Here is a 114781-nt window from a genome sequence, read left to right as displayed (position 1 = left end):
TCATCTTGTAGCCTGGCAGTCCCGCTCATGATTGTTCTGTCCCGAACGGTCAGCCTCCCTGATAATGACGTTGAGATCACCGCGATCCGCGCTCAGGGAGCGGGGGGCCAGCATGTGAATAAAACCTCAACGGCTATTCATCTGCGCTTTGACATTCGGGCATCCAGCCTGCCAGAGTACTATAAAGAACGTCTGTTGGCCGCCAGCCACCATCTGATCACCAGTGAAGGGGTGATTATTATCAAAGCCCAGGAGTACCGCAGCCAGGAGATGAACCGGGAAGCGGCGCTGGCCCGGCTGGTGGCGGTGATCCAGGAACTCACGGCAGTGCAAAAAAGCCGTCGGGCGACCCGTCCGACCCGCGCCTCGAAAGAGCGCCGCCTGGCGTCTAAGTCACAGAAATCATCCGTCAAGGCGCTGCGTGGCAAAGTTCGCCGTCCTCAGGATTAACGGGCGACAGTTGAGATACGATAAGGAATAAAAAGTGAAATCAGCGATATTTTCCGTGGTGGCAGCAAGCGCGCTGTTCGTCCTGATGGGGTGTCATAACCGTGCTGAGATGGAAGTGCTGGAACCGACCCAGGCAGAGGCGTTAAAACCCATGCAGCAGAGCTGGCGCGGTGTCTTGCCTTGCGCTGATTGCGAGGGTATCGAAACCTCGCTGTTTCTGGAAAAAGATGGCACCTGGGTAATGAACCAGCACTATCAGGGCGCCAAAGCCCCTTCCACCTTTGCCAGCTATGGTACATGGGCCAGAACTGCCGATAAGCTGGTGCTGACCGATACGGCGGGCGAAAAGCGTTATTTCCGTGCCAAAGGCGAAGGGCTGGAGATGCTCGACATGCAGGGCAACCCCATCGTGTCACAGTTTAACTACACGCTGGCACCCATAACCGCCGCGCTGCCGGCGACACCAATGGCGATGCGTGGCATGTATTTCTATATGGCTGATGCAGCGATCTTCACCGACTGTGCCACCGGCAAAAAGGTGAGTGTGGCAAATAACGCTCAGCTGGAGCGGGATTACGCAGCAGCGCGTGGGAATGATACTAAACCGGTGCTGCTCACGGTTGACGGTCACTTTACGCTGCAAGCTAACCCGGACAGCGGGGAAAAAATCAAAACGCTGGTGCCGGACCGCGACGCCAGGTTTGAAGCCGGTAAGAATTGCGACAGCAAATAACTGAAATAAAAAACCCCGCCGAAGCGGGGTTTTTTGTGGCTTATGCCTTGATGGCTTTCACCAGGTAATCAAGCACCTCACCGGTCTTGATCATCTGTTTCTCGCCGTTACGACGGTATTTGTACTCAATTTCGTCATTGTCGAGGTTACGATCACCGATAACCACAGTGTGTGGAATACCGATCAGTTCCATATCGGCAAACATCACGCCCGGACGCTCTTTACGATCGTCCATCAGCACTTCGATACCCTGCGCACGCAGCTCGCTATACAGCTTCTCGGCCAACTCCTGGACGCGATAAGACTTATGCATGTTCATCGGCAGGATTGCTACCTGGAACGGTGCAATGTTGTCCGGCCAGACGATACCGCGTTCGTCGTGGTTCTGCTCAATTGCAGCGGCAACCACGCGCGTTACCCCGATACCATAGCAACCCATGGTCAGGATCTGGTTACGGCCATCTTCGCCCTGTACGGATGCGTTCAGTGCCTGGGAATACTTGTTGCCCAGCTGGAAGATGTGGCCCACTTCGATACCGCGTTTGATCTGCAGCACGCCCTGGCCATCCGGGCTTGGATCGCCTGCGACCACATTACGAATGTCAGCCACTTCCGGGGTCGCTACGTCGCGATCCCAGTTGATGCCGAAGAAGTGTTTACCATCAACGTTGGCACCGGCAGAGAAATCGCTCATTGCCGCAACGGTACGGTCAATCACTACCGGGATCGGCATATTGACCGGGCCGAGAGAGCCTGGACCGGCATTCACCACCGCGCGGATTTCTGCTTCGGTCGCGAAGGTCAGTGGGCTGGCAACCTGTGGCAGTTTTTCTGCCTTAACTTCGTTCAGTTCGTGATCGCCACGCACCAGCAGGGCAACCAGCGGGTAGCTGCTGCCTTCAACCGCTTTCACCAGCAGCGTCTTAACGGTTTTTTCAACCGGCAGATTGAACTGCTCAACCAGCTCAGCAATGGTTTTGGCGTTCGGCGTATCAACCAGCGTCATCGCTTCAGTGGCTGCCGCGCGTGGCGTAGCGGGGGCCAGGGCTTCAGCAAACTCGATGTTGGCCGCGTAATCAGAGGTGTCAGAGAAGATCACATCATCTTCGCCGCTCTGCGCCAGCACCTGGAATTCATGGGATGCGCTACCGCCGATGGAACCGGTATCGGCCTGTACAGCACGGAAATCCAGACCCATACGGGTGAAGATTTTGCTGTACGCGTCGTACATCTTGTCATAGGTCTCTTGCAGTGATTCCTGTGAGGTATGGAAGGAGTACGCATCCTTCATCAGGAATTCACGGGAACGCATCACGCCAAAACGCGGGCGTACTTCGTCACGGAATTTGGTCTGGATCTGATAGAAATTCAGCGGCAGCTGTTTGTAAGAGCTCAGCTCATTACGGATCAGATCGGTGATCACTTCTTCATGCGTTGGACCCAGAACAAATGGGCGCTCGCCGCGGTCAACAAAGCGCAGTAATTCCGGGCCGTACTGCTCCCAACGACCACTCTCCGCCCACAAGTCTGCGGGCTGAACCACGGGCATGGACACCTCAATGGCACCGGCGTTATCCATCTCTTCACGCACGATGTTCTCGACTTTTCTCAGGACGCGCAGGCCGGTCGGCAGCCAGGTATACAACCCGGAGGCCAGCTTGCGGATCATCCCGGCGCGCAGCATCAGCTGATGGCTGATAACTTCGGCGTCGGCAGGTGTCTCCTTCAGTGTGGAGAGCAGATATTGGCTAGTACGCATGTTGTTACGGTTCCATTTCGACGATTGGAACAGGCTGACAGGGCAGCCTGACACAAAAAAAGTGGTTTAGTTTACCAGTGTGGCAATGATGCCAAAAGAGAAGAGAATAAAATTACTGCGGCTCGAGGGCAAACACTTCAAAGCCCGCCGCCGTAACGCGCCAGCGAACATTGAAGTCCAGCAACAAGACGGCGTAACTTTTCCCGGCTTCTTCTTCCTTGCGATAGGCTGGGCGAGGATCTTGCGCCAGCACCTCGACGATAAAATCCCGTAGGCGAGGGTAACGCTTTTCCAGTTGGATTAACGTGTGAACCAGCTCGTCGGTAAAGTACACCGGCATATCCGCCTGAGGGGCCTGCTGGGCATAGCTGGCACGCGCATCCGGCAAGGCTTCGGCAAAGGGCAGATAGGGTTTGATATCCACTACCGGCGTGCCGTCGACCAGATCCAGACTGCCCAGTTCGAGGATCACCTGGTCTTTTTGACAGCGGATGCCTTTCAGTTCAACGAGCGACATACCGACGGGGTTTGGGCGGAAGGTCGAGCGCGTGGCAAATATCCCCATCCTGGCATTACCGCCGAGACGAGGCGGGCGCACGGTTGGCCGCCAGCCGCCAGCCATGGTCTGATGAAAGATAAACAGCACCCACAGGTGGCTAAACGCTTCCAGTCCGCGCACGGCATCGGCCTGATTATACGGCGCGAGCAAGTGAAGTTCGCCGCCACCGCTTTTTACCAGCCCAGGCTGACGGGGTACGGCAAACTTCTCTTTATAAGGAGAGCGGATAACGCCTATCTGCTCGAACTGGAACACACTCATTTTGCCGAGACGTTAAGAGCAGTACCTACGCAAACAGCCTGGCGGTAGCAGCCTGGCGTGCCGCTGGTGACTTCGCAGCTGTGCAGCAGAACCGCATTGGCCTTCATTTTTGAGGCATTGATCTGCATGCGTTTACGTGCCGTTGGGATATTCGGCGGAGAGTCCTGATTGCTGGCCTGGCAAGATTCGCCGGAGACTTCACCCAGATCGCGGAACGGTTTACCGATTAACGCTTCAGCGCTGGTATAGATTTTGACTGGCGCAGGGCGTGGCGCTTTTGGTTTTTCAGGCTCCACTTTTGGCGGGGTTGCTGTGCTTTTAACAGGTTCAACAGGAGATCTGCTTAGCATAGAACAGCCGCTCAGCATCAGTGCTAAAAGACAGATCGGTAAAGCACGCATAATATTTCCTCTATGAATAATCAAATCGTCAGTTATTGAATCAGTTGCCTGCATAAATGACAAGACGGGCTTTCGCCCGTCATGAATGATATTACACAAAGGTCAGATTACCAGCCTTTAACTGCTCCGCCGTTAAAGACTTTGTTGGCTTCCTGGTAAACTTCATCAGACTGGTAAGCCTGTACGAATTTCTTCACGTTCTCCGCGTCTTTATTATCTTCACGGGTTACGATCAGGTTCACGTACGGGGAATCTTTGTCTTCAACGAAGATACCGTCTTTGGCTGGCGTCAGGTTGATCTGGCTGGCGTAAGTCGTGTTAATAACCGCCAGGGCGATCTGCGCATCGTCCAGAGAACGTGGCAGCTGTGGTGCTTCCAGCTCAACAATTTTCAGGTTCTTTGGATTGCCGGTAACGTCCAGAACGGTCGGCAGCAGGCCAACACCGTCTTTCAGCGTAATCAGGCCCACTTTCTGCAGCAGCAGCAGGGAACGACCGAGGTTAGTTGGATCGTTAGGTACCGCAACCTGAGAACCGTCCTGCAGCTCTTCTAACGATTTAATTTTCTTGGAGTAGCCCGCGATTGGATAAACGAAGGTATTTCCTGCCGCAACCAGCTTGTAGCCGCGATCTTTGATCTGCTGATCCAGGTACGGTTTGTGCTGGAAGGCATTAGCGTCGATATCGCCTTTGCTCAGTGCTTCGTTCGGCAGAACGTAATCGTTGAAAGTTACCAGCTCGACGTCGAGGCCATACTTCTCTTTCGCCACTTTGGCTGCCGTCTCTGCAACCTGCTGTTCCGCACCGACGATAACGCCCACTTTGATGTGATTTGGATCTTTTTCATCCTGACCGCAGCCTACCAGTGCCAGAGAGCCAATCAGCGCGCCTACCGCAGCAAAGGTCTTCAATTTAAACGCCATGTTCTTATCCTTAACTCGTCGAGTTTGTATTGTGTAACGTTATTTGTGCGTAACTGCCCGGACGATGCGATCGCCTGAGAATTGAATGAGATAAACCAGTACAACCAGCAGGACCAGCACGGTATTCATAACAGTGGCATTGTAGCCAATGTAGCCGTACTGATAACCGATCTGACCCAGACCGCCTGCACCGACAGCGCCGCCCATCGCAGAGTAACCCACCAGGGTAATCAGCGTGATGGTTGCCGCATTCACCAGACCCGGCAGGGCTTCTGGCAGTAAGATTTTGCGAACGATCTGCATCGGCGTTGCACCCATGGCGCGTGACGCTTCAATCAGACCTGACGGGATCTCTAACAATGCGTTCTCAACCATACGGGCGATAAATGGCGCCGCGCCTACAGTCAGGGGAACGATAGCCGCCTGCAGGCCGATGGAAGTTCCAACAATAACGCGGGTGAAGGGAATCATCCACACCAACAGAATAATGAAGGGAATAGAACGGAAGATGTTCACCAGCGCAGAGAGCGTGCGATACAGTTTTGCGTTCTCGATAATTTGACCCGGGCGGGTGACATACAGCAGTACGCCTACCGGCAGACCAATGACAAAACCGAAAAAGCCGGATACGAAGGTCATTGCCAGCGTTTCCCATACGCCGCGTGCCAGCAACCACATCATTGCCTCAGACATAACCCAGTACCTCTACTTTTACATGATGCTCTTGCAGCCAGGCGATAGCGGCCTGGGTATCCTGTTGTGTGCCGTGCATTTCGGTCAGCATGATGCCGAACTTCACGCCACCGGCGTAATCCATCTGCGCGCTAATAATATTGTTGTTCACGTTGAAACGACGGGCGGTTTCAGACAGCAGTGGGGCATCCACTGACTTGCCCGTAAATTCCATTCGCAGCATTGGCACGCTGTCGGTTGTTGGAGAGCTTTTTAAACGCGCCTGATAATCTTCCGGGATATCCAGATGTAATGTGGCCTGAATAAACTGCTGCGCCAGCGGGGTTTTGGGATGCGAGAACACCTCGCTCACGCTGTCTTGCTCAATCAGTTCACCCTGACTGATCACCGCCACGCAGTCGCAAATACGCTTAACCACGTCCATCTCGTGCGTAATAAGGAGGATCGTCAGTCCCAGGCGACGGTTAATGTCTTTTAATAGTTCCAGAATCGAGCGGGTAGTTGCAGGATCCAGGGCGCTGGTGGCTTCGTCACAGAGCAACACTTTTGGATTGCTTGCCAGCGCACGTGCAATGGCCACGCGCTGTTTTTGCCCGCCGGATAAGTTAGCAGGGTAGATATCATGCTTATCGCTCAGACCGACCAGATCCAGCAGCTCAGTAACGCGACGTTTGATTTCGTCTTTTGGCGTATTGTCCAGCTCCAGCGGCAAGGCGACGTTGCCAAATACGGTGCGGGAGGAGAGCAGGTTAAAGTGCTGGAAGATCATGCCAATCTGGCGGCGAGCTTTGGTTAAATCCGTTTCGGAAAGGGTTGTCAGCTCCTGGCCATCAACCTGAACCTGACCTTTAGTCGGGCGTTCGAGCAGGTTAACGCAACGGATGAGCGTACTTTTACCTGCACCGGAGGCACCAATGACGCCATAAATCTGTCCAGCCGGAACATGCAGGCTAACGTTGTTCAACGCCTGAATGGTTCGGTTCCCTTGCTGGAACACTTTGGTGATATTCGAAAGTTTAATCATTAGATTATTTTTATCGTATGTAAGTTAGCCGTGGCATTTTCTGCTGCCTTATACGGGCGATGACCGTCAACAAAATGGATGTTAAGGCATCCAGACGTCTAAATCAATCCAACTCTGCGTGATGAGCACTTTATTGCGCGGTGATTCATGAGATACTAACCGGACATCCCTTTTCAGGAGCAAACCGGTGGCAAAATCAGTACCCGCAATTTTTCTCGATCGTGACGGCACTATTAATGTTGATCATGGCTACGTGCATGAGATAGACGAATTTGAATTCATCGATGGCGTTATTGATGCCATGCGTGAATTAAAAGAGATGGGTTTTGCGCTGGTGGTCGTCACCAACCAGTCAGGTATCGCGCGCGGTAAATTCACCGAAGCACAGTTTGAGACATTAACTGAATGGATGGACTGGTCATTGGCCGATCGTGGCGTCGACCTGGACGGTATCTATTATTGTCCTCATCACCCGCAAGGAACCGTGGACGAATATCGTCAGACCTGTGATTGCCGTAAACCGCATCCGGGCATGCTCATCTCGGCACAAGAGTTCCTTCATATAGATATGAGCGCTTCATATATGGTGGGCGACAAACTGGAAGATATGCAGGCAGCTGCCGCAGCAGGTGTCGGTCATAAAATTCTGGTGCGTACCGGCAAACCCGTTACGCCAGAAGCAGAAAATGCAGCGGATTGGGTGATTAATAGCCTTGCAGCACTGCCGGAAACCATCAAAAAGCAGCAAAAATAGGCGTTATGGCCAAAAGGTGAGCGGTTGAAATAAAATTGTCTTTTTCCGCTTGTCACCGCCAGAGAACTCCCTATAATGCGCCTCCATCGACACGGCAGATGTGAATCACTTCACACAAGCAGCCGGGCCGGTTGAAGAGAAAAGCGTGAAATAATCGCTTGACTCTGAAAGAGGAAAGCGTAATATACGCCACCTCGCAACGGTGAGCGAAAGCCGCGTTGCACTGCTCTTTAACAATTTATCAGACAATCTGTGTGGGCACTCAAAGTGACATGGATTCTTAATGTCGAAAGACAATAAATGAATACCAAGTCTCTGAGTGAACATACGTAATTCATTACGAAGTTTAATTCACGAGCATCAAACTTAAATTGAAGAGTTTGATCATGGCTCAGATTGAACGCTGGCGGCAGGCCTAACACATGCAAGTCGAACGGTAGCACAGAGAGCTTGCTCTCGGGTGACGAGTGGCGGACGGGTGAGTAATGTCTGGGAAACTGCCTGATGGAGGGGGATAACTACTGGAAACGGTAGCTAATACCGCATAACGTCGCAAGACCAAAGAGGGGGACCTTCGGGCCTCTTGCCATCAGATGTGCCCAGATGGGATTAGCTAGTAGGTGGGGTAATGGCTCACCTAGGCGACGATCCCTAGCTGGTCTGAGAGGATGACCAGCCACACTGGAACTGAGACACGGTCCAGACTCCTACGGGAGGCAGCAGTGGGGAATATTGCACAATGGGCGCAAGCCTGATGCAGCCATGCCGCGTGTATGAAGAAGGCCTTCGGGTTGTAAAGTACTTTCAGCGGGGAGGAAGGTGTTGTGGTTAATAACCGCAGCAATTGACGTTACCCGCAGAAGAAGCACCGGCTAACTCCGTGCCAGCAGCCGCGGTAATACGGAGGGTGCAAGCGTTAATCGGAATTACTGGGCGTAAAGCGCACGCAGGCGGTCTGTCAAGTCGGATGTGAAATCCCCGGGCTCAACCTGGGAACTGCATTCGAAACTGGCAGGCTAGAGTCTTGTAGAGGGGGGTAGAATTCCAGGTGTAGCGGTGAAATGCGTAGAGATCTGGAGGAATACCGGTGGCGAAGGCGGCCCCCTGGACAAAGACTGACGCTCAGGTGCGAAAGCGTGGGGAGCAAACAGGATTAGATACCCTGGTAGTCCACGCCGTAAACGATGTCGACTTGGAGGTTGTTCCCTTGAGGAGTGGCTTCCGGAGCTAACGCGTTAAGTCGACCGCCTGGGGAGTACGGCCGCAAGGTTAAAACTCAAATGAATTGACGGGGGCCCGCACAAGCGGTGGAGCATGTGGTTTAATTCGATGCAACGCGAAGAACCTTACCTACTCTTGACATCCAGAGAACTTAGCAGAGATGCTTTGGTGCCTTCGGGAACTCTGAGACAGGTGCTGCATGGCTGTCGTCAGCTCGTGTTGTGAAATGTTGGGTTAAGTCCCGCAACGAGCGCAACCCTTATCCTTTGTTGCCAGCGGCTAGGCCGGGAACTCAAAGGAGACTGCCAGTGATAAACTGGAGGAAGGTGGGGATGACGTCAAGTCATCATGGCCCTTACGAGTAGGGCTACACACGTGCTACAATGGCGCATACAAAGAGAAGCGACCTCGCGAGAGCAAGCGGACCTCATAAAGTGCGTCGTAGTCCGGATTGGAGTCTGCAACTCGACTCCATGAAGTCGGAATCGCTAGTAATCGTAGATCAGAATGCTACGGTGAATACGTTCCCGGGCCTTGTACACACCGCCCGTCACACCATGGGAGTGGGTTGCAAAAGAAGTAGGTAGCTTAACCTTCGGGAGGGCGCTTACCACTTTGTGATTCATGACTGGGGTGAAGTCGTAACAAGGTAACCGTAGGGGAACCTGCGGTTGGATCACCTCCTTACCTTAAAGAACCTGCCTTTGTAGTGTCCACACAGATTGTCTGATGAAAAAGAAGCAGTAAAAAATCTCTGCAGGCTTGTAGCTCAGGTGGTTAGAGCGCACCCCTGATAAGGGTGAGGTCGGTGGTTCAAGTCCACTCAGGCCTACCAGACTCCTTGTAATAAAGGATGAGCGGTACAGAGATTAGCATTTTGCGATGGGGTTATAGCTCAGCTGGGAGAGCGCCTGCCTTGCACGCAGGAGGTCTGCGGTTCGATCCCGCATAGCTCCACCATCCTTTTACTGCGACCACAAGAAAACTTCAGAGTGTACCTGAAAAGGTGCGCTGCGAAGTTTTGCTCTTTAAAAATCTGGATCAAGCTGAAAATTGAAACGACGCACTGTGTCTGTTCTCCGTAATAAGAGCAGATGAAGGTGTGGTCGGGTCTCGGATTTCGCAATCAGAAGTGAAACAGCTTCGGGTTGTGAGGTTAAGCGACCAAGCGTACACGGTGGATGCCTAGGCAGTCAGAGGCGATGAAGGACGTGCTAATCTGCGATAAGCGCCGGTAAGGTGATATGAACCGTTATAACCGGCGATTTCCGAATGGGGAAACCCAGTGTGACTCGTCACACTATCGTTAAGTGAATACATAGCTTAACGAAGCGAACCAGGGGAACTGAAACATCTAAGTACCCTGAGGAAAAGAAATCAACCGAGATTCCCCCAGTAGCGGCGAGCGAACGGGGAGCAGCCCAGAGTCTGAATCAGCATGTGTGTCAGTGGAAGCGTCTGGAAAGTCGCAGGGTACAGGGTGATACTCCCGTACACGAAGATACACCTGCTGTGAACTCGAAGAGTAGGGCGGGACACGTGGTATCCTGTCTGAATATGGGGGGACCATCCTCCAAGGCTAAATACTCCTGACTGACCGATAGTGAACCAGTACCGTGAGGGAAAGGCGAAAAGAACCCCGGCGAGGGGAGTGAAAAAGAACCTGAAACCGTGTACGTACAAGCAGTGGGAGCACCCTTGTGGTGTGACTGCGTACCTTTTGTATAATGGGTCAGCGACTTATATTCTGTAGCAAGGTTAACCGTATAGGGGAGCCGAAGGGAAACCGAGTCTTAACTGGGCGTTAAGTTGCAGGGTATAGACCCGAAACCCGGTGATCTAGCCATGGGCAGGTTGAAGGTTGGGTAACACTAACTGGAGGACCGAACCGACTAATGTTGAAAAATTAGCGGATGACCTGTGGCTGGGGGTGAAAGGCCAATCAAACCGGGAGATAGCTGGTTCTCCCCGAAAGCTATTTAGGTAGCGCCTCGTGAATTCATCTCCGGGGGTAGAGCACTGTTTCGGCTAGGGGGCCATCCCGGCTTACCAACCCGATGCAAACTGCGAATACCGGAGAATGTTATCACGGGAGACACACGGCGGGTGCTAACGTCCGTCGTGAAGAGGGAAACAACCCAGACCGCCAGCTAAGGTCCCAAAGTCATGGTTAAGTGGGAAACGATGTGGGAAGGCACAGACAGCCAGGATGTTGGCTTAGAAGCAGCCATCATTTAAAGAAAGCGTAATAGCTCACTGGTCGAGTCGGCCTGCGCGGAAGATGTAACGGGGCTAAACCATGCACCGAAGCTGCGGCAGCGACACTTAGGTGTTGTTGGGTAGGGGAGCGTTCTGTAAGCCGTCGAAGGTGACCTGTGAGGGTTGCTGGAGGTATCAGAAGTGCGAATGCTGACATAAGTAACGATAAAGCGGGTGAAAAGCCCGCTCGCCGGAAGACCAAGGGTTCCTGTCCAACGTTAATCGGGGCAGGGTGAGTCGACCCCTAAGGCGAGGCCGAAAGGCGTAGTCGATGGGAAACAGGTTAATATTCCTGTACTCGGTGTTACTGCGAAGGGGGGACGGAGAAGGCTATGTTGGCCGGGCGACGGTTGTCCCGGTTTAAGCATGTAGGCGGAGGTTCCAGGTAAATCCGGTACCTTATTAACGCTGAGGTGTGATGACGAGGCACTACGGTGCTGAAGTAACAAATGCCCTGCTTCCAGGAAAAGCCTCTAAGCATCAGGTAACATCAAATCGTACCCCAAACCGACACAGGTGGTCAGGTAGAGAATACCAAGGCGCTTGAGAGAACTCGGGTGAAGGAACTAGGCAAAATGGTGCCGTAACTTCGGGAGAAGGCACGCTGATATGTAGGTGAAGCCCCTGCGGGTGGAGCTGAAATCAGTCGAAGATACCAGCTGGCTGCAACTGTTTATTAAAAACACAGCACTGTGCAAACACGAAAGTGGACGTATACGGTGTGACGCCTGCCCGGTGCCGGAAGGTTAATTGATGGGGTTAGCGGCAACGCGAAGCTCTTGATCGAAGCCCCGGTAAACGGCGGCCGTAACTATAACGGTCCTAAGGTAGCGAAATTCCTTGTCGGGTAAGTTCCGACCTGCACGAATGGCGTAATGATGGCCAGGCTGTCTCCACCCGAGACTCAGTGAAATTGAAATCGCTGTGAAGATGCAGTGTACCCGCGGCAAGACGGAAAGACCCCGTGAACCTTTACTATAGCTTGACACTGAACACTGGTCCTTGATGTGTAGGATAGGTGGGAGGCTTTGAAGCGTGGACGCCAGTCTGCGTGGAGCCATCCTTGAAATACCACCCTTTAATGGCTGGTGTTCTAACGTGGACCCGTTACCCGGGTTGCGGACAGTGTCTGGTGGGTAGTTTGACTGGGGCGGTCTCCTCCTAAAGAGTAACGGAGGAGCACGAAGGTTAGCTAATCCTGGTCGGACATCAGGAGGTTAGTGCAATGGCATAAGCTAGCTTGACTGCGAGAGTGACGGCTCGAGCAGGTGCGAAAGCAGGTCATAGTGATCCGGTGGTTCTGTATGGAAGGGCCATCGCTCAACGGATAAAAGGTACTCCGGGGATAACAGGCTGATACCGCCCAAGAGTTCATATCGACGGCGGTGTTTGGCACCTCGATGTCGGCTCATCACATCCTGGGGCTGAAGTAGGTCCCAAGGGTACGGCTGTTCGCCGTTTAAAGTGGTACGCGAGCTGGGTTTAGAACGTCGTGAGACAGTTCGGTCCCTATCTGCCGTGGGCGCTGGAGAATTGAGGGGGGCTGCTCCTAGTACGAGAGGACCGGAGTGGACGCATCACTGGTGTTCGGGTTGTCATGCCAATGGCACTGCCCGGTAGCTAAATGCGGAAAAGATAAGTGCTGAAAGCATCTAAGCACGAAACTTGCCCCGAGATGAGTTCTCCCTGAGCCTTTAAGGCTCCTGAAGGAACGTTGAAGACGACGACGTTGATAGGTCGGGTGTGTAAGCGCAGCGATGCGTTGAGCTAACCGATACTAATGAACCGTGAGGCTTAACCTTACAACGCCGAAGCTGTTTTCGGTGACTGAGACAATTTTCAGCTGATACCGGATTAACCGGGTGGCCCGCGAGGCGGCCCGGAAACAGAATTTGCCTGGCGGCTGTAGCGCGGTGGTCCCACCTGACCCCATGCCGAACTCAGAAGTGAAACGCCGTAGCGCCGATGGTAGTGTGGGGTCTCCCCATGCGAGAGTAGGGAACTGCCAGGCATCAAATTACGTAGTGAACCGGGGCAGTAACCCGGTGGTTACAGAAGTATTCGGTGGAGCGGTAGTTCAGTCGGTTAGAATACCTGCCTGTCACGCAGGGGGTCGCGGGTTCGAGTCCCGTCCGTTCCGCCACTTATTGAAAGCCCTGAGCTAACGCTCAGGGCTTTTTTCTTGTCTGTTTTTTAATTATTGCCATAAATGCAAAAATCCTCTGCTTAATACGCTCTTTTTTCAAATAGCCACAGCAGTAATAATCCTCTTTGTTAGCAAACATGATGAAAAAAGAGGAATTCAATGGCTATCCCTGCATTTGGTCTCGGCACTTTCCGCCTGAAAGACGACGTTGTAATCGCATCCGTTAAAACTGCTCTCGAACTGGGTTATCGCGCCCTTGATACCGCACAGATCTACGATAACGAAGCCGCTGTCGGTCAGGCCATCGAAGAGAGCGGTGTACCGCGCGACGCACTTTTTATCACCACCAAGATCTGGATTGAAAATCTCAGCAAAGAGAAGTTAATCCCAAGCCTGAAAGAGAGCCTGAAAAAGCTGCGTACTGATTATGTCGATCTCACCTTGATCCACTGGCCATCACCGAACGATGCGGTAGCGGTTGAAGAGTTTATGCAGGCATTGCTGGAAGCCAAATCCCAGGGGCTGACGCGCGAAATAGGAATTTCTAACTTCACTATCCCATTGATGGAAAAAGCTATTGCGGCTGTCGGCGCAGAAAATATCGCGACCAATCAGATCGAGCTTTCTCCTTACCTGCAAAACCGTCAGGTGGTGGAATGGGCGCAGCAGCATGGCATCCATATTACCTCTTATATGACGCTGGCTTACGGCAAAGCGCTGAAAGACGAAACCATTCTGCGTATCGCTGCTAAACATAGTGCCACTGCTGCTCAGGTTATCCTGGCGTGGGCGATGGGAGAGGGTTATGCGGTGATCCCTTCTTCAACCAAACGTGAAAATCTGGCAAGTAACCTGCTGGCTCAGGATCTGACGCTGGATCAGGAGGATAAAAAAGCGATCGCAGCACTGGATTGCAACGATCGCCTGGTCAGCCCGGAAGGTCTGGCGCCGAAGTGGGATTAATTTAACCCCCCGCTTCTGTACCCTTAACCCTCTTACAGCTCCTTCGGGAGCTGTTTTACATGCTCGCTCAGAAAGTCGATAAAGGCCCGAATTCGGGTGCTTACCGCTCTGTCGCTGTAGTAGACCGCACTAAAGGGCATCTCTACCGGCAGACGTTTATCGGCCATCAGCTCGACCAACTCGCCCCGGGCTATCTCTTTATCAATCATATAATCCGAAAGACAGGCAATCCCGTTCCCTTCAAGGCATAACTGCTTGAGCGTCTCGCCACTGTTCGAAGATAAGCCGCTGACCACTTCATGAAGTTGGCCATCATGGCAGGCGAGGGGCCAGGTATTAAGGGATACCGGTTCCGTGAAGCCCAGGCACAGATGCTGCTTAAGCTCCTCAATCGTCTCAGGCTTGCCAAACCGGGCTATATAGGCCGGGGAGGCGATAACTTTGCGATAACTGGTGAACAACGGGCGTGCCCGCAGGCTGGAATCGGTCAGCGTCCCGGCGCGGATCGCCACATCCACTTTGCGCTCAATCAGATTAATGAAGGTTTCAGACGAGACCAGAGACAAAGTCATTTCAGGATAACGTTCGCGGAAAGGTTTAATCAACGGCATCAGGAAATGCAGCACTACAGGCGTGGCGGCGTCAATGCGTAACAGGCCGCGTGGCGTGCTACGCGTTTCCATAATTTCCGTTTCTGCCGCCGCCATCTCCTGCAGAATAGACTGCACGCGCCGAAAATAACGTTCGCCTTCCTCGGTCAGGCTTAGCTGACGGGTCGTCCGGTTAAGCAGGCTAACACCCAGCTTCATCTCCAGCTTTTTGACCGACCGGCTGACGGCGGAGTTCGCCTGACCCAGCTGTTCGGCGGCACGGCTGAAACTACCGCTCTCCACGACGGCGACGAAGATCGCCAGTTCCTCAGAGGTTGCTTTCATTGTTGCTTAATCCGCAAAATTATATTGATACTTTGAGCATTTTTGTTATTTAAACACTGGCGCATACTCCGTGTCATCTTAATCCTGATGAGACGGAGTTTTTTATGCCTCTGGCGCTACTTGCCCTGACGATCAGTGCCTTCGCAATCGGCACTACCGAATTTGTTATTGTAGGTCTGGTTCCTACGATTGCGGACCAGCTTGCTATCTCACTGCCTTCGGCAGGTTTGCTGGTCTCCATCTATGCCCTTGGTGTCGCGATTGGCGCGCCGGTGCTGACCGCATTAACCGGTCGCCTGCCGCGTAAGCAGTTGCTGATGGCCTTAATGGTGTTATTCACTGCCGGAAACATTCTTGCCTGGCAGGCACCTGATTACACGACACTGGTCATTGCCCGCCTGCTGACGGGTCTTGCCCATGGCGTCTTCTTCTCCATCGGCTCAACCATCGCGACGAGTCTGGTACCTAAAGAGAAAGCGGCCTCGGCCATTGCCATCATGTTTGGTGGTTTAACCGTGGCGCTGGTTACCGGTGTGCCGCTGGGAACCTTTATTGGTCAGCATTTTGGCTGGCGTGAAACCTTCCTGGCGGTCTCGCTGCTCGGGGTCATTGCGTTGATCAGCAGCCTGGTACTGATCCCATCGAACATTCCAGGTCGTGCTGCAGCGACGTTGCGCGATCAGCTAAAGGTCCTGACCCATCCACGTCTGCTCATGATCTATGCCATTACGGCGCTGGGTTATGGCGGTGTGTTTACCGCGTTTACCTTCCTGGCGCCAATGATGCAGGATCTGGCTGGCTTCTCTCCGAGTGCAGTCAGTTGGATCCTGTTGGGTTATGGCGTTTCGGTAGCAATCGGCAACATCTGGGGCGGCAAGCTGGCAGATAAACACGGCGCCGTTCCGGCATTGAAAATTATCTTTGCCGCGCTGGTTATCCTGCTGCTGGTCTTCCAGTTCACTGCCTCAATGCAGTATGCCGCACTGGCGACGGTACTGGTGATGGGGATCTTCGCCTTCGGCAACGTACCGGGCTTGCAGGTTTATGTGGTGCAGAAAGCCGAGCTGTATACCCCCAACGCTGTCGATGTGGCGTCTGGTTTGAACATTGCCGCTTTCAATGTTGGGATTGCGCTCGGGTCTATTATTGGTGGGCAGACCGTTGAACACTTCGGTCTGGCGCAAACTCCGTGGATTGGTGCCGTTATCGTTCTTGTCGCATTTTTGTTGATTGGCCTGAGTGGTCGTCTGGATAATCCCGCTCGTGTTGTGCCGGAATAAGCCTGGTGTAAGCACTTGCTAACAAAACGAAACAGCGGTTTATCCGTAATTGCGTTGAAAGTGTGAGCTGAAAACCCTATAACATTAGAACCCGCTCCTGTTTCTGGACGGGTTCTGTCTATAGAGGTCGTTTCACATCGTGCGAAAAAATACCTATGCCATGCGTTATGTTGCCGGACAACCTGCGGAGAGAATATTACCGCCGGGTTCGTTTGCGAGCATTGGTCAGGCGTTGCCCGCCGGCGCACCTTTAAGCAGCGATGAAAAAATCCGGGTGCTGGTGTGGAATATCTTTAAACAGCAGCGTGCTGAATGGTTATCCGTCCTGCAGAACTTTGGTAAGGATGCGCATCTCGTTCTGCTGCAGGAGGCGCAAACCACCCCTGAGCTGGTAAGGTTTGCAACCACTAACTACCTCGCCGCCGACCAGGTGCCGGCATTTGTCCTGCCGCAGCATCCGTCAGGCGTGATGACGCTCTCAGCCGCTCACCCGGTTTATTGCTGCCCACTGCGCGAACGTGAGCCGCTCCTGCGCCTGGCAAAATCTGCTCTGGTCACCGTCTACCCGCTGCCGGATACTCGCCTGCTGATGGTGGTGAACATTCACGCGGTCAATTTCAGCCTCGGCGTTGACGTCTACAGCAAACAGTTACTGCCTATCGGCGATCAGATCGCGCATCACAGCGGTCCGGTTGTCATGGCCGGTGATTTCAATGCCTGGAGCCGTCCACGTATGAATGCGCTTTATCGCTTTGCGCGTGAGATGTCGCTGCGCGAAGTACGCTTTACCGATGATCAGCGTCGCAAGGCGTTTGGTCGTCCACTCGATTTTGTCTTCTATCGTGGTCTGAACGTGCACGAAGCCTCAGTGCTGGTGACTCGTGCATCCGATCACAATCCGCTACTCGTCGAATTCAGTCCCGGCAAGCCTGAGCGATAGAGGTGCGTCAGGTCTGCCGTGGGGCAGGCCTGCGCAGGTGCTGCCCTTTATTTTTCATCAACCGAAGGACAGCAAAATGACAACACAGTCCCATCATGACAACGTAGAAAAACAGTTTGGCTCCCAGGCGAAAGCCTATCTCACCAGTGCGGTTCACGCATCCGGGCGCGATCTGCAGCGTCTGGCTGAACGTCTGGCCGACTTCCCCGATGCCAGCGTGCTGGATTTAGGCTGCGGTGCGGGTCATGCCAGCTTTGTAGCGGCACAGCAGGTTAGCCATGTAACAGCATACGATTTATCCAGCCAGATGCTGGAGGTCGTCTCTGCGGCCGCCAGTGAGAAGGGGCTGGCGAATATCGCCACCCGTCAGGGTTATGCTGAATCCTTACCCTTTGCCGATCAATCGTTCGATATCGTTATTAGCCGCTACTCGGCGCATCACTGGCATGATGTCGGCCAGGCGTTGCGCGAGGTTAAACGGGTTCTGAAGCCGGGCGGTTTAGTGATCATCATGGATATCATGTCGCCGGGTCATCCTGTACGTGATATCTGGTTGCAGACGGTTGAAGCCCTGCGTGATACCTCGCATGTCCGTAATTATTCCAGCGGTGAGTGGTTATCCATGTTCACTGAAGCAGGGCTGATTACACGGGCACTGGAAACCGACAGGCTGACGCTGGAGTTCTCCTCCTGGATTGCTCGTATGCGCACGCCCGAGGCATTAAGCCAGGCGATCAGACTGTATCAGGACAGCGCTTCCGCTGAGGTAAAAGCCTATTTTGCATTGCAGGAAGAAGGCTCCTTTACCAGCGATACTCTCTTCGCTGAAGCCCAAAAGGCGGGATAAAACAAAAAAGGCACCGAGGGGAATCGGTGCCTTTTTACTTCAGGTTTCTGAAATCAGGAATCCGGAGTGGCGTTGTTTTTCACAAATAACGTTATCCGATCGCCAGGCTGCAGATTGTCGGTATCGCTATTCCAGCGCATCACATCTTTGATGTTCACGCCGTGACGCTTCGCAATACTCGAAAGCGAGTCGCCTTTTTGCACACGATAGGTAATGCTATCGTTGTTATTAGCGAGACGCTGTGCGCTGTTACCCGCGCCAATCGTCAGGTTCTGACCCACTTTCAGGGTAGAACCGCGCAGCTTGTTCCACTGCTGCAGATCTTTCGTGCTCACGCCAAGACGTGATGCAATGCCTGAAAGCGTATCGCCTGTACGTACCTGATAGCTCCGGCTGTTAACCGGTGAATTATCCGCGATCAGCGTAGACTGAACCGCAGCAATTTCACCTGCAGCCAGCGATACCCGTAGCTGTTCAGCGTGCTTCTGCGGCACCAGAACGTATTTCGGCCCGCTGTTACCAAGCGTAGAGCCTTTCACACCTGCGTTGAAGGCTTTCAGTTTGGTGACCGAGATACCTGCCATATCCGCAACCTGTCTCAATTCAACAGGGTTGTTGATACGCACTCTCGCCAGCGCGCGACTTTCGTCCGAAGTCGGCAGCTTCACGCCGTACTGTTGGCTGTTTTTGAAGATTTCACTCAAAGCCAGCATTTTCGGTACGTATAGTTTGGTTTCCCGTGGCAGTGGAAGCGACCAAAAGTCGGTAGGTTTACCCCGTGCTTTATTCGCTTTCATTGCCTTCAGTACACGACCCTCACCGCTGTTATACGCAGCGACAGTCAGCAACCAGTCACCGTCGAACATCTTGTTCAGACGTTGCATCATGTCGAGAGCGGCAGTCGTCGAGGCGACCACATCACGACGTGCATCGTAGTTGCGGGTCTGTTTTAAACCATAATTTCGCCCTGTGCTCGGTATGATCTGCCAAAGACCTGCGGCCTTGGCGCCAGACGTTGCGTGTGGGTCAAAAGCGCTCTCCACTATGGGTAGTAGTACCAGTTCCATGGGCATGTTACGTTTCTTAACTTGCCCTGCTATCCAGTACATATACGGCTCTGCCCGTAAAGTTACATCGTGGAGATAGCTCTTATTGCTTAAATACTTCTGTTTCTGTTCGCGAATCCGGCTGTTTTCCGGAATCCCCATCTTCAGCTCGTCGCCAATAGAGACCCACAAGTCTTGATCCTGTGCGAAAGACGTCCCATCGTCTGCCCATCGCGATTGACTTGTAAACTTCCCTGCTTCCCCTTGACCAGCTGCAGAAAGGCTCTGTGCGTGCTGTTGTACGTTGCCAGTGTTCTGAGACGCCTGGCAACCCACAAGCAGGACAGAGGCGAGTAATATCGCTTTTGCCTTCATGTGTGTGTCAATAGTTGCTTAAAAGACGAGCGATGATAACGACGAATATTTAAAAAGGCAACACGCAATTGTCAGAAGTTATCTTTCTTCGCCCTTAACCATGCGAAACATTGCTCAGGTTGTTGCATATTTGTTTCTTTGGTAAATTTATTAATTAAATCAATATCATTTACTCTAAGAAATAAATTAATTTTACGCTCATTTTTCAGAATTCCGGGCAGTGTTTTTTGATTTTTTGCACGTAACTCATTCACTTTGTGGTAATAATCCTGAATTGCCACATCCTCTGGCAGAACGTGCATTGCAAACTTCATATTCGCTAAAGTGTATTCATGTGCGCAACAAATGAGGGTGTCTTCAGGAAGGGCGTTAATTTTCTGGAAGGACTGGTACATCTGGGCTGGCGTACCTTCGAACAGTCTCCCGCAGCCGCCAGAAAACATCGTATCGCCACAAAAAAGATAAGGAAAACTGAAGAACGAGATATGTCCTAAAGTGTGACCCGGAGTGGCAATTACAGAAAACTCCGACTCAAGAATGAGGATCTTTTCCCCATCTTCGACTACGCGTGTGGTGCCCTTATTTTGTGTTTCAGCGGGGCCGCAGACCACAAGATGAGGAAATTTTGCACAGATCGCCGCGACACCGCCCACATGATCGTGGTGATGATGAGTAAGCAGAATCGCTTCTGGTTGCCACTGGTTTTGCTCAATGGCCTTTAATACCGGCTCAGCCTCACCAGGATCGACAATAATGCAACGACCTTCATCATTTGTTAAAACCCAGATGTAATTGTCCTGAAACGCAGGAATACTGATAAGATTCATACATTACCTCTCATAGCGTGGCGGGTGTTTTGATGAAACCGGCAAGGATACCTCAGATTGTCTCAGCACCAGCACATTGGGCGGAATTGCCCTGGGGTGAATACTATCGCGAAGCGCTTGAGCAGCAGCTAAAGCCCTGGTTTGCGAAAATGTATGGTTTTCACCTGCTTAAGATTGGCAATCTGAGCGCGGAAATCAACTCTGAAAGCTGCGGGATTTCACATCAGGTCAATGTGTCGCTGGGGGGCGAGCCTGTTCAGGTGAAGGCCAATCCGTTACATCTGCCGTTTGCTGAAAAATCCGTGGATGCCTGCCTGCTGGCGCATTCGCTGCCCTGGTGCGACGATCCCCACCGTTTACTCCGCGAAGCCGACCGGGTTCTGATTGACGATGGCTGGCTGGTGATCAGCGGATTCAACCCGATGAGCCTGATGGGCTTGCGCAAGCTGGTGCCGGTGCTGCGCCGCACCCCGCCGTACAACAGCCGGATGTTCACCCTGATGCGTCAGTTGGACTGGCTGTCGCTGCTCAACTTTGAGGTGATGCACCATAGCGGTTTTCAGGTATTACCCTGGACGCGGCAGGGCGGGAAGATGCTCAGCACCCATTTCCCGGCGCTGGGCTGTATGCAACTGATTGTGGCGCGCAAGCGAACCATTCCCCTGACGCTCAATCCCATGAAGCAAAGCAAGGCGAAAACCCGACTGCGTGCCGCCGTGGGCGCCACGCGACAATATCGTAAGCCCTAATCAGGCTTCCGGTTTATACCCGACATCTTCATGTTGCGGATTCATTGCGGCAGCGCGGGCCAGTTCGTCGCAGCGTTCGTTTTCAGGATGCCCGGCGTGGCCTTTCACCCATTCCCACTGGATTTTATGCTGGCTGAGTGCCGCATCAAGACGCTGCCAGAGGTCGACATTCTTCACCGGTTTTTTGTCGGCTGTTTTCCAGCCCCGTTTTTTCCAGTTATGGATCCACTGAGTGATCCCCTGGCGCACATACTGGCTGTCCGTGCTCAGCACAATATCGCAGTGCTCTTTCAGCGCCTCGAGGGCAACAATCGCCGCCATCAACTCCATACGGTTGTTGGTGGTCAGGCGATAGCCTTCGTTGAAGGTTTTTTCGTGTTCGCGATAACGCAAAATCGCACCGTAGCCCCCCGGGCCTGGGTTGCCGAGGCATGATCCGTCGGTGTAAATCTCTACCTGTTTACGCATCCTGGCAGACATCCTGTAATCAAAACGGTAAGTCTGACATAAATGGTCGTCATCAGCACTGCAAAATAAAGTCGATGCGATTTAGCCTTTGAAGGCCTGACCAGGTTGTTTACAATGTCGCCATTGAACAGAGCAGGTTTTCAGAATGAGTATTGCAGACACACATAACGCCGACAGGATCATTGTCCTCGATACCGAAACCACGGGTATGAACCAGATCGGTGCTCACTATGAAGGGCACAAGATCATTGAGATCGGTGCGGTAGAGGTGATCAACCGCCGTCTTACCGGCAATAACTTCCATGTCTACCTGAAGCCAGACCGGCTGGTGGACCCGGAAGCCTTTGGCGTTCACGGTATCGCAGATGAATTCTTACTGGATAAACCTACCTTTGCCGACGTCGCCGATGAATTCATCGACTACATCAAAGGTGGCGAGCTGGTCATTCATAACGCCTCGTTTGATATCGGCTTTATGGATTATGAGTTCAGCAAGCTCAACCGCGGTCTGCCGAAGACCGACACCTTCTGTAAAGTCACCGACAGCCTGGCGATGGCAAGAAGGATGTTCCCCGGCAAACGTAATAGTCTTGATGCGTTGTGCTCGCGCTATGAAATAGATAACAGCAAGCGAACGCTGCACGGGGCATTGCTCGATGCCCAGATCCTGGCCGATGTCTATCTGATTATGACGGGTGGCCAGACCGCTTTGGCCTTTAATGCCGATAACGATTCACAACAGCAGACCGGGGAGAGCGAAATCCAGCGCCTTGTCCGTCAGTCCAGCGCATTACGCGTTATTCTCGCAAGCGATGAAGAGTTACTGGCGCATGAATCGCGTCTGGATCTGGTACAGAAGAAGGGCGGTAGCTGCCTCTGGCGCGGCTAAATGCGGCGGAAGCGCTGTTAAAATAACCGTTTGGAGTGTTTTTGCAGCAAACGATTCAAAAGCAGAGAAAAAGCATTGACGGGATCGGAGGCAAACCGTAATATCTGCCTCGTTCCCAAGGGAACACAGCGGAGCGGTAGTTCAGTCGGTTAGAATACCTGCCTGTCACGCAGGGGGTCGCGGGTTCGAGTCCCGTCCGTTCCGCCACTATTAAGAAGGCCTGAATCAGCAATGATTCAGGCCTTTGTCATTTTATCACGTAGCTAATTTAGCCAGGCAGCAAACGTTGGTGCCGCCCGGCTGATGTTTAATTAATGCTAAACGGATCCGCATCCTGCCAGGCAGGAAACTTCTCCCGATATTCTCTTAATGCCGTCAGCGACAGCTCTGCGTCAATGCGCGTAGCATGATGGGGATCTGCGGTGGCGATGATCTCGCCCTGCGGATTAATCACCCGGCTGTCGCCGCGATAGTGATGCCCGTTACCGTCGGTACCGACCCGGTTGCAGCCCGCAACATAGGCCTGGTTCTCGATGGCCCTTGCTGTCAGCAGTGCCTGCCAGTGCAGCGAGCGCGGGGCAGGCCAGTTAGCGACATACAGCGCCAGGTCATAATCGTTACGGTTACGCGACCACACCGGGAAGCGCAGGTCGTAACAGACTAAGGGCAGAATGCGCCAGCCGCGCCACTCAAACACCAGCCGCTCGTTACCCGCTTCATAATGCTGGTGCTCATCCGCCATGCGGAACAGGTGGCGCTTATCATAGAAATGCACCTTACCCTCAGGCTCCACCAGCAGAAAACGGTTAACCGGCCCGCGTTCGGTCTGCAAGGCGGCGCTTCCGGCGATTAGCGCCTGGGTTTGCTGCGCCCTGGCCTGCATCCAGGCGACCACATCCGCCTGTGGCAGAGACTGTTTTGCCGCTTCCATGGCAAACCCGGTGGTGAACATTTCCGGCAGGATAATAATATCGCGTCCGGTGATCCCCTCCAGTTGACGATCAAAATGGCGCAGGTTGGCGGGGCCATCCATCCACACCAGCGGTTGTTGCAAAAGCGTAATCTTCAAACCAGGCACAGTAAGACTCCTCGAAGAACCACATTTTGACACTGTAGCACGACAATCAGAGAAACGGGTGGCAATAAAAAACCCCGCACCAGGCGGGGTTCTTTAGCACTGAAACGGGTTAGGCGGCTTCAGGTTTACGCACACTCTCTGCAAACTTTACCGGCTGTGTCGCCAGCTCATCGGCGTCGAAATCATCGACGTTGATACTGCGCAGACGGCTCTCTTCAGCTTTGATCAGCACGGCTGCTTCATCCTGGCTGATGATGCCGCCCGCCAGCGCCTGTTTCGCCAGTTCATCCAGACGGGTAAATGGCAGGTTTTTGCCCAACTGCTTGCAGATCTTCTGATGAATCGGATCGGCTGCCATCACATCCAGCAGCGCCTCTTCCAGCAGGCCAACCGGGTTATGCTCGCTTGGCGTCAGATATTGGCCGCGGCCGATACGGGAGCGGGTCGCGCTCGGCACCTGTAGGATCTTCGCTACTTTGTGGTCCAGCTTATCGGACGGCGCCAGATAGTGACGACCGGTCGGGAAGATGACCACGCGCAGCGCGCCAGCCACAAAGCGGTTCGGAAAGTTCACCAGCAGATCGTCGATGGCCTGTTCCGCCTGATACAGCGCATCCTGCACGCCCCAGTGAACCAATGGCAGATCCGCTTCGTGACGACCTTCATCGTCGTAGCGTTTCAGTACCGCCGAGGCGAGGAAGATCTGGCTCAGCACATCACCCAGACGCGCAGAGATACGTTCCCGGCGTTTCAGGCTACCACCCAGTACCGCCATCGATACGTCGGAGAGTAGCGCAAGGTTGGCACTCAGACGGTTCAGATGCTGATAGTAACGACGGGTTGCATCGCCGGTAGGTGTGGCGCTGGTCAGGCCGCGGGTCAGTCCCAGCCAGAAGCTGCGTACTTTGTTGCTGCCGACGTGGCCGATGTGTTTAAACAGCAGTTTATCGAAGGCATCCACGTCGTTGTTTTGTGCGGCTGCCATCTCTTCCAGTACGTATGGATGGCAGCGGATTGCGCCCTGACCGAAGATCATCATGCTGCGGGTCAGAATGTTTGCCCCTTCTACGGTGATGGCAATAGGTGCGCCCTGATAGCCACGCGCCAGGAAGTTGCCTTCGCCCAGCATAATGCCTTTCCCGCCAGCAATATCCATTGCATCGATGATCGACTGCTGCGCACGGTGAGTACAGTGGTACTTCACGATAGCTGACAGCACGGCCGGTTTTTCACCCAGCATAATCCCATAGGTAATTAATGAAGCTGCCGCATCCATCACGTAGGCATTCCCCGCGATACGTGCCAGCGGCTCCTCAATCCCTTCCATCTTACCGATAGAAACTTTGAACTGACGGCGGATGTGAGCGTAAGCGCCAATCCCCATCGCCACGGATTTCAGCCCACCGGTTGAGTTCGACGGCAGCGTAATGCCGCGGCCAACGGACAGACATTCCACCAGCATACGCCAGCCCTGACCGGCCATTTTTGGGCCGCCGATGATGTAATCAATCGGGACAAAGATATCCTGACCGCGGGTCGGACCGTTCTGGAACGGCACGTTCAGCGGGAAGTGACGACGACCAATTTCCACACCCGGGGTAGAGGTTGGGATCAGCGCACAGGTAATGCCCAGATCCTCTTCACCCCCTAACAGCTTGTTCGGGTCGGAGAGTTTAAAGGCCAGGCCCAGCACGGTGGCGATGGGGGCCAGCGTAATGTAGCGTTTGTTCCAGGTCAGGCGCATACCCAGCACCTGCTCACCCTGCCACTCGCCCATACAGACCACGCCGGTGTCCGGGATAGCGCCTGCATCAGAACCCGCTTCCGGGCTGGTCAGTGCGAAGCAAGGGATTTCCAGACCGCGTGCCAGACGCGGCAGATAGTGATCTTTCTGCTCTTCAGTACCGTAATGTTGCAGCAGTTCACCTGGGCCTAATGAGTTAGGCACGCCGACGGTGATCGCCAGAATCCCGGAAACGCCGGACAGTTTTTGCAGAACACGTGCCTGAGCGTAAGCAGAGAACTCCAGCCCGCCGTACTCTTTCTTAATGATCATCGCGAAGAAGCGATGCTCTTTTAAAAATGCCCACAGTTCCGGCGGCAGATCGGCCATTTCATGCGTGATCTGGAAGTCATTCGCCATCCGGCAGGCTTCTTCAACCGGGCCATCAATAAATGCCTGCTCTTCCGCAGTAAGGCGCGGCTGCGGATAGTTATGCAGCTTTTTCCAGTCTGGCTTGCCCTGGAACAGGTCGCCTTCCCACCAGGTGGTGCCAGCGTCGATGGCCTCTTTTTCGGTCCGCGACATCGGCGGCATTACTTTACGGAAGCCGCGGAATACCGGAGCGGAAATCATCGACTTACGCATGGAGGCGACGTTGAATGGCACCAGGATGATCGCCAGCGGAACCAGCACCCAAGGGTTCCAGATGCCAGCCAAGCCGAGTGCAGCGGTCCAGGCCAGTAAGATAACGCTGCTCAAAACTAAGCTAACCCGGTGGTAGAACAACACCCCGAGCAGAACAACGGATAAGAGAATACTTAAAATCATCATAACGAAAAGCTCCCTGTCTTGTAGGAGGTCTGACCACTTGTGATGATATGGTTGTAGTGGATGTTATTTCTTTTAGCAATGCATTCACAAAATAATTACAACCTGGTTCACATTGTTCAGGTTTTACGCGCCACAAAAAAGCAAAACGCCCGATGATTGATGCGGCTTTAGCTTCTCGCTTTTACCGCTATCCGGTAAACTTGCTCTGTTATTTCATCAATACTGAAGGATTATCCTCATGTACCAGGATCTTATTCGTAACGAACTGAACGAAGCGGCGGAAACGCTGGCTAACTTTCTGAAAGATGAAGCCAATATTCACGCTATTCAGCGCGCGGCGGTCCTGCTTGCCGACAGCTTCAAAGAGGGCGGTAAGGTGCTCTCCTGCGGCAATGGCGGTTCACATTGTGATGCCATGCACTTTGCCGAAGAGCTGACCGGTCGTTATCGTGAAAACCGTCCGGGCTATCCGGCGATTGCCATCTCTGACGTCAGCCACATCTCCTGCGTCGGCAACGACTTCGGTTACGATCACATCTTTTCCCGCTATGTCGAAGCGGTAGGGCGTGAAGGGGATGTCCTGCTGGGGATCTCTACTTCCGGCAATTCCGGCAACGTGATCAAAGCCATTGAAGCAGCCCGCGAGAAGGGGATGAAAGTCATTACCCTGACCGGCAAAGACGGCGGCAAAATGGCGGGTACGGCGGATATCGAAATTCGTGTGCCTCACTTCGGTTATGCTGATCGTATTCAGGAAATTCACATCAAAGTGATCCACATTCTGATTCAGTTAATCGAAAAAGAGATGGTCAAGTAAGACTTCGCTGGGGGCGTATCGCCCCCGCTGTTGTGGAGGTGATGTATGTGCGAACTGCTCGGGATGAGCGCCAATGTGCCGACCGATATCTGCTTCAGTTTTACCGGGCTGGTGCAGCGCGGTGGAGGAACCGGGCCGCATAAAGACGGCTGGGGTATCACCTTCTACGAAGGAAAAGGCTGTCGCACGTTCAAGGATCCACAACCCAGCTTCAACTCTCCGATTGCCAAACTGGTGCAGGATTATCCGATTAAATCCTGCTCGGTGGTGGCCCATATTCGCCAGGCCAACCGCGGTGAAGTCGCGCTGGAAAACACCCATCCGTTTACCCGCGAGCTGTGGGGACGCAACTGGACTTACGCCCACAACGGCCAACTGAGCGGCTATAAATCGCTGGAGACCGGCAACTTCCGCCCGGTGGGGGAAACCGACAGTGAAAAGGCCTTCTGCTGGTTGCTGCATAAATTGACTGAGCGCTACCCACGTACCCCCAGCAATATGACCGCCGTGTTTAAATACATTGCGTCACTGGCGTCTGAGTTACGTGAGAAAGGCGTGTTTAATATGCTGTTGTCTGACGGGCGCTACGTGATGGCGTTCTGCTCTACGAATCTTTTCTGGATCACCCGCCGCGCACCTTTTGGCGTGGCAAAGCTTCTGGATCAGGATGTGGAAATTGATTTTCAGACAGAGACCACACCGAACGATGTGGTCACTGTGATTGCAACGCAGCCGCTGACCGGCAACGAAACCTGGCAAAAGATTATGCCAGGCGAGTGGATCTTATTTTGTCTCGGGGAGCGCGTAGTTTGACGCCAGCTGTGGATGGACCACTTCGTGGCTCAGCGGCTTGCTGACCACATAACGTCCATCCACCACCGAAACGGTTGGCGGCTTACGCGTCTGCTGGAAGTAGTCATAACCCGGTTTCAGCTGTTTCCAGAAATCCGCATAGTAAGAGCGTTGATGACGCTGCATGTTAGCGTCGGTCATACGGAACGGATAGATGCTCACCTGGACGGCCGACTGGCCAAACACCAGCGCACCGGTCACAAACTGGAAGATCTCATCGATTCCGCTGTCGGTCATGGCGTAGCAGCCAACAGAGACACAGGCACCGTGGATCATCAGGTATTTACCGTCATAGCCATGCGCACGGTCAAAGGCATTCGGGAAACCGATGTTGATGGCTTTATAGAAGCGGCTGTCTGGTTTTAGCTGGCTACGCTGAACGCTGTAGAACCCCTCCGGGCTTTTAAAATCGCCCTGACGCTGTTTCGGGCCGAGGCCGCCGGAGTAGTTACAGATTTTATAGCTGTCGAGCAGCTGATACGTCTCACCCATCTTCACGTACAGGTCTAACGTGCGCTCTTCTTTAAAGATCTGGATATAGACCGGAGAGCCCATCAACTGCTGCTTGTATTCTTTGCTAACTGGTGTCGTTGAACTGTTGCTGCTGAGCAGCCCGGCAAACGAAACGCAGGGAATAAGAAGCATCGCAATGAACAATGCGATTTTACGCATACTACAGGTTCCTTGATAAAACATAACCAACTTGCCAGGACGGCAAAAGAGACCCGAAATCAGATTTATCTGCATTAGGCGTGCTCACATTAGCACCACTGCATTTTTTCGCAAGCGTCAGCACGTCGGTTTACAAAATAGTTTTCCCTTATAACCTGGATTAACCGCGCTGGCATTGAGAACTTTGCGTAATCGGTCGCATTTTAGCACCTGCCGCTGCGTTATCCCTGCCGCCTGATAGGGGAAAATGGTACACTGCGGCCGTCTTATGACTGAAGGGTAAGAAAGGACGCTTTTTCAGGATCATCCACGGTTCTGCTGCTCATACAGGCGAGTTCTCGCCCCCTTTCTCTATCCTGTGCAACGACTTCTGACTCGTCCGGCATCCTGGCCGGAACGGTTACTCATGGATATCAACTAACACTATGATTAGAATCAGAAAAGGACTTGATTTGCCGATTTCTGGCATCCCTTTACAGCAGATATTGCCTTCTGCAACACCCCGCCATGTGGCGATCATGGGGGACGACTACATTGGTATGCGTCCCACCATGCTGGTGCAGGAGGGCGATAGCGTTACTAAGGGCCAGGCGTTATTCGAGGATAAAAAAAATCCCGGCGTCCTCTTCACCGCACCCGCCAGCGGGACGGTGGTGGCCATTCATCGTGGCGAACGTCGCGTGCTGCAATCGGTGGTGATCCGGCTTGAAGGCGATCGGCAGCGCGAATTTACCCGCTACGATGTCGCCGATCTCCCCTCGCTCACCCGTCAGGCTGTACAAGCGCAACTGCTGGAATCAGGGTTGTGGACGGCGCTGCGTACCCGTCCTTTCAGCAAAACGCCGGTGCCCGGCACTATGCCGGCCGCCATCTTTGTCACCGCGATGGATACCAACCCGCTTAGCGCTGACCCGCAGCCTCTTATTCTGGCGCAGCGTCAGGCATTCGATGCCGGGCTGACCCTTCTCACGCACCTGACGGACGGCAAAGTGCATGTTTGCCAGGAGAACGGCGGCAAGCTGGGCGGGCATCCTCAAGGAAAGGTAACGTTTAATACCTTCGCCGGGCCGCATCCGGCAGGGTTGCCAGGCACGCACATCCATTTCCTGGAGGCCGTCAGCCTGACCAAACAGGTCTGGCATCTTAACTACCAGGACGTTATCGCCATCGGCAAACTGTTCACCACCGGCGAGCTGTATACCGATCGGGTTATCGCTCTGGGCGGCCCACAGATGCGCAACCCTCGGCTGGTGCGCACCTGCCTGGGCGCAGACATCAATGACCTGCTGGTGGACGAAACCCTGGAGGGCGAAAACCGCCATATTTCGGGGTCTGTGCTGAGCGGCAGGCATGCAGTAGGTGCCCATGCTTATCTTGGGCGTTTTCATTTACAGATAAGCGTGGTGAAAGAGGGACGCGAGAAAGAGCTGTTCGGCTGGGTAATGCCCGGCAAAGAGAAGTTCTCCGTTACCCGCACGACGCTGGGCCACTTCCTGCGCAACAAACTGTTTAACTTCTCCACGGATACCCATGGCGGCGAGCGGGCTATGGTGCCCATCGGTAACTACGAGCGCGTAATGCCGCTCGACATCCTGCCGACCCTGCTGCTACGCGATCTGCTGGCGGGCGATACCGACAGTGCCCAGGCGCTGGGCTGCCTCGAACTGGATGAAGAAGATCTGGCGCTGTGCACCTACGTTTGCCCCGGTAAATACGAATACGGACCCGTATTGCGCGAGGTGTTAACCCGCATTGAGCAGGAAGGATAACTGATGGGCCTGAAACATCTCATTGAAAAGCTGGAGCCGCATTTTACCCACGGCGGCAAGCTGGAAAAGTATTACCCGCTATTTGAAGCGACCGCGACGTTGCTCTATACGCCAGGCCAGGTCACAAAAGGGGCTGCGCACGTGCGCGACGCCATCGACCTCAAGCGCATGATGATCCTCGTCTGGTTCGCAGTGTTCCCGGCGATGTTCTGGGGTATGTATAATGTTGGTCTGCAAACGATCCCCGCGCTGACGCATCTTTATGATGCCCAGCAGCTGTCGCAGGTTATCGCAGGCGATTGGCACTACCGGGTGGCGCAGATGCTCGGCGTCAGCTTTACCCCGGATGCTGGTTGGATCAGCATGATGACGCTGGGAGCGGTCTATTTCCTGCCTATCTACCTGACGGTATTTTTGGTCGGCGGCTTCTGGGAAGTGCTGTTCGCGATTATCCGCAAGCATGAGATCAACGAAGGCTTCTTTGTTACCTCCATTCTGTTTGCCCTGATTGTTCCTCCGACCTTGCCTCTGTGGCAGGCGGCGATGGGTATCAGCTTTGGCGTGGTGATGGCGAAGGAGATCTTCGGTGGCACCGGACGCAACTTCCTTAACCCGGCTCTGGCCGGACGGGCGTTCCTGTTCTTTGCCTACCCGGCGCAGATCTCTGGCGATCTGGTCTGGACGGCAGCGGACGGTTTCTCTGGTGCGACGCCACTGTCGCAGTGGGCCGCCCATGGCGGCGAGTCGTTGATCAACAACGCGACCGGCCAGCCAGTGAGTTGGTTCGATGCCTTTATCGGCACCATTCCTGGCTCGATCGGGGAAGTTTCCACGCTGATGATCCTGATTGGCGGGGCCATCATTCTGTTTGGCCGCGTCGCCTCCTGGCGCATTGTGGCGGGTGTAATGCTCGGCATGATCCTCACTGCCACGCTGTTTAACCTGATCGGCTCAGCCACCAACCCGATGTTCGCCATGCCGTGGTACTGGCATCTGGTACTGGGCGGTTTCGCCTTCGGCATGATGTTTATGGCGACCGACCCGGTTTCGGCCTCGTTCACTAACAAAGGGAAATGGTGGTACGGCGCGCTTATCGGGGTTATGTGTGTCCTGATTCGTGTCGTCAACCCGGCCTACCCGGAAGGAATGATGCTGGCGATCCTGTTCGCCAACCTGTTTGCGCCGCTGTTCGATTACCTGGTGGTGCGTGCCAACATCAAACGGAGGAAGGCGCGTGGCTGAGATGAAAAATAATGACAGCATCGGCAAGACGCTGATGGTGATCATCGTACTGTGTCTGGTCTGTTCCATCGTGGTGGCAGGCTCTGCGGTAGGGCTTAAGCCTCGCCAGCAGGAGCAACGCGCCCTCGACAAGCAGCGTAACATTCTGGCAGTAGCGGGCCTGATGCAGGGCGAAATGAGCGCCGAGGATGTGGCGGAACTCTTCGCTGAACGCATCACACCGCGTCTGGTCGATCTCAATACCGGCGAGCTGCTGGAGAGCGATCCGGCCAGCTATAACCAGGCGCAGGCGCTGAAAGATCCGCAGCGCAGCACTGAACTGGAGGCCAGCCAGGATCCCGCTGGCATCAAACGTCGCAGCAACACAGCAGAGATCTACCTGGTGCGCGATGAGCAAAAGCGCGTTCAGGAGCTGGTTCTTCCGGTATATGGCAACGGGCTATGGTCGATGATGTACGCCTTCGTCGCTCTCAACACCAATGGCCGTACGATTAAAGGCATCACTTATTACGATCAGGGGGAAACCCCGGGGCTGGGCGGCGAAGTGGAAAACCCGGCCTGGCGAGCGCAGTTTGTGGGCAAAAAAGTGCTGGATGATAACGGCCAACCGGCTTTGAAAGTGATAAAAGGAGGCGCGCGTTCGGGTGATGAGTACGCCGTTGATGGCCTTTCCGGCGCCACCCTGACCTCAAACGGCGTTCAGCACAGCTTTGATTTCTGGATGGGTGAGCTGGGTTTTGGACCCTTTCTTAAAAAGGTACGTGAAGGAGAGCTGAACAATGGCTGATGCGGGCGAACTGAAAGAAGTTAAACGGGTTCTTATCGGGCCGCTCATCGCCAACAACCCGATCACCCTGCAGGTACTGGGCGTCTGTTCGGCGCTGGCGGTGACTACCAAACTGGAAACCGCCGTGGTGATGACCCTGGCGGTAACCCTGGTGACGGCATTTTCCAGCATGTTCATCTCGATGATCCGCCATCACATCCCCAACAGCGTGCGCATCATCGTGCAGATGGCGATTATCGCCTCGCTGGTGATCGTGGTGGATCAGTTGCTGCGGGCGTTTGCCTACGAAACTTCAAAGCAGCTGTCGGTGTTTGTCGGCCTGATTATCACCAACTGCATCGTAATGGGACGCGCAGAGGCCTATGCCATGAAGATGCCGCCGCTGGCCAGCTTTATGGATGGGATCGGCAACGGTCTCGGCTATGGCGTGATCCTGCTGACGGTCGGTTTCCTGCGTGAGCTGATCGGTAGCGGCAAGCTGTTTGGCATCACCGTACTGGATACCGTGCAAAACGGTGGCTGGTATCTGCCGAACGGTCTGTTCCTGCTGGCCCCCAGCGCGTTCTTCATTATCGGTTTGCTGATCTGGGCGGTGAGAACCTGGCGCCCTGAGCAGCAGGAAAAGGAGTAACCGACAATGGCTCATTACCTGAGTTTGTTTGTGCGGGCGGTGTTTGTTGAAAACATGGCGCTCGCGTTTTTCCTCGGCATGTGTACGTTCCTTGCCGTGTCTAAAAAGGTATCGACCGCCTTCGGGCTGGGCGTTGCCGTCACGGTGGTGTTAGGGCTGTCGGTTCCGATTAACAACCTGGTCTTTAACCTGGTGCTGCGCGACGGTGCGCTGGTTGACGGGGTTGATCTGAGCTTCCTCAACTTCATCACCTTCATTGGCGTCATTGCGGCGCTGGTGCAGATCCTTGAGATGATCCTTGATAAATACTTCCCGTCACTCTACACGGCGCTGGGGATCTTCCTGCCGTTGATCGCCGTGAACTGCGCCATCTTCGGCGGCGTGTCGTTTATGGTACAACGTGATTACAACTTTACCGAGTCGGTGGTGTACGGCTTCGGCTCTGGTATTGGGTGGATGCTTGCCATCGTGACGATGGCGGGTCTGCGCGAAAAAATGAAGTATGCCAACGTGCCGGCCGGGTTGCGCGGCTTAGGGATCACCTTTATCACCACCGGGCTGATGGCGCTGGGCTTTATGTCCTTCTCCGGTGTGCAGCTGTAAGGGCAAAATAGATGGAAATTATACTTGGCGTAGTGATGTTCACGTTGATCGTGCTGGTGCTCTCAGGGCTGATTCTGGTGGCGCGGTCAAAGCTGGTGAACTCCGGCGATGTGATCATCGAGATTAACGATGAGGCGGATAAGCAGATCCGCACCCCTGCAGGTGACAAGCTGCTGAACACGCTTTCCGGCAATGGCATTTTTATCTCTTCTGCCTGCGGCGGCGGCGGTTCCTGCGGGCAATGCCGGGTCACGGTCAAAGAGGGCGGCGGGGATATTCTGCCGACCGAGCTGTCGCACATTAGCAAGCGTGAGGCGAAAGAGGGCTGTCGTCTGGCCTGTCAGGTGGCGGTGCGCCAGGACATGAAGATTGAACTGCCGGAGGAGATCTTCGGCGTGAAAAAGTGGCAGTGTGAAGTTATCTCCAACGATAACAAAGCCACCTTCATTAAAGAGCTGAAGCTGCGCGTTCCCGATGGCGAAGATGTGCCGTTCCGTGCGGGCGGCTACATTCAGATTGAATGCCCGGCGCATACTGTCGCGTACAAAGACTTTGACGTTCCTGACGAGTACCGCGGTGACTGGGATAAATTCAACCTGTTCCGCTTTGTCTCTGAGGTCAAAGAGCCGACGCTGCGCGCCTACTCCATGGCCAACTACCCGGAAGAGAGGGGCATCATCATGCTCAACGTGCGTATCGCCACGCCGCCGCCGGGCGTACCGGATGCGCCGCCGGGGATCATGTCGTCTTATATCTGGTCGCTGAAAGCGGGTGATAAGGTCACCATCTCCGGTCCGTTTGGTGAGTTCTTTGCCAAAGAGACCGACGCCGAAATGGTCTTTATCGGCGGGGGCGCCGGGATGGCGCCGATGCGCTCGCACATTTTTGATCAGCTTAAGCGCCTGGGCAGTCAGCGTAAGATCAGCTTCTGGTACGGCGCCCGTTCGCTGCGTGAAATGTTCTATCAGGAGGAGTTCGAACAGCTGGCGCGCGACAACCCGAACTTCAGCTTCCACATTGCGCTCTCCGATCCGCTGCCGGAAGACAACTGGACCGGTTATACCGGGTTCATTCATAACGTGCTGTATGAAAACTATCTCAAACATCATGCCGCCCCGGAAGACTGCGAGTTCTACATGTGCGGGCCGCCGATGATGAACGCCGCTGTCATCAAAATGTTGCAGGATCTCGGTGTAGAGGATGAGAACATCATGCTGGATGATTTTGGAGGCTGATGATGATGACCTTCTTGCTGACCTTTGCGATGTTTGTGCTGGTGGTGTTTGGCATGTCGCTCGGCTGGTTGATTAAGCGCAAAAGCATTCAGGGCAGCTGCGGCGGCATCTCCTCGCTGGGGATGGAAAAAGTCTGCGATTGCCCGGAGCCGTGCGACGCGCGTAAAAAGCGTATTGCACGAGAAGCGCAACGCCAGCAGAACCGGATCCTCTGAATAATACAGGCCGCGACAGCGGCCTGCTTTTTTACTTAAGCCAGGCGCTGGCCTGCGCGGGCGAATCCACCATCACGCCGTCAGCCCCCAATGCTTGTGCTTTCTGGTAATCCTCTGCGGAGTTAACACCGAGCAGGATCACATGGGCATTTCCCTGAGAACGGAAACAGTCCATCGCCTCCTTATCCCACGTCAGGGTTGCCGGGGAGATACCATCCCCCAGCGTGAATTTCTCCACCACCTCTACCTTGCGATTCAGTTCCAGCCCGTACCAGTACGCATCCATTTTCTTTGCCGGCGTCTGGCAAACGTGGTTCAGTGAGATATTCGCCAGCCGGGTGCGTGTTTCACTGCGGGTGACAAAGCGCGGCACTTCCGCAGGCAGCGCATCCAGATAGCGATCCTCTGTGGAATATACGCGAACACGCGTCAGGCCGTTGGTCTCTTTCAGCACGCTAAGAAGCTGTTTACCCATCTCAGCCGGATCGGCGTCGGGAGATTTAATATCGATGTAAAACGGGGTGTCAGGCCAGCGTTCAAGCACCGCTTTCAGGGTTGGAATTGTGCTCCCGGCGACCTTTTCTTTCCATTTAGCCCCGGCATCAACTGTCGCCAGCTCCGCTTGGGTGTACTGCGAGATCTTTCCCTTTGCTGTGGTTAATGCGCTGAGATCGCTGGGACGATAAAGCACCGGCACACCGTCACGGCTGAGCTGCACGGTGACCCAGATAGCCTGAGCGCGGTTTTCCAGCGCCAGCTGGATCGCCGGAAGGGTATTCTCCGGCGCGTCGGCGGTTCCTCCACGGTGAGCAATCATTTGTGGGCTGGCCCAGGCGGAGGTGGTGAGCACAAGTGAGGCGATAATCATTTTTTTCATGAATAATTTTCCATTTTAAATCATGTAATTCAATGAGTTGTAAATGCTTGATGGCGTATTCTTGTACCACGCTTTAATGACAGGAGTGAGACGGTAAATCTGCTGACGCATTTTTTGCACTTTGTTATACTGTGCATAATTACAGGTGTGGTGACGATGATGCGCAAGATAATCCATGTCGATATGGACTGTTTTTTCGCTGCGGTAGAGATGCGCGACAACCCGGCGCTGCGGGATATCCCCATTGCCATTGGCGGCAGCCGTGTGCAGCGCGGGGTGATCAGCACGGCCAACTACCCGGCACGTAAGTTTGGCGTGCGCAGCGCCATGCCGACCGCAATGGCGTTAAAACTGTGCCCGCACCTGACCTTATTACCCGGACGTTTCGAGGCCTACAAAGAAGCGTCCCACCATATCCGCGAGATTTTTTCCCGCTACACCTCTCTGATTGAGCCTCTGTCGCTGGACGAAGCCTATCTGGATGTCACCGACAGCCTGCACTGTCACGGCTCTGCCACGCTGATGGCCCAGGAGATCCGCCAGAAGATTTTCGATGAATTACAGCTCACCGCCTCGGCGGGCATTGCGCCGGTAAAATTTCTCGCCAAAATCGCCTCGGATCTCAATAAGCCCAACGGCCAGTACGTCATCACCCCGGATGAGGTGCCAGCGTTTATCAAAACGCTGCCGCTCGGCAAGATCCCCGGCGTGGGGAAAGTCTCTGCGGCAAAGCTGGAGAACATGGGGCTGCGAACCTGCGGAGATGTACAGAACAGCGATCTGAGCATGTTGCTTAAGCGCTTCGGTAAGTTTGGCCGGGTGCTGTGGGAGCGGAGCCAGGGCATTGATGAGCGCAACGTTAACAGCGAGCGGCTGCGTAAATCCGTGGGCGTTGAACGGACACTGGCCGAGGATATTCACGACTGGGCAGACTGCGAAGCCATTATCGTCGGGCAGCTTTACCCGGAGCTTGAGCGTCGACTGGCAAAGGTCAAACCGGATCTGCTGATTGCCCGCCAGGGGGTAAAACTCAAGTTTAACGACTTCCAGCAAACCACCCAGGAACACGTCTGGCCGCGGCTGAACAAAGAGGATTTGATTGCGACCGCCAAGAAAACCTGGGAAGAGCGTCGGGCAGGGCGGGGAGTACGGCTGGTGGGGTTACATGTCACTCTGCTGGATCCGCAGCTTGAGCGGCAGCTGGTGCTGGGGCTGTAAAAAAGCCCGGTGGCGCTCACGCTTACCGGGCCTGATACGATGTGTGACCCTCAGGCCCGGCAAACGCAGTGCCGCCGGGCAACTGTCGGCGGATTACTTCGCCGGGATCGCTTTCAGCAGTTCCGTCAGCAGGGTCCAGTAATGGCCCACGCTTTCGATATGCACCTGCTCATCCGGGCTGTGCGGACCGGTAATGGTTGGCCCGATGGAAACCATATCCATATCCGGGTACGGTTTCTTGAACAGACCGCACTCCAGACCCGCGTGGATCACCTGAATGTTCGGCGTGCTGTTGAACAGACGCTGATAAGTTTCACGCACCAGCGCCATCACCGGTGAGCTTGCGTCTGGCTGCCAGCCCGGGTAGCTGCCCTTGGCGTTGGTTTGCGCACCAGAGAGTTTGCCCAGCGATTCCAGCATGCTCACCACATAATCTTTACCGCTGTCGATCAGGGAGCGGATCAGGCAGATGATCTCTGCGCTGTCGTCAGCCATGGTCACCACGCCGACGTTCAGGGAGGTTTCAACCACGCCTTTCGCCACGTCAGAGTTGCGGATCACGCCGTTCGGGGTCGCGTTCAGCAGTTGAACAAAGCGATCACGCGACTCTTCAGTCAGTGCAGCTTTATCCGTTGTGACAGCTTCCAGCACCACGGTCAGGTTCTTCTCTTTCGCTTCCAGTTCGTTTTTCAGGATATCGAGATAAACGGTAGCGAGCTTTTTCAGCGCATCGGCTTTGTCTGCGGCAACGGCCACGGTGGCGAAAGCTTCGCGTGGGATTGCGTTACGCAGCGTACCGCCGTTGAAATCCACCAGACGCAGATCCAGCTCGGCAGCGTGGCCAGCCAGGAAACGGGCCAGCAGCTTGTTGGCATTGCCTAAACCTAAGTGAATATCACCGCCGGAGTGGCCGCCCTTCAGCCCTTTCAGCGTCAGCTTGAAGGTCTGGAAGCCTGCCGGGATCGCTTCGCGGGTCAGCGGCAGCGTGGAGATAAAGTCGATACCGCCCGCGCAACCCATGTAGATTTCGCCTTCCTCTTCGGAGTCGGTATTGATCAGGATATCCGCCTGCAGCCAGTTCGGTTGCAGACCAAAGGCGCCATCCATACCGGCTTCTTCGGTCATGGTCAGCAGTACTTCTAGTGGACCATGCTCAACGCCATCGTCTGCCAGCACCGCCAGCGCAGAGGCCATACCGATACCGTTATCCGCACCCAGAGTGGTGCCGCGGGCTTTAATCCACTCGCCGTCGATGTACGGCTGAATCGGATCTTTGGTGAAATCGTGTACGGTGTCGTTGTTCTTCTGTGGAACCATGTCCAGGTGCGCCTGCAGCACAACCGGTTTACGGTTTTCCATCCCGGCGGTGGCCGGTTTACGGATCAGAATGTTGCCAACCTGGTCGCGTTCGGCGTGCAGCCCTTTTTCCTTCGCCCAGCCCATGATGTGTTCGGCAAGCTGTTCTTCGTGATAAGACGGGTGAGGAATTGAGCAGATTTTGGCAAAAATATCCCACAGCGGTTGTGGCGATAATTGAGACAGTTCAGACACAGTAAGTCTCCTTGTCGAGAGCCTGCAGACAATGTTGCAGGTCACGGGGTTAGCAGGTTTAGAGTTACCACAAGTCAGACTTGCGAGGTGGGTTCGAGAATACCACTTTCTCTGTCGGCTGGTAGGGGTAAGCAAGTAAAAACTCCGGGCGGAACCGCTTAGCACTGGTTTTTAGTGCTTCAGATCTCTATAATCTCGCGCAACCATTTTCCCCCTCGAACACTTTTTAAGCCGTATATAAACAGGCTGGGACAATTCACATGAGCGAAAAATACATCGTCACCTGGGACATGTTGCAGATTCATGCACGTAAACTGGCTGCACGCCTGATGCCATCCGAACAGTGGAAAGGCATTATCGCTGTTAGCCGCGGTGGCCTGGTACCGGGGGCATTGCTGGCACGTGAGCTGGGTATTCGCCATGTCGATACCGTATGCATCTCCAGCTACGACCATGACAACCAGCGTGAGCTGAAAGTGCTGAAACGCGCCGAAGGCGATGGTGAAGGTTTCATCGTGATTGACGATCTGGTTGATACCGGCGGTACGGCAGTGGCCATCCGCGAAATGTATCCTAAAGCGCATTTCGTCACCATCTTCGCTAAGCCAGCAGGTAAACCACTGGTTGACGATTATGTAATTGATATCCCGCAGGATACCTGGATCGAACAGCCATGGGATATGGGCGTCGTTTTCGTCCCACCGATTTCAGGCCGCTAATCCCTACATTTTTAACGCCCGGTGATGCCGGGCGTTATTTTTTTCGCCGTTGTCGCGTTACAATGATGCCCTCTGACGTATCTTAAGAGGCAGCGCGCAATGTCCCAGGCGAATCTCAGCGAAATTCTCTTCAAGCCCAAATTCAAACATCCGGAAACCTCGACGCTGGTTCGTCGCTTTAACAGTGGCGTACAACCGGCCGTGCAATCGGCGCTGGATGGCAAAAACGTCCCGCACTGGTATCGCATGGTCAACCGTCTGATGTGGATCTGGCGCGGCATCGATCCCCGTGAAATTCTGGATGTGCAGGCGCGTATCGTAATGAGCCAGGCCGAACGGACAGACGACGATCTGTACGACACGGTGGTGGGCTATCGCGGCGGCAACTGGATCTACGAGTGGGCAAAACAGGCGATGATCTGGCAGCAAAAGGCGAGCCAGGAAGACGATCCCCTGTTAAGCGGCAAGCACTGGCTGCATGCCTGTAACCTCTACAGCATCGCGGCTTACCCACACCTGAAAGGCGATGAACTGGCGGAGCAGGCGCAGGCGCTGGCGAACCGTGCTTACCAGGAAGCGGCCCAGCATCTGCCGGGTCAGATGCGCGAACTCACCTTTACCATTCCCGGCGGTCCGGCGGTGACCGGCTTCCTGCATACACCTCCAGGCGACGGCCCCTTCCCGACGGTGATGATGTGTGGCGGCCTCGACTCGCTGCAAACCGATTACTACAGCCTGTATGAACGCTACCTGGCGCCGAAGGGGCTGGCGATGCTGACGCTCGACATGCCGTCGATTGGCTTCTCGTCAAAATGGAAACTGACTCAGGATTCCAGCTTGCTCCACCAGCATGCCCTGAAATCGCTGGAGCAAAATCCGTGGGTGGATCACACCCGGGTGGCGGCGTTTGGCTTCCGCTTTGGCGCTAACGTCGCCGTGCGTCTGGCCTATCTGGAATCCTCACGCCTGAAAGCGGTGGCCTGCCTCGGGCCGGTGGTGCATGCGCTGTTAAGCGAACCCGCACGACAGGGCCGCGTGCCGGAAATGTATCTTGATGTACTGGCCAGCAGCCTGGGCATGCACGATGCCTCCGATGAGGCGCTGCGCGTGGAACTCAATCGCTACTCCCTGAAAACGCAGGGATTGCTGGGTCGTCGCTGCCCGACGCCGATGCTTTCGGGCTTCTGGAAAAACGATCCCTTCAGCCCGGAAGAGGAGTCACGCTTAATCACCTCGTCATCTGTCGAGGGTAAGCTGCTGGAGGTGCCGTTTAGTCCGGTGTATGAAAATTTTGACAAGGCATTACAACAGATTGCGCGTTGGATCCATCAGAGACTGTGTTAAGAGATTGCTAATTTCTTGAGGTTTGGTACAACAGTGGCTTCATAAAAGGAGATCGCAATGACGTTACCGAGTGGACATCCGAAAAGTAGAATGATCAAGAAGTTTATGGCTCTTGGCCCCTACATCCGCGAAGAGCAGTGCGAAGAGAATCGCTTTTTTTTCGACTGCCTGGCCGTGTGCGTTAACGTAAAGCCAGCGCCGGAAAAGCGCGAATTCTGGGGATGGTGGATGGAAATGGAAGCCGAAGCGTCACGCTTCACCTATAACTACCAGTTTGGCCTGTTCGATAAAGAGGGCCACTGGCAGGCGATGGCGATTAAGGATCCTGAAGTGGTCCAGCGCCTTGAGCATACCCTGCGTGAATTCCACGAGAAAGCCCGTACATTGCTGGCGACGTTCGATCTGAAACTCGAACCTGCTGACGACTTTACCAACGAACCGGTTAAGCTGACCGCTTAACGCCTGGCGTAAAAACAGACAATAAAAAACCCGGCCATACCGCGCCGGGTTTTTTATTTCGCGAAATCAGAACTGGTAGGTCATGCCCAGGGCAACGATATCATCGCTGCTCACGCCCAGTTTATTATCGTCATCAATCTGGTTGATTTTATAATCAACAAAGGCCGACATATTTTTGTTGAAATAATAGGTCGCGCCGACGTCGATATATTTCACGATATCTTCATCACCGATGCCTTCAATATCCTTGCCTTTAGACTGGACATAACCCAGAGATGGGCGCAGACCAAAGTCAAACTGATATTGTGCAACCGCTTCGAAGTTCTGCGCTTTATTGGCGAAGCCACCGGAGATTGGCGTCATATTACGCGTCTCGGTATACATGGTTGCCAGGTAGAGGTTGTTCGCGTCATATTTCAGACCGGTGCCCCAGGCTTCGGCTTTTTCACCTTCGCCACGTGCCAGCAGGTTCTGGGCATTGGTGCGGTCAGAGTTGGTGTAGGCGCCGCTGATGGCAAAATCGCTGCCGCCGAAATCATAGCTCAGAGCCGTACCGAAGCCGTCGCCGTTCTGTTTCTTCGCTTCGCGGCCTTCGTTTTTACCCTGATATTGCAGGGTCAGGTCCAGGCCATTAATGGCGCCGAAGAAGTCGGTATTACGGTAGGTCGCCAGACCGCTGGCGCGTTTGGTCATGAAGTTGTCGGTCTGTCCAGAGGAGTCACCGCCGAATTCCGGGAACATATCAGTCCAGGCTTCGACGTCATACAGGGCGCCGAGGTTACGACCGTAGTCGAATGAACCGAAGTCTTTCAGCTTGATACCGGCGAAGGCCAGACGGGTTTTCTGTGTCGCGTCGCTTTCAGCTTTATTGCCGGAAAATTCAGCTTCCCAACGGCCATAGCCGGTCAGCTGTTCGTTAATTTGGGTTTCGCCTTTAAAGCCGAAACGCGCATAAGTTTGGTCACCATCTTTGGCATCATCATCGCTGAGATAATGCATTGCTTTCACTTTACCGTACACGTCCAGTTTATTGCCGTTTTTATTAAATACTTCGGCTGCCTGTACAGATGAAGATGCCACAATGCCCATTACCACTAATGCCAGAGTACTCTTTTTCATTTTCAATCCTGGTTTCTTATAAACGCGCTAATATTCGCTGAACAGTAAGCTCAAGCTTTTGTTCCGTGAAAAAACAGGAAGGGTTTTAACGTTATGAAGTGAACGTTTTATGACAAATACAGAATAAGTTTAAATTACTGTGTTTTTTTATTTCAGTAATAAAAGTGTCAACCTTTGCCGCTACGCTTCCTGATCCCGCGCAACAAAGTGGTAGCCTGAGCGTTAAGGCGGTTGGCAACCGGCCCCAGTCCTGATAAAAAGTCTGATTGATTTCATTTCCCTTATTGTTGAACGGCAGAGAATCATGAGTGACAGCCAGACGCTGGTGGTAAAACTCGGCACCAGTGTGTTAACAGGCGGATCGCGCCGCCTTAATCGCGCCCACATTGTCGAACTGGTACGCCAGTGCGCACAGCTTCATGCCGCAGGGCACCGTATTGTGATTGTCACCTCCGGGGCGATTGCCGCCGGACGTGAGCATCTGGGTTATCCCGAACTCCCCGCGACCATTGCCTCCAAGCAGCTGCTGGCAGCCGTCGGACAAAGCCGCCTGATTCAACTCTGGGAACAGCTGTTCTCTATCTACGGCATTCACGTCGGACAGATGCTGCTGACCCGCGCCGATATGGAAGATCGCGAGCGTTTCCTCAACGCCCGCGATACCCTGCGCGCGCTGCTGGATAACAACATCGTTCCGGTCATTAACGAAAACGATGCGGTCGCCACCGCAGAAATTAAGGTTGGCGACAACGATAACCTGTCGGCGCTGGCCGCTATTCTGGCAGGGGCCGATAAGCTGCTGCTGCTCACCGATCAACAGGGGCTGTTTACCGCAGACCCTCGCACTAACCCGCAAGCCGAACTGATCACCGATGTAAAAGGCATCGACGATGCGCTGCGTGCCATTGCAGGCGACAGCGTCTCTGGCCTCGGCACCGGCGGGATGGGCACAAAGCTCCAGGCCGCCGACGTCGCGTGCCGCGCGGGTATCGACACCATCATCGCCGCCGGCAGCCGTCCGGGTGTGATTGGCGATGTCATGGAAGGCATTTCCGTTGGAACACGTTTCCACGCCGAAGCCACCCCGCTGGAAAACCGCAAACGCTGGATTTTCGGCGCACCGCCTGCCGGGGAGATCACCGTTGATGAAGGTGCCACGGCCGCTATTCTGGAAAGAGGCAGCTCATTGCTTCCAAAAGGAATTAAAAACGTGACAGGCAACTTCTCCCGTGGTGAAGTGATCCGTATCTGTAATCTGGAAGGGCGCGACATCGCCCACGGCGTCTGCCGCTACAACAGCGACGCGCTGCGCCGTATTGCAGGCCATCATTCACAGCAGATCGATGCCATTCTCGGCTATGAGTATGGCCCGGTTGCTGTCCATCGCGACGATATGATCACCCGTTAAGGAGCTGGACATGCTGGAACAAATGGGCGCTGCTGCCAAAGCCGCCTCTTACAAACTGGCGCTCCTTTCCAGCCGCGAGAAAAATCGCGTGCTGGAAAAAATTGCAGAGTATCTGGAAGCCCAGTCTCACGAGATTTTGCTCGCCAACGAGCAGGATCTGCTGGAAGCCCGCCGCAACGGCCTGAGCGAGGCGATGCTCGATCGTCTGGCGTTAAACCCCGCGCGCCTGAAAAGCATTGCCGATGACGTGCGTCAGGTATGCAGCCTGGCCGATCCGGTCGGGCAGGTGATCGACGGCGGACTGCTGGACAGCGGCCTGCGCATCGAACGCCGCCGCGTGCCGCTTGGCGTCATTGGGGTGATCTACGAAGCGCGCCCGAACGTGACTGTTGATGTCGCCTCGCTGTGCCTGAAAACCGGCAACGCGGCTATCCTGCGCGGCGGGAAAGAGACCTGGCGCACCAACGCCGCCACGGTAAAAGTGATCCAGCAGGCGCTGGAAGAGTGCGGTCTGCCAGCCGGTGCGGTTCAGGCGATTGAAAGCCCGGATCGTGCGCTGGTCAACGAAATGCTGCGCATGGACAAATACATCGACATGCTGATCCCGCGCGGCGGGGCAGGGCTGCACAAACTGTGCCGCGAGCAATCGACGATCCCGGTTATCACCGGCGGTATCGGCGTGTGCCATATTTTTGTCGATGACACCGCCGAGATCGAACCGGCCCTGAAGATCATCGTCAATGCCAAAACCCAGCGCCCAAGCACCTGTAACACGGTGGAGACGTTGCTGGTGCATCAGCGTATCGCCGATCGTTTCCTCCCTGCCTTGAGCCAGCAGATGGCGCAGAGCGGTGTGACTCTGCACGCGGATTCTAATGCGCTGACGCAGCTGAAAGACGGCCCGGCGAAGGTTGAGGCGGTGAAAGCAGAACAGTACGACGACGAGTTCCTGTCGCTGGATCTGAACGTGAAGGTGGTTGCCGATCTGGATGACGCCATCGCCCATATTCGTGCCCACGGCACCCAGCATTCGGATGCGATCCTCACCCGCACCCTGAGCAATGCCAACCGCTTTGTGAACGAAGTGGACTCGTCAGCCGTGTACGTGAACGCCTCCACTCGCTTTACCGATGGTGGCCAGTTTGGCCTTGGTGCCGAAGTGGCGGTCAGCACCCAGAAGCTGCACGCGCGCGGCCCGATGGGGCTGGAAGCGCTGACCACCTACAAGTGGATCGGCTTCGGTGACGATACCATTCGGGCATAATCCCTACGCGGGCAGCGGCTGCTGCCCGTGCTATCCCTGACTATTCTGTTCATTGCGTCCCTGTGCCGCCGAATCCAGCGCGGATATTTGCTCCTGTAATGCCGTCAGGCTGAGCGGCCTGCTGATAAAATAGCCCTGCGTTTCATCGCACTTCATCATCATCAGCTTCTGGAGCTGCCCTTCGGTCTCCACCCCTTCTGCCGTAATACTCAGCGAAAAGGCTTTGCCCAGGCCGATAATATTTTCAACGATGGTGTTGGCGCTGTCGCTCTCCGGCATGCCGTCGATAAAGGATTTATCCAGCTTAATGCCATCGAACGGGAAATTGCGCAGATAGCTCAGGGAGGAGTAGCCGGTTCCAAAATCGTCCATCAACAGCTTCACGCCAAGTTTCTTCAGCGCCAGCATGATTTCGAGACTGTTTTCCGGGTTCCACAGGGTGGCGTTTTCGGTAATTTCGATCTCCAGTCGGGCCGGATCTAATTGCGAGAGCTGTAGCGCCTCCTTGATGCGATCCACCACCTGCCAGGACTGGAACTCGACCGCAGAGATATTCACCGAAACCGAGAGACCGTGCAGCGTCTCCTGCGCGTCCCGGCAGGCGGTTTTCAGCACCCAGTCGCTGAGCGGAATAATCAGCCCGGTCTCTTCGGCCAGAGAAATAAACTGATCCGGCATGATCAGGCCAAGCTCAGGGTGATCCCAGCGAATTAACGCCTCTACGGCGATGATCCGCGATAAGTCATGGCCGTAACGCGGCTGGTAGACCAGACGGAACTGCTCTTTTTTAATCCCGTCGCGCAGGCTCTTTTCCATCTCCCGGCGCTGCACCATCTGCTCGGCCATTTCAGGCATATAGAACACCCATTTATTGCGCCCGGTGCTTTTGGCTTTGTACAGCGCGATGTCCGAGAAGCGCAGGAGTTCGCCCGCGTCGACGGCATCATGCGGTGCCATGGCGATCCCGATGCTGGCGCCGATCACGATCTCATTTCCGTTGACAAGGAAGGGGCGCGTCAGCTCGGCAATGATGCGCTCGCACAGGGTATCGATGTACCGCCGATCATGGATGTCGGAGATCACCAGAATAAACTCGTCTCCGCCCTGGCGCGCCACCAGATCGTAATCGCGGATACAGTGCCGTAGCCTGGCTGAGACCTCATGCAGTACGGCGTCACCGGCACCATGACCAAAGAGATCGTTAACCGGCTTAAACTTATCGAGATCGAGGCTAAGCATTGCCAGCGGATGCTGCTGCGTGGGTTGCGCCTGCAACTTGCCCTCCAGAAACTCGCGCATGCGCACCCGGTTGGGCAGCCCGGTCAGTTCGTCGTGGCGGGAGAGATACTCCACGCGTGCCTGGGCCTCCACCTCCAGCGTGACATCCGTGGCAGTGCCCCGGTAGCCGGTTATCCCCTCCGGTGTGATGACAGGTTTGATCGCAATATGGCAGTAGCGTTGATGTCCCATCGCGGAAAGATAGCGGCAGTGCAGCAGGCGGCGATGCCCTGTCTGCCCGGGCAGGGTAATCCAGTCTGCCAGCGACTGGTTTTCTGCGGACATTAGCTCGCTGAGCGGGCGGCCGATCCAGGACGATATGCTGTACCCGGTAATGCCGGGAAAACGCTCGGAAAGCCAGGTAAAACGCAGCTCCGGGTCGGTCTCCCAGATCCAGTCGGTGGTCGCCTCGGCGACGTCACGAAAACGGCGCTCGCTGGCCGTCAGGGCAAGACGGTTCTGGGCCAGCAGATAGGTATTTTCATCATACATGCGCGCCTTTTTGAGCGCGTTGCGTCCCAGCATTACGCCGGGAATAGCGGTACAAAGCGCCAGCAGGATCAGCAGCGGCAGGATATAGCGCAGCAGCTCCCGCCCCGGATTTTCGCTTTTCCATTCAAAGGTCACTTGCTGGCCGTCAACGGGGAGGGTAGCCACCCCGCGTCGCCCTGCCAGCCTCGGTGAGTTTTTATGCTGCACGCGAGTCTGGGCGATACCGTACTCTTCACCCAGCGCAGTGAGCTTAGAGCTATCCAGCACGTCGACAAAGACCAGCACAGAGGCGGGGCCGGGAGCAACAGGCATGCTTGAGTCGTCACCGGTTGTGATGCGTGCCGCTGCCACCAGCGCCGGATAGCCGCCCTTCATCACCACCGTACTGGATACAGGAATCGCGTCCGGCTTGTTTATTTTTTGAATCAGCTCGGGCAAGGGATCTTCACCCAGCCACGATTGCAGTGAGTCTGTCACCAGCTTGCCGTTAATCACGCTGTAACGGGTCTTCCCGCTGCCGTCGAGCACGAACAGTCCTTCGTACTCAAAATCGCGCCACAGCGTGGCTCCCATGTTCTGCCGGGTATAAGCCCAGTCGGTATCTATTTTAGGATGCAGGTGCTGATAGGCTTCGCCCCACCAGGCGTAATCTTTGATGTGAGTTGTGAGGGTATCTACGCGGTTGTGGATCGCTTTTTCCAGCAGCATGGCGCTGTGCTTATCGCTGCTGTCATTGATGTTTCGCACGATGGTCAGCAGCGCGATAATCGCAACAATAAACAACATTGCCAACAGAGAAAACATCAGCTGCAAAGCGCGTTTAATCAAGGTCGCCGTTTGTTTCGGCTCAAGGTCCGTACCGGATATATCATCGCTGACAAAAAGTTTATGCATGATTACCCCATTTTCTCAGGTGTTATTATGTTCCGATCGTTTTCAATATCGGCCTGTTCTGGCGGGGCTTGATGTCAAAATGTAAAACTCAAGATAGCCGATTCTGCAGGCAAACGGGGAAGATAGCCTCTCTTGCGCAGGCAATTAGCCGCAAAATGTGAAGAAAAACAAAAACAACCTTTTTATTTGTGTTGTTTTTGCGCGTATTGATGGAAAAATCAACGACTAAAAGGTGAAGGGTTGACGAGTTGGGTTCTTTTTCTTACCCTTTTACACCGAAGTTCCTCCTCCGGAAAGCCGATATAGCTCAGTTGGTAGAGCAGCGCATTCGTAATGCGAAGGTCGTAGGTTCGACTCCTATTATCGGCACCATTTCAAGCTCTTCCCAAGTCTACCGAAATCAACTAAAAGCCCGTATACTGTGCTTTCTAGCCCGTATCTTATCTCCTGTTATCAACTGGACTCAACCGAAATCAAGTCGCAGTTGGGGGCATAAGTGGGGGCATTCTGTGTTCGGTCCAGGGAGATGCCCCCAATGAAGCTTAATGCGCGACAGGTTGACGCTGCTAAACCCAGAGAGAAAGCCTATAAGCTGGCAGATGGTGCTGGTTTGTATCTTGAGGTTGTTCCCTCTGGTTCCAGATACTGGCGGATGAAGTATCGCTTCAATGGAAAAGAGAAGCGTATGGCTTTTGGTGTCTATCCAGCAGTGTCCCTTGCACAAGCGAGGGCACTACGTGATGAAGCCAAGAAAAAGCTGGCCGAGGGCATCGATCCGTCTTTCGCCAAGAAAGAAGAAAAGCTGGTTCGCGATGTGCAGCTCAATAATACGTTCCAGTCTGTGGCGCTTGAGTGGCACGGTACGAAGGTGAACCGGTGGTCAGAAGGGTATGCTTCTGACATTCTGGAGGCCTTTAATAAAGATATTTTCCCCTATATCGGCCAACTGCCGGTGAATGAAATCAAACCGCTGGTTCTGCTTAATGTGCTACGTCGAATGGAAAGCCGTGGCGCGACAGAGAAGGCCAAAAAGGTTCGCCAGCGCTGCAGCGAAGTCTTTCGTTACGCCATAGTTACCGGCCGTACGGAATACAATCCTGCAGCTGATCTTACCAGCGCGATGTCAGGGCATGAATCGAAACATTATCCCTTCCTAACTGTTGAAGAGTTACCAGACTTCTTTAAAGCTCTCGCAGGCTATACAGGAAGCCCGTTGGTTGTTCTTGCAGCACGTCTGCTGATCCTTACGGGAGTTCGCACTGGCGAGCTCCGAGGTGCTTCCTGGAGTGAGTTTGATCTTGAAAAAGCGGTGTGGGAAATACCTGCCGAGCGTATGAAGATGAAACGGCCTCACCTCGTGCCCCTGTCTACCCAAGCACTAGAGATCGTACAGCAGCTCAAAGTGATGTCTGGGCAATATCCTCTTGTGTTTCCTGGGAGGAATGATCCCCGCAAAACGATGAGCGAAGCGAGTATTAATCAGGTGTTTAAGCGGATTGGATATACGGGAAAGGTTACGGGGCATGGTTTTAGGCACACGATGAGCACCATTCTGCACGAGCAGGGCTTTAACTCAGCGTGGATTGAAACGCAGCTTGCACATGTCGATAAGAACGCGATCCGTGGTACTTACAACCATGCGCAATATCTGGAAGGAAGAAGGGAAATGATGCAGTGGTATGCAGGTTATATTGGCAAGTAAAAATCAATCATAGCTTTTGAGACTATCGTTAAATTAGTTAGTTATTAGTAGGTAGCGAGAATTCTATAGCTTAGCTCCTCCGTTTTGGAAGAGTCGAACTCCAATAATTTTTTTGTACTGATTTTCATTTCTGCTTACTTCTTAAACGTTACATTTGCGTTTAACTGTCTACTAATTGCTGCTTACGGACATTCCCCTCTAATTGCCAAGGATATGTTTCAGGTGCCAGTGCCCCCATTCATCATAAATGGGGGCATGCGTAAACCATTCACCTTCTAGGAGCAGCTCCGTCTTGCAGAAGAGTTGGTAGCAGCCCATCAGCGTGTCGCCAGTATTGTCGTAACGAACAGCAATGCCCCCTCAACCATCGAGTTATACGAAAGCAAAGGCTTCAAGTTAAGTCCCTTCACGCTTTACGATCTATCTCCTGCGAAGGCGACGGTCGTGAGTTTATTTCTGACATCTTGGGAATTCTAGTTTGATGGATATAGGTTAAGAGGCCAGATAATTTGGCCTCTTAACAGAAGGTTATACTTTATTAAACCGTTGCATCTACCTCTAATACTCTTAAAGCCTTTAGGTAATTAACATCTACTGAGTCCGGCCTTTTCACCATCTCAATAATCAAATGGTATGGAATTGGAAATCTCGGAATCTCTTTTCTATCCACTCTTTCAATATCTTTTAAGACCTTCGATAAATTAGTATCTTCAACAGTCAATAGATATTTTTTAACGGATTCTATAATCGTGTCCGTCATAAACCTATTAGAACTTCTTTCATGCTTTAATATAGTAGCGTAAACATCATGTTTCTCGATAGGGAGTGTAACCACCTCGGGGATCTCATAATAATCGGAGTAATTTAAGTTAATTCTGTAGCGTTGAGCGACTTGAAGTTTAAAGTATTCATATATTACTCTATGAAGCTTGATTGGTTTTGCAATCCCCTCTTTAGCAAAAAGTTCCAAATATTCTCCTAGAATAAAGCTGGAGTGAGTGAAAACTTTTTGATTAAAGAACTTCAGACTATCCTGAACATAATTTTCATAGTAATCACCAGGGTAGGCTTCTAGCAAAAAAACAGTCCTTTCCTCGTCAGTAAAGTTAGTAGAATATGATTCACCTAAATTGTCTGAAAAATAATGTAAAAAATGTGAGTAGGTTACTGATTCATACTGCGGAGGGGTTAATATTAAACCAAAAAGATCAGCGATTTCTTCATAGGTTTCAATGGAGTTATAGTCTTTTTTCTTATTGTGACTATCATAGAAATATTCCGAATAGAACTCTCTGCGAGTTGGCGATGTTGAAAGGCAGTCAATATACTCCGCAGGGAGGTTTCTATCATGATACTTTAAAGTAAGATTAGCAATTATGTAATGAATCCTCTTTTTAGCCCACATATCCATAAATGGAGATGTAAACATATTACTGATTAAATTTAAAACGGTATTGGCATATAACTTTGATTTATTTTTTTGATCGTAAAGAAACAAAGCCATAATCCCTTCAGCTATATTTTGATTGAAACTTATTGCATTAAAAAATCCAACTGATAATTTAATATTTGGTAAGAAATGGGAGTACGCATTCTGTGAAACTATGTCATGGTACTTAGATATCCCTTCATCGTTCACATAATTATATAACTCCAGTATTTCAGCGAAGCTACAATTCTCCGCAAATGAATTTATTGAGTCAATTCGTCTGTCGTCCCACTCCTTAATGTCCTGGGTAACTGCACCCCGAGTGAGAAATAATTCAGGCGTCACATCTTGAATTTCTTCAAGGGTAGATAACTTCGAAAACAGCCCCACATCTGTAACGTCAATAATTTCCGATTCATTAACAAATGAAGACTCTGAAATAACATGCCCAATGTTATCAAAGAATGAGAAAGGTTTACCATTATTTCCGGTATTTGGTTGAGACCATGTAGGATAGAATGAATTAATTTCACCGTTTCGATATAGAACAGCGATCCTCATGCAATTCAACGGTTCGTCTATTTTATAATAACAAATTAACTCACCATCACGCCTTTCATGTTTGCTGATGTTCAACAAGGCATCATTCAGTAAATCAAGAATCTCGCTCTCACCAACTGTCTTTGGAAATAGTGTTTTCCAGAGAAATCCTGATTTATAATTATTCTCAGGAAATAATGTCATCTTTGCTGCTTTAGAGGTGAAAACTGACTCTGGTAACTTTAACAAAATAGTTCCATTTTGAAGCTCTCGCTCGTAGTACCATTCGTCATTGGTTTTGTTATTATAGAGTAAAATATTTTTCAGTCTAGGAACTTTACTTAAATAAGACTGCCATCCTGAATAGGTGTGTAATCCTCCAGAGATTACTTTTTTAGCAATACGCCCATTATCAGTTTCAAACACTTTATCCGTGACTTCGCCGTGGATGACATGATCAAGAGCATTTTTGGACAGTGTAAGTTTAAGATTTTCGTTTATTTGATATGTGTGAAGTACCATTGTTTAAACTAATCCATTGTAAGAGAGTTGAATAAAAGGATACTTTAACTTACCTCCTCCTCTAAAGCATTACTAAAAATGAGGAGTTGTCTTTAAGTGATCACAACAAAAAATCAAAATTCTCCGCATTTCAAATGTAACTATTCATAAACTGCCCACACGTACAACTGTAAATAGACCCGTTTTAGTTCCAGGCATTTTTTAGCCAAAAATCGCAGTCAAAACCTCAAGTTGCTCTGGGCACGGTAAGTTCCCTTCCTTCTCGCCAACTGAAGCCGTGGACTTTATTACGGTCAACGGCTTCGGTGTATTCGCCCAGGGCAATGCCTACACCTCTCACCCTGACGGGAAAACCTCTTATGAAGGCACGGCGTTATCTACACGCCCATAGATCACTATCAACGGTATGCCTGTTGTCTGCGAGGGCGATCATGTGTCTTGTGGTTCAACGGTTACCAGTGGTGACCAACTGCTACTGCTGAGCATGAAGGTTTATGCTCCTTCCTCCCGGAAACCTCAAAAAGTGCGTGGCACTTAAACGAGTGTACTTACAGGAAGCCTTTGTGAAACCGAAATTGTGATTTTGACAATTGAAGTGTGCTGGAATTGCTTGTAAGTTACTTTATATAAAGAGGAAAAAGGGGCTTATTACTTCCACTATACAATAAATCTACCCACTTTTTCTGAATCGTTAGATTTACCCCTAGAGAAATTCCCCAGCGACACGGAGTAAACATGAAGAAAAGTTGCGTAGTTTTTGTACATGGATTCACAGGAGGCGCAGGGACTTGGAAGAATAGCAAGGGGGATAGTTTTTCGGACTTGTTAAGAGCTGATCGTGAAATTGATCAATCTTATGATTTTTATGAGTTTGATTACTATACAAAGATTGCCAGTTTAGTTGATTCTGCTCCGGTAGTTAGGCTGCTCAGTTTGGTTGGTTTGGGCTCAGGGAAAGTTAAGAAAAACCAACCTATCAGACGAATTAGTGAGCTGCTAAGTACCTATGTCAGGACCAACCTAAATAGTTATGATAGTGTCATATTTATTGCTCACAGCATGGGGGGATTGATTGTTAAAGACTATATCTTAAACCATGAAAAAGGAGACACACCGGAGCCAATTGGTTATCTATCTCTCGCAGTCCCTCACAAAGGATCCATTGGTGGCTATTTGCTGGGTTCATTCAATCTCAATGCCAAAGAGCTTCAGCCATTAAATGCTTATAGCGACACACTAAACAATGCTTGGATAGATGCAAAAGAGAGCCTCCCCAAAGCTCAGTACTATATTGCATTACATGACGAATGCGTCGACGAGGTTAGTGCTTTGCCGTTTACTGTAAAAAAAGCAGATAAATTTGTGGTTGATCATGACCATATATCCATTTGTAAGCCATCAGACGGTAATGATATTGTTTGTGCTCAAGCAGCCAACTTCCTTAAAAGTCGAGCTTATGATTTTACAATGTCTGAGTTAGCGACAACAGTATACAAACCGGAGTCAAACTCATACGAGAAAGAGATATTTGTTATTAAAATGATCTTATCGGACGTAGGTGAAAAGGGGATTGATGATGCTAAAGGATCATTTTTTCACGCAGAGATAATAACTAAAGCAGCAGATAAAAAGGATCGGATAACTCTCCAAGATCTACAGGCGAAGGTTCTTTCTCTATATCAACAATCCTACAACGCGCATTCTAGCAAGCTCGAAGCAAATGAGGTCTTTGCTAAAGTTCATGACTTACTATTGGAGCAAGACTCTAAAGTTCTGGTTAGTGGCGTGAACTACATTAACTTTATGCACAAGAAGGGACTACTGCATCAGTTGGCAAACAAACTTAACACTCAAGTTACTTGGTCTGACAAAATTGGAATCCAAGATATCTTGGCAAAAATGTAGAGGTCATCATGTTTTCGATAATAGATTATCGCGAAGAGTTTTTTGTGCGTCTTTATCGGTGCTGGCTGATTGTTAGCATTTTAGGATTTAACCGAAAAGGTGAGAATATTCTATCTATCAAAAAAGCGGCTTTTTTCGACTTTTTGGTAAGAAATCCAAAATTATTTCAAGAGTTTCTCGTGAAATTTGAGCGATTTTCAAAAGAACCTCCTTGTACAGAAATTCTGTACTCAAGCAATATTGACTATGGTGCATTCCAGGAATATCAAGGTTTTTTGAAAAGTGTTTTAGTGTTAGAAAGCGAAGGTTATTTAGAAATTACACGCGCGGGAGATGATTTCCTTATCGCCCCGACTAATAAAAAGTTTGCCGAAGCAATGACCCCCCCACCAACTTGGCAAATTAATATAGATTTACTCAAGCCGCTGGTGAGCAAGTCTCTCAGTGTGCTTTATAAAGGAGTTCTTAGTAAATGAACACGGAAAATAGCCCTTACATTTTTGTGAGGAAAATTGTTATCCATGGAGTGGATACCTCTTATGAGGCAACATTTGAAGATGGTATAAATCTGATTTGGGGGGACATGGACTGTGGTAAATCCAGTATTTTGAATCTGATTGATTACTGCCTGGGAGGTAGTAATGATACCCTCACATACGGTGAGATTTTGGCTAGAGGTAGAACCGCATACTTAGAGGTAGACCTTAATGGTAATATAATTACCTTCGAACGGTCTATTTTAGACTCATTAGCCCCAGTGAAGGCATATCGAGTGCCTTATTCATTGATCCCGACGACATACCCCATGCTCTTATCTGCCGATTCGCAAAAATCATTTCCCGACGGCTGGATTTCTGATTTTATTCTGGATGCTTTAGGGATTCCTAAAGTAAGCATCAAAGAGTCTCGTTACCGTGATGAGGCGAACTCTGATCGACTCAGTTTCCGTGACTTGATGAAATTAATGTACCTAAAACAAACAAAAGTTGGTGCTGATAGTTTATTGAATTACGGCAATCCTACAGTGTTCAATAAAAACATTGAAGTTCAGAAGTTTGTTTACAACATTCACGACGACAAGTTGGCCTCCCTGAACAAAGAGTTACAGATGGAGACACAAGCTCTACACCAACTGCAATCTTCTGAAGCTGCTATCTCAAAATTCTTATGTGATGTAAATATCACCACCAAAGTACAGAGCGATAGTGATGAACTTATCACTTCAAAAGAGCTTGCCCTTAGCGAACTGGAAGAAAACGCAGAAAAGTTAAAGGCAGACTATGAGTTCTCTAGCGCTGTTTCTCTTGAGATGGCGCGCGAAATCGTGCAAATGAGATCAAGCCTTTCTCATTTGAAGTCAGAGCGTCTAGAAATAGAGAAGCAACATAAGAATTTTTCCAAATTAAAGAATACATACCAGAGCGATCTAGATTCTCTAAATATATCTAAACTTACAAGAGTCTCAATATCTAATCGCAACATTATAGATACAACACTTCCTTGCCCACTGTGCTCTAGTGAGATTAGCTTAGCATCGCCTCAACTCACTGTGAAGTGGTTTACTGAATTTGGCCACCTGAACAGAGGTGATATGCTCACCTCAGAACAACACAGGTGCTCCAATGAAAAGAAGAAATTTCAGTCCTGAATTCAAACGCGAATCCGCTCAACTGGTACTTGACCAGAACTACACCGTTGCAGACGCAGCCAGCGCTATGGATGTCGGCCTTTCCACAATGACGCGATGGGTGAAGCAGTTGCGTGATGAGCGACAGGGAAAAACACCAAAAGCCTCCCCCATTACCCCGGAACAAATTGAAATCCGTGAGCTCAGGAAAAAACTACAACGTATTGAAATGGAAAATGAAATATTAAAAAAGGCTACCGCGCTCTTGATGTCAGACTCCCTGAACAGTTCTCGATAATCGGGAAACTCAGGGCGCGTTATCCTGTAGCCACTCTCTGCCATGTGTTCGGGGTTCATCGTAGCAGCTACAAATACTGGAAAAACCGTCCTGAAAAACCAGACGGCAGACGAACAGTATTACGAAGCCAGGTGCTTGAGTTGCATAGCATCAGCCACGGTTCGGCCGGGGCCAGGAGCATCGCCACCATGGCGACCCAGAGAGGCTATCAGATGGGGCGCTGGCTTGCTGGCAGGCTCATGAAAGAACTGGGACTGGTCAGTTGCCAGCAACCCACTCACCGCTATAAACGTGGCGGTCATGAGCACGTTGCTATCCCAAATCATCTTGAGCGACAGTTCGCCGTAACAGAGCCAAACCAGGTGTGGTGCGGTGATGTGACCTATAGTGTGCCCGGAGTTCAGGGCGGGCATGGATGCTTAAATGAACCGCGAGTCTGTCTGGAATATTGAACCGGTAACTCACGATGAGAAACCCAACAATCCCACCGGGTGTGACGGTGGAGAACCTGAGCGGCAGTGACCTGCGGCATGCCCGCAGGGTGATGTAACCCGCTGACAACGGGGATTGAGGCGAGATCACTAAGCCGAGATGATCCTCAAGGTTAAGTACTGAAAGGCTGAAGAACATGAACCCGTTAATCCGCCTCTGTGGGTTGAAAACGTCACCACGGCCTACGTGATCTGACAGGCCGTGCAGGAGGAACTGGCAGTGATACGTAAGCACTGCCGGTCGAAGGTGTTTTGACATGTATGCGAAACACCGGGGCAGCAGCGTCTATCACGCTTGCGTTGCTGACTTCTGCCAACTTGCGGCAAGCAAGGATAAAGAGTGCGACGGGCAGCCTCCTCAGTATGCCTGAGTCCAGGCAGGTAAACCGGGGAAGGTCAGCGACGGATGTTAAGGGGGCATGGCTCCGATGACGCGCTGGCTGGCGGAGCTTCCGTAGTAGTCCGCGATGGGGAAAGCCCATTACATGGCGAAGGGAAGCAGTTTGAATGTGTTTGCGACGTGAATTAACTGACCTAACGAGGTGAAGACCTTTGATAATCAGCGAAATGCAACGCAAGCTTGCCACATGGGCAGCCACCGATCCGTCCCTACGGATTCAACGGCTGCTGCGTCTGATAACACAACCAGAATGGCTGGCTGAAGCGGCGCGGATCACGCTTTCATCAAAGGGGGCCCATACCCCCGGCGTTGATGGCGTGAACAAAACAATGCTACAGGCCAGACTGGCTGTTGAGCTGCAAATCCTCAGGGATGAATTACTCTCAGGCCACTACCAGCCCTTGCCCGCCAGACGGGTTTACATCCCTAAAAGCAACGGCAAACTGCGACCACTGGGTATCCCCGCGTTGCGGGATCGTATTGTTCAGCGGGCCATGCTGATGGCGATGGAGCCGATATGGGAGAGTGATTTTCATACGCTCTCATATGGCTTCCGGCCTGAGCGCAGTGTCCACCACGCGATCCGCACGGTGAAATTACAGCTCACAGACTGTGGTGAAACCCGGGGACGCTGGGTGATTGAAGGCGACCTGTCCAGTTACTTCGACACCGTACATCATCGACTGCTGATGAAGGCTGTACGCCGCAGGATCAGTGACGCACGTTTCATGACTCTGCTGTGGAAAACCATCAAGGCGGGACATATCGATGTCGGTCTCTTTCGGGCGGCCAGTGAAGGTGTACCACAGGGCGGTGTTATATCGCCGCTATTATCGAACATCATGCTGAATGAGTTCGATCAATACCTGCATGAGCGCTACCTGAGCGGGAAAGCCAGAAAAGATCGGTGGTACTGGAATAACAGTATCCAACGGGGCCGAAGTACGGCGGTCAGAGAAAACTGGCAGTGGAAACCCGCGGTGGCGTACTGCCGCTATGCCGATGATTTTGTCCTCATCGTCAAAGGCACCAAAGCACAGGCGGAAGCCATCAGGGAGGAGTGTCGGGGTGTGCTCGAAGGCAGTCTGAAACTCAGGCTGAACATGGATAAGACTAAAATCACCCATGTTAATGACGGCTTTATCTTTCTGGGGCACAGGATCATTCGCAAACGCAGTCGTTATGGCGAGATGCGAGTGGTCTCAACGATCCCGCAGGAGAAAGCCAGAAACTTCGCCGCATCGCTGACAGCACTGTTATCAGGCAACTACAGTGAAAGCAAAGTCGATATGGCTGAACAACTCAACCGAAAACTGAAAGGCTGGGCCATGTTCTATCAGTTCGTTGATTTTAAGGCCAAAGTCTTCAGTTATATCGACCGTGTCGTGTTCTGGAAGCTGGCTCACTGGCTGGCCCGCAAATACCGTACAGGTATCGCTTCCCTGATGAGGTGGTGGTGTAAATCACCGAAACCGGGTCAGAGCAAAACGTGGGTTTTATTTGGTAAAACCAATCACGGCAAGCTCAGCGGCGAAATACTGTACCGGTTGGTGGGGCAAGGCAAGAAGCTGTTCCGCTGGCGGCTACCCGAAGGTAATCCCTATCTGAGGACGGAGACCAGAAACACGTATACATCGCGCTTTACAGAAGTGGCAATGGCGTTCGCCAGCATTTAAATGGAGAGCCGGATGCGCTGAAAGGTGCACGTCCGGTTCGGGGAGGAGAGGCAGGGAAATAGTCCGACTACGCCCTGCCTCTTACTCTACTCTGGACAGGTAAGCGCTGGGCGTACCTTGCCGTTGTTCTCGACCTGTTCGCAAGGAAACCAGTGGGCTGGGCAATGTCGTTCTCACCAGACAGCAGACTCACCATGAAAGCGCTGGAAATGGCATGGGAAACGCGCGGCAAGCCAGCCGGAGTGATGTTCCACAGCGATAGTAATAATGCCGATGTCAGTCTTTACCACCACTTAGTTTGCCGTTTAACCAGATTGGTGTGATTACTGATGCAGTGAAGACCTTCCCGCATCCTGACTCACACAGCGATCGACCTTTTGTGTCCTGCCCTGGACCCGTCGGTTGCCGGAAGCGCCTTCATGCGAGGCATCTCCTCACCGATGCGCGTGACTCAAGAAGGGCCTGACGGCTTGTCTCGTTACTGTCCTGTCCGGGTTATCTGTCTGGAGATTCAACTCTGTTTCCTCACAGGAGCTCTGTCATGGTTGATAAAGTTACCGAAGCTGCCGTTGTGGGTGGCGTGGATACACATAAAGATTTGCACGTTGCCGCTGTCGTAGATCAGAACAATAAAGTCCTTGGGACTCAGTATTTCTCCACAACACGACAAGGTTACCGGCAGATGCTGGCATGGATGACCTCGTTTGGGACATTAAAGCGAATTGGTGTTGAGTGCACAGGTACCTATGGTTCCGGTTTGCTTCGTTATTTTCAGAACGCCGGGTTAGAAGTTCTTGAGGTGACTGCTCCAGACCGGATGGAGCGACGCAAACGGGGTAAAAGTGACACAATTGATGCTGAATGTGCCGCTCATGCAGCATTCTCAGGCATCAGGACAGTTACTCCCAAAACGCGTGATGGCATGATTGAGTCCCTGCGGGTATTAAAAACTTGCCGAAAAACAGCAATATCAGCCCGCAGAGTCGCTCTCCAGATTATCCATTCAAATATTATCTCTGCCCCGGATGAATTACGTGAACAGCTCAGAAATATGACGCGCATGCAGCTCATCAGGACCCTGGGTTCCTGGAGACCTGATGCCAGTGAATACCGCAATGTAACCAACGTTTATCGCATTTCATTAAAGTCCCTTGCCCGACGCTATCTCGAGTTACATGACGAAATCGCTGATCTGGATGTCATGATTGCGGCAATTGTCGACGAGTTGGCACCTGAGCTGATTAAACGTAATGCTATCGGATACGAAAGCGCTTCACAGTTGCTGATCACTGCCGGAGACAATCCTCAACGGTTAAGATCAGAATCAGGATTTGCGGCACTGTGTGGTGTCAGCCCGGTCCCCGTTTCTTCTGGAAAAACGAACCGTTACCGACTTAATCGTGGTGGAGATCGTGCTGCAAATAGTGCACTTCACATCATCGCCATCGGACGCTTACGAACTGACGCAAAAACAAAGGAATATGTCGCCAGGCGTGTAGCCGAAGGACATACAAAAATGGAAGCGATACGCTGTCTAAAGCGATATATCTCCCGCGAAGTTTACACGTTACTGCGCAATCAAAACAGGCGGATCAACAGTATCCCGATAACAGCTTGACTCTTAGAAGGGCGTCCAGGGCAGTCATTATACGAGCAGGCAGTATCGGCAGTTGCTGTGGCGATATCGGATCAAGCAGAGTATGAGCCGGCGTGGAAACTGCTGGGATAATAGCCCAATGGAACGCTTCTTCCGGAGCCTGAAGAATGAGTGGGTACCGGTGACGGGTTACATAAACTTCAGCGATGCAGCTCACGCAATAACGGACTATATCGTTGGATATTACAGCACGCTCAGGCCGCATGAATATAACGGTGGCTTACCCCCAAACGAATCGGAAAGCCGATACTGGAAAAACTCTAACGTGGTGGCCAGTTTTAGTTGACCACTTCATGTGAGAACTATCATGTCTATCGGAGGATTTGTATCTAGAATGGAGTATTTACTCTCTACTGCCGGAAATCTCCCTACTTTTCTTATGGTAGATACACCGGGTCAAAATATTGGACGAAGGGGAAGAAAGGATGATGACTCAGCCCTTTCAGACCCTGTCCTCTACAACAATATATTTAAGCAATTCCTTGGTTTGGTGAACAAGGCTCGAGCAGAAAATAGGCTATTCCAAATCATTGTTGTTGACAATGATTTGCCGCCGGTTCTAGAAGAAGGCGGGGATTATCACTTGGTGAAAAGATTCAGCAAGAGTGGTGGAGAGTTTGAGAAGGGGTTGATAAATGATTACGAGTAGGGGCGCAAAGTGATTTATGTTTAATCATTTTCTGGGGCCCTTTAGTAAGATAGTAAGGTTAACCATTAGTGTTACGGAATCAACGGTGTAACCAAACTTGCACGCAGCTACTATGCTCCAGATATCCCGGTGTAGAGAGCGTTAGTTCCGCTCTTTGCTCACAGCAGACCTTCAGCTCAGTTAGTTCGTCCGTTTTGTGCCATGAATCGACTGCAAGGGTATGCTCACCTCTGGACAACATAGATGCGCTACGTAGGCGTTACAGTAGCGTTCCACCTCACTCGGGGCGAAAGATTATGAGAAATATAAATTTAATATCAGATGGTTACCTGGCCTCGTTGAGTAATCTTGAATTACTGTCACTTCATTCCAAAATTTTGACAGTATTACGTTCGAGAGATGTTATACGCACCAAGAACAATCCAGTAGGTGACTATGCAGAATGGCTGGTTTCTAAGGCGTTATGTATGACTCTTCTTAGCAATTCATCTGCTGGTGCTGATGCCATCGACACTGATGGCAAGAAGGTTCAGATCAAAGCAAGGAGAGTCACGCCGGATAATCCTTCCCGGCAACTGAGTGCATTGCGTAACTATGAAGCTGCCGATTTTGATTATTTGATAGCCGTTATTTTCGATGAAACTTACTACGTTCTTGATGCCTACAAAATCCCACATGAAGTAATACGAGATTACGCTCGGCATAGTGATCACGTTAACGCACATATCGTTAACCTCAAGGGCGCGATTCTTACTGATCACCGAGTTAGTTCCATCAAAGAAGACTTGATTGTCAGGAGTTCAGCTTCGGCCAATGAAGCACCTATGCAAACCCTTCCGCCCGAACCTATGGAAGAGGTTTTGAATCAACCAGAGAAGATAACGAGTAGTGTTACCCTGGTCAGACTCCTTAAGGCTATCGGGATGGAGTGCTTTGTAAACTACTACCATCATTTTGCCGATTCAAATTTATCAAGCGCTGACATCATTGAGCAAATGCACTCATGTGAGGGGTATACAGAGAAAAGTTGCCGGATCCGTCTCAGTAAAGCGCGAAAAGTGATCAGGGATAGTTTAAGTATTGAAGCGTTGACGTTGGTTGCCGACTCTGGGCGAATACAAGATTCTGTCAGAAATGATGCGCTTAAACTTATTCGTGCTCTTGGGTAAAAGGGGTTGTAAGGTGTTGTAGTGCATCCTACAAAGCATCAAGCTTTTGTTAATAAATCCATGGAATTACGAGCTGTCCGGAGCGGGGAGATTTCCCTTCTCCCGCTCCAGTCTCTATTTCCCTGAACGTCACCTCTCTCAACTTTCCCTTGATAAATAATCAGTTATAAAATTCTATTAGTCTATTGAGTCCAACCATGCTTGCTCCCTCAGGATCAGCCTGAATGTGGGAGTATGGTTTAGCTGAAAGGCCAGGCAACGATGTGGGGCGGCCTGTTCAATCGTTATATGTACATCACATATGATAATTCAAATATAACTTTGACATTGTATTGTTGCAGAGAGAGACTGTCAGACAGAAGCAGGAGGGCTTATGCCGCAATTATCATCAATACAACTCTTCAAAAATCTCTCCGATGAAACCCGCTTGGGCATCGTGCTGCTGCTCAGGGAGATGGGAGAGCTGTGCGTGTGCGATCTTTGCACGGCGTTAGAGCAGTCGCAGCCCAAGATCTCCCGCCACCTGGCAATGCTCCGGGAAAGTGGTCTATTGCTGGATCGCAAACAGGGCAAGTGGGTTCACTACCGCTTATCCCCGCATATTCCTTCTTGGGCCGCTCAGGTGATTGAGCACGCCTGGTTAAGCCAACAGGACGATGTACAGGCCATCGCCCGTAAGCTGGCATCGGCAAACTGCTCTAGTAGCGGTAAGGCTGTTTGCATCTAAAAAATTTGCCTTAACATATATGATTTTTCGAATGTGAGGTATTCAGAATGAAGACGTTAACGGTGTTTGACCCGGCAATGTGCTGCAGTACCGGCGTATGTGGCTCAGATGTCGATCAGGTTCTGGTTGATTTTTCTGCTGATGTGCAGTGGCTGAAAGGACGTGGTGTACAGGTTGAACGTTACAACCTGGCGCAGCAGCCCATGAGCTTTGTTCAGAATGAGAAAGCGAAAGCATTCCTCGAATCATCTGGAGCAGAAGGGCTTCCGCTACTGCTGTTGGACGGTGAAACGGTGATGGCAGGGCGATACCCAAAACGTGCTGAGCTGGCTCGCTGGTTCGGCATTCCGCTGGGGAAGGTAGGGTTAGCTCCCACCAGCTGCTGTGGTGGTGATACTTCCTGTTGCTGAATATGTCAGGAGGACATATTAAATTCTTACAGAATATCCCGCCTTACCTGTTTTTTACCGGTAAGGGAGGTGTAGGAAAAACTTCTATTTCCTGCGCGACGGCAATCCGCCTTGCTGAACAGGGTAAGCGGGTTTTGCTGGTCAGTACCGATCCGGCCTCCAATGTCGGTCAGGTATTCGATCAGGCTATCGGTAACACCATTCGCCCTGTGACGGCAGTTCCTGGACTTTCCGCTCTGGAGATTGACCCGCAGGAAGCCGCCCAACAATACCGCTCCAGAATCGTTGATCCTATCAAAGGTCTTCTGCCTGATGACGTTGTTAACAGTATCAGCGAGCAACTTTCAGGAGCCTGTACCACTGAAATTGCGGCGTTTGATGAGTTCACCGGCTTATTGACAGACGCTTCCCTGCTGACCCGCTTCGATCACATCATTTTTGATACAGCGCCGACGGGCCACACGATTCGCCTTCTCCAGCTTCCCGGTGCCTGGAGTAGCTTCATTGAAAGCAATCCAGATGGTGCTTCCTGTCTTGGCCCAATGGCCGGGCTGGAAAAGCAGCGTGAGCAGTATGCTCATGCAGTAGAGGCGTTATCCGATCTTGATCGTACCCGACTGGTTCTGGTTGCACGACTGCAAAAATCTACGCTGCAGGAAGTCGCCCGCACCCATGAAGAACTGGCTGCGATTGGGCTGAAAAACCAGTACCTGGTGATTAATGGTGTGCTGCCTACAACTGAAGCTGAACATGACGCCCTGGCCGCTGCGATATGGCAACGGGAACAAGAAGCGCTGGCAAATCTTCCTTCCGGGTTATCTGAGTTGCCGACAGACAGCTTATACCTTCAGCCGCTGAACATGGTTGGTGTCTCCGCGCTGAAAGGCCTGCTAAACGAATATGCTGAATCAGCATCGCTTCCTGTGCAGAGCGAGAGCATGCAGATCAAGCCAGAGAATGTGTCGCTGTCTGCCATGGTTGATGATATCGCCCGTAGTGAACACGGTTTGATTATGCTGATGGGCAAAGGTGGCGTAGGTAAAACCACGATGGCTGCTGCCATCGCCGTCAGGCTGGCGGATATGGGATTTGATGACCATCTCACCACCTCAGATCCCGCTGCACATCTCAGTGCAACGCTCAATGGAAGTCTCAAAAATCTGCAGGTCAGCCGAATCAACCCTCACGATGAAACTGAACGCTATCGCCAGCATGTTCTTGAGACGAAAGGCAGGGATCTGGATGAGGCAGGGAAACGGCTGCTCGAAGAGGATTTACGTTCTCCTTGCACGGAAGAGATTGCGGTGTTCCAGGCGTTCTCACGCATAATCCGTGAAGCAGGCAAACGGTTTGTGGTCATGGATACGGCACCTACCGGGCATACGCTATTACTGCTTGATGCTACCGGGGCTTATCACCGTGAGATTGCCAGGAAGATGGGGGATAAAGGTCATTTTTCCACTCCGATGATGCAGCTTCAGGACCCGGAACGCACCAAAGTCCTGCTGGTCACTCTGCCTGAAACCACACCGGTACTGGAAGCGGCAAACCTGCAGTCCGATCTTGAGCGTGCGGGGATTCATCCGTGGGGCTGGATTATCAATAACAGCCTTTCCATTGCGGATACGAGTTCTCCGTTGCTTTGCCAGCGCGCCCAGCAGGAACTACCTCAGATTGAGGCTGTTAAGAATCAGCACGCTAACCGTATAGCGCTCGTTCCGGTACTGGCATCTGAGCCTGCTGGTATCGAAAAACTCAGAGAGTTGGTGAGTTAATTTTTTGTCATATACAGGGTGGCAGAGTCGCCCTGTCTGGAGGATGTATGTTACTGGCAGGTGCTATTTTTGTCCTGACCATTGTCCTGGTTATCTGGCAACCGAAGGGATTAGGGATTGGCTGGAGTGCGACGCTTGGCGCGGTACTGGCTTTGATTTCAGGCGTTGTTAATTTAGGTGATATCCCGGTGGTGTGGAATATCGTCTGGAACGCGACGGCAACGTTTATTGCCGTGATTATCATCAGTCTGCTTCTCGATGAATCCGGCTTTTTCGAATGGGCGGCATTGCATGTTTCACGCTGGGGTAACGGTCGTGGTCGTTTACTCTTTACGTATATCGTTCTGCTCGGCGCAGCGGTCGCGGCACTGTTTGCCAACGACGGCGCAGCGTTAATCCTGACACCAATCGTTATTGCCATGCTGCTGGCATTAGGATTCAGCAAAGGTACCACGCTGGCATTCGTCATGGCCGCCGGGTTTATTGCTGATACGGCCAGCCTGCCGCTTATCGTGTCGAACCTGGTTAACATCGTTTCTGCAGATTTCTTTGGTCTGGGTTTCACTGAGTATGCGTCGGTCATGGTGCCGGTTGATATTGCCGCTATTATCGCCACGCTGGTGATGCTGCATCTGTTCTTCCGCAAAGATATTCCGCCGACTTACGACCTGGCTCTCCTGAAAGCACCTGCAAAAGCGATTAAAGATCTGGCAACCTTCAGAACCGGATGGATAGTGTTGATCCTTCTTCTGGTTGGCTTTTTCGTCCTTGAGCCGGTGGGTATCCCGGTCAGCGCGATTGCTGCTGTAGGAGCTGTCATTCTGTTTGCGGTGGCGAAACGAGGCCATGCCATTAACACTGGTAAAGTGCTTCGCGGTGCGCCATGGCAGATCGTCATCTTCTCATTGGGGATGTACCTGGTGGTCTACGGTCTGCGCAACGCTGGGCTAACCGAATACCTTTCAGGTGTGCTGAACGTACTGGCGGATAAAGGACTCTGGGTTGCGACGCTTGGTACTGGCTTCCTGACGGCTTTCCTGTCTTCCATCATGAACAACATGCCTACCGTGCTGGTTGGCGCTCTCTCTATTGATGGCAGCACCGCAACAGGCGTTATCAAAGAAGCGATGATCTACGCCAACGTGATTGGCTGCGATCTGGGCCCGAAAATTACACCTATTGGTAGCCTGGCAACGCTGCTCTGGCTGCATGTCCTTTCACAGAAGAATATGACCATCACCTGGGGATACTATTTCCGCACCGGGATCGTCATGACTCTGCCTGTGCTGTTTGTAACGCTGGCAGCGCTGGCGCTACGTCTCTCTTTCACTTTGTAATGAGATACTGATATGAGCAACATCACTATTTATCACAACCCGGCCTGCGGCACGTCACGTAACACGCTGGAGATGATCCGCAACAGCGGTAATGAGCCGACCGTTATTCTTTACCTTGAGACCCCACCTTCACGCGATGAGCTGGTCAAACTCATTGCAGATATGGGCATTTCCGTCCGGGCTTTGCTGCGTAAGAACGTCGAACCGTATGAGGAACTGGGTCTTGCAGATGATAAATTTACTGACGACCAGCTAATCGATTTTATGTTGCAACATCCGATCCTGATTAACCGTCCGATTGTAGTGACGCCACTGGGAACTAAACTTTGCCGTCCTTCTGAAGTCGTTCTGGATATCCTGCCAGAATCTCAGAAAGGGGCTTTCACCAAAGAAGATGGTGAAAAAGTCGTTAATGATGCAGGTAAAAGACTGAAATAAAAATGAAGGGGGCATTTGCCCCCTTCATGGTTACTTAGCCATTTCTTTCAGTAGGTCAATACCTACCGGCTCTTCGCTCTGTAACGCAGTTAATGCAATACGCTTTGCATACTGCTCTTCCACATCAGAGATGAGAGGCAACTCGCGGTTCGCCCTGGTCTTCAGGAAAGGTGAAGACGGTTCAGCTGCCGCCAGGCTGTTATTAACAACCCATGCCCACGGCTCGATGCCAGCGCGACGCAAATCATGCTGCAAGTTTGCCGCTTCCAGTACCGGTGTCGTTTCGGCAAGCGTCACGATAATAACCTTTGTCTTCTCCGGGTCCTGCAATTGCATCATTGGCGTCATCACATGGTCATGTGTTTGCCCCATCTGACGCACCATTTCCCGGTGATAGGCTCCTGTTGCATCCAGTAGCAGAAGTGTGTGACCCGTTGGCGCGGTGTCCATAATGACAAAATGATCGTCTGCCTCTTTGATGATCCGCGAGAATGCCTGGAAGACGGCGATCTCTTCAGTACATGGCGAGCGGAGATCTTCCTCCAGCACTGCTAGTCCCTCAGCGTCTAATCCTTTGCCCTGATTTTCCAGCACAAAGCGGCGATAGCGCTCTGTCTCCACCTTCGGATCGATACGGCTGACCTGAAGATTTGGCAGCGAGCCATCCAGAGTGTAAGACAGATGTGCCGCCGGATCGGATGTGGTCAGGTGGACCTTGTGACCACGCTTAGCCAGCGATACCGCTACCGATGCCGCTACGGTCGTTTTACCCACTCCGCCTTTACCCATCGTCATGACCAGCCCTTTGCCTGTCTGGCTGAGTTCATCTACCAGTGAGGCAAGTTTCGGTAAATCCAAAGTATTCAGCGTGGTAGCAGGGAGCGGCAGCGAGGCTTTGTTCTCCGTAAATAACTGACGCAGGGCTTCCAGACCGACCAGATTAAATGGCTTCAGATACAGCTGCGAGCGGGGAAGGTTCGCCAGGTTCTCTGGCATTGCCTGTAATGCTTTTTCTTCTCGAGCCAGAATACTTTGCGCGAGTGGATCATTTTCACCCGCAAACGGCGGCAGCACGCCATTAATGGCAAGGTGTTGATGCTGCAAACCGATAGCAGAAAGCTCATCGTGCGTATGAGAGACTTCTTTCAGTGTTGAAGCCTGGGCTCGGGCAACCAGAACCAAGCGCGTGAGAGCTGCATCAGACAGCGCCTTAACCGCGTCTGAGTACTGGTGCTGTTGTTTCTCCAGCCCCACCAGCGGCCCGAGGTTAGCGGCGGCATCAGGGTTCGCTTCGAGATAACCGCTCCAGGCCCCCGGCAACTCAAGCATACGGATGGTATGACCGGTTGGCGCAGTATCAAATACGATATGGTCATACTTTTCCCGCAACTCATGGTTGGTAAGAAGACCAGTAAACTCATCAAATGCCGCGATTTCCGTAGTGCATGAACCGGAGAGCTGTTCTTCAATGCTGCTGACCACATCGGCTGGCATCAGCCCGCGAACCGGGTCGAGTACTCGGTCACGATAAGCCTGTGCTGCAGCCATCGGATCAACTTCCATCGCGGCAAGATTTTCTACGGTACTGATATCTGTGATTCGGTGGCCGATAGTCTGGCTAAAGACTTGGCCGACATTGGAAGCCGGATCGGTACTCACCAGAAGCGTTCTCTTACCCTGATCGGCCAGCCATACCGCAGTAGCACAGGCCAGGGATGTTTTACCCACGCCACCTTTGCCAGTGAAGAAGATGAACGGGGGAATGTCTTTTAAAAATGGCATATTCATCAGTGATCGCTCCTCTGGAATTAAGGCATACGTGGAATGCTGCAGCAGCGTGGTTGCGTGCTGTCTTCACTCCAGTCCTGACTAAGCGGAATACCTACCCAACGGGCGATATCTTCACGAGTCGGCAGTTTGCCTGCCATCACCAGCTTGCCGTCGAGCAAGGTGACAGGGAGAGACTCCATCCCTGATGTGTTCAGAAACTCTTTCATGACCGGCGAATTCAGGAACTGCTGCGGGTTCTTCGCAAGGCTGTAGCGCTGTATATCAACGCCATTCTTTTTCGCCCATTCGGCGCTGGCGTTCCATTTGACGGCTTCGTCACTGACTACAACGCTGCTGGTTGCACAGCAGCCTGCTGCTTCAAAGATCTCAATTTTTGACATGGACTGTTTACCTCAGTGTTTAGTCATTTGGCTTTACACTGAGGTAAACGAAGGTGGTGGGGAAAAGATGCGCGATTAATTCATTTTTTTGTGGCAGCAGACGGAAGACGTGTCATCCGCCTCAATCTGACAAAGTTCTGTCATCGTCTCTTTCAGGTGTTTTCTGGCCCGAAGTAGTCGGGATTTAAACGCCGTAAGCGTGATTCCCAGTTCATCGGCCAGGGACTGCTGGGGACGCCGGTTAAGGTCGGATTCTTCAATCAACCACCGCTCATCTTCAGGTAATGCCTGCAATGTTTCAGGCAGGCAAATATCCAGCGTTGAGATTGCATCAGGGGATGCATCAGTTAATGGGGCATCATCTTCCAGCTCAACGAATTCCCTGGTGGTGCGGTACTCATCAATCAGCAGATTCCTCGCCGCCCGATACAGCCAGGCTCGCGGATTCTCCATTTCGCAGAAACTGTCTGAATGAGCGCGGGCACGCAGGAATAGCTCTTGCAGAAGGTCTGCTGCTTTTTCGCTATCACCTGTCTTCGATGTCAGAAAGCGAGAGAGTTCGGCTTCATGTTGCCGCCAGAACAAGCTCATGCAGTTGTTGAATGCCGTTACATCACTCATACCAGCCCTCAAATTTTGCTCTGATTAACCCGCCGTGAAAGTTCTTCTGCAGACTCTTTTCGTTCGCTGTAGCGATCAACGAGATAGGCTGAGTTAGCTCGGGTCAGCAGAGTAAATTTCACCAGTTCTTCCATCACATCCACGATCCTGTCGTAATAAGACGACGGTTTCATTCGTCCATCTTCATCAAATTCCTGCCAGGCTTTTGCCACGGAGGACTGATTCGGGATGGTGATCATCCGCATCCAGCGGCCAAGAATCCGCATCTGGTTTACGGCATTGAAAGACTGAGAGCCACCGCAGACCTGCATTACGGCCAGCGTCTTACCCTGCGAAGGGCGAACTGCACCTTCTGATAACGGTATCCAATCAATCTGGGCCTTCATGATGCCGGTCATCGCACCATGGCGTTCAGGGGAACACCACACCATCCCTTCGGACCAACGAACCAGCTCGCGCAGTTCCATGACTTTAGGATGCGAGTCAGGTGCATCATCAGGAAGAGGCAAGCCAGAAGGATTGAAGATCCGCACGTCTGCACCCATTGCGGTCAGTAACCTTGCCGCTTCTTCCGTTGCCAGTCGGCTGTAGGAACGTTCGCGCACAGAGCCGTACAACATGAGGATACGTGGAGGATGAGGAACGGCAGGAACACCGAATCTTGCCTCTGTGATTGAGGTGTCGAACAAACCCGAATCAACATTCTTAAGATCACCTGTCATTTTACTTCTCCGTCTTCTGGTGCATGGTGAGGCAGTCGTCAGTCCCGGAGCAGCATTCTTCTGTCAGGAAGGCAATCAGAGCCTCAAGGTTTTCATATCGAGCATGGCAAAAGAGCGTTCTGCCCTGACGTTCCTGCCGTATCAGAGAAACTGATATCAACGAGGAAAGATGATGGCTCAGTGTAGAAGCTGGGATTTCGAGCCGCTTCTGCAGTTCACCAACCGGTAACCCTTTATGTCCGGCTTTAACCAGCTCCCTGTACACGCTTAGTCGTGTAGAATGACCCAGCTCTTTCAGGGTGTCTGCTGCTTTTGAAAGATTCATAAGGTTCATATTTCTATATTTCCAGAATTATAGAAATAATAACTTATTTTCCCAGGAAACCATAGTAAACATGTCTGAGAGTCGAGCTGGAGAAACGACTTAATCTGCAACGGAGGTTCCAGTGGTTACTATGTTTAGCCAGAGTTGAAGGGCTGTTCCACTGCTGGTATCGGCAGAGTTAGCCCTTTGGCAGTAGAGCGATGAGGCTGTACTTAACTGCTCAAGTGCTCTCAAACGCCAGCCACGCCGCTCGGCATCACTGCAACATCCAGCCAGGCTATCCCGGCAGACCCTTAGCCGGGTGATGTGTAAACGATATTCCGCCACTTTTACCGCGATTGTGTTCTATGGCTGTTTCATTTTTTGATTTCCCTTGTTTGACAGGTATGAGAAATACCCGACAGGTAAACTGTCGGGTATAAATGGAGTTGTGAATTGTTGATTCAGTAAAGGTCGGAACGTCAGGCTTCCAGGGGCAGGTTCAGTCACGACTGCGAGGACATTATTTATCGCCGTAATAACGGGGTTTGTACAGGATGCCGAGCCAGTTGCGTAGCCGTAGGATCAGGGGCCTGGCTTACGTGGACGCCCTGCCGCTGAGCGTGGAGGAACGTCATTACAGCCGTATGCACACAAACCTTCTTTTTGTTCTTCCTTAGCCAGATAGCTCAGAACATGACGGATATTGTTAATACTTTCCGGATCGTTATACCGAACAGGTATATTGATATTTCTAGAATACTGCGGCCGATATTCACATCGGTGCGATACGCCGTCCCGGTGCGTTATTTCCTCCCAAATTGTATTTGCTGTAAGGGCAAAGGGATAAGAATGCTGTGTTTTTTGTCTGTCCAGCCAGAATACGACATGCGCATGGTATCTATGTCGTTCAGTCCATTCGACAACCCAGAAATAGCCCACCACACCTTTCTCTTTTGTCATTTTCTCCATTAGTACACGCAAGTTATGTTCAAGTGTTTGGTGATTTAAGTGTGAATACCTGGCACTTTTCTTTTTGTAGAAAAAATCCATGCGTAATGCCAAAAGGCATGAGTATCTGTTTATCATTTCATCGATGTGTGCATTGAGAACTGAAGCCAGGAACCAGTCTTCATTAAAATTTCTATCTGAATTTTTGAGCATGATTATTCCACTGCTGATGATGAGAGAGGTCAGTGCAAGCACTAAGTTAATGATATTTCATGCAAGACTTTTCTTTAAGGCAATGCTGAGCTGATACTTAAATTAATTATTGCTTTAAAGACGAGACTGGTTGCTCCAATAGTATTTGCGAGGGTGTTTAAAAGAGACATTGACAGTAAGCGGTGAATATAAGAATAAATGAGAGTGAGTATAATTATATTAAAAAACCTATATTAAATTACGTAACCTCCTGTGTAAAACACCAACGCTAAAGGTTCTAACCTCGAGATGCTTGTATTCTATCCAGCATCCATTTTTCCACTTCGCTTTTTAGCCAGCGTGAACTGCGACCCAGTTTAATTGGTGCAGGGAACGCATTCTCTGAAATTAATCGGTAGAACCATTTGTCTGTCATGTTTGTATAGGCGGTGATGAACGTCATATCAACGAGCTGATCATTCAGTAAAGATGTGGTTGTCTGGGTGCTGGATGATATCGGATGAGTTTTGTTTGTCATGGTAATGCTCCCGCAATTTAGTGTGAGTTCGGGAGGCGATGTTTGGTACCCAGTGGTACCCTGGATATTCACCTCACACCATGGTACTCAACAGTAAAAAAATACAGTTAATATCTTTTATGCTCAGTATGCGCCCCTTTTTAAGGTGTACTTAAGAGAGTCCTGTCGAGCCGCCTGCAAGTAAATTTTAGACTGTGTAAAGCTATGTTGATTTTCCAGAAGTACCTCTCAAGGTTGAGATTCACAGCTCTGCGCGTTTAGCGAATAGCAAGCTATGTCATAGCGCTAACGAGGCTTTCACCGCCATGATCGATTTTTTTCGCGCATGCTGAAAAAACGAAACTTACAAGTGAGAATGACAATCGATATCAGATTTATTGATATTAGATGTCTTTAATTTTTAAATTCCAGGTTGGCACTCAAAAGGGAGTGTTTCTTTTTTGCCTGACGCCCATAGCAATATATTATCTTTGATTTTGATTACATCTTTATTAAAGAAGGAGTTGTAAAACTCTACTAATTCAGAATAAGAATCAAAATCCAACTCAAGCATCATGAAGATAATCATTACGGACCTGTACAAATGACCATTTTTATCAAACTTACTTGATAAAAATGAATAAACTTCGGGGGGGCCATTTCTTGCCATGTTAAAAATAACATGAATTGCTATTAACTCTAACGTAAAGGATTCATTTTTGTATTTTTTAGCGAGTTTTAACATCGAATCATTCACGCCAACGACATTCAGTCTTTTTAGTTCATTTAATAAGAGGCCAAATAATGGAGGGACATCGCCAGGGCTAAGATACGGTAGATTATTACTATATTGGTGAGGGTGTACAGATGTCTCAATTGTTAATTGGAGTAATTTTAATGCCACAACCCGTTCATCCTCTAACTCAATTAAAGATTTGTACAGGCTGAGTGGTTTTTTTACGTTAGTAGTCCCCCTGGAATTGCGGGTTTTTGCGAGTTGATTAATTACTTTGTTTTTTAAAGTAATAGGTGTAATAATGTTTTGTTGGTGTGAGGAATCTCCTGTCTTACCTGGGGAAGGAAGTTTATAAAGTTGCAATTTTAAATTCCCCTCGCCGCCACCAAGATAATTTATTGCATAAAGCGTGCTGTTTTTACAAAAATCAATCCAGGAGTAGATACTATACAGTTCCGTTACTTCATTTAATGAAACAGGAAGATCCGGCCCGATTCTTATACGGCGTACATAGCTTTCTGTGTTTCTCCAGGCCGGTGTTTTTCGTATTAATACAAGCTTCTCTCTGGCTTGTCTTATTAATCCAGCATTTTCAATCGAAGATATCTTTCTGACATATCCCCTCCTGCTATTGAATGCGCAATAGTAAATGCGCCCCTTCTTTAATCGTTTTATTTTACGAGGGATATATTTATTAATCCGATAAACAAGGTCTTTTTCCTTGCGCTCACTCAGTTCGCAGAAGCGCAAATAATGTTTTTTACAGAGCCTTTTACGTTTTGCTTCAGGTAATGGGGACACTAAACGATTGCAGTTTTTTCGTACACATTTAGCCATTTCATATTCCCTCATTCCAGAAAAATTTAAACCTATATTACTCCTTTGAACAGACGGTTAACCATTTTCCGGCGCTATTTTTTCACAGGAGTAAATTATGCCTCAAATCCCCGATCCGCAGGATACCAGTGATGCGGTGCGTACCTGTCTCAATCTCTTACCCCGGCAAGCTACTGAACGTATTCTGTCCCGCCTCAAGGAGGCGATTAACTATGAACCCCTGATAGGCATCATGGGCAAAAGTGGTGCGGGCAAGAGTTCATTATGCAACGCGCTTTTTCAGCAACCCGTCTGTCTGACCAGTGATTTGCTAGGCTGCACCCGGGAACCCCAGCGTCTGTTACTCACCGTTGGTGAGCGCAGCATGACACTGGTGGATTTGCCTGGGGTGGGCGAGACACCGGAATACGACGAGGAGTATCTGGCGCTCTATAAGGCGTTGCTGGTAGAGCTGGATTTGATTATCTGGGTACTGCGTGCCGATGACCGTGCTCGGGCAACGGATATCACGGCATACAGGGCACTGATGGAAGCCGGTGCCGACCCTTCACGTTTCCTGTTTGTACTGACTCAGGCCGACCGCATTCCACCCCTCAGGGATGGTGAGCCCTGGCAGGCATCACCTTCTTCTGAGCAATGCCTTTCACTGGCTTCAGTCAGTGCGCAGGTTGCCGGTCAGTTGCCGTCCTCTTTCCCGGTCATGGCTGTCTCTGCACATACCGGCTATAACCTGCCCGCCCTGGTGGAGTTGATGGTGCATGCCTTGCCCGTACAGGCCAGCAGTGCCGTGTATTGCCAGCTGAAACCAGAGCATCAGACCCCGGACACTGACGCCGCTGTACGGCAGCAGTTTGGTGAGGCAGCGGGTAAGGCTTTTGACACGGTGATTAATCCTGACCACCTGCCTTCTGTCTGGACTGCTCTGTTAAGGAGTCTCCGACAAAAATTAGTGCAACTTGCCACGACATTATGGGACCGAGTATTTGGCTGAAATCTGCCGCTTTACCCCTCAATTACCACATTCAAAAAACAGTATATTGATCTGTAAAAACGATCGATAATAGAATATCGATCGTTTTTATCTATTAAAATATCGATGTATAAGCCCCCTATTGATCGCTTTTACCTATCAAAGCAAAGGGATATTTCTTTCTCAAAAGTGTTCATGAGCACGACGAACAGGGACGTTGACGTGATGGTCCGGATACAAAGATGCATCAGGTTCTGTGTACCGCGTCCTCCGTTGCCGCTTCTGATTCATTAATAAGGTGACATATGAAAATTCAGACCGTGATTGCACTTGTTTTGTCAGCCATTTCGGTTTCTGCTCAGGCGGGTAACTGGGCTGTGAAAAACGGCTGGTGCCAGACGCTGACCGATAATGGTCAGGCGCTGGTGATGCTGAAAAACAACACCATTGGCATCTTTGGTCAGTTGCAGGGCTGCCCCAATGGCCCGCAGGAGCTGATAGGGAGTCGCATCAGTGTAAACGGCAATCTGGTACCCACATCTCAGTTGTGCAACCAGCAAACAGGATTTAAGGCCGTTGAGGTTGAAGGCGGACAGGCACCTGCAGCCGCCAGAGAGGCAATTGCTTCGATTGCAGGTCAGGAAACATCGACCCTTCAGGTCTTTGGTGCGCAACTGACATTCACCCGTGGGGACATGATGACGGTCTGCCCGAAATACGTATCTGCCCTTGCTGCCAGTGCCGGGAGTCGAGCGCCGGAGATTAACAAAGGCTCAGTCATGAAAGCGGCCAAAGAAGCGTACACGAAAGAGTATGACCGTGACACGGCTGAGGCCGCTGATTTTGGCAGCTATAAAGTGGAGGGAAATACTGTGGTTTATGAGGTCTACAATGCCGGGTATCGTACCTACGATAAGGTGGTGGTGACCGTTGGTGCTGATGGTAAGGCCACCGGTGCCAGGGTTGAATACATGGGGCAATAACGTCTTATCCGCCACGCCATTTTTAATGTTAAAGGCCATGTTCCTTCGGAGCGTGGCCTTTTCTTTTTATACCGATAAACACACAAAGGAGTGGATTATGCGATTAGTATCCCGCTTTGGTGCGGTGAACCTTGTTCGCCGTGACCGTCCCTTAACCCGTAATGAACTTGCTCACTATGTTCCCAGCGTGTTTAGTGAGGAAAAGCATGAATCGCGCAGCGAGCGCTATACCTGCATCCCGACCATCACTCTGTTGGATAACCTGCAGCGCGAAGGTTTTCAGCCGTTCTTTGCCTGCCAGACCCGTGTGCGTAACCCCGACAAGCGGGAACACACCAAACATATGCTACGTCTGCGCCGCGAAGGGCAGATTACCGGTAAACAGGTACCGGAAATAATCCTGCTTAACAGCCATGACGGTTCTAGTTCATACCAGATGCTGCCGGGACTGTTCCGATCGGTCTGTCAGAACGGACTGATTTGCGGCGAGAGCTTTGGAGAGGTGCGAGTGCCCCATAAGGGCAACGTGGTGGAAAAGGTTATCGAAGGGGCTTACGAGGTGCTTGGGGTGTTTGACAGGGTGGAGGAAAAACGCGACGCCATGCAGTCACTAATGCTTCCGCCACCAGCACAACAGGCACTGGCAAAAGCTGCACTGACATATCGCTTTGGCGAGGAGCATCAGCCTGTGACGGAATCACAGCTATTAGCCCCTCGTCGCTGGCAGGATGAGTCCGGAGATCTCTGGACAACTTATCAGCGTATTCAGGAGAACCTAATCAAAGGTGGTTTGAACGGTCGCAATGCAAAAGGAGGACGCACACATACCCGTGCAATTAAAGGTATCGATGGTGATGTGAAGCTGAACCGTGCGCTGTGGGTAATGGCTGAAAATATGCTGCAACTCGCCTCATGAACGAAATCTCCGTGTGTGTTTATAGCCCTGTAGCTGGTAGTTACGGGGCTTTTTCTTTTAAGGAGCCACCATGTCCGAACTGAATTTACCTTCGGTCTTCCCGATGAATGAGCAACGTACCATCCGTCGTGCCCTGCGATTACTGGAGAAATATCAGCGGCAGCCCAGTGAATCGTTCCTTGCCGCTAGCTTCGCGAAAAATTGGTTACAGCTTTATTTGGCAAAGCAGGAGCGCGAAGTCTTTGTTGTTATCTATCTCGATAATCAACATCGTCTGCTGAAGCATGAAACGCTCTTCCTCGGCACGATTAACCATACTGAAATCCATCCTCGCGAAATTGTGAAATCTGCACTGCGTCATAATGCCGCGGCGGTGATCATCGCCCATAACCACCCGTCAGGGATTACCGAAGCGAGTAAAGCTGACAGAGCCATTACCGCCAGGATTATAGAGGCGCTGGGTCTGGTCGATGTCCGGCTACTGGATCATTTCATCATAGGTGATGGTGACGCTTTGTCGTTTGCTGAACATGGATGGCTATAAGAAGAGGAAGGGCTAATGAAAATCATCAGTAAGCGTCGGGCGATGGCAATTTATCGTCTGCATCCTGAATCCCGATTGTTTCGCTTCTGTACCGGGAAATATCGCTGGTCCGGGAGCATCTGCCATTACTACGGTCGTGAAGTTCAGGATATCTATGGTGTTCTGGCTGTCTTTGCCGAGCGACGTCAGGACCGGAACGGACCTTATGTCTGTCTGCGCAGCGTCACTCTCAATTAACCTTATAAAAGGAGCTTCAGATGTCGAATAAGACACTGACAGTGAATGATGATACTGCTGAGCCCTGGTGGGGTTTAAGTCGTAACGTCATCCCTTGTTTTGGCGCACGTCTGGTTCAGGAAGGTACTCGCCTGCATTACCTGGCTGACCGCGCCAGCATAATAGGCCTATTCAATAAAGCAGATTTGCTCCGTCTTGACCAGGCATTTCCTGTTCTGCTGAAGCAGGCGGAGCTCATGCTTACCAGCGGCGAACTGAATCCCCGACACCAGCATTGCGTCACCCTCTATGCAAAGGGGCTGACCTGCGAAGCTGATACGCTGGGTTCCTGTGGTCACGTCTATATCTCCATTTATCCTACTCAACGCTAATTAACTTTAGAACTCACTTTTACGAGAACAACTCATGAATACTTTACCTGCAATAAACCAGCGGGCTGTTCAGACATGCTTATCACCCGTGGTTGTCTGGCAAATGCTGCTTGCTCGACTACTTGAGCAGCACTATGGCCTGACCTTAAATGACACGCCGTTCAGCGATGAGGCTGTTATTAAAAGACATATCGAAGCTGGTATCACGCTTGTCGATGCCGTTAATTTTTTGGTGGAGAAGTACGAATTGATCCGTATCGACCGCAGAGGATTTAGCTCACAGGGACAAGTGCCATATTTGACCGTGACAGATATCCTTCATGCCAGGAGAGCATGTGGATTAACGAACAGTTGTCCTTATCGGGAAGTAAGTAATATTGTTCTTGGCCGATCGCGGCAGTGAGGTGTACTTCAATAGCTGAGAAAATTTGTACGGTCTGTGAAGATATTAGTGGGATTAGCGACTCGATGAAAGGCTCATCGAGTCGCATGAAAAACAAGATGGGGGCACAAAAGGGGGCACTTATAAAGATGAAACAAGAAAAAACATATATTTATCAATGGTTATTCGCGGTGTGTTATGTTCCTATTATCGCACCATTCAAGCATTTCTTCACATTTTCCTGCATCAGCAAAAAATTCATTAGCCATTAATTTGCTCGAGCGCCTTTTATTCTATTAATTATCAAACAGTTAACATTCTCTTCCCTGCCGCAAAAGGTTGCGCTACTCTCACAAAAGCATTCGCTACCAAAATGGTTCGGGACTTGTATGCGTGTTTAATTGATGAAATAGCTCAGGCTACTCTCTGATAGATGATCGCTAATCAAAGGTAAAAAATGAAAACAACCACCCCAGCATATACCGTTGTGGACTTGTCTCGTTGGGCAAGGAAGGAGCATTTTGAGGTATTTCAGTCGTTTGCACAAAGTACGTTTAACCAGACGGTGCAATTAGACATTACGGCGCTGTTAAAGCATATCAAAGCGGTTGGCTGGAAATTTTACCCGACGATGATTTTCCTGATTGCTCACGTCGTAAACAGGCATACGGAATTCCGTATGGCGATGAAGAACAATGAGCTTGTGATATGGGATGAAGTCCATCCAAGCTATACCATCTTCCATAATGAAACGGAGACCTTTTCATCAATATGGAGTCCGTACGACGGCAATATTCAGCACTTCCAGAATGTTTATTCCGAAGACGTGGCACGCCATGGTAATAATCTTGCTTATTGGCCCAAGGGACAGTCGCCAGACAATATATTTTTCGTATCCGCTATTCCCTGGGTGAGTTTTACCAGTTTTGATATCAACGTCGCTCACATGCAGAACTTTTTTTCCCCTATGTTCACTTTTGGGAAATACTACGAGCAAGATGGAAAAGTATTATTGCCTTTCGCCCTTCAGGTGCATCATTCCGTGTGCGATGGTTTTCATGCGGCGAGGTTAATCAATGAGTTACAAGCGATGTGCGATGACATACAGCACTATTCTGAGGAACTCAGGGGTTGATACTCCATATTGAATGATAAGCCTTTCGGCCACTATCCTGCTGTAAAGGCGAATATCAGTATCAGCAGAGAGTAGCGGCCAAAAAATTACAGAGAATGACCAGCCGGTAAGTCCCGCTGGTCGCTTTATCGTTATTTCAGGTGCTCTTTCAGCTGGTAACCAGCCTGACCAATGGCAGCCCGCACGGCAGGAACGTCACTCAGCGCGTTCAGCAGGCCGTAATCATGAATTAATCCGTTGTAGCGCGTCACCGTCACGTCGACACCCGCGGCATCAAGTTTTCGACCAAAGGCTTCACCTTCGTCACGCAGTACATCAAGCTCAGCGGTCTGAATCAGAGTAGGCGGCAGCCCCTGCAACTGCGCTGTTGTGGCGCGCAGCGGAGAGGCGAGGATGTTATTTCGAACGCTCTCATTTGTAGTGTAAGCATCCCAGAACCACTTCATCATATTGCGCGACAGGAAATAGCCGTTTTCATACTGATGATAAGAACCGGTATCAAAATTCGCGTCAGTGACAGGCCAGAGCATAACGTCATAGCGAATAGCAGGGGTTTTATGTTGTTTAGCCTGAAGGGCGACGGCCGCAACCATATTACCGCCCACGCTGTTACCAACCAGCGCCAGGCGCTTACCATCAACGCCAATTTCATTTCCGTTTTCGGCTACCCAGCGGGTTGCTGCATAAGCCTGATTAATCGCAACGGGGAAATGCGCTTCCGGGGAGGGCGTGTAATTAACGAAAACGGCTGCCGCGCCAGACGCATTAACCAGATCGCGAACGAGACGCTCATGTGTTGGGAAATCGCCCAGGATCCAGCCACCGCCATGAAAGAACATAAATACCGGCAGGGTTCCCTGCGCGTTATGCGGCTTCACAATATTCAGTATGAGATTTTGCCCATCAATAGTAATCGTTTTTACACTGACGTCGGCAGCAGGCAGGGTGGCGCCTTTTTGCGCATCGATCAATACCTGGCGTGCTGCCTGAGGAGACAATTGCTCAATGGGCTTCCCGCCACTCCCGTTCAGCACATTCAGGAATTGTTGAACATGACGTTCTGGGCCAGTTGTATCAGCAAAGCTATTGGCTGAAACGGCAGCCATTGCGACAGACAATAACGCGGATCTGATATTCATAGTGTCACCTTATTCGTAATGCTTATGATTATTTCGCGTGCTTTTTACATAAGCGAACCCTCAGGCTTATCACGACCGGATAAGCCCTGGGCATTATTTATATTTAAAAATTCTGCCACGCCTGTTGCAGCAGTTTTACCCGTAGAGGAGTAGAGCAAGCGCCCGACCAGGACAGTCGCCGGGCTTAACAGAATAAACCGGACGTTACAGACCCAGCTCTGATAACCCTGGGTGGTCATCTGGACGACGCCCCAGCGGCCAGTGGAATTTACGATCGCTCTCTTTGATAGGCATATCATTGATACACGCGAAACGGCGTTGCATCAGACCATCTTCCCCGAATTCCCAGTTCTCATTTCCGTAAGAACGGAACCAGTTGCCTGAATCATCGCGCCACTCGTAGGCGTAACGGACCGCAATGCGGTTGCCCCCGAATGCCCACAATTCTTTAATAAGACGGTACTCAAATTCTTTTTTCCATTTACGTTCAAGGAATCCTTTGGCTTCTTCGCGGTTATTCGCAAATTCTGCGCGGTTACGCCATTTGGTATCCAGTGAATAGGCCAGCGAGACTTTTGCAGCGTCACGGCTATTCCAGCCATCTTCAGCAAGCCGTACTTTTTCAATCGCTGACTCAAGTGTAAATGGAGGAAGCGGCGGACGAATTTGTGCATCAGACATGGTAGAGACTCCTGTAAATGTGGACAGATCGGTTTCATTTGCTTTTCGAGACGTAGACATAAATTCTTCCTCTGTTATTTAACGCCCTGGGTAGCTATGAGAATTCTGTATTCTCAATCATGCCCGATATCACTTTCTCAGAGGGTCCGTCTGGTCTATGAATTCATGGTAGAACGATCGTTCTACCTCGTCAAGACGGTGTTTGATAAAATCATTAAAAAAGCAATGCATCCCTTTAAAAAATGGTGTTAACGCGTTCATAAATAATAAGAAATTAATTTTTAGATATTCTTATCTGCTGGTGGTTTGGGATATCTTTCAGAGGAAAATCGTTTAATTTCAATTGGGTACTCAGGGCTCGTTGCCTTGCAGGATTTTTTGATATGAGAATAGAGCCAAAGCCGGTCAGGCGAGAAGTCAGAATGAAATAGCGACGGGGAGGAAAGGGGAAGAGGTGAAATACGTTTTACATTGGTATAAGCCGATTAAAGATAAAGCCATATCAGAAGATGAATGTAATATTCTCTTTCGTGGTCTGAAATTAAATAAATGACACCCACGCGTGAACCTCCAGCATAACTGGATAATTCAGCGAGTATTATTTTTCCGGAATACAGGCCTCTTTTACGAGACCTGTTTCAGTAACAGCTGCGCAATATCTTTTGCATCATCGGCGGCGCTGTTATCACCCATAACTCGTGACATGGTGATAGCACCTTCAATTAATAACAGCAGCTGCCTTGCCAGTGATGAGGAGTGCTCAATATTCAGCTGTCCGGTTAGCTCAAGGGCGTAATCCAGGATTTTCTGCTTATGCAGTTTAGCAATCTGGCGAATGGGATCGGCACTGTCACCCACTTCCCCCGCGGTATTGATGAATGCGCACCCGCGGTAGCCCTCCGACTCAAACCAGCCTTTGAGTACGGTAAACATATTCAGGATGCGTTCCTGCGGCGTATCCGCTTTGTCGCACTCGCTCCTGAACCATTCCATCCAGCGCACATCACGTGCGTTCAGGGCCGCAGCCGCCACTTCGTCTTTGTTGGCGAAGTAGCGATAAATACTTTTCCGGGCCACACCTGACGTTCTTACAAGAAGATCCATGCCGGTGGCATGAATACCGTTCTGGTAAATGAGTTGTTCAGCTGTCGCGAGGATTTTTTCGCGTGTATCAGTCGTGTTTTTGTTCATAGGTAAATGGTAGAACGATCGTTCTCTTTGGTCAAGTCCAGGTCAACACTCTTTTAAACCAGAGGGGGTAAGAGGCTGGTACGCTCGCCGGGTGCGGCCAGCCTCAACGCGTTAACGCATGTCACTGAGAATGAGCGCTATGAACCCTTTCTGTTTCGGTAGGCCGCGACTTTCATACGATTACCGCAGGTTGCCATGCTGCACCAGCGGCGGCGATGTGACTTGCTTAAATCCTGGAAAAGTAAAATACAGTTATGTGCTTCACACTCTCTCACGTATTCAAACTTTTCATCAGTGACCAGCTTCACCAGGGCATCCGCAATGGGCCAGAGCAGGCCTGCAGAGTTGAGCGTGTTTGAACAAACATCAACCCGATATCGCCGTGTATCTTCGTCCCATTGCAGTCCAGTCTCGGGACGCCCCGCTTGCAGTATCTGGTTAATCACCGTCAGGTTAGCTGCCTCGGATTTCATCGCGGCATGCACCAGGGTTCTGGCAGCATCGCGCAGCTGACGGGCTTCAGTTAGTAAGTCATCCGGTGCCTCAGTGCCTTTCGGCACAACACCCGCCGTTTCCAGCCAGTCGATGACGCTGAGATTGTCGGTAAAACAATCATGCCGCTCATCACCCGTCCCGTATTCACTGTTAATAAAATCCAGTGCGAGATTATCGGCGAGGAAGAGAGGCTGAGAAGAAGGTTGTTTGAATTCCATACCTGTCCGTAACTCATAAAATCATTTTGACAGGTTACCAAATTTGCGTGTAGCCTTCAAATACACACTTTAATGGTTACAAAGGGGTTTGCCATGATGTCTTCCACAACCGATAACGCCTCCGTCTCGCCAGTTACCGCGATCCATTACCGTTATCAACAAGCAGGCGACGTGAACGTTTTTTACCGCGAAGCGGGGGATCCGGCATCGCCTGTATTACTGCTGCTTCATGGCTTCGCGGGTTCATCATTTATGTTTCGTGACCTGATCCCCCAACTGGCCGATCGTTATCATGTCATCGCCCCGGATTTGCCCGCCTTTGGTTTCACTGAGGCACCCGCGCGAGGGGAGTATGCTTATACTTTTGCCCAGCTTGCTGAAACCATTGGCCGGTTTACCGAAGAGCTTCATCTCAACCGCTATGCGCTGTTGGTCCACGATTACGGCGCGCCTGTCGGATGGCGACTGGCGTTAGCGCATCCGCAGCGGGTAACAGCCATTATTTCCCAGAACGGCAATGCCTACGAAGAGGGGCTGGGAGAGGCCTGGGCACCTATTCAGCAATACTGGCGTGATCCCACTGTGGAAAACCGCCATGCGCTGAGTGAATTTCCGACGCCAGCGGCTATCAAGTGGCAATATCTGGAAGGCGTTTCCGATAAGAGTCTGATTTCACCTGACGGTTATTCGCTCGAAGGGATGCAGGTATTACGGCCTGGTAATGCGGAAATCCAGTTAGACCTGCTGCTGGATTACGCCTCGAACGTAGAGATGTACCCGCAGTTTCAAGACTATTTTCGCCAGTATCAGCCACCGCTATTAGCCGTATGGGGAAAAAACGATCCCTTCTTCATGCCAGCGGGCGCAGAAGCCTGGAAACGTGATTTGCCTGACGCTGAAATACGCTTTTATGACACGGGCCACTTCGCCCTTGAAACGCATGCTAAAGAGATAGGTACCGCCGTGCGTGACTTCCTCGACCGGCATGTCCGCCAGTCAGAGTAGCGTCCATCCGGTGAGAGCAGCCATGTCAGCATGAAAAAAACCTGATTGCCATGGCTGCGCGTTCCGCATTGAAAGCCAGACTGTTCCACAAGCGCATGTATCCCTGGCCGGTGTACAGGCTGGCGAAAGCCATTTTCTGAAGGAGAATAAAATGATGGCAGTGACAACGGGCGTACAACATATTGGCCTGGCCGTATCAAAACTTGAAGAAAGCGCGGCGTTCTTCACTAAAATATTGGGCTGGGAGGAAGTGAAACGCCGTGCAGATTATCCCGCCATCTTCGTCAGAGATAATGCCCTGACGATTACACTCTGGAAAACGCAAACCGACGACCCCGTAGAATTTAATCGTAAAACGAACGTTGGACTTCATCACTTAGCGTTACGGGTCGAAAATAAAGCGGATCTGTTCCAGCTTCTTGAGGTATTAAAGGCGAATCAGATCGAAATTGAATTCGAGCCAACCGTGATCAGAGAAGGGCCGTCAATGCACATGATGTGTTACGACCCCAGCGGTATAAGAATTGAATTCTACTACCCTGGGCAGGGCTGATTTAAACAGTCTCAGTCAGGCACAACGGCGTGGGCGCACCGTGTTTTTTGCGCCGCCCGTAGATCCTCCAGCGTATCGATATCAAATATAACGCCAGCGTCATCCAGCGAAAGATCCAGCACATCCCCCTGACTGCGCGCACGCATCACTATTTCCCGCGCCCCCGTATCACCCGCCAGACCCTGCAACGCCTCGCGGTATTCCCGGCGAAACCCCACCGGGTGCCCCGCCTGTTGCTGGTAGTGAGGGACCACAATCCCGTAATTCATCAGTTCTTCAGCAACGCGCTGCAACGTCCGGGGCTGAATTAAAGGCAGGTCGGCGGGCAGGATTAACCATCCCGACGCCAGGTCTGTGGCCTGGACACCCAGTGAAATCGACGCGCCCATGCCCGGCGTTCCGCCTTCAGGCCTGACGAGATGCCACGGCAGGTTTGCGGCTTCAACCGCCTGAATCACGTGCGTCAGGACAGATTGCCCGGCCAACACCGCCTCAAGCTTATGCGTTTTGCCCCCCGAGGCGAGAAACCGCTCGCCGCGTCCGGCGGCGAGAATAATCACAACCGGCGAGGACATTAACATTCGTCCTGACGCAGGCGTGCGGCAGCCACGTCTGCCAAAACAGACAGCGCCAGGGTGCGTGCGTCCCGGGCTTTCGGGAAGATACCGATCGGCGCTTTAATGCGCGCAATCTCGTCATCCCGCCAGCCCAGCTCAATGAGCTTTTGTCTGCGCTGGCTATGGGTACGCTGGCTGCCCAGCGCGCCGATGTAAAACGGGGTCGCGTCACGTGCGGCCTGCAGGACGGGAAGTTCCCGGTGAAGATCGTGCCACAGCAGGATCACCGCCGTGTCAGCATCAATGAGGGAACCCGGGTCACCCGAGCAGGGGTCAAACGGACAAATGGCATACCCTGCCGCTGCCGCGAGTTCAGCCGTCGCCTGCGCTTCGATGGAATTTCCGTGGATCAGCAACCGCACGCAGGGCTGGAAAGCTATCTCGATACCCTGATTATGCCAGCCAGTGAGCGTTGGCTCGGACAGGCAGGTGAGCATCTGCGTCTGCGGGGTATAACGCAACCCGGCGGGCTGGCGCTGCGCCAGGCGGTTCAGTACCGCCAGCAGCGGCTGCGCCGAGCGCAGCTTATGAATCGCCAGCGTGATGCCCCCGCCGCAGGGCAGGACAATGTCAAACCAGGGCGAACCCTGGCCATAACGCACCTCGCGATCCTGGCCGGACACGATCACCTCCAGCGCCTCAAATGCCGCTGCCGCTTCGACGCAGCCCCCGGAGACGAAGCCACAGTACTGGCCATCCTCGCGAACCACCATCTGCGCCCCCAACGAGCGCGCCGCGCCGCCGCGTATCTCCGTCAGCATCACCAGCGCCGCCTCTTTGCCGGCCATCAGCGTCTCAACCGCGAAGCGCAGGATCTCCCGGCTGTCGTCAGTCAGAAACGCCTGTTCCGGCGTCTGGCGCAGATCGTCTGCCAGATTAAAAAGCGAGTGGGGCATGGTTCCTCCTTAAACGGCGTCCGGCAGGCCGCTGAGCAATTTATCCAGGGTGACAGGATAGTCCCGCACTCTTACCCCCGTCGCGTTATACACCGCATTGGCAATGGCAGCACCCACGCCGCACAGGCCAAGCTCGCCCACGCCTTTGGCTTTCATCGGGGAGGAGATGGGGTCAGTATCATCCAGGAAAATCACCTTCTGCTCGGGAATATCGGCATGGACCGGTACTTCATACGCGGCCATGTCGTGGTTGACGAAGTAGCCCAGCCGGGTATCCACTGCCAGCTCTTCCATCAGCGCCGCGCCCAGCCCCATGGTCATCGCGCCAATCACCTGGCTGCGCGCCGTTTTTGGGTTAAGGATACGCCCGGCCGCGCATACCGCGAGCATGCGACGCACCCGCACCTCGCCGGTCGCGCTATCCACGCCCACCTCGATAAAATGTCCGGCGAAGGTGGACTGCTGATACTGCTTATCCAGATCGCCGAATTCGATACCGTCTTCAGCGGTCAGGGTGCCGTTAGCTGCGGCCTCGGTAATGTCTGCGCTGCGGGTATCACTGGTGATCTTCCCGTCGCTAAATTGCGCCTGGTCCGGGTCAAAACCGAGCCTCGTGGCAATGGTTTCACGCAACTTCACGCAGGCGGCATAAACTCCCGAGGTGGAGGTGTTCGCCCCCCATTGCCCGCCTGAACCGGCCGATACCGGGAAGCTTGAATCACCCAGGTTAACCGTCACCTTTTCCAGCGGTACGCCCAGCATTTCTGCCGCCGTCTGGGCAATGATGGTATAGCTCCCGGTCCCGATGTCGGTCATGTCGGTCTCTACCGTCACGTTTCCGGCGGCATCCAGATGCACACGGGCGGCAGATTTTTCCAGCAGGTTATTGCGAAAACCGGCCGCCATACCCATGCCCACCAGCCAACGACCGTCACGCACCTGGCCGGGCGTCGCGTTGCGCGCTTTCCAGCCGAACGCGTCGGCACCGGTACGCAGGCACTCAATCAACTGACGGCGTGAAAAAGGCCGGCTGGGATCGGCCGGATCAACCTGGGTGTCATTGAGGATGCGAAATTCAACCGGATCGATACCCGCTTTTTCGGCCAGCTCATCAATGGCGATTTCCAGCGCCATCAAACCCGGTGCTTCGCCAGGGGCACGCATGGCATTGCCCTCCGGCAGATCCAGTTTTGCCAGCCGCAGCCCGGTATGGCGATTCGCCCCCGCGTAGAGCAGTTCAGTCTGCTGAACCGCGGTCTCCGGGGTGCCGCCGGGAAGATTGCCCGACCAGCTATCATGCGCGATGGCCGTGATTTTCCCGGCGGTATCCGTCCCGATGCGGATATGCTGAATGGTGGCCGGGCGGTGAGTGGTGTTATTCGGAATAGTGGGCCGAGAAAGCATCACTTTCACCGGGCGCTTTATGGCGCGGGCGGCCAGCGCGGCCAGCAGGGCATCGCTTCGCAGGAACAACTTGCCGCCAAAGCCGCCGCCGATATACGGGGCGATGACGCGCACATTCTCCTCCGGGATCTTGAGGGTCTCTGCGAGGTCGGTACGGCACCAGGCAACCATCTGGTTGGAGGTCCAGAGGGTCACCTTATCGCCCTCCCAGGCCGCCATCGAGGCATGCGGCTCCATCGCCATATGACTCTGGTCAGGCGTGGTGTAGATCGCATCCAGCTTCACCGCGGCGGCGGAAAAGGCGGCGTCAAAATCCCCGGTGTTTTTATCGGGTGTATCCTCAGGCGGCTGGCTGACGGCGGGTTTTTCATCTGCCAGCGAGTAAGATCCTTTTTCACGCCGCCAGGTCACCTGTACCAGCGCCGCCGCCGCCCGGGCCTGCTCAAACGTCTCTGCCACTACCAGCGCAACGGCCTGATGGTAGTGCTCAATCTTTGGGCCGCCCAGCAGGGTGGCCGCGTTTCGCTCGCCTTTGCCGAGTTCGCCCGCGCTACTGGCGGTGATCACCGTTAACACCCCCGGCGCGTTTTTCGCGGCCTGCGTGTCGATGGCGGCGATCTCGCCTTTGGCAATTGCCGACCCCACAACATAGCCATACGCCGCATTGGGCGCGATATCATGCCATTCGTAGGCGTAGTGCGCCGTGCCGGTGGTTTTTAAGGCACCGTCGATACGGTCGCGAGGCTGACCGACCACCTTCAAGCGATCGATCGGGTTTTCACCTGCCGGTTTATCGAATTTCATACCTTAGCCCTCGCTTCTGTCAGCACGGAGGCAAGCGTTCGCTTCGCCAGGGTTAATTTGAACGTGTTTTCAGGCGTCGGGTGAGCCTCCGCAAACAACGCATCGTAGACGGCCTGCGCGCCCTGGGGCAGCTGCGCATCGGCCTGGGCAATCCGCCAGGGTTTATGGGCCACGCCGCCCAGCGCGACACGCCCACTGCCATCTGGCTGGACAATCGCCGCGACCGAGACCAGCGCAAAGGCGTAAGAGGCGCGATCGCGGACTTTACGGTAGATGTGCTGCCCACCCACGGGCGGCGGCAGGGTGACGGCGGTAATCAGTTCACCTGGCGTCAGGACAGTTTCGATATGGGGCGTTTTCCCTGGGGCGCGATAAAAGTCGGCGAGGGGGATGTTCCGCACTTTGCCATCGGCAGAAACGGTTTCCACTACTGCATCCAGCAGACGCATCGCGACAGGCATATCGCCCGGATGCGTAGCAATACAGGCCTCGCTGCCGCCCACCACCGCATGCTGACGGCTAAACCCCTCAAGCGCCGCGCAGCCGCTGCCGGGAAGACGTTTATTGCAGGGCTGATTGGTATCGTAAAAATAGGGGCAGCGGGTACGCTGAAGAAGATTACCAGCCGTGGTGGCCTGGTTGCGTAACTGACCGGACGCCCCTGCCAGTAGCGCTCTGGACAGCACGGCATAGTCACGGCGCACACGTTCATCTGCGGCTAAATCGGTATTGCGCACCAGGGCGCCGATCCGCAGACCGCCCTCGTCGGTGGCGGCAATCTGGTCGAGGCCCAGACCGTTCACGTCGATCAGATGGGTTGGCGTCTCAATTTCCAGCTTCATCAGATCGAGCAGATTCGTTCCCCCGGCAATAAATTTTGCGCCGCGTTTATCCCTGGCGCTGGCCGCGGCCTCGGCCGGGGTTTTTACCCGTTCGTAAGTAAAGGCTTTCATGATTTAAGCTCCCCTGCTGCGTCTTCGATGGCGGCCAGAATGTTGGCGTACGCGCCGCAACGACAGATGTTGCCGCTCATGCGTTCGCGGATCTCATCCGCCGTCTTTTCCGGCGGGGAGACCAGATCGAGCGTAACGTGGCTGGGGATGCCCTCTTCAATCTCTTTCAGTACCGCGACGGAGGAGCAGATTTGCCCTGAGGTACAGTAGCCGCACTGAAAACCATCATGTTTGATAAATGCCGCCTGCATGGGATGCAGATTGTCAGGCGTACCCAGCCCTTCGATGGTCGTGATTTCGGCATCCTGATGCATGATTGCCAGCGTCAGGCAGGCGTTGAGCCTGCGGCCATTCACCAGCACGGTACAGGCGCCGCACTGCCCGTGATCGCAGCCTTTTTTCGTGCCGGTAAGCTGCAAGTTTTCCCGCAGTGCATCCAGCAGGGTAGTACGCGTATCTACCTCGAGTTGCTGACTTTTGCCGTTAACGCGCAGCGTCAGGGGCATCATCTCGGGCGGGGGGGTGACAGCAGGCTCGCTCTCAGCCAGTGCGCCACAAGGATAAACAGCAGCGGTTGCCGCCGCCGCTGCGCTGACTTTTATCAGATCCCGTCGGGACAGGCTGAAGTCGGGTGACTGACCGTCTTCAGGAAATTCGCCTTGGTTGCTCATGCCAGGCCTCCGGTATTTAAAGGGGAAATAAAAAGGAAAAAGGGTGCGACTGTGTCGTCTGATTTTTAAACATTAAGCATAGACGGCGATGCGGGCGGGATTATTCTTAAATCGAGGATGCGGTTATGAGAGGGTTTAATAAGTGTGCGATGGGGAAGGAGGCCAGCTGGTAAGGCCTGCCTGTTTTTGCAAACAGACAGGCAAAGTGTGGCTTAGCGATCCGTCGGCCAGTTATCCAGTACCCGCTGGCGCACCGCTTCTGGATACCCCTGCTCAAACGAGGCATGCAGATGTCGGGTGGTTTGCAGCGTATCAAACACCACTTTCGCCCCACGACCGGCCACGTACTCCTCCTCTTCATAGCACTGTGGCAGGCGGATCACGCGCTGATCGTTAAACACCACGCGGCGACCAACCGGGTGCACGCGGGTTGAGAGCACCCACACCACTTCGCGCAGGTTGGTTGGGTCAAAATCATCGTCCACCACATAGACCTTCGGAATAAACACCATCGCGTCGGTCTTAAACAGCACTTCGCCGATGCGTTGGGCCAGTGCTTCGCTGGTGACGCCCGGCAGCAACTCGCGCCAGTTTTGCGGCACCACCACCAGCAGCCAGTGGACGGTAGAATCTTCCGGGATCCAGGCGGTGACAATCGGCAGTTCCGCTTCACGCAGATAGGTCAGGGCATCTGCGGCCAGCCCCATCGCCCACAGGGTGTGCGACTCGTCGGTCGGGCGGCCGGTAATCGACATCGGCCAGATCGGATCGTCACGATGGGTAATCGTCTCGACGTGGAAGGTCGGTTGGGCGGAGGAGCCTTCGCCCAGATAACCGCCATACTCGTCGTATGGCCCTTCCTGGCAATCACGGTTGATGGAGACATGCCCTTCAATCACGATCTCGGCGGTGGCAGGCACGTCCAGATCGATACTAACCGCTTTCACCACCGGCACCGGCTCGCCCGCCAGGGTACCAATGTAATCCGCCTCATCGGCGTGGGCCGGGATCGGGATGCCGGACACACAGGAGATCGCCGGCGCCGGGCCTTGCACCAGTGCATAAGGCATCGGCTGACCGAGTTTTACCCACTCCGTCCAGATCTGGCCGATATGCTGGCTCGGGACAATCAGCCCCACCATCCGCTTGCCATCGACCTTCATCACGCGGGCGATAGACCAGTTCACCCATTTGCCGTCCGGCGTCTTCACGATCAGCGTGCCCCAGGTATTGGCGTAGCGACCGCCGTCCTTGTCGTGGGCAAAGGGGATTGGGAAGCGGTCGAGGTTCGCATCTTCACCGCGCAAAATGTTCTGATGGCACAGAGCGTCAGAAGAGGCCACCCGCACCGGGGGAATGCCGGGCTTATGGCGCGCCGCCGACAGCGCTTCGACGATCTGCGGCCCGGTGCAGTCCGGGGCCAGGCCGAGCGACATCGCCACGCGGGCATAGGGCATATCCTGTCGGGATGAGAGGCTGGCAGGCGCGCCGAACAGACGGAAACCGGGTGCCACGCCCGCCACGTTGTGGAACAGCGGGGCAGGGGACTGGATCTCATAGCTGCGGCGGGTAATGGCGCTTGGCTCAAAATCACCGTCCACTTCGCGCGTCACGTGCATGATGTCGCCCATGGCGTCGAGGGCATCGATATAACTGCGTAAATCACCGTAATAGGTCATCAGGCTCTCCTTAAGCCGTGGGAGCGGAGTGAGGTTCACCCCAGCGTTTTGTTAAAGCGTTATCCAGGCCGAACTGATCCAGAATGCGCGACACAAAATGATCAATGATGTCGTCAGTGCTGGTGGGGTTGTTATAGAAGGCGGGCATTGGCGGCAGCATCATGGCACCGGCGCGGGTCAGGGCGAGCATGTTCTCAAGGTGAATGGCGTTGAGCGGCGATTCGCGGGGAACCAGCACCAGCTTGCGCTGCTCTTTCAGCGTCACGTCGGCGGCGCGGGCAATCAGACCATCGGCGTAGCCGCAACGGATAGCGGCAAGGGTCTTCATGCTGCACGGCACCACGATCATGCCGTCAACGCGAAAGGAGCCGCTGGAGATGGCTGCAGCCTGATCGTGCTCGCTGTAAGTCTTCGAGGCGAGAGCGATAACCTCCTGTACACTGTAGGGCGTTTCCAGTTGAATGGTGGCACGCGCCCATTTGGAAATGATCAGATGCGTTTCGACGTCCAGATCTTTCAGCGCGGCCAGTAAACGAACGCCAATTGCAGCGCCAGTAGCGCCAGTCATGCCTACAACAAGCTTCATGCGGGTTCTCTGAATGTATTCTTTCATGTATAGTTTGAGTTCAAACTGTTTGTGTTCGAACTATATGTTTGTCGTTTTCAGGAGTCAAGAGAGTCGATGGCAGAAAATCGCGACTTAATCCTTGCCGCGCCCCTGTGGCCGCATGGCGATTGTTCATTAATGCACCTGATGCGCCGCGCAGGGCAGCACTCCACCACCTGCTGGAGCCAGTGCGTCGATACCGGGTTATCAGCCGTGCAATACGCCATACTGGTTGTACTGGCGGAAGAAACGCGCTGCGACCAGCAAACGCTGGGGAACCGCGCCGGGTTTGATAAAGCCACCGGCACCTACGTTATCGATAGGATGAGTAAGAGCGGGTTACTGACGGTGCAGACCGATCCCGCTAACCGCCGCCGCAAGCTGGTCTCCATGACGGCAGAGGGCGAAGCGATGCTGGCGCAGATGATTGAGCAGGCCAAAAGCGCCGAGAAGATGATCACCGCCGGTCTGAATACCCAGGATATCGCCGACCTGAAGCGTCTGCTGAGCAAGCTGGGAGGATTGCAGGAGCCTGATGACCATGCCTCCAACGAAACTGTCTGACAGCCACAGTGAGCCGAAGCCTGATCTGACGATCGGCTTTCTGCTGATGAAGCACTTTACGCTGGCCTCGGTGGCGGGGCTGGTAGAGTCTCTGCGCTTTGCGGCAGACGAGTCCTTCTCCAGCCGGCAGATCTTTTGCCGCTGGGAGTGGATGACCTGCGATGACCAGCCCATCACCGCCAGCTGTGGCCTGCCGGTATCGCCCACCGCGCCGCTCGATTTCGCCCGGGACTGGGATTACTTCGTGGTGGCGGGCGGGCTACTGGAAGAGACCCGCCAGCCGCCGGAGTGGCTATTGCAGGCCTTGCGGGATCTGCACGCCCGCAATATTCCCATCATCACCCTGTGTAGCGGGGCTTTTGTCGCCGGTAACGCCGGGCTACTGGACGGTCGCCACTGCGCGATCCACTTCACCACCCGCGACGAGTTCCGGCTGCGTTTCCCGAAAGCCATTCCGGTGATCGATAAAACCTACATCAAAGACGGCGGGATCATCTCCTGCCCTGGCGGTACGGCGATTGACCTGGCGGCCGATCTGATCCGCCAGCACTGCGGGTTGGTGCGCTCGCAAAAGGTGCTGAAATATCTGCTGGTGGATGAGGTGCCAACGCCAAAAGCGAAGCATAAAACGCCCCTCAGCGAACCCGACGTCTACGAGAACCCGCTGGTGACGAAGGTGATTGAGTTTATGAAGCACCATCTCGATTCGCCGGTACCGCTGGCGGAGGTTGCTGACTTTGCCGGGGTGACGTTCCGCCAGCTTAACCTGATCTTTACCCAGTGTACTGGCCACTCGGCGGCGGTCTACTGGCGGCGGATGCGCCTTGAGCAGGCGCGCAAACTGATGGCCGACTCCAGCAACAGCATTAACGCCATTGCCACTGCCACCGGCTTCGCCGACGCCTCGCACCTGATCGCCTGGTTCCGTAAACAGTACGGTGAAACGCCCAGCTCGTTCAGAAAGCGGCGCAGGGAAGTGGAAAAACGGGTGAAAGAGTAAAGGGCCGCGATGCGGCCCTTTTTATCCAGGTTACAGCAGATGACGCTTCGCCATCGGTCCCGGCATACTCGCTTTTTGTGACGGGGTGTCATCCAGCGAGGCTGCATCGGCAAGGCTGCGGGCGTTGGTTTCCGGTGCCAGCCACCAGGAGACGGCCAGGCCCACAAAGGTGATTGCCGCGGCGATATACATGGTGGTGCCGATCCCCAGGCTCTGCAATGAGACGGGCACCAGCCAGGTACCGACGGCAGCCCCAATACGCGACAGCGACGTTCCCACACCCACGGCACAGGCGCGGATCTCCGTCGGGAAAATCTCGTTCGGGTAGACCAGCTGGAGCACCTGCGCCCCGCCGATAAACAGTGCGTAAGCACCAAACATCAGCAGAATGATCATGGATGGCCCGTCACGCAGCAGACCGAGCAGCAGCAGCGCCAGCCCCGACCAGAGGAAACTTTGCAGCAGCAGCTTGCGGCGTCCCAGGGTATTCACCAGGCGCGTAGCGATAATGCAGCCGACCACGAACAGCAGGGTGATGGCTACCGAACCGTACGACGCCCACTTCCCGCTCAGGTGGAGCGCATCCAGCACTTTCGGGGCAAAGGCATAGACCGCGAAGACCGGGATCACCGAGCAGGTCCAGAAGATGGTCACGAACGCCATGCGTTTGCCATAACCCGAGTGCAGCAGGTTGGAGAAGGAGAGGTTTTTGCTTTCCGCCTGCTCCGGCAGATTGTCCAGGCCAAAGTCCGGGCCATATACCCGGCGAATGATCGCTTCGGCTTCGGCGTGACGGCCTTTGCTCATCAGCCAGCGCGGGGATTCCGGAGTGCCCATACGCACCAGGAACAGCAGCGCGCCGATCACTGCGGTGCTGGCCAGCGTCAGACGCCAGGCATCCGGGCCGCCAAAGTGCAGCAGCGCTTCACCGATCATATAGGCCGCGGCGGCACCGGCAAACCACAGGATGGTGAGGGTGGCCAGGCAAGGACCGCGGTTTTTCTTCGGCAGAAACTCCACCAGGAAGGCGGTCGCCACCGGGTACTCAATGCCCACCGCCACGCCGTTTAAAAAGCGCAGGGCAAACAGCATCTCGCCGCTCTGCACCCAGTACTGCGCCACGGAGCAGATCACAAACAGCGTCGGGCCAACGAAATAGAGCATCCGTCTGCCCAGCCGGTCGGTGAGGGCGCCGCCGATAAAGCCGCCAAAGAAGATGCCGATCAGCGCAGAGGCAGCGATCAGCCCCTCCCAGAAGGCGGTTAACCCCAGCGCCGGAGAGATTTTCATCATGGCGATGCCGATAATGCTCAGTACATAGCCATCGACGAAGGAGCCGCCACCGGAGCGAATGGTCAGCAGGCGGTGAAAGCGGTTAAGTGGTACGTCTTCAACAGAAACGGTATTTGACATGGTAACTCCTGTCTTTCTCCGGCATCGTTAAATTAATGGCTTACGGGCAGGCGGTAATAAACATAAATAGCGATGGATGTTTATTAAAGCCGAGCGAGGCCGCTTTCCATTAATCAAGCGATTACGGAATAAATATAGGTCTAAGAAGATTCAAGCGTTAAATAATAGCGTGCGTTATTTCGCGTAATTCATGGCAAATACTCCTCCGCTGCAGGATGGTCGGATAAGATGTTAGTTATATTTATTATGGTGTTACTGTGTTTATTATTTTTAAGACGTTTCGTCAGATAAACGTTTTACGGCAACCGTGCGCGTTGACCACCAGCAGATAAGCGAGCCGAGGCTGACCATCGCCGTTCCTTGCCAGAAAGCCAGCGTCAGGTGCGAATCCAGCATAAACGCCGCCAGCACTGCCGAGATGATCGGAATAAAGTACGACGCCGCCGCCAGCACCGTGACGTTGCCGTGCAGGATCCCCACATTCCAGGCAGCATAGCCAAAGCCCATCGCCATCGCCGCCAGCAGCAGGCTGATCCACGCGTGCCACGACAGAACAAATTCCGGCTGGGGCGAGGTGAAATATTTCACCCACAGCGTCAGCGCCGTTAAGATAAAGAACAATGTAATTCCGTTATTTCCCCGGGCGATACGTTGAGTGACCACGCAATATATGGCCCAGATCACCGCTCCGCTGAATGCCAGCCCGTAACTTAACGGATTATCCATAACGTTATTCATCATCTCTGTCAGCGAAAATCCCCCGTTGCCACCTAATACCCGGCCTATTCCGATGATGGCTAACACCACGCCGGGAATAATTAACGGGCTGGTTTTCTGCCGGTTAACGATCACCGCCAGTAAAATCGTCATGCTCGGCCAGAGGTAATTCACCATTCCCACTTCAATGGCCTGACGCCCGCTATGGGTAAAGCCCAGCGACAGGGACAGGCACAGCTCATAGCAGACGAACAGCACGCTGCCGATGATGAGATAACTCACCGGAAACTTCTGGATCTTCGGAAAGCCAATGGTAAACAGCAGCAACACCGCGCTACAGGTGTAAATCAACGCCGCCCCGCCCACCGGGCCAAAGCCTTCGCTCACGCTTTTGATCAGGCCGACAATCGCGCTCCACAGCAGGATGGCGATCAGGCCGATGAGTGTCGCTTTCTTATGGGACATACCCGGTACCTCTGTTTACATTCTGGTCACAACCCGGCGTTGCGGCGTGGTGTTTTGTTAAATTCTGGTTAACTACAGCATTAAAACTATGCCGCCGGAAAGGCGCTGTAAATACGTCTCAGAGGGTGATAATTCGGGAATGTGATCGCTATCGGAAATTATATAGAAAATTACTACAACGAAATAATGCATTTATTTTATTGATTTATATAAGTTATTTTTAACGAATGCGTAAAAATCTCCTGTTATTACGTATTTATGTTGTATTTTTCATGTATACAAAAAATATTCCTCCATTGACCTTTTACCTGCCCGTGTGCAAATTTTTAACAAACGCAGTCCATCAGGGTTGCGTAGCAGACTGTGATGGTCGTGAATTCCCCCCTGGAGGTTATCGTGTTGACATTTGAAGGTATCTACACCCCGGCAATTACCCCTTACGCAGCCGATGGCAGCATTGATTTTGCACGCTTTTCCGAGGTGCTGGAGTCGCTGATCGAGGCCCGCGTTCACGGCATCATCATTGGTGGCTCCACGGGCGAATATTACGCGCAGAGCCAGGAAGAGCGTAAAGCGCTGGTGGAACACGCCCGTCAGGTGATTGGCACCCGCCTGCCGCTGATCGTCGGCACGGGGGCCACCCGCACCGAAGACGCGGTGGACTACGCCAAACATGCGCGTGAGATCAAAGCCGATGCCATCCTGGTTACCTCGCCACCGTATGCCCTGCCGACCGAGCTGGAAAATGCCCATCACGCGCTGACCGTGGATAAAGCCGCCCAGCTGCCGATCATGCTCTACAACTACCCGGGCCGCATGGGGATCACCATGGGCGAGACCTACTTTCGCGAAGTGAGCCGCTCACCAAACGTGGTCGCCATTAAAGAGAGTTCCGGGGATTTCAACAACCTGCACCTGCTGGCCTGCAAGTTCCCGAACATCGCGCTCTCCTGCGGCTGGGACGATCAGGCGCTGGAGTTCTTCGCCTGGGGCGCGCAAAGCTGGGTCTGTGCTGGTTCTAACTTCATTCCACGCGAACACGTGGCGCTGTATGAAGCCTGCGTGGTGGAAAAAGATTTCGCCAAAGGCCGCAAAATCATGGCCGCCATGATGCCGCTGATGAACTTCCTCGACGGGGGCAAGTTTGTGCAATCTATCCGCTACGGCTGCGAGCTGAACGGTCTGACCTCCGGTACGGTGCGCGCGCCGTTGCAGGATCTCAATGAAGAAGAGAAAGCGCAGCTGAAAGCGGTGATCACTGATGTAAAACGCAACGTCGCTGCGGCGCTGTAAGGAGGCGATATGAGTCAGCTGCACACGCTGGACGACGTAACGGCCATCGCCCGGGATCTCTCCCTGGCGAGCAAGGCCTTTATTAACGGGCGCTTCGTCGCCGCGCAATCCGGGAAAACCCTGCCCACTACCAACCCGGCCACCGGGGAGACCCTTGGCCACATCGCTGCCTGCGACATCACCGATGTCAATGCCGCGGTGGAGGGAGCGCGCAGTGCGTTCGAGGCCGGGAGCTGGAGCAAGCAGGCACCGGGCGAACGCAAAGCGGTGCTGCTGAAACTGGCGGCGCTGATGGAGCAGGAGATCGACCAACTGGCGGTGCTGGAAAGCCTCGACAGCGGGAAACCGGTAAGCGAATGCCTGGCGGTGGACGTGCCGGAAACCATTCACGTCCTGAAGTGGCACGCAGAAGCCATCGATAAACTGTATGACCACACCGCCCCGGTCGGTAACGGCGCAATGGCGCTGGTCGTGCGCGAGCCGATTGGCGTGGTGGGGTGCGTTCTGCCCTGGAACTTCCCGCTGCTGATGCTGGCCTGGAAGATCGGCCCGGCACTGGCGGCTGGCTGCTCGGTCATCGTGAAACCGGCAGAGCAAACCTCGCTCACCGCGCTGCGGGTCGCCGACCTGGCCTTTGAGGCGGGCATCCCGGCGGGCGTGCTGAATATCGTCACCGGCACCGGTAAAGAGGTCGGGGAGCCGATTGGTCTGCACCCGGATATCGACATGGTGAGCTTTACCGGCTCCACGTCCACCGGACGACGCTTCCTGCACTATGCAGCCGAATCTAACCTCAAGAAGGTGGTGCTGGAGTGCGGCGGTAAAAACCCGGCCGTCGTCTTCGACGATGCGGGAGATCTGGCGACCGTGGCCGGACATGTGCTTAACGGCGCATTCTGGAACATGGGCGAGAACTGCTCTGCCACCTCGCGCCTGCTGGTGCAGGAAAGTGTTAAAGCGGCGCTGCTGGCCGAAATGGCAAAACAGATCGGCGACTGGCCGATGGGCAATCCTCTCGATCCGCGCAACCGGCTCGGCGCGATGGTCTCGACGGAACATTTCAGCAAGGTGAGCGGTTATCTCGATACGGCTCGCCAGGAAGGGCTGCGGATTGTGCAGGGGGGCGATACCGAGCAGGGTGCCTATGTTCAGCCAACCATTATCGACGGCGTGACGCCAGAGAGCGCACTGTTCCAGGAGGAGATCTTCGGCCCGGTGCTGTGCGTGACCACCTTCAACACCGAAGCCGAGGCCGTCGCCCTGGCGAACGATACACAGTACGGTCTGGTCGCATCGGTCTACACCGGCAAACTTAACCGGGCCATTCGGGTATCGCGCGCCATTCGTGCGGGTACGGTAACGGTGAACTGCTTCGGGGAAGGCGACGCCACCACGCCGTTTGGCGGCTACAAGCAGTCGGGGTTTGGCGGGCGCGATAAATCTGTCTTCGCCCTCGACCAGTACACCGAACTGAAGACCCTCTGGATTGATCTCTCTGAAGACGACGCCTGAAGCCGTGTTTAACGGTCTGGAAGAGAGAATTCATTTCTATTTCTGTCTTCTGGTGGCGGTTGGCCTGTCGAGAAAGCAGGGACGCATTTGCTCTAACCGGCAGAAAAATGCCTTTATTATGAAATGGCTAAAAAATGCCGGGCGGTTGAGGACGTTTCGCCACGTTGCCGGCAGTGAAATAGACTGGCTGCGTGGGGAGATCCTGCGTCATCCACCGGATCGGGATCCAGAGCCTGTCCTGAGGCTGATCTATCTGACTGCCAGTGAAATGCGCAGAACATGATTGCCGTGGCTGATAATTTTGCTGTTGCACATCTTTATCTGTAGGTTAAGCAACATCATAGTTAAGCATCACCGGTCGATTTTCAGGAGGCGTCAATGAGAACGGGAAAGGTAGCGCTGTACGAGGATCTCAAGCGACATATTCTGACCATGGAGTTGGATCCAGACGAGCTGCTGGATGAAGCCGCGCTGACCGCGCAGTACGGTCTGTCCCGTACGCCGGTGCGCGAAATCTTCCAGCGCCTGGCAGGAGAAGGGTATCTCGAAATTGTGGAAAAACGCGGCGTGCGGGTGATCCCGATGAGTCACTCGACGCTGCGCAATTTCTTCCTGGTGGCACCGATGATTTACGCCGCCACCGGACGCCTTGCCGTACAGCATTACAAGCCAGCGCAGTTAAAAGCGCTGAAAGAGACCCAAAAGCGCTTTCGCAAAGCGGTGCAAACCCGCGATGCCGAGGCGCTGGCGCTGGAGAACAACCGTTTTCACGAGATCATGGGCGAGATGGCGGCCAATCCCTATTTGCAGCCGAGCCTGGGGCGTTTGCTGATCGACCATTGTCGTATCGGACACACCTTCTTCCGGCCGCAAAACGAGGATATGGAGCGCCGCTTACAGCTGGCCGCCGATCATCACGATGCGTTTATCGTGGCCATTGAGGCACGTGACGAGCAGGCGGTCGTCGATCTGGTCTTTGAGCACTGGGAGCTGTCGCGGGAAAACATGGAAATTTTCATCGCTCCGCAGGGGCTAAAAGCTGACAATTTTGCGCCTTTCCAGGAGGGCGATAACCGCTAATCTTCTTGCCATAAGGCCTGCTGGCGACCGCTGACAGGCCCTCTTCTCCCATGCTGTTTTCTTCTCAGACGCCCCGCTGCGCCGGGCTTCGCACGCCTTTTTTATCATTCCGTTAACTATTTTTATACTTCATGTATACATGCGATATACATCACATATTCATTTACTCATGATGGCTAACATTGATCCCATATCAGTTGCCGGATCCTGCGGTGACGTGACGAGAACATAATCAGAGCTACCGGAGTAACCAACGTGCAAAAGATCACTTCTCTGCCTGCTGACGACGCCCTGCCGGGTTGGTATCACACCAGTCAACCGCGTACCCCACGTCCTGCCCACGTGGGGCAAAAACATGCCCGCTGGGCGATCGTCGGTGCCGGGTTAACCGGGCTGGCGGCGGCCCGTCAGCTGGCGCTAAATTTTCCGAATGATGAAGTGGTGCTGATTGAAGCGCAGGACGTGGGTTTCGGATCCTCCGGGCGCAACGCCGGTTTTGCCATTGATGTGCCGCACGATATCGGGGCCAAGGACTATATCGGTGACGTCACCACCGCCAATTTGATCCTCAAACTCAACACCCTCGGGCAGAACTACCTGCGCGGGATCGTGAAAGAGCACGGTATCGCGTGCCAGATGACCGAATCCGGCAAATACCAGGCCGCAGTGGGGGAGAAGGGGGTCGCGATTCTGGAGGCCTACCGCAGCGGGCTGGAGAAAATTGGCCGCCACGCAGAGATGATTCCCGGAAAGGATCTGCCGGACCATATCGGCACCTCTTACTACCAGCAGGCGCTCTACATTCCGGGCACCATTCTGCTCCAGCCGTCGGCGCTGGTGAAAGGCCTGGCGGACAACCTGCCGTCTAACGTGACGCTGTATGAAAATACCCCCATCACCTCCATCGACTATGGCGACAAAGTGACGCTGGTGCATGCTCAGGGCACCATTACCGCCGACACGCTGATTCTGGCGAATAACGCCTTTGCCGCCCATTTTGGTTTTCTGCGCGGGCGCCTGCTGCCAACCTTCCTCTATGGCAGCCTGACTCGCCCTCTGACTGCTGAAGAGCAGGCGCAGCTCGGCGGCAAGCCGGTATGGGGCGTTATTCCGGCGCACCCGTTTGGCAGCACCGTGCGCCGCACGGTCGATAACCGCATCCTGATGCGTAACAGCTTTAGCTTCCATCCCGATGGCCGCCCACGGGAAAAGCAGCTGAAGCACAATATTGAAACCCACCGTAAATCGTTCGAGCGTCGCTTCCCGATGCTGAGTAAGGTCGATTTCGAATACTCCTGGAGCGGGGCCATCTGCCTGTCGGACAACCACGAGGGCTTCTTTGGTCAGCTGGCACCGAACGTCTATGGCGCGCTGTGCTGTAATGGTCTGGGAATTACCCGCGGCACCGCCACCGGCAAACTGCTGGCGGATATGATCGCCGGAGAGCGCAACGAGCTGATCGATTTTCTGGTGGCATCGCCAGGCCCGAACAGAACTCCGCCGGAGCCGTTCCTGTCGATGGGGGTGAATTCGGTGTTGAAATGGGGCCAGTTCCGCGCCGGGCTGGAGGTGTAACGACATCATGCCCTTTTCCGTGAGGGAGAGGGCCGGAGTAAGGGATTACTCTACTGTGGGCCTGGCCATGCTTGCCATCATAAGTGGCTGTCAATCAGGGGCCAAAATCGCCAGGCCGCCAGCAGCAGCACGACGTTAAGTATCACCGTGATCATAAAGTAGGTTTTAAACGGCTGTTTCTGGGTTTTATGCCGAAAGAGCTGCTGGCCGAGGATCGCTCCCGGCCATCCACCCACCACACCAAAGATCAGCAGTGTCGCCTCAGGGACCCGCCGCCAGGCCTTGCGGGCCGCCAGCTTGTCAGCGCCATAGATAACCAGCGTCAGTGTGCTGACCAGCACAAACCACATCGCCAAAGGGTACGGCAGCAGGGCGCTGCCCGCAGCGGTAAAGGCCAGAAGAACGTAACAGAAGTAATTAAGATTCATAAGGCGGCAACGGCATAAGGGAAGGAGAGGGGGCAATGATAGCCCCTCACTCCGCCTCAAGCATCCCGAAACTGACAATCCTTGAGCGCCCCAGCTCCTTCGCCCGGTACAGCGCCACATCCGCGGCGCGCAGCAGGTTGTCGCTTTGGGCGTGCTGCGGGTAGCTGGCAATGCCGATGGAAACATCCACCGTGCCAATCTCCGTTAACTCATACCGCAGCGCCAGGCTGCGCACGTTGGTCTGGATTTCGGAGGCGCAGGCAAACGCCGCCGCGTCATCTGCGCCCGGCAGCAGGATCAGGAACTCTTCCCCGCCATAGCGGAACGGCATTCCCTTGTCGCCTACCGCACGCTGCACCACCGTCGCGACGCTTTTAATCACCAGATCTCCCGCATCATGACCAAACTTGTCATTAATGGCTTTGAAGTGGTCGATATCGATCATCAGGCAACTGACCGGCTGACCGGTGTGCTGCGCCTGGCCGAGCTGCGTGCGCAGGGCGTCATCCAGATGATGGCGGTTGCGCAGATTGGTCAGCGGATCGAATAACGCTTTCTCCAGCAGGGCATCGCGCAGGCGCTGGTTAGCCAGCGCCAGGCCAAGGGCTTCGGCCATCAGTTCCAGATAGGCGCGGGACGGTGCCCGTTCCCGGGTGACATTCTGGAATGAGAGCAGGCCGATGGTCTCGCCCTGGGCAATCAGCGGTACGCAGAGCGAATGGTCGGCGCAAGCGTCTGGCAGGTGATAGCAGGTGATGTCCGGCTCGCCGGTCACGGGCGGATGGCTCTGCCCGCGGCGCACCGCCCAGCACTGGTCGGGGTGGAAGGGTTCGGCTTCGCCTTGCGGGTCGAGCCATTCGGCGGCACAGTGCATCTGCCACGGCTCCCGCTCCAGCAGCCAGAGCCGTCCTGGGACGCCAGGGGCAATGCCGGGCGCGAACAGCCGGGCCACGTTCAGGACATCCTCGACGGACTCGCAGCCCTGTAGCCGCTGGGTCATTCGCGCCAGCAGTTCCCGGATCGCCCAGTCGGCATCGCGCTCCTGTTCCAGCCGTTGCCGCACCAGACCGTTTTCGCGAAAGATACGGATCGCCTGCGCCATGTCGCCAATCTCATCGATCTGGCGGTAGTCTGGTGCTTCCACCGCATAATCCTGCGAGGCCAGCCGGTTGACCACATCGCTCAGGCGCACCACCGGGCGCAGCACCCGGCGTTTGAGGATAAAACCGAGAACAAACAAAAACATCAGCGCGGTCAGGCCGACCATCACTTCAGAGAGCGTCCGCAGCCCGCGCGATTTTACCGTGGCATCGTCAATGGCCGCGTCGGTACGTCTGTCGAGCATCTGACGAAAATGGTCGAGCTGATTCTGAACCTGCTCCAGTTCGCTCTCATAACGCTCGCCATAAATCAGCCCGATGGCCTGAGATTGCTGCCCGCCTTTCACACTCGCGATGGCGCTCTGCTGTTCATCCTGCAGGGCATCGGCCACGGTTAACCCTTCGTGCAGCAGCGCCAGCTCATCATCACTGGCACCCGCGTCCCGCAACTTTTGCAGGCGATGCTCGATTCTGACCATCGTTTCCGCTTTCTGACGGTACTGGTCGGCTACCGCAGGATCCTGTTTGATGACGTACAGCCGCGCAAGGTCGGAGAGCGCCCAGGCGTCGGCCTCCACCTCTTCGGTGAGCTGATCGAATACATAGCGCTGTTCAACGGCCTGCCGCTCAACCTTTTCGGCGTTGGAGGCCATCAACATGGCCACGCCGGAAGCGAGGGTCAGGCAGACGGTGGCGCCGTATGCCCAGTTAGTGATAGTCGCGATACGCACGGCGTATTCCTTTTAGGTCGCGATAGCGTCTGTAGGATGATAATGCTTGTTATTCATAAGTCTCGAGAATTTTTCCCCTCTTCGATAATCGCATCGTCAATCTCTTCGGCATTACCGGCATGATCGCGACCCGAGAGCAGATTCCAGGAGGCAATAAACAGCGCGGCGATGAGCGGGCCAATGACAAAGCCGTTGATGCCGTAAATCTCCATCCCGCCGAGGGTAGTGATCAGAATCAGGTAATCGGGCATTTTGGTGTCTTTCCCCACCAGCAGCGGACGCAGCAGGTTATCCACCAGCCCTACCACCAGCACAAAGAACCCGACAATAAACAGGCCCTGCCATAGCTGGTGGGTGGCGAAGAGGTAAATGGCCGCCGGGACCCAGACAATGGCCGAGCCGACCGCCGGGATCAGTGACAGAAACGCGATCAACGCGCCCCACAAAATGCTGCCGTTAATTCCGACGACCCAGAAGGCGATGCCGCCCAGCAAACCCTGCACTAACGCCACGACGGCGGTACCTTTTACCGTCGCTCTGGCGACGCCGGCAAATTTGGCAAACAGATGCTGTTTGGCGAAATTCGACAGCGGCAGGCTGTCGAGGATCTGGCGCATCAACCAGGGGCCATCTTTCAGCAGGAAAAACAGCAGATAGACCATGACGCCGAAGCTGATGGCGAAGCCAAAGGTCCCTTTACCAATCAGGAACGCGCTGCCGGCAAGGTATTGCCCGCCTCTTAACGCCGCCTCAGAGAGCTTCTGCTGGATCTGCGTGGCGGTATCCAGGTCGTGCTCGATCATCAGCGCGCGCACCCAGTCAGGCAGATGCGAGAACAGACTCGCGAACACCCCGGAAAACTGGGTGTCGTTCTGCTGCAGGCGCGTGTAAACAATATTGAGTTCAAAGGCCAGGGAGGAAAAGATCACCATCAGGGGAATAAAGACGATCAGGCAGATAAGCAGGACGCTCAACAGCGACGCCAGCCCGTTACGATCGCCCATCCGAATACGCAGTGTGTTTTTGACCGGGTAGAAAATCACCGCCAGGATCGCGGCCCACAGGATCGCCGAGAAGTAGGGCGACAGCACATCAAAAAACGCCCAGGTGACAATCAGGAGTATGAGAATGAAAAACCCTTTGGTCAGTCCGTTAAATCGCATTAGCTCATCCTTTATTAATGAAACACTACGACTATAGAGTGTTTTGCATGAATTAACATTCTCATGCTTTCGTACGGGACGATTGCCCGGCGACGATGCGCTCGCGCCGGCCTGGAGAAGCAGCCCTACGCACGCCGGGTATGACAATACCGCCACCCGGCAGCAGGCTGCACTCATGATCCACATTCATAACGACATCCCATTTTGCCGGGATTATTCATGAGAGTGATTCATGTAAGCTTACCGCCCAGTTAACCTGAAGCGATCCTCATGTCTAAAACCAAAACCACTGGCCTGCCGTTTGTGCTGATCCTGAGCGCCTTAATGGCCTTCACCTCGCTCTCCACCGATATCTATCTCCCTGCCATGCCAGTGATGGCGGCCGAGCTGCACGGCAATGTCGAGCTGACCATCACCGGTTTTCTCGTCGGCTTTGCCATTGCGCAGCTGATCTGGGGGCCGATCAGCGATCACTTTGGACGGCGCATACCCTTATTCATCGGGATGGTGCTGTTTATTATCGGCTCCGCCGGCTGTGCGCTGGCGACGGATATCAGCCATATCGTGTTCTGGCGCGTCTTCCAGGCGCTGGGGGCCTGTACCGGGCCGATGCTGGCCCGGGCGATGATCCGCGATCTGTTCAGCCGTACCCGCGCCGCGCAGATGCTCTCGACGCTGGTGATCGTCATGGCCATCGCCCCGATAGCCGGGCCGCTTATCGGTGGGCAGCTGATTAAAGTCAGTTCCTGGCACAGCATTTTCTGGCTGCTGGTGGTGATTGGCGCCTTGATGCTGGCCTCCCTGTACTGGCTGCCTGAAACCCTTGCGCCGGAAAAGCGCGCTAGAGCCTCGGTGGCAGGGGCGTTCAGAAATTATGCCGCGCTGCTGCGCAATCGTCCGTTTATGCAATTTACTCTCAGCCTGACCTGCTATTACGTGGCGGCGTATGCCTTTATCACCGGCTCGCCGTTTGTCTACATTCGCTATTTTGGCGTTGACCCGGCCTACTATGGCTGGCTGTTTGCGCTGAATATTGTCGGCGTGATGGGGATGAGCATGGTGAATCGCAGGCTGGTGAATCACTACCCCCTGGAGACGCTGCTTAGATACGCCTCTTGCGTGGCGGCCCTTGCGGCGGGCGTGATGGCGACCTGCGTCGGGTTACAGGTTGGTGGCATCGCGGCTATCGTCGGGCTGATCTTTGTCTTCTTCTCAATGAACGGCATTATCGCCGCCACCTCGACCGCCGCCGCGCTGGATGCGGTACCGGGCCATGCGGGAGCCGCCTCGGCGCTGATTGGCTCGCTGCAGTACGGCAGCGGGATCATCTCCTCACTGCTGCTGGCAACGATGAGCGACGGCACGCCCTGGACCATGGCGTGGATCATCGCGCTGTTTAGCGTTGCCAGCATGCTTCTGGCGCTGCGCACGCTCCCCAAAGTTGAGTAAGAAAAAACAGATACCACTTTCGCCTGACCGACGAACCGGCCTGTGCGGCGCATGCTGTAAGTATCGACTTGCAGGAGGTGGTATATGGCATGGCGACCCTATCTTTACGTCATTTACACGGTTCGACCCCGGCTGAGCGCCCGTCGCGCGCGTCTTCGTCTGGTGCATGGCTAGCAATTTATTAACAATCGCGGTATAAACACACCTTCTTTTGGATGTTTAGATGTCCATACGTATAGAAGGTGATATGCAAACACAACAAAACGGGCAGCTACAGCGCACCATGAAGACCCGCCACCTGATCATGCTCTCCCTCGGCGGCGTGATTGGTACCGGGCTGTTTTTTAATACGGGTTACATTATTTCGACCACGGGTGCAGCGGGAACGCTGCTGGCCTATCTGATCGGCGCGCTGGTGGTCTGGCTGGTGATGCAGTGTCTGGGCGAGCTCTCGGTGGCGATGCCGGAGACCGGCGCTTTTCACGTCTATGCCGCGCGCTATCTCGGCCCGGCGACCGGTTACACCGTGGCGTGGCTCTACTGGCTCACCTGGACGGTGGCGCTGGGATCGAGCTTTACCGCCGCCGGATTCTGCATGCAGTACTGGTTCCCGCAGGTGCCCGTCTGGGTGTGGTGCGTGGTCTTCTGCGCGGTCATTTTCGCCCTCAACGTCATTTCGACCCGCTTCTTTGCCGAAGGGGAGTTCTGGTTCTCGCTGGTGAAGGTCATTACCATCATCGCCTTTATCCTCCTCGGCGGGGCGGCAATCTTTGGTTTTATCCCGATGCAGGACGGTTCCGCAGCGCCCGGGCTGGCGAACATCACCGCCGAAGGCTGGTTCCCGCACGGCGGTCTGCCGATCCTGATGACGATGGTGGCGGTTAACTTTGCCTTCTCAGGCACCGAGCTTATCGGTATCGCCGCCGGGGAAACCGAAAACCCGCACAAGGTCATTCCGGTGGCGATCCGCACCACCATTGCCCGCCTGATCATTTTCTTTATCGGCACCGTCTTCGTGCTGGCGGCGCTGATCCCCATGCAGCAGGCCGGGGTGGAAAAGAGCCCGTTCGTGCTGGTGTTTGAGAAGGTCGGCATTCCGTATGCGGCGGATATCGTTAACTTTGTCATCCTGACGGCGATCCTCTCGGCGGCCAACTCCGGGCTGTATGCCTCGGGGCGGATGCTGTGGTCCCTGTCGAACGAGAAAACCCTGCCGCGCTGCTTTGCCCGGGTGAACAAAAACGGCGTGCCGCTGACGGCGCTGTCGGTGTCGATGCTTGGCGGCGTGCTGGCGCTCTTCTCCAGCGTGGTCGCCCCGGATACGGTGTTTGTTGCGCTGTCGGCCATTTCGGGCTTTGCGGTGGTGGCGGTGTGGATCAGCATCTGCGCCTCACACTTTGTCTTCCGTCGTCGTCATCTGCAGGCCGGGAAACCGCTCGGCGATCTGCACTACCGCGCCCCCTGGTATCCGCTGGTGCCGGTGCTGGGCTTTATCCTGTGCCTGGTGGCCTGCGTCGGCCTGGCGTTTGACCCGAGCCAGCGTATTGCCCTTTACTGTGGGCTGCCGTTTGTGGCGCTGTGCTATGGCGCGTACTACCTTACTCAACATCTGAAAACGCAGGAGCCTGAACATGTCGCAGAATAATCCGCTTACCGCCCTCCTGGAAACCCAGCCGTTTGTGGTGCTGGATGGGGCGATGGCAACGGAACTGGAAGCGCGCGGTTGTAACCTGGCCGACAGCCTGTGGTCGGCCAAAGTGTTAATGGAAAACCCGGAGTTGATCCGCGACGTCCACCTCGATTACTTCCGCGCCGGGGCGCAGGTGGCGATCACCGCCAGCTACCAGGCCACGCCGGACGGGTTTGCCGCCCGCGGGCTGGATGAGGCGCAGTCCCGGGCGCTGATTGGTAAAAGTGTTGAACTGGCGCGTAAGGCGCGCGAGGCGTATCTGGCAGAAAATCCGCAGGCGGGTACGCTGCTGGTGGCGGGCTCGGTCGGGCCGTATGGTGCCTATCTGGCCGACGGATCGGAGTACCGGGGCGACTATACGCTTAGCGCTGAGGTGTTTGCCGCGTTTCACCGCCCGCGGGTGGAAGCGCTGCTGGATGCCGGGGCTGACCTGCTGGCCTGCGAAACCCTGCCGTCGTTTGCTGAAATTAAGGCCCTGGCCGATCTGCTGACTGCTTACCCGCGCGCCCGGGCGTGGTTCTCGTTCACCCTGCGCGACAGCGAGCACCTGAGCGACGGCACCCCGCTGCGCGACGTGGTCGCTGCGCTGGCACATTACCCGCAGGTGATTGCCGTGGGCATTAACTGTATTGCCCTTGAGAACACCACCGCCGCGCTGCAACATCTGCAAAGCCTGACCGCGCTGCCGCTGGTGGTCTATCCGAACTCGGGTGAACACTACGATGCGGTCAGCAAAACCTGGCACCATCACGGCGAAGCCTGTGAAACGCTGGCGGGCTATCTGCCGCAGTGGCTGGGGGCAGGGGCGAAGCTGATCGGCGGGTGCTGCCGGACGACACCGAAGGATATTGCGGATCTGAACGCACAGCGGTAATAAAATGTCGTGACTTCTCCCTCTCATAGGACCGCGCCCCGGTAGATGCAACCACGGAGATTAGGGGCGCGCTGACTGCGGCCAGGACAATATGCGGAAATGTGAGCGTGTGCCTGGCCTGATCCTTGAAGGATGGGCTGAATAAGGGCAGAACGAATGTAAAAGGCCGGAATGTCCGCTTTGTGCCAGAAGCGGACGTTCACGTCCGTTCCTGAAATATTGGCCCGATAATTCAGCGTTACATTTTCCGGTTAATACGCAACGCATCCACAACGAGTGAAAAGGCCGGAGAGGGTTGTTTACGGCTGGGATAATAAAGATAGTAACCGGGAAAAGGACGGCACCATTCTTCAAGTACGCGGATCAGTTTTCCTTCCTGTAGATGTGTGCCGAACTCCTCTTCAGGTAAAAAGGCAATGCCCAGTCCGGCAAGAGCGGCATCAACGACGTGTTCCGATGTGTTAAACGTCAGTTGGCCTTCAACCCGAACGTGAAATTTGCCGTTTTCCTGCTCAAACTCCCAGGCGTAGATTTTCCCCGATTGAACCATGCGCTCATTAATACAGCAGTGTTGCATCAGATCGCGTGGCGTCTGAGGAGCGGCGCACCGGGCGAAATACTCAGGGGAAGCTACAGCCGCCATGCGCAGTTTCGGGCCAATGGGTACGGCTATCATATCTTTGTCGATAGTGTCTCCTAGCCGCACGCCGGCATCGAAACGATCCGCAACGATATCCCGGAACCCGTGGTTGGCATCAAACTCAATATGAATATCCGGATATTCGCGTAACAGTGGTGTCAGCTTTGGCAGCAGCGTGGTCTTCAGAACATTAGGTCCACAAGTAATACGGACCGTCCCCGCAGGTTTATCACGCAGTGCCGTCAGCATGTCCAGCTCGGCTTCAATCTCATCAATACGATGGCCCACAGACTGCAGCAGTCGCTCCCCGGCAGCCGTCACTGACACACTGCGCGTGGTCCTTGTCAGCAGGCGGATTTGCATCCGTTCTTCCAGCCCGGAAATCGCCTGGCTAAGTGCGGGCTGGGTCACCCCAAGCTGCGCGGCTGCGCGCGTAAAGCTGCCCTCACGCGCCACGGTGACGAAAGAGAGTAAGTCGTTGAGATTGCGTCTGGCCATGATTGTTTCCGGTCTATTTATAAATTTTACTTATAAGGTCATTAAGGATTCATTAGCTAGTTAACCCACCGCATATTGGTAACAATAATGCGATGAAAAAGTCAACGCTAACCCTTATGCAAAACGCTTACCGCAGAACGTCACTGTTGCTGCTCCTTGCCGGCCTGCTTTTCGTCACGCAGTCCGCAATGGCGGGTGACAACGACCGGGGAGTCGTTCAGGAGACGCTTGTGAAAATTGAGATCATTGTGGAGGGAGAAACCGCCACCGCCACCCTCTTTGATACGCCTACAGGCCGGGACTTTGCGTCTCTGCTTCCCCTCAGCCTGACGCTGGAAGACTATGCCGATATCGAGCGCATAAGCAACTTGCCGCGCAGGCTTTCTACGGCACAGGCACCGGACGGTATGACGCCGGAAGCCGGAGATATCACTTACTACGCGCCCTGGGGCAACCTGGCGATTTTTGCCCGGGGCAGGGATTACGCCCGTTCACTGATCCCGTTAGGGAAAGTGGATTCCGGACTGCCGGTCCTGCAGCGCCACGGACCTCTTGCGGTGCAGATCAGGGTCGCCAACTGACCCACAGCATCTTCCGCACCGCGATTATTCCTCTTATCACCGTCCCGCCCCCGTATGCCGTTTCAGCTCCTCCTGCAGTGCTGAAGGCTTCGCGGCGGAGACTTCATGTTATCTACTGAAAAGAAATCCCTGAATGAGTAATAAGACAGACGAGAACAGAAAAAAAACCACCGGAAGCGGGAAACATCCCGCGCACTGGAGTGGTGTCTTTGCCATGACGCTGTGCGTCTTCGCCCTGATCGCCTCCGAATTTATGCCGGTCAGCCTCCTGACACCGATGGCGCAGACCATGCATGTCACCGAAGGCATGGCCGGACAGGGCATCGCCATTTCCGGGGCATTTGCCGTGGTAACCAGTCTGTTTATTTCCGTGCTGGCAGGCACGCTTAACCGGAAAACGCTGCTGCTCGGCCTGACCTGCATTATGGCAATTTCCGGTGCTGTTATTGCGATGGCACCCAATTACCTGACCTACATGGCGGGCAGGTCACTGATTGGCATTGTGGTCGGCGGGTTCTGGTCGATGTCGGCCGCGACGGCAATGCGTCTGGTCCCGGTGCACCGTGTTCCGCTGGCTCTGGCTATTTTCAACAGCGGCAATGCTCTGGCTACCGTCGTGGCTGCCCCTCTGGGCAGCTGGCTCGGATCGGTGGTTGGCTGGCGGGGTGCCTTCTTCTGCCTGGTGCCGGTCGCCATCATCGCGTTTGTCTGGCAATTACTCAGTCTGCCTTCCATGCCGGTCACCCGTCAGGCCGCGGCTTCCCGCAACGTATTCATGCTGTTTCGTCGCCGGGTGGTCACGCTGGGCATGCTGGGTGTGGGGATCTTCTTTATGGGGCAATTCACGCTCTTTACCTACATCAGGCCTTTCCTTGAGACGGTGACGCGGGTGGATGCTGCAACGGTGACCCTGGTCCTGCTGGTTATTGGTGTCGCGGGTTTCATCGGCACTACCCTGATTGGCCGGGTGCTGAAACGCGGGTTCTACCCGACCCTGATGGCCATCCCGGTGCTGATGGCCATCACTGCGCTGGCACTGATTGCCTTCGGCAGTGATGTAGCCATCGTGACGGCGCTGCTCGGGCTGTGGGGGCTGATTTCCACTGCCGCACCGGTGGGATGGTGGGCATGGGTTCCGCGTACTTTCCCGCAGAATGCCGAAGCGGGCGGCGGACTGATGGTGGCGATGGTGCAGCTGTCCATTGCCCTCGGTTCGACGGTGGGCGGCCTGCTTTTCGACCATCACGGCTACCAGAGCACCTTCCTGGCCAGCGCCGCGATGCTGATTATCGCAACCGTACTGATCTTTCTGACCTCGCGGGCAGACACTTCTGCCGCAGACCATTCATAAACCCAGGAGTAATGCCATGACAGTTAAAGCTTACGGTGCCCATGCGGGCACACTGCCGCTGGAGCCGATGGATATCACCCGTCGCGCCCCCGGTGCCCATGATGTGCAGATTGATATCGCGTACTGCGGTGTCTGCCATTCGGATATCCACCAGGTACGCGCTGAATGGGCCGGAACGCTCTATCCCTGCGTACCGGGACATGAAATTGTCGGTCGTGTAGTGGCCGTTGGCGATCACGTCTCCGGTTTTTGTGCAGGGGACCTGGTGGGGGTCGGCTGCATTGTTGACAGCTGCAGGCACTGCGGTGACTGTGACGACGGGCTGGAGAACTACTGCGACCATATGACGGGGACATACAATTTCCCGACGCCGGATGCACCGGGCCACACGCTGGGCGGATATTCGCAGCAGATTGTGGTGCATGAACGCTACGTCCTGCGCGTTACTCACCCGGAAGTGCAGCTGGCCGCCGTGGCACCGCTGCTGTGCGCGGGGATCACAACGTACTCCCCGCTGCGTCACTGGCAGGCGGGTCCCGGCAAAAAGGTCGGGGTGGTCGGTATCGGCGGGCTGGGGCATATGGGGATCAAGCTGGCGCACGCCATGGGCGCGCATGTCGTGGCCTTTACCACGTCTGAGTCCAAAAGAGGCGCCGCCAGAGCGCTTGGTGCAGATGAAGTTGTGGTCTCCCGTCATGCCAGCGAAATGGAAGCCCATGCAAAGAGCTTCGATTTCATCCTCAACACCGTTGCTGCACCGCATAACCTCGACGTGTTCACCGCACTGCTGAAACGCGACGGCACGATGACACTGGTGGGTGCGCCAGCCACGCCGCATGACGCGCCAGAAGTGTTCAGCCTCATCATGAAGCGCAGGTCGATTGCCGGGTCGATGATTGGCGGCATTCCTGAAACGCAGGAGATGCTCGATTTCTGCGCCCAACACGGCATTGTCGCCGACATTGAGCTTATTCGAGCCGATCAGATTAACAACGCCTATGAGCGCATGCTCAGGGGCGATGTGCATTACCGGTTTGTCATTGATAACGCCACCCTGGCTTAATAATAAGGAGACCATCATGAAAAAATTTACGTTAGCGCTGGGGCTGTTGATCAGTGCATTTGCTTCCTCTGCGGCGGATATGTCCCGTGGAGCCGATAATTTTTATAAAAGCGATAAGGTGACGCAGCAAAAAGTCACCTTTAAAAACCAGTATCAGATGGCCGTGGTCGGCAACCTGTTTATCCCGAAAACGATGGGCCAGAACACCCGACACCCGGCTATCGTCGTGGGTCATCCGATGGGAGCCGTTAAGGAACAGAGTTCAAATCTTTATGCGCAGAAGCTGGCGGAGCAGGGTTTTGTCACGCTGGCTATCGATCTCTCTTTCTGGGGAGAAAGCGAGGGCAAACCGGGGCACCTGATTTCACCGGAAATCTACACAGATGATTTCAGCGCGGCGGTTGATTATCTGAGCACACAGCCGTTTGTCGATCCGGATAACATCGGTGTGCTGGGTATCTGCGGCAGCGGAAGTTTTGTTATCAGTGCCGCCAAGATTGACCCGCGTATGAAAGCCATTGCCACGGTCAGCATGTATGACATGGGGAGCGCGTTCCGTAATGGCCTTAATCATTCCCAGACGGGAGAACAACGTAAGGCCTTTATCCAGTCAGCCATTGAGCAACGGTTAGCCGAGTTTAAGGGCGGCGAGACGGCTTATATCCCTGGCACCGTGAACAAACTGGATGACTCCACACCGGATATTCAGCGTGAGTTCTTTGATTTCTACCGCACAGAACGCGGCGGCTACACCCCGCAGGGTCAGAAAGAAGAACTGACGACGAAACCGATGTTGAGCAGTATTGGCAAGTTTATGAACTTCTATCCGTTCAACGATATTGAAACTATCTCTCCGCGCCCGATGCTGTTTATTACCGGCGATCAGGCACACTCAAAAGAGTTCAGCGAGGATGCTTTCAAACGCGCCGGTCAGCCTAAAGAACTGTACATCGTACCGGGCGCAGGGCATGTCGATCTGTATGACCGTACCGACGTAATCCCTTTTGACAAGCTGACAGACTTTTTCCGTAAAAATCTGAAATAACGTGTTCAGTTAAGGAGCATTTGGCATGAACTACAAACATCTTGGTCGTACCGGACTGCGGGTGAGCCGCATCGGTCTCGGCACCATGAATTTCGGTGAGCTGACGGATGAGTCGACCAGCTTCAGGATCATGGATGAAGCCGTGGATGCAGGTATCAACTTTTTCGATACCGCTGACGTCTATGGCGGGCCGCAGTCACCGGATATGGCAAAGGGTTACGGAACATCCGAAGAAATCATCGGTAACTGGTTAGCGCGCAGTGGTCAGCGTGACCGGATAGTGCTGGCCACGAAAGTTTACCAGCCGATGGACACGGGCCCGAACGACAAATACCTGTCTGCCTACCATATCCGCCGCGCCTGTGAGGCCAGCCTGAAAAGGCTGAAAACGGACCATATCGATCTCTACCAGATGCACCATATCGACCGGAACACGCCCTGGGAGGAGATCTGGCAGGCCATGGAACAGCTGATCCGTGAGGGTAAAATCAGCTACGTGGGCAGCAGTAACTTTGCTGGCTGGGATATTACCACTGCACAGTGCAAGGCTGACGCGCGCAACCTGCTGGGGCTGGCATCGGAACAGAGCCTGTACAACCTGACCCAGCGTACGGTTGAGCTGGAGGTCATTCCGGCGCTCCGTCATTACGGCATCGGCATGATCCCGTGGAGCCCGGTCGGGATGGGGATGCTGGGTGGCGTGCTGAAAAAAATT

Annotated in this window: 106 protein-coding genes, 5 tRNA genes, 3 rRNA genes and 4 pseudogenes (2 of these 118 running past the window's edge); 74 read left to right on the top strand and 44 right to left on the bottom strand. The window is 53.4% G+C overall.

Features of this window, described 5'->3' with window-relative positions; genetic code table 11:
- From C3F35_RS07565 to nlpE, 3 genes are all read left to right on the top strand, one after another.
- Positions 1-31, top strand: partial view of a YaeQ family protein gene (locus C3F35_RS07565; protein ID WP_032616636.1) — the 3' portion only. It extends 515 nt beyond the left edge of the window; the window shows 31 of its 546 coding nt (coding positions 516-546); its start codon lies off the left edge, out of view; its stop codon occupies positions 29-31.
- A complete protein-coding gene (gene arfB, locus C3F35_RS07560; protein ID WP_032616638.1) occupies positions 28-450 on the top strand; it encodes an alternative ribosome rescue aminoacyl-tRNA hydrolase ArfB in 423 nt (140 codons plus the stop codon). Before C3F35_RS07565 ends, arfB begins: the two co-directional genes overlap by 4 nt.
- 85 nt (positions 451-535) lie before the next feature.
- Positions 536-1183, top strand: a complete 648-nt coding sequence (nlpE, locus tag C3F35_RS07555; RefSeq protein ID WP_233628972.1) for an envelope stress response activation lipoprotein NlpE — start codon at positions 536-538, stop codon at positions 1181-1183.
- Positions 1184-1223: 40 nt separating this feature from the next.
- On the opposite strand, the gene proS is transcribed toward nlpE, so the two are convergent.
- The 6 genes from proS to metN form a co-directional block, all read right to left on the bottom strand.
- Entirely contained in the window at positions 1224-2942 is a 1719-nt protein-coding gene (gene proS, locus C3F35_RS07550; protein WP_032616641.1) for a proline--tRNA ligase, read from the bottom strand.
- A gap of 112 nt (positions 2943-3054) precedes the next feature.
- Positions 3055-3762: a tRNA (N6-threonylcarbamoyladenosine(37)-N6)-methyltransferase TrmO gene (gene tsaA / locus C3F35_RS07545; protein ID WP_103792763.1), complete on the bottom strand. Its 708-nt coding sequence runs from the start codon at positions 3760-3762 to the stop codon at positions 3055-3057.
- A complete protein-coding gene (gene rcsF, locus C3F35_RS07540; RefSeq protein ID WP_032616643.1) occupies positions 3759-4163 on the bottom strand; it encodes an Rcs stress response system protein RcsF in 405 nt (134 codons plus the stop codon). Before rcsF ends, tsaA begins: the two co-directional genes overlap by 4 nt.
- 107 nt (positions 4164-4270) lie before the next feature.
- The gene (gene metQ, locus C3F35_RS07535; protein ID WP_032616644.1) at positions 4271-5086 is read right to left on the bottom strand and encodes a methionine ABC transporter substrate-binding lipoprotein MetQ; all 816 of its coding nucleotides are present in this window, start codon (positions 5084-5086) and stop codon (positions 4271-4273) included.
- A 39-nt stretch (positions 5087-5125) separates the two neighbouring features.
- Positions 5126-5779 (bottom strand): methionine ABC transporter permease MetI, encoded by a 654-nt coding sequence (locus C3F35_RS07530; RefSeq protein ID WP_032616645.1) that lies wholly within the window; start codon positions 5777-5779, stop codon positions 5126-5128.
- On the bottom strand, positions 5772-6803 hold the full coding sequence (gene metN / locus C3F35_RS07525) for a methionine ABC transporter ATP-binding protein MetN (RefSeq protein ID WP_059308690.1): 1032 nt from the start codon (positions 6801-6803) through the stop codon (positions 5772-5774). Before metN ends, C3F35_RS07530 begins: the two co-directional genes overlap by 8 nt.
- 187 nt (positions 6804-6990) lie before the next feature.
- On the opposite strand from metN, the gene gmhB reads away from it, so the two are divergent.
- From gmhB to dkgB, 8 genes are all read left to right on the top strand, one after another.
- Positions 6991-7557 carry a D-glycero-beta-D-manno-heptose 1,7-bisphosphate 7-phosphatase gene (gene gmhB / locus C3F35_RS07520; protein WP_059308689.1) on the top strand — a complete coding sequence of 189 codons (567 nt, stop codon included), beginning with the start codon at positions 6991-6993 and terminating at the stop codon, positions 7555-7557.
- 368 nt (positions 7558-7925) lie between these two features.
- Positions 7926-9465, top strand: a 16S ribosomal RNA gene (locus C3F35_RS07510).
- 71 nt (positions 9466-9536) lie between these two features.
- Positions 9537-9613, top strand: a tRNA-Ile gene (locus C3F35_RS07505).
- 49 nt (positions 9614-9662) lie between these two features.
- Positions 9663-9738, top strand: a tRNA-Ala gene (locus C3F35_RS07500).
- A 194-nt stretch (positions 9739-9932) separates the two neighbouring features.
- A 23S ribosomal RNA gene (locus C3F35_RS07495) occupies positions 9933-12839 on the top strand.
- A gap of 93 nt (positions 12840-12932) precedes the next feature.
- Positions 12933-13048, top strand: a 5S ribosomal RNA gene (rrf, locus tag C3F35_RS07490).
- The 16S, 23S and 5S rRNA genes sit together here with 3 tRNA genes alongside, the layout of an rRNA operon.
- A gap of 55 nt (positions 13049-13103) precedes the next feature.
- Positions 13104-13180, top strand: a tRNA-Asp gene (locus tag C3F35_RS07485).
- 162 nt (positions 13181-13342) lie between these two features.
- Positions 13343-14146, top strand: coding sequence for a 2,5-didehydrogluconate reductase DkgB (dkgB, locus tag C3F35_RS07480; RefSeq protein ID WP_103793494.1), 804 nt, complete (start codon positions 13343-13345; stop codon positions 14144-14146).
- A 30-nt stretch (positions 14147-14176) separates the two neighbouring features.
- Here dkgB and yafC read toward each other — a convergent pair.
- A pseudogene (gene yafC / locus C3F35_RS07475) lies at positions 14177-15081 on the bottom strand (DNA-binding transcriptional regulator YafC); the annotation flags it as partial.
- 104 nt (positions 15082-15185) lie between these two features.
- Here yafC and C3F35_RS07470 point away from each other — a divergent pair.
- The 3 genes from C3F35_RS07470 to C3F35_RS07460 all read left to right on the top strand — a co-directional run bounded on the left by C3F35_RS07470 (position 15186) and on the right by C3F35_RS07460 (position 18148).
- A complete protein-coding gene (locus C3F35_RS07470; protein ID WP_103793495.1) occupies positions 15186-16361 on the top strand; it encodes an MFS transporter in 1176 nt (391 codons plus the stop codon).
- Between the two features lie 139 nt (positions 16362-16500).
- A complete protein-coding gene (locus C3F35_RS07465) occupies positions 16501-17301 on the top strand; it encodes an endonuclease/exonuclease/phosphatase family protein (protein WP_032616661.1) in 801 nt (266 codons plus the stop codon).
- Between the two features lie 76 nt (positions 17302-17377).
- Positions 17378-18148, top strand: a complete 771-nt coding sequence (locus C3F35_RS07460; RefSeq protein WP_032616662.1) for a class I SAM-dependent methyltransferase — start codon at positions 17378-17380, stop codon at positions 18146-18148.
- A gap of 53 nt (positions 18149-18201) precedes the next feature.
- Here C3F35_RS07460 and mltD read toward each other — a convergent pair whose 3' ends face one another.
- Together mltD and gloB are read right to left on the bottom strand one after the other, a co-directional pair.
- The gene (gene mltD / locus C3F35_RS07455) at positions 18202-19569 is read right to left on the bottom strand and encodes a murein transglycosylase D (RefSeq protein ID WP_059308685.1); all 1368 of its coding nucleotides are present in this window, start codon (positions 19567-19569) and stop codon (positions 18202-18204) included.
- Positions 19570-19640: 71 nt separating this feature from the next.
- Positions 19641-20396, bottom strand: a complete 756-nt coding sequence (gene gloB / locus C3F35_RS07450) for a hydroxyacylglutathione hydrolase (protein ID WP_103793496.1) — start codon at positions 20394-20396, stop codon at positions 19641-19643.
- Between the two features lie 32 nt (positions 20397-20428).
- Here gloB and C3F35_RS07445 point away from each other — a divergent pair, with 32 nt between their 5' ends.
- Positions 20429-21145, top strand: a complete 717-nt coding sequence (locus C3F35_RS07445; RefSeq protein ID WP_059309144.1) for a class I SAM-dependent methyltransferase — start codon at positions 20429-20431, stop codon at positions 21143-21145.
- Here the strand turns inward: C3F35_RS07445 and rnhA are convergent, their stop codons facing one another.
- A complete protein-coding gene (gene rnhA, locus C3F35_RS07440) occupies positions 21146-21613 on the bottom strand; it encodes a ribonuclease HI (protein WP_103793497.1) in 468 nt (155 codons plus the stop codon).
- Between the two features lie 145 nt (positions 21614-21758).
- On the opposite strand from rnhA, the gene dnaQ reads away from it, so the two are divergent.
- Positions 21759-22502 carry a DNA polymerase III subunit epsilon gene (gene dnaQ, locus C3F35_RS07435; protein WP_032616666.1) on the top strand — a complete coding sequence of 248 codons (744 nt, stop codon included), beginning with the start codon at positions 21759-21761 and terminating at the stop codon, positions 22500-22502.
- A gap of 130 nt (positions 22503-22632) precedes the next feature.
- Positions 22633-22709: transfer RNA gene (locus tag C3F35_RS07430), tRNA-Asp, on the top strand.
- 100 nt (positions 22710-22809) lie between these two features.
- Here C3F35_RS07430 and C3F35_RS07425 read toward each other — a convergent pair.
- A complete protein-coding gene (locus C3F35_RS07425) occupies positions 22810-23580 on the bottom strand; it encodes an amidohydrolase (protein ID WP_032616667.1) in 771 nt (256 codons plus the stop codon).
- 109 nt (positions 23581-23689) lie between these two features.
- Complete coding sequence (gene fadE, locus C3F35_RS07420) at positions 23690-26134, bottom strand: acyl-CoA dehydrogenase FadE (RefSeq protein WP_103793498.1); 2445 nt, start codon at positions 26132-26134, stop codon at positions 23690-23692.
- 238 nt (positions 26135-26372) lie between these two features.
- Between fadE and lpcA the strand changes: the two genes are divergently transcribed.
- Complete coding sequence (gene lpcA, locus C3F35_RS07415) at positions 26373-26951, top strand: D-sedoheptulose 7-phosphate isomerase (protein WP_059308682.1); 579 nt, start codon at positions 26373-26375, stop codon at positions 26949-26951.
- A 45-nt stretch (positions 26952-26996) separates the two neighbouring features.
- On the top strand, positions 26997-27764 hold the full coding sequence (locus C3F35_RS07410; RefSeq protein ID WP_032616670.1) for a class II glutamine amidotransferase: 768 nt from the start codon (positions 26997-26999) through the stop codon (positions 27762-27764).
- On the opposite strand, the gene dpaA is transcribed toward C3F35_RS07410, so the two are convergent.
- Positions 27735-28475, bottom strand: a complete 741-nt coding sequence (gene dpaA / locus C3F35_RS07405) for a peptidoglycan meso-diaminopimelic acid protein amidase (RefSeq protein ID WP_032616671.1) — start codon at positions 28473-28475, stop codon at positions 27735-27737. The two genes, C3F35_RS07410 and dpaA, sit on opposite strands and share 30 nt — an antisense overlap.
- 425 nt (positions 28476-28900) lie before the next feature.
- Between dpaA and C3F35_RS07400 the strand changes: the two genes are divergently transcribed.
- Genes C3F35_RS07400 through nqrM form a run of 7 tightly spaced genes read left to right on the top strand, consistent with a single transcriptional unit; the run spans position 28901 to position 34957 of the window.
- A complete protein-coding gene (locus tag C3F35_RS07400; protein ID WP_103793499.1) occupies positions 28901-30244 on the top strand; it encodes a Na(+)-translocating NADH-quinone reductase subunit A in 1344 nt (447 codons plus the stop codon).
- A gap of 3 nt (positions 30245-30247) precedes the next feature.
- A complete protein-coding gene (locus C3F35_RS07395; protein WP_077226798.1) occupies positions 30248-31486 on the top strand; it encodes an NADH:ubiquinone reductase (Na(+)-transporting) subunit B in 1239 nt (412 codons plus the stop codon).
- Entirely contained in the window at positions 31479-32273 is a 795-nt protein-coding gene (locus C3F35_RS07390; protein ID WP_103793500.1) for a Na(+)-translocating NADH-quinone reductase subunit C, read from the top strand. The genes C3F35_RS07395 and C3F35_RS07390 overlap by 8 nt, the downstream gene beginning before the upstream one ends.
- Positions 32266-32904 (top strand): NADH:ubiquinone reductase (Na(+)-transporting) subunit D, encoded by a 639-nt coding sequence (locus C3F35_RS07385; protein ID WP_032616678.1) that lies wholly within the window; start codon positions 32266-32268, stop codon positions 32902-32904. The genes C3F35_RS07390 and C3F35_RS07385 overlap by 8 nt, the downstream gene beginning before the upstream one ends.
- A 6-nt stretch (positions 32905-32910) precedes the next feature.
- Positions 32911-33507, top strand: a complete 597-nt coding sequence (nqrE, locus tag C3F35_RS07380; protein WP_103793501.1) for an NADH:ubiquinone reductase (Na(+)-transporting) subunit E — start codon at positions 32911-32913, stop codon at positions 33505-33507.
- Between the two features lie 11 nt (positions 33508-33518).
- The gene (nqrF, locus tag C3F35_RS07375; RefSeq protein WP_103793502.1) at positions 33519-34742 is read left to right on the top strand and encodes an NADH:ubiquinone reductase (Na(+)-transporting) subunit F; all 1224 of its coding nucleotides are present in this window, start codon (positions 33519-33521) and stop codon (positions 34740-34742) included.
- Positions 34742-34957, top strand: a complete 216-nt coding sequence (nqrM, locus tag C3F35_RS07370) for a (Na+)-NQR maturation NqrM (RefSeq protein WP_059308677.1) — start codon at positions 34742-34744, stop codon at positions 34955-34957. Before nqrF ends, nqrM begins: the two co-directional genes overlap by 1 nt.
- Before the next feature lie 31 nt (positions 34958-34988).
- Here the strand turns inward: nqrM and C3F35_RS07365 are convergent, their stop codons facing one another.
- Positions 34989-35834 carry a glycerophosphodiester phosphodiesterase family protein gene (locus C3F35_RS07365; RefSeq protein ID WP_103793504.1) on the bottom strand — a complete coding sequence of 282 codons (846 nt, stop codon included), beginning with the start codon at positions 35832-35834 and terminating at the stop codon, positions 34989-34991.
- A gap of 159 nt (positions 35835-35993) precedes the next feature.
- Between C3F35_RS07365 and dinB the strand changes: the two genes are divergently transcribed.
- Positions 35994-37052 (top strand): DNA polymerase IV, encoded by a 1059-nt coding sequence (gene dinB, locus C3F35_RS07360; protein ID WP_103793512.1) that lies wholly within the window; start codon positions 35994-35996, stop codon positions 37050-37052.
- Positions 37053-37145: 93 nt separating this feature from the next.
- Here the strand turns inward: dinB and pepD are convergent, their stop codons facing one another.
- Positions 37146-38603, bottom strand: coding sequence for a cytosol nonspecific dipeptidase (pepD, locus tag C3F35_RS07355; protein WP_103793505.1), 1458 nt, complete (start codon positions 38601-38603; stop codon positions 37146-37148).
- 260 nt (positions 38604-38863) lie between these two features.
- Between pepD and gpt the strand changes: the two genes are divergently transcribed.
- The 3 genes from gpt to crl all read left to right on the top strand — a co-directional run bounded on the left by gpt (position 38864) and on the right by crl (position 41125).
- Positions 38864-39322, top strand: coding sequence for a xanthine phosphoribosyltransferase (gene gpt / locus C3F35_RS07350; RefSeq protein ID WP_032616685.1), 459 nt, complete (start codon positions 38864-38866; stop codon positions 39320-39322).
- A 99-nt stretch (positions 39323-39421) separates the two neighbouring features.
- The gene (gene frsA, locus C3F35_RS07345) at positions 39422-40666 is read left to right on the top strand and encodes an esterase FrsA (RefSeq protein WP_059308674.1); all 1245 of its coding nucleotides are present in this window, start codon (positions 39422-39424) and stop codon (positions 40664-40666) included.
- A gap of 57 nt (positions 40667-40723) precedes the next feature.
- On the top strand, positions 40724-41125 hold the full coding sequence (gene crl, locus C3F35_RS07340; protein WP_032616687.1) for a sigma factor-binding protein Crl: 402 nt from the start codon (positions 40724-40726) through the stop codon (positions 41123-41125).
- A gap of 66 nt (positions 41126-41191) precedes the next feature.
- On the opposite strand, the gene phoE is transcribed toward crl, so the two are convergent.
- Entirely contained in the window at positions 41192-42244 is a 1053-nt protein-coding gene (gene phoE, locus C3F35_RS07335) for a phosphoporin PhoE (protein WP_103793506.1), read from the bottom strand.
- A 304-nt stretch (positions 42245-42548) separates the two neighbouring features.
- Between phoE and proB the strand changes: the two genes are divergently transcribed.
- Complete coding sequence (gene proB / locus C3F35_RS07330; protein ID WP_032616689.1) at positions 42549-43652, top strand: glutamate 5-kinase; 1104 nt, start codon at positions 42549-42551, stop codon at positions 43650-43652.
- A gap of 10 nt (positions 43653-43662) precedes the next feature.
- Positions 43663-44916: a glutamate-5-semialdehyde dehydrogenase gene (gene proA, locus C3F35_RS07325; protein ID WP_059308673.1), complete on the top strand. Its 1254-nt coding sequence runs from the start codon at positions 43663-43665 to the stop codon at positions 44914-44916.
- 30 nt (positions 44917-44946) lie between these two features.
- On the opposite strand, the gene C3F35_RS07320 is transcribed toward proA, so the two are convergent.
- Positions 44947-47580 carry a bifunctional diguanylate cyclase/phosphodiesterase gene (locus C3F35_RS07320; protein ID WP_277602372.1) on the bottom strand — a complete coding sequence of 878 codons (2634 nt, stop codon included), beginning with the start codon at positions 47578-47580 and terminating at the stop codon, positions 44947-44949.
- A gap of 296 nt (positions 47581-47876) precedes the next feature.
- On the opposite strand from C3F35_RS07320, the gene C3F35_RS07315 reads away from it, so the two are divergent.
- A tRNA-Thr gene (locus tag C3F35_RS07315) sits at positions 47877-47952 on the top strand.
- A gap of 163 nt (positions 47953-48115) precedes the next feature.
- Positions 48116-49282: a tyrosine-type recombinase/integrase gene (locus tag C3F35_RS07310; RefSeq protein ID WP_103793507.1), complete on the top strand. Its 1167-nt coding sequence runs from the start codon at positions 48116-48118 to the stop codon at positions 49280-49282.
- 538 nt (positions 49283-49820) lie between these two features.
- Here the strand turns inward: C3F35_RS07310 and C3F35_RS07305 are convergent.
- Positions 49821-51773 carry a hypothetical protein gene (locus tag C3F35_RS07305; RefSeq protein ID WP_103793508.1) on the bottom strand — a complete coding sequence of 651 codons (1953 nt, stop codon included), beginning with the start codon at positions 51771-51773 and terminating at the stop codon, positions 49821-49823.
- A gap of 735 nt (positions 51774-52508) precedes the next feature.
- On the opposite strand from C3F35_RS07305, the gene C3F35_RS07295 reads away from it, so the two are divergent.
- The 15 genes and pseudogenes from C3F35_RS07295 (at position 52509) to arsC (ending at position 66332) form a co-directional block, all read left to right on the top strand.
- Positions 52509-53678 (top strand): ABC-three component system protein, encoded by a 1170-nt coding sequence (locus tag C3F35_RS07295; RefSeq protein ID WP_103793509.1) that lies wholly within the window; start codon positions 52509-52511, stop codon positions 53676-53678.
- Positions 53679-53686: 8 nt separating this feature from the next.
- Positions 53687-54154 carry a hypothetical protein gene (locus C3F35_RS07290; RefSeq protein WP_103793510.1) on the top strand — a complete coding sequence of 156 codons (468 nt, stop codon included), beginning with the start codon at positions 53687-53689 and terminating at the stop codon, positions 54152-54154.
- Positions 54151-55326: an ATP-binding protein gene (locus C3F35_RS07285; RefSeq protein WP_103793511.1), complete on the top strand. Its 1176-nt coding sequence runs from the start codon at positions 54151-54153 to the stop codon at positions 55324-55326. The genes C3F35_RS07290 and C3F35_RS07285 overlap by 4 nt, the downstream gene beginning before the upstream one ends.
- A pseudogene (locus C3F35_RS07280) lies at positions 55301-55989 on the top strand (IS3 family transposase); the annotation flags it as partial. The gene C3F35_RS07285 and the pseudogene C3F35_RS07280, both read left to right, overlap by 26 nt.
- A 672-nt stretch (positions 55990-56661) precedes the next feature.
- Positions 56662-58170, top strand: coding sequence for a group II intron reverse transcriptase/maturase (gene ltrA / locus C3F35_RS07270; protein ID WP_001189111.1), 1509 nt, complete (start codon positions 56662-56664; stop codon positions 58168-58170).
- Between the two features lie 80 nt (positions 58171-58250).
- Positions 58251-58439, top strand: a pseudogene (locus tag C3F35_RS07265) (DDE-type integrase/transposase/recombinase); the annotation flags it as partial.
- A 272-nt stretch (positions 58440-58711) separates the two neighbouring features.
- Positions 58712-59788: an IS110 family transposase gene (locus C3F35_RS07255; RefSeq protein ID WP_000227969.1), complete on the top strand. Its 1077-nt coding sequence runs from the start codon at positions 58712-58714 to the stop codon at positions 59786-59788.
- Positions 59789-59804: 16 nt separating this feature from the next.
- Positions 59805-60113, top strand: a pseudogene (locus C3F35_RS07250) (integrase core domain-containing protein); the annotation flags it as partial.
- 48 nt (positions 60114-60161) lie between these two features.
- A complete protein-coding gene (locus tag C3F35_RS07245) occupies positions 60162-60476 on the top strand; it encodes a hypothetical protein (protein ID WP_233211632.1) in 315 nt (104 codons plus the stop codon).
- A 467-nt stretch (positions 60477-60943) separates the two neighbouring features.
- On the top strand, positions 60944-61645 hold the full coding sequence (locus C3F35_RS07240; RefSeq protein WP_233211633.1) for a hypothetical protein: 702 nt from the start codon (positions 60944-60946) through the stop codon (positions 61643-61645).
- Positions 61646-62018: 373 nt separating this feature from the next.
- Positions 62019-62372: an As(III)-sensing metalloregulatory transcriptional repressor ArsR gene (gene arsR, locus C3F35_RS07235; RefSeq protein WP_103791778.1), complete on the top strand. Its 354-nt coding sequence runs from the start codon at positions 62019-62021 to the stop codon at positions 62370-62372.
- Between the two features lie 47 nt (positions 62373-62419).
- A complete protein-coding gene (arsD, locus tag C3F35_RS07230; RefSeq protein ID WP_103791779.1) occupies positions 62420-62782 on the top strand; it encodes an arsenite efflux transporter metallochaperone ArsD in 363 nt (120 codons plus the stop codon).
- A 17-nt stretch (positions 62783-62799) separates the two neighbouring features.
- Entirely contained in the window at positions 62800-64557 is a 1758-nt protein-coding gene (arsA, locus tag C3F35_RS07225; protein WP_103792019.1) for an arsenite efflux transporter ATPase subunit ArsA, read from the top strand.
- Positions 64558-64604: 47 nt separating this feature from the next.
- A complete protein-coding gene (gene arsB / locus C3F35_RS07220) occupies positions 64605-65894 on the top strand; it encodes an arsenite efflux transporter membrane subunit ArsB (protein ID WP_103791780.1) in 1290 nt (429 codons plus the stop codon).
- A gap of 12 nt (positions 65895-65906) precedes the next feature.
- Positions 65907-66332 carry a glutaredoxin-dependent arsenate reductase gene (arsC, locus tag C3F35_RS07215; protein WP_000065761.1) on the top strand — a complete coding sequence of 142 codons (426 nt, stop codon included), beginning with the start codon at positions 65907-65909 and terminating at the stop codon, positions 66330-66332.
- 30 nt (positions 66333-66362) lie between these two features.
- Here arsC and arsA (C3F35_RS07210) read toward each other — a convergent pair whose 3' ends face one another.
- The 8 genes from arsA (C3F35_RS07210) to C3F35_RS07170 form a co-directional block, all read right to left on the bottom strand.
- Positions 66363-68120, bottom strand: coding sequence for an arsenical pump-driving ATPase (arsA, locus tag C3F35_RS07210; protein WP_103791781.1), 1758 nt, complete (start codon positions 68118-68120; stop codon positions 66363-66365).
- Between the two features lie 20 nt (positions 68121-68140).
- Positions 68141-68503, bottom strand: a complete 363-nt coding sequence (locus C3F35_RS07205; RefSeq protein ID WP_103791782.1) for an arsenic metallochaperone ArsD family protein — start codon at positions 68501-68503, stop codon at positions 68141-68143.
- 75 nt (positions 68504-68578) lie between these two features.
- Positions 68579-69124, bottom strand: coding sequence for a sigma-70 family RNA polymerase sigma factor (locus C3F35_RS07200; protein WP_103791783.1), 546 nt, complete (start codon positions 69122-69124; stop codon positions 68579-68581).
- Between the two features lie 8 nt (positions 69125-69132).
- Positions 69133-69846 carry an arsenical resistance protein ArsH gene (gene arsH / locus C3F35_RS07195; RefSeq protein ID WP_103791784.1) on the bottom strand — a complete coding sequence of 238 codons (714 nt, stop codon included), beginning with the start codon at positions 69844-69846 and terminating at the stop codon, positions 69133-69135.
- A gap of 1 nt (position 69847) precedes the next feature.
- Complete coding sequence (locus C3F35_RS07190) at positions 69848-70171, bottom strand: ArsR/SmtB family transcription factor (RefSeq protein ID WP_103792020.1); 324 nt, start codon at positions 70169-70171, stop codon at positions 69848-69850.
- 564 nt (positions 70172-70735) lie between these two features.
- On the bottom strand, positions 70736-71314 hold the full coding sequence (locus C3F35_RS07180) for a rolling circle replication-associated protein (protein WP_103791785.1): 579 nt from the start codon (positions 71312-71314) through the stop codon (positions 70736-70738).
- 277 nt (positions 71315-71591) lie between these two features.
- Entirely contained in the window at positions 71592-71831 is a 240-nt protein-coding gene (locus C3F35_RS07175) for a helix-turn-helix transcriptional regulator (protein WP_004129359.1), read from the bottom strand.
- 400 nt (positions 71832-72231) lie between these two features.
- Positions 72232-73383, bottom strand: a complete 1152-nt coding sequence (locus tag C3F35_RS07170; protein ID WP_146054025.1) for a hypothetical protein — start codon at positions 73381-73383, stop codon at positions 72232-72234.
- Between the two features lie 97 nt (positions 73384-73480).
- On the opposite strand from C3F35_RS07170, the gene C3F35_RS07165 reads away from it, so the two are divergent.
- The 8 genes from C3F35_RS07165 (at position 73481) to catA (ending at position 78921) form a co-directional block, all read left to right on the top strand.
- Positions 73481-74374: a GTPase family protein gene (locus C3F35_RS07165; RefSeq protein WP_103791787.1), complete on the top strand. Its 894-nt coding sequence runs from the start codon at positions 73481-73483 to the stop codon at positions 74372-74374.
- Between the two features lie 284 nt (positions 74375-74658).
- Positions 74659-75336, top strand: coding sequence for a hypothetical protein (locus C3F35_RS07160; RefSeq protein WP_103791788.1), 678 nt, complete (start codon positions 74659-74661; stop codon positions 75334-75336).
- A gap of 94 nt (positions 75337-75430) precedes the next feature.
- Entirely contained in the window at positions 75431-76252 is an 822-nt protein-coding gene (locus C3F35_RS07155) for a DUF932 domain-containing protein (protein WP_180249422.1), read from the top strand.
- A gap of 70 nt (positions 76253-76322) precedes the next feature.
- Positions 76323-76796, top strand: a complete 474-nt coding sequence (gene radC, locus C3F35_RS07150; RefSeq protein WP_103791790.1) for a RadC family protein — start codon at positions 76323-76325, stop codon at positions 76794-76796.
- A gap of 15 nt (positions 76797-76811) precedes the next feature.
- Positions 76812-77033: a DUF987 domain-containing protein gene (locus C3F35_RS07145; RefSeq protein WP_103791791.1), complete on the top strand. Its 222-nt coding sequence runs from the start codon at positions 76812-76814 to the stop codon at positions 77031-77033.
- 20 nt (positions 77034-77053) lie between these two features.
- Complete coding sequence (locus tag C3F35_RS07140) at positions 77054-77404, top strand: type IV toxin-antitoxin system YeeU family antitoxin (protein WP_103791792.1); 351 nt, start codon at positions 77054-77056, stop codon at positions 77402-77404.
- 34 nt (positions 77405-77438) lie between these two features.
- Positions 77439-77807, top strand: a complete 369-nt coding sequence (locus C3F35_RS07135; RefSeq protein ID WP_085551900.1) for a TA system toxin CbtA family protein — start codon at positions 77439-77441, stop codon at positions 77805-77807.
- Positions 77808-78243: 436 nt separating this feature from the next.
- Positions 78244-78921, top strand: a complete 678-nt coding sequence (gene catA / locus C3F35_RS07125) for a type A chloramphenicol O-acetyltransferase (protein ID WP_059308672.1) — start codon at positions 78244-78246, stop codon at positions 78919-78921.
- Positions 78922-79052: 131 nt separating this feature from the next.
- On the opposite strand, the gene C3F35_RS07120 is transcribed toward catA, so the two are convergent.
- The 4 genes from C3F35_RS07120 to C3F35_RS07105 all read right to left on the bottom strand — a co-directional run bounded on the left by C3F35_RS07120 (position 79053) and on the right by C3F35_RS07105 (position 82645).
- Positions 79053-80027 (bottom strand): alpha/beta hydrolase, encoded by a 975-nt coding sequence (locus C3F35_RS07120; RefSeq protein ID WP_371320504.1) that lies wholly within the window; start codon positions 80025-80027, stop codon positions 79053-79055.
- 237 nt (positions 80028-80264) lie between these two features.
- Positions 80265-80741 carry a nuclear transport factor 2 family protein gene (locus C3F35_RS07115; protein WP_059308671.1) on the bottom strand — a complete coding sequence of 159 codons (477 nt, stop codon included), beginning with the start codon at positions 80739-80741 and terminating at the stop codon, positions 80265-80267.
- A gap of 624 nt (positions 80742-81365) precedes the next feature.
- Positions 81366-81932 carry a TetR/AcrR family transcriptional regulator gene (locus tag C3F35_RS07110; RefSeq protein WP_032616713.1) on the bottom strand — a complete coding sequence of 189 codons (567 nt, stop codon included), beginning with the start codon at positions 81930-81932 and terminating at the stop codon, positions 81366-81368.
- 137 nt (positions 81933-82069) lie between these two features.
- Positions 82070-82645 carry a CGNR zinc finger domain-containing protein gene (locus C3F35_RS07105; RefSeq protein WP_103791795.1) on the bottom strand — a complete coding sequence of 192 codons (576 nt, stop codon included), beginning with the start codon at positions 82643-82645 and terminating at the stop codon, positions 82070-82072.
- 93 nt (positions 82646-82738) lie between these two features.
- Here C3F35_RS07105 and C3F35_RS07100 point away from each other — a divergent pair, with 93 nt between their 5' ends.
- Together C3F35_RS07100 and C3F35_RS07095 are read left to right on the top strand one after the other, a co-directional pair.
- The gene (locus C3F35_RS07100; RefSeq protein ID WP_199186134.1) at positions 82739-83650 is read left to right on the top strand and encodes an alpha/beta fold hydrolase; all 912 of its coding nucleotides are present in this window, start codon (positions 82739-82741) and stop codon (positions 83648-83650) included.
- Positions 83651-83801: 151 nt separating this feature from the next.
- Positions 83802-84203, top strand: coding sequence for a VOC family protein (locus C3F35_RS07095; protein ID WP_225321538.1), 402 nt, complete (start codon positions 83802-83804; stop codon positions 84201-84203).
- Positions 84204-84214: 11 nt separating this feature from the next.
- Here C3F35_RS07095 and C3F35_RS07090 read toward each other — a convergent pair whose 3' ends face one another.
- The 7 genes from C3F35_RS07090 to C3F35_RS07060 form a co-directional block, all read right to left on the bottom strand.
- A complete protein-coding gene (locus tag C3F35_RS07090; protein ID WP_103791797.1) occupies positions 84215-84784 on the bottom strand; it encodes a nucleotidyltransferase family protein in 570 nt (189 codons plus the stop codon).
- Positions 84778-85716, bottom strand: a complete 939-nt coding sequence (locus C3F35_RS07085; protein ID WP_032616718.1) for an XdhC family protein — start codon at positions 85714-85716, stop codon at positions 84778-84780. Before C3F35_RS07085 ends, C3F35_RS07090 begins: the two co-directional genes overlap by 7 nt.
- A 9-nt stretch (positions 85717-85725) precedes the next feature.
- On the bottom strand, positions 85726-87924 hold the full coding sequence (paoC, locus tag C3F35_RS07080) for an aldehyde oxidoreductase molybdenum-binding subunit PaoC (protein WP_103791798.1): 2199 nt from the start codon (positions 87922-87924) through the stop codon (positions 85726-85728).
- The gene (locus C3F35_RS07075) at positions 87921-88877 is read right to left on the bottom strand and encodes an FAD binding domain-containing protein (protein ID WP_103791799.1); all 957 of its coding nucleotides are present in this window, start codon (positions 88875-88877) and stop codon (positions 87921-87923) included. Before C3F35_RS07075 ends, paoC begins: the two co-directional genes overlap by 4 nt.
- Entirely contained in the window at positions 88874-89548 is a 675-nt protein-coding gene (gene paoA / locus C3F35_RS07070; protein ID WP_059308665.1) for an aldehyde dehydrogenase iron-sulfur subunit PaoA, read from the bottom strand. The genes C3F35_RS07075 and paoA overlap by 4 nt, the downstream gene beginning before the upstream one ends.
- A 212-nt stretch (positions 89549-89760) precedes the next feature.
- Positions 89761-91227 carry a UbiD family decarboxylase gene (locus C3F35_RS07065; RefSeq protein WP_103791800.1) on the bottom strand — a complete coding sequence of 489 codons (1467 nt, stop codon included), beginning with the start codon at positions 91225-91227 and terminating at the stop codon, positions 89761-89763.
- 10 nt (positions 91228-91237) lie between these two features.
- Entirely contained in the window at positions 91238-91813 is a 576-nt protein-coding gene (locus C3F35_RS07060; RefSeq protein WP_103791801.1) for a non-oxidative hydroxyarylic acid decarboxylases subunit B, read from the bottom strand.
- Positions 91814-91909: 96 nt separating this feature from the next.
- Between C3F35_RS07060 and C3F35_RS07055 the strand changes: the two genes are divergently transcribed.
- Together C3F35_RS07055 and C3F35_RS07050 are read left to right on the top strand one after the other, a co-directional pair.
- Positions 91910-92398, top strand: a complete 489-nt coding sequence (locus C3F35_RS07055; RefSeq protein WP_032616727.1) for a MarR family winged helix-turn-helix transcriptional regulator — start codon at positions 91910-91912, stop codon at positions 92396-92398.
- Positions 92370-93398 (top strand): GlxA family transcriptional regulator, encoded by a 1029-nt coding sequence (locus C3F35_RS07050; RefSeq protein WP_371320503.1) that lies wholly within the window; start codon positions 92370-92372, stop codon positions 93396-93398. Before C3F35_RS07055 ends, C3F35_RS07050 begins: the two co-directional genes overlap by 29 nt.
- Before the next feature lie 30 nt (positions 93399-93428).
- On the opposite strand, the gene C3F35_RS07045 is transcribed toward C3F35_RS07050, so the two are convergent.
- Together C3F35_RS07045 and yddG are read right to left on the bottom strand one after the other, a co-directional pair.
- On the bottom strand, positions 93429-94811 hold the full coding sequence (locus C3F35_RS07045; RefSeq protein WP_077227826.1) for an MFS transporter: 1383 nt from the start codon (positions 94809-94811) through the stop codon (positions 93429-93431).
- A 270-nt stretch (positions 94812-95081) separates the two neighbouring features.
- A complete protein-coding gene (gene yddG, locus C3F35_RS07040; protein WP_103791802.1) occupies positions 95082-95993 on the bottom strand; it encodes an aromatic amino acid DMT transporter YddG in 912 nt (303 codons plus the stop codon).
- A gap of 396 nt (positions 95994-96389) precedes the next feature.
- On the opposite strand from yddG, the gene C3F35_RS07035 reads away from it, so the two are divergent.
- From C3F35_RS07035 to C3F35_RS07015, 5 genes are all read left to right on the top strand, one after another.
- Positions 96390-97286, top strand: coding sequence for a dihydrodipicolinate synthase family protein (locus tag C3F35_RS07035; protein WP_144883453.1), 897 nt, complete (start codon positions 96390-96392; stop codon positions 97284-97286).
- Between the two features lie 9 nt (positions 97287-97295).
- Positions 97296-98798 carry an aldehyde dehydrogenase gene (locus C3F35_RS07030; RefSeq protein WP_103791803.1) on the top strand — a complete coding sequence of 501 codons (1503 nt, stop codon included), beginning with the start codon at positions 97296-97298 and terminating at the stop codon, positions 98796-98798.
- Positions 98773-99081, top strand: coding sequence for a hypothetical protein (locus C3F35_RS07025; RefSeq protein WP_223263924.1), 309 nt, complete (start codon positions 98773-98775; stop codon positions 99079-99081). Before C3F35_RS07030 ends, C3F35_RS07025 begins: the two co-directional genes overlap by 26 nt.
- Positions 99082-99176: 95 nt before the next feature.
- Positions 99177-99878, top strand: coding sequence for a GntR family transcriptional regulator (locus C3F35_RS07020; RefSeq protein ID WP_032616732.1), 702 nt, complete (start codon positions 99177-99179; stop codon positions 99876-99878).
- 255 nt (positions 99879-100133) lie between these two features.
- Complete coding sequence (locus C3F35_RS07015; protein WP_077227025.1) at positions 100134-101453, top strand: NAD(P)/FAD-dependent oxidoreductase; 1320 nt, start codon at positions 100134-100136, stop codon at positions 101451-101453.
- Positions 101454-101530: 77 nt separating this feature from the next.
- Here the strand turns inward: C3F35_RS07015 and C3F35_RS07010 are convergent, their stop codons facing one another.
- From C3F35_RS07010 to C3F35_RS27240, 4 genes are all read right to left on the bottom strand, one after another.
- The gene (locus tag C3F35_RS07010; RefSeq protein WP_103791804.1) at positions 101531-101881 is read right to left on the bottom strand and encodes a DUF1294 domain-containing protein; all 351 of its coding nucleotides are present in this window, start codon (positions 101879-101881) and stop codon (positions 101531-101533) included.
- A 46-nt stretch (positions 101882-101927) separates the two neighbouring features.
- Positions 101928-103712 (bottom strand): diguanylate cyclase, encoded by a 1785-nt coding sequence (locus C3F35_RS07005; protein WP_103791805.1) that lies wholly within the window; start codon positions 103710-103712, stop codon positions 101928-101930.
- Between the two features lie 53 nt (positions 103713-103765).
- The gene (locus C3F35_RS07000; protein WP_032616736.1) at positions 103766-104875 is read right to left on the bottom strand and encodes an AI-2E family transporter; all 1110 of its coding nucleotides are present in this window, start codon (positions 104873-104875) and stop codon (positions 103766-103768) included.
- A gap of 61 nt (positions 104876-104936) precedes the next feature.
- Positions 104937-105065 carry a hypothetical protein gene (locus C3F35_RS27240; protein WP_327062012.1) on the bottom strand — a complete coding sequence of 43 codons (129 nt, stop codon included), beginning with the start codon at positions 105063-105065 and terminating at the stop codon, positions 104937-104939.
- Positions 105066-105145: 80 nt separating this feature from the next.
- Between C3F35_RS27240 and C3F35_RS06995 the strand changes: the two genes are divergently transcribed.
- The 3 genes from C3F35_RS06995 to mmuM all read left to right on the top strand — a co-directional run bounded on the left by C3F35_RS06995 (position 105146) and on the right by mmuM (position 108888).
- Positions 105146-106324, top strand: a complete 1179-nt coding sequence (locus C3F35_RS06995) for a multidrug effflux MFS transporter (RefSeq protein ID WP_103791806.1) — start codon at positions 105146-105148, stop codon at positions 106322-106324.
- Positions 106325-106571: 247 nt separating this feature from the next.
- Entirely contained in the window at positions 106572-107969 is a 1398-nt protein-coding gene (mmuP, locus tag C3F35_RS06990; RefSeq protein ID WP_059308658.1) for an S-methylmethionine permease, read from the top strand.
- Positions 107956-108888 (top strand): homocysteine S-methyltransferase, encoded by a 933-nt coding sequence (gene mmuM, locus C3F35_RS06985; protein ID WP_103791807.1) that lies wholly within the window; start codon positions 107956-107958, stop codon positions 108886-108888. Before mmuP ends, mmuM begins: the two co-directional genes overlap by 14 nt.
- A 238-nt stretch (positions 108889-109126) precedes the next feature.
- Here the strand turns inward: mmuM and C3F35_RS06980 are convergent, their stop codons facing one another.
- On the bottom strand, positions 109127-110026 hold the full coding sequence (locus C3F35_RS06980; RefSeq protein WP_059308656.1) for a LysR family transcriptional regulator: 900 nt from the start codon (positions 110024-110026) through the stop codon (positions 109127-109129).
- Positions 110027-110142: 116 nt separating this feature from the next.
- Here C3F35_RS06980 and C3F35_RS06975 point away from each other — a divergent pair, with 116 nt between their 5' ends.
- From C3F35_RS06975 to C3F35_RS06955, 5 genes are all read left to right on the top strand, one after another.
- The gene (locus tag C3F35_RS06975; protein ID WP_223263923.1) at positions 110143-110607 is read left to right on the top strand and encodes a cyclophilin-like fold protein; all 465 of its coding nucleotides are present in this window, start codon (positions 110143-110145) and stop codon (positions 110605-110607) included.
- 133 nt (positions 110608-110740) lie between these two features.
- The gene (locus tag C3F35_RS06970; RefSeq protein WP_103791808.1) at positions 110741-111958 is read left to right on the top strand and encodes an MFS transporter; all 1218 of its coding nucleotides are present in this window, start codon (positions 110741-110743) and stop codon (positions 111956-111958) included.
- A 16-nt stretch (positions 111959-111974) separates the two neighbouring features.
- Positions 111975-113021, top strand: coding sequence for an NAD(P)-dependent alcohol dehydrogenase (locus tag C3F35_RS06965; protein ID WP_059308654.1), 1047 nt, complete (start codon positions 111975-111977; stop codon positions 113019-113021).
- 16 nt (positions 113022-113037) lie between these two features.
- Positions 113038-114066 carry an alpha/beta hydrolase gene (locus C3F35_RS06960; RefSeq protein ID WP_077227020.1) on the top strand — a complete coding sequence of 343 codons (1029 nt, stop codon included), beginning with the start codon at positions 113038-113040 and terminating at the stop codon, positions 114064-114066.
- A 25-nt stretch (positions 114067-114091) separates the two neighbouring features.
- Positions 114092-114781, top strand: the 5' portion of a protein-coding gene (locus tag C3F35_RS06955; protein WP_103791809.1) for an aldo/keto reductase. Its footprint extends 297 nt past the window's final position; 690 of the gene's 987 nt are visible here — the first part of the coding sequence; its start codon is at positions 114092-114094; the stop codon falls past the right edge of the window.

It is taken from the genome of Leclercia sp. LSNIH3 (genome assembly GCF_002935105.1).
Classification (GTDB): Bacteria; Pseudomonadota; Gammaproteobacteria; order Enterobacterales; family Enterobacteriaceae; genus Enterobacter; species Enterobacter adecarboxylatus.
Note: the sequence above shows the minus strand (reverse complement) of the source record. Positions and strands in the feature narration are given on the sequence as shown.

What these genes read in the sequence shown, in the direction of transcription:
- C3F35_RS07530 (WP_032616645.1), bottom strand. Translation starts at nt 5,779, where the DNA reads ATGTCTGAGGCAATGATGTGGTTGCTGGCACGCGGCGTATGGGAAACG.
- metN (WP_059308690.1), bottom strand. Translation starts at nt 6,803, where the DNA reads ATGATTAAACTTTCGAATATCACCAAAGTGTTCCAGCAAGGGAACCGA.
- C3F35_RS07410 (WP_032616670.1), top strand. Translation starts at nt 26,997, where the DNA reads ATGTGCGAACTGCTCGGGATGAGCGCCAATGTGCCGACCGATATCTGC.
- C3F35_RS07120 (WP_371320504.1), bottom strand. Translation starts at nt 80,027, where the DNA reads ATGGCTGCCGTTTCAGCCAATAGCTTTGCTGATACAACTGGCCCAGAA.
- C3F35_RS07140 (WP_103791792.1), top strand. Translation starts at nt 77,054, where the DNA reads ATGTCGAATAAGACACTGACAGTGAATGATGATACTGCTGAGCCCTGG.
- lpcA (WP_059308682.1), top strand. Translation starts at nt 26,373, where the DNA reads ATGTACCAGGATCTTATTCGTAACGAACTGAACGAAGCGGCGGAAACG.
- C3F35_RS07395 (WP_077226798.1), top strand. Translation starts at nt 30,248, where the DNA reads ATGGGCCTGAAACATCTCATTGAAAAGCTGGAGCCGCATTTTACCCAC.
- C3F35_RS07170 (WP_146054025.1), bottom strand. Translation starts at nt 73,383, where the DNA reads ATGGCTAAATGTGTACGAAAAAACTGCAATCGTTTAGTGTCCCCATTA.
- C3F35_RS07095 (WP_225321538.1), top strand. Translation starts at nt 83,802, where the DNA reads ATGATGGCAGTGACAACGGGCGTACAACATATTGGCCTGGCCGTATCA.
- fadE (WP_103793498.1), bottom strand. Translation starts at nt 26,134, where the DNA reads ATGATGATTTTAAGTATTCTCTTATCCGTTGTTCTGCTCGGGGTGTTG.
- C3F35_RS07200 (WP_103791783.1), bottom strand. Translation starts at nt 69,124, where the DNA reads ATGAGTGATGTAACGGCATTCAACAACTGCATGAGCTTGTTCTGGCGG.
- crl (WP_032616687.1), top strand. Translation starts at nt 40,724, where the DNA reads ATGACGTTACCGAGTGGACATCCGAAAAGTAGAATGATCAAGAAGTTT.
- phoE (WP_103793506.1), bottom strand. Translation starts at nt 42,244, where the DNA reads ATGAAAAAGAGTACTCTGGCATTAGTGGTAATGGGCATTGTGGCATCT.
- C3F35_RS07365 (WP_103793504.1), bottom strand. Translation starts at nt 35,834, where the DNA reads ATGAAAAAAATGATTATCGCCTCACTTGTGCTCACCACCTCCGCCTGG.
- C3F35_RS07320 (WP_277602372.1), bottom strand. Translation starts at nt 47,580, where the DNA reads ATGCATAAACTTTTTGTCAGCGATGATATATCCGGTACGGACCTTGAG.
- C3F35_RS07295 (WP_103793509.1), top strand. Translation starts at nt 52,509, where the DNA reads ATGAAGAAAAGTTGCGTAGTTTTTGTACATGGATTCACAGGAGGCGCA.
- C3F35_RS27240 (WP_327062012.1), bottom strand. Translation starts at nt 105,065, where the DNA reads ATGAATGTGGATCATGAGTGCAGCCTGCTGCCGGGTGGCGGTATTGTC.
- C3F35_RS07110 (WP_032616713.1), bottom strand. Translation starts at nt 81,932, where the DNA reads ATGAACAAAAACACGACTGATACACGCGAAAAAATCCTCGCGACAGCT.
- C3F35_RS07060 (WP_103791801.1), bottom strand. Translation starts at nt 91,813, where the DNA reads ATGAAGCTTGTTGTAGGCATGACTGGCGCTACTGGCGCTGCAATTGGC.
- catA (WP_059308672.1), top strand. Translation starts at nt 78,244, where the DNA reads ATGAAAACAACCACCCCAGCATATACCGTTGTGGACTTGTCTCGTTGG.
- C3F35_RS07175 (WP_004129359.1), bottom strand. Translation starts at nt 71,831, where the DNA reads ATGACAAACAAAACTCATCCGATATCATCCAGCACCCAGACAACCACA.
- dinB (WP_103793512.1), top strand. Translation starts at nt 35,994, where the DNA reads ATGCGCAAGATAATCCATGTCGATATGGACTGTTTTTTCGCTGCGGTA.
- C3F35_RS06995 (WP_103791806.1), top strand. Translation starts at nt 105,146, where the DNA reads ATGTCTAAAACCAAAACCACTGGCCTGCCGTTTGTGCTGATCCTGAGC.
- arsD (WP_103791779.1), top strand. Translation starts at nt 62,420, where the DNA reads ATGAAGACGTTAACGGTGTTTGACCCGGCAATGTGCTGCAGTACCGGC.
- C3F35_RS07105 (WP_103791795.1), bottom strand. Translation starts at nt 82,645, where the DNA reads ATGGAATTCAAACAACCTTCTTCTCAGCCTCTCTTCCTCGCCGATAAT.
- C3F35_RS07285 (WP_103793511.1), top strand. Translation starts at nt 54,151, where the DNA reads ATGAACACGGAAAATAGCCCTTACATTTTTGTGAGGAAAATTGTTATC.
- proS (WP_032616641.1), bottom strand. Translation starts at nt 2,942, where the DNA reads ATGCGTACTAGCCAATATCTGCTCTCCACACTGAAGGAGACACCTGCC.
- C3F35_RS07065 (WP_103791800.1), bottom strand. Translation starts at nt 91,227, where the DNA reads ATGACCTATTACGGTGATTTACGCAGTTATATCGATGCCCTCGACGCC.
- metQ (WP_032616644.1), bottom strand. Translation starts at nt 5,086, where the DNA reads ATGGCGTTTAAATTGAAGACCTTTGCTGCGGTAGGCGCGCTGATTGGC.
- C3F35_RS07165 (WP_103791787.1), top strand. Translation starts at nt 73,481, where the DNA reads ATGCCTCAAATCCCCGATCCGCAGGATACCAGTGATGCGGTGCGTACC.
- C3F35_RS07245 (WP_233211632.1), top strand. Translation starts at nt 60,162, where the DNA reads ATGGAGTATTTACTCTCTACTGCCGGAAATCTCCCTACTTTTCTTATG.
- C3F35_RS07240 (WP_233211633.1), top strand. Translation starts at nt 60,944, where the DNA reads ATGACTCTTCTTAGCAATTCATCTGCTGGTGCTGATGCCATCGACACT.
- dkgB (WP_103793494.1), top strand. Translation starts at nt 13,343, where the DNA reads ATGGCTATCCCTGCATTTGGTCTCGGCACTTTCCGCCTGAAAGACGAC.
- nqrF (WP_103793502.1), top strand. Translation starts at nt 33,519, where the DNA reads ATGGAAATTATACTTGGCGTAGTGATGTTCACGTTGATCGTGCTGGTG.
- nqrM (WP_059308677.1), top strand. Translation starts at nt 34,742, where the DNA reads ATGATGATGACCTTCTTGCTGACCTTTGCGATGTTTGTGCTGGTGGTG.
- gpt (WP_032616685.1), top strand. Translation starts at nt 38,864, where the DNA reads ATGAGCGAAAAATACATCGTCACCTGGGACATGTTGCAGATTCATGCA.
- C3F35_RS06980 (WP_059308656.1), bottom strand. Translation starts at nt 110,026, where the DNA reads ATGGCCAGACGCAATCTCAACGACTTACTCTCTTTCGTCACCGTGGCG.
- C3F35_RS06970 (WP_103791808.1), top strand. Translation starts at nt 110,741, where the DNA reads ATGAGTAATAAGACAGACGAGAACAGAAAAAAAACCACCGGAAGCGGG.
- nlpE (WP_233628972.1), top strand. Translation starts at nt 536, where the DNA reads ATGGGGTGTCATAACCGTGCTGAGATGGAAGTGCTGGAACCGACCCAG.
- dnaQ (WP_032616666.1), top strand. Translation starts at nt 21,759, where the DNA reads ATGAGTATTGCAGACACACATAACGCCGACAGGATCATTGTCCTCGAT.
- paoC (WP_103791798.1), bottom strand. Translation starts at nt 87,924, where the DNA reads ATGAAATTCGATAAACCGGCAGGTGAAAACCCGATCGATCGCTTGAAG.
- C3F35_RS07400 (WP_103793499.1), top strand. Translation starts at nt 28,901, where the DNA reads ATGATTAGAATCAGAAAAGGACTTGATTTGCCGATTTCTGGCATCCCT.
- proB (WP_032616689.1), top strand. Translation starts at nt 42,549, where the DNA reads ATGAGTGACAGCCAGACGCTGGTGGTAAAACTCGGCACCAGTGTGTTA.
- dpaA (WP_032616671.1), bottom strand. Translation starts at nt 28,475, where the DNA reads ATGCGTAAAATCGCATTGTTCATTGCGATGCTTCTTATTCCCTGCGTT.
- C3F35_RS07020 (WP_032616732.1), top strand. Translation starts at nt 99,177, where the DNA reads ATGAGAACGGGAAAGGTAGCGCTGTACGAGGATCTCAAGCGACATATT.
- mmuP (WP_059308658.1), top strand. Translation starts at nt 106,572, where the DNA reads ATGCAAACACAACAAAACGGGCAGCTACAGCGCACCATGAAGACCCGC.
- C3F35_RS07385 (WP_032616678.1), top strand. Translation starts at nt 32,266, where the DNA reads ATGGCTGATGCGGGCGAACTGAAAGAAGTTAAACGGGTTCTTATCGGG.
- arsA (WP_103791781.1), bottom strand. Translation starts at nt 68,120, where the DNA reads ATGAATATGCCATTTTTAAAAGACATTCCCCCGTTCATCTTCTTCACT.
- C3F35_RS07050 (WP_371320503.1), top strand. Translation starts at nt 92,370, where the DNA reads ATGACCATGCCTCCAACGAAACTGTCTGACAGCCACAGTGAGCCGAAG.
- mmuM (WP_103791807.1), top strand. Translation starts at nt 107,956, where the DNA reads ATGTCGCAGAATAATCCGCTTACCGCCCTCCTGGAAACCCAGCCGTTT.
- paoA (WP_059308665.1), bottom strand. Translation starts at nt 89,548, where the DNA reads ATGAGCAACCAAGGCGAATTTCCTGAAGACGGTCAGTCACCCGACTTC.
- rcsF (WP_032616643.1), bottom strand. Translation starts at nt 4,163, where the DNA reads ATGCGTGCTTTACCGATCTGTCTTTTAGCACTGATGCTGAGCGGCTGT.
- ltrA (WP_001189111.1), top strand. Translation starts at nt 56,662, where the DNA reads ATGCAACGCAAGCTTGCCACATGGGCAGCCACCGATCCGTCCCTACGG.
- C3F35_RS07045 (WP_077227826.1), bottom strand. Translation starts at nt 94,811, where the DNA reads ATGTCAAATACCGTTTCTGTTGAAGACGTACCACTTAACCGCTTTCAC.
- C3F35_RS07205 (WP_103791782.1), bottom strand. Translation starts at nt 68,503, where the DNA reads ATGTCAAAAATTGAGATCTTTGAAGCAGCAGGCTGCTGTGCAACCAGC.
- C3F35_RS07100 (WP_199186134.1), top strand. Translation starts at nt 82,739, where the DNA reads ATGATGTCTTCCACAACCGATAACGCCTCCGTCTCGCCAGTTACCGCG.
- C3F35_RS07310 (WP_103793507.1), top strand. Translation starts at nt 48,116, where the DNA reads ATGAAGCTTAATGCGCGACAGGTTGACGCTGCTAAACCCAGAGAGAAA.
- frsA (WP_059308674.1), top strand. Translation starts at nt 39,422, where the DNA reads ATGTCCCAGGCGAATCTCAGCGAAATTCTCTTCAAGCCCAAATTCAAA.
- C3F35_RS07290 (WP_103793510.1), top strand. Translation starts at nt 53,687, where the DNA reads ATGTTTTCGATAATAGATTATCGCGAAGAGTTTTTTGTGCGTCTTTAT.
- gloB (WP_103793496.1), bottom strand. Translation starts at nt 20,396, where the DNA reads ATGAATCTTATCAGTATTCCTGCGTTTCAGGACAATTACATCTGGGTT.
- C3F35_RS07090 (WP_103791797.1), bottom strand. Translation starts at nt 84,784, where the DNA reads ATGTTAATGTCCTCGCCGGTTGTGATTATTCTCGCCGCCGGACGCGGC.
- C3F35_RS07190 (WP_103792020.1), bottom strand. Translation starts at nt 70,171, where the DNA reads ATGAATCTTTCAAAAGCAGCAGACACCCTGAAAGAGCTGGGTCATTCT.
- C3F35_RS06975 (WP_223263923.1), top strand. Translation starts at nt 110,143, where the DNA reads ATGCAAAACGCTTACCGCAGAACGTCACTGTTGCTGCTCCTTGCCGGC.
- C3F35_RS07115 (WP_059308671.1), bottom strand. Translation starts at nt 80,741, where the DNA reads ATGTCTGATGCACAAATTCGTCCGCCGCTTCCTCCATTTACACTTGAG.
- C3F35_RS07470 (WP_103793495.1), top strand. Translation starts at nt 15,186, where the DNA reads ATGCCTCTGGCGCTACTTGCCCTGACGATCAGTGCCTTCGCAATCGGC.
- arsR (WP_103791778.1), top strand. Translation starts at nt 62,019, where the DNA reads ATGCCGCAATTATCATCAATACAACTCTTCAAAAATCTCTCCGATGAA.
- C3F35_RS07445 (WP_059309144.1), top strand. Translation starts at nt 20,429, where the DNA reads ATGAAACCGGCAAGGATACCTCAGATTGTCTCAGCACCAGCACATTGG.
- arsH (WP_103791784.1), bottom strand. Translation starts at nt 69,846, where the DNA reads ATGACAGGTGATCTTAAGAATGTTGATTCGGGTTTGTTCGACACCTCA.
- C3F35_RS07055 (WP_032616727.1), top strand. Translation starts at nt 91,910, where the DNA reads ATGGCAGAAAATCGCGACTTAATCCTTGCCGCGCCCCTGTGGCCGCAT.
- arsC (WP_000065761.1), top strand. Translation starts at nt 65,907, where the DNA reads ATGAGCAACATCACTATTTATCACAACCCGGCCTGCGGCACGTCACGT.
- nqrE (WP_103793501.1), top strand. Translation starts at nt 32,911, where the DNA reads ATGGCTCATTACCTGAGTTTGTTTGTGCGGGCGGTGTTTGTTGAAAAC.
- C3F35_RS07075 (WP_103791799.1), bottom strand. Translation starts at nt 88,877, where the DNA reads ATGAAAGCCTTTACTTACGAACGGGTAAAAACCCCGGCCGAGGCCGCG.
- C3F35_RS07085 (WP_032616718.1), bottom strand. Translation starts at nt 85,716, where the DNA reads ATGCCCCACTCGCTTTTTAATCTGGCAGACGATCTGCGCCAGACGCCG.
- C3F35_RS07145 (WP_103791791.1), top strand. Translation starts at nt 76,812, where the DNA reads ATGAAAATCATCAGTAAGCGTCGGGCGATGGCAATTTATCGTCTGCAT.
- mltD (WP_059308685.1), bottom strand. Translation starts at nt 19,569, where the DNA reads ATGAAGGCAAAAGCGATATTACTCGCCTCTGTCCTGCTTGTGGGTTGC.
- C3F35_RS07000 (WP_032616736.1), bottom strand. Translation starts at nt 104,875, where the DNA reads ATGCGATTTAACGGACTGACCAAAGGGTTTTTCATTCTCATACTCCTG.
- C3F35_RS07160 (WP_103791788.1), top strand. Translation starts at nt 74,659, where the DNA reads ATGAAAATTCAGACCGTGATTGCACTTGTTTTGTCAGCCATTTCGGTT.
- tsaA (WP_103792763.1), bottom strand. Translation starts at nt 3,762, where the DNA reads ATGAGTGTGTTCCAGTTCGAGCAGATAGGCGTTATCCGCTCTCCTTAT.
- C3F35_RS07255 (WP_000227969.1), top strand. Translation starts at nt 58,712, where the DNA reads ATGGTTGATAAAGTTACCGAAGCTGCCGTTGTGGGTGGCGTGGATACA.
- C3F35_RS07030 (WP_103791803.1), top strand. Translation starts at nt 97,296, where the DNA reads ATGAGTCAGCTGCACACGCTGGACGACGTAACGGCCATCGCCCGGGAT.
- arfB (WP_032616638.1), top strand. Translation starts at nt 28, where the DNA reads ATGATTGTTCTGTCCCGAACGGTCAGCCTCCCTGATAATGACGTTGAG.
- yddG (WP_103791802.1), bottom strand. Translation starts at nt 95,993, where the DNA reads ATGTCCCATAAGAAAGCGACACTCATCGGCCTGATCGCCATCCTGCTG.
- rnhA (WP_103793497.1), bottom strand. Translation starts at nt 21,613, where the DNA reads ATGCGTAAACAGGTAGAGATTTACACCGACGGATCATGCCTCGGCAAC.
- arsB (WP_103791780.1), top strand. Translation starts at nt 64,605, where the DNA reads ATGTTACTGGCAGGTGCTATTTTTGTCCTGACCATTGTCCTGGTTATC.
- C3F35_RS06960 (WP_077227020.1), top strand. Translation starts at nt 113,038, where the DNA reads ATGAAAAAATTTACGTTAGCGCTGGGGCTGTTGATCAGTGCATTTGCT.
- C3F35_RS07460 (WP_032616662.1), top strand. Translation starts at nt 17,378, where the DNA reads ATGACAACACAGTCCCATCATGACAACGTAGAAAAACAGTTTGGCTCC.
- proA (WP_059308673.1), top strand. Translation starts at nt 43,663, where the DNA reads ATGCTGGAACAAATGGGCGCTGCTGCCAAAGCCGCCTCTTACAAACTG.
- C3F35_RS07010 (WP_103791804.1), bottom strand. Translation starts at nt 101,881, where the DNA reads ATGAATCTTAATTACTTCTGTTACGTTCTTCTGGCCTTTACCGCTGCG.
- C3F35_RS07305 (WP_103793508.1), bottom strand. Translation starts at nt 51,773, where the DNA reads ATGGTACTTCACACATATCAAATAAACGAAAATCTTAAACTTACACTG.
- C3F35_RS07180 (WP_103791785.1), bottom strand. Translation starts at nt 71,314, where the DNA reads ATGCTCAAAAATTCAGATAGAAATTTTAATGAAGACTGGTTCCTGGCT.
- C3F35_RS07135 (WP_085551900.1), top strand. Translation starts at nt 77,439, where the DNA reads ATGAATACTTTACCTGCAATAAACCAGCGGGCTGTTCAGACATGCTTA.
- radC (WP_103791790.1), top strand. Translation starts at nt 76,323, where the DNA reads ATGTCCGAACTGAATTTACCTTCGGTCTTCCCGATGAATGAGCAACGT.
- C3F35_RS06965 (WP_059308654.1), top strand. Translation starts at nt 111,975, where the DNA reads ATGACAGTTAAAGCTTACGGTGCCCATGCGGGCACACTGCCGCTGGAG.